Here is a 107,788-nt window from a genome sequence, read left to right on the forward strand (position 1 = left end):
ACCGCAACAACGGCGATGAGCAGCAGGCCGCTGGCTCGGAGCGGGTCAACGCCCGGTGCTGCGAATTGCTGCGCCAGCTGGATCCCCACCAAGTCAAAGAGCGTCTTGAGACCCTGCTGGAGGCGGCCCATCACAGCCGAGGTGACGACCTGGCCTTCCTTGAGCGCTGGGGCTACGACGACCGGCAGAAACAGGCGATCGGTGACTCCGTCGAAGCCGTGGCCGATCGCTAGCCAACAAAAAACCCCGACTGAGAAGCCGGGGTGAACGCACTGATCGAGGAGGTCACCGTGTTCAATCGCGGCGGCCGCCTCCTTGCAGGGCAATGATCAGACGGAGCACAAAGATGAACAGGTTGATGTAGGTGAGATACATCCCCAGCGCGCCGGCCAGGAACTGATCATCCCGGTAGGTGCGGGGCATCGTGTAGAAATCCACGAAGGCCATGCCCACGAAGAGCACGGTGCCGAAACCAGCAATCGCCAGGTTGGTGGCCGCAAAGATGCCGGGCACAAAGAAGCCGGCGATGAAGATGCCCACCATCGCGATCAGCAGACCGATCAGGCCGAGGCCAACCACAGCGCTGAGGGCTTGACCAACGCTGTCGCTCATGCGACGGCCCGCGATCGAGGCCACCACGAAGGTGAGGCCGGTCGCGAGGGCTGCAATGCCAATCGAGGCAGCACCAGCAACGGCGATGGCCTGCACCACCAGGCCGGTGAGCGTGAAGCCGGTGAGCAAACTGAAGGTGGCCATCAGCGGCAGGGCTGTGCCGTTGTTGGCCTTGTTCGCGGCGTTCTGGGCCACGAAGAAGAGGATGAACCAGGGGATGATCGCGATCAGCGACAGGGTGTTGAAGGCGCCGTAACCGATCGAAGCCATCGTGGCCATGCCGCCCAGTACGCCACCGGCGGTGAGCACCATGCCACCCCCCACGTAGGGGAGGGCTTTATTGACGACATTGGGCCCCACCAAAGCGCTGGACTGCGCCTGACGGATGGCTTCCTGGAAATTGCTGCTGGCAGGCATGGTGCCCCAGATCACTGGAAACACTCTGGCAGGGCTGATCAGGTTGTGGTCAGATCCCAGGTGCGGATCTCCCCATCAGCGCTCAGCGGGGTGACCCTGATCGCGTCGGCTTCCGTCGATCGTCACGCCGGGCATAGGCCTCCACCACACGTTGCACCAAGGGGTGGCGCACCACATCGGCTGCTGTGAGTTTGCACACCGCCACACCCTCCACACCCTCCAGCACCTGTGAGGCCTCCACCAGACCGCTCATCTGCCCGGGCGGCAGATCCACCTGGGTGATGTCACCCGTCACCACCATGCGGGAACGCTCCCCCAAACGGGTGAGCACCATGCGCATCTGGGCCGGTGTGGTGTTCTGCGCTTCATCGAGGATCACGAAGGATTCGGCCAGGGTGCGACCGCGCATGTAGGCCAGCGGAGCGACTTCAATCACCCCCTTCTCCAGGAGGGCCGTGGTTTTCTCAGGACCCATCAGGGTGTGGAGCGCGTCATAGAGGGGACGGAGATAAGGATCCACCTTCTGTTGCAGATCCCCTGGCAGAAAACCGAGACGCTCGCCTGCCTCAACGGCGGGCCGAGTGAGGATCAGACGCTCGACCTTGCGCTCCGTGAGCATGCGCACGGCCAGCACCGTGGCCAGGAAGGTCTTACCGGTCCCTGCCGGACCCAAGGCGAAGGTGAGGTCATGGCGTTCCATCGCCTCCACATAAGACTTCTGGCGCAGAGTGCGGGGCCGCAGCAACTGACCTCGCTGGGAGCGAGCCAGCACCTGCTGCCCCATGGCCTGATGGTCCTGATGGCGGCCGGTATCGAGGGCCTGCAGAGCGGTCTGGAGATCCACAGGAGAGACGCTCTGCCCCTCCTGCCAGAAGGCGCGCAGCAGCTCCACCACCGCCGCGGCCCGCTCCAACTGACTGGGTCGACCACTGATTTCAAGTTGAAGACCCCGCATCACCAGAGAGACCCCTGTGAGGGCCTCCAGCTGACGCAGGGTCTGTTCCGAGGGCCCTGCAAGAGCGAGGGCTGCTTCGGGATGGGGAAGATCAAAGACGAAGCGACCCGGCGCGGCAGCTTCGGTCATGGCGTGGATCAGGCCTCGGCGGTCTCGTCCGCAGCGGCTTCATCGCCGGCGGGAGCCTCGGCTTCAGCGGCAGCAGCTTCAGCGGCAGCCTTGGCCTCAGCCTCAGCAGCGGCCTTGGCTTCCGCCGCTTCCTTGGCAGCCTGCTGAGCAGCAGCTTCCCGAGCAGCAGCCTGCTTGGCCTTGCCCACGATTTCGGCAGGACGGACAGTCTTTTCGATCAGGCCACCCTTCTCGAGGAGGGATCGCACTGCATCGGTGGGCTGAGCTCCCTGGCTGAGACGGGCGCGCAAACCCTCTGTGTCCAGACGGGTTTCCTTGGTGCGGGGGTTGTAGAAGCCCAGCTCCTGGAGAGGGCGTCCGTCACGGCGTGACGTGCTGTTGCAGGCCACGAGGCGGAAGCTCGCTTCCCGCTTCTTACCGAACCGCTTCAGGCGGAGCTTGATCATCGTGGCGCTGCTTCTGAGGGTGGAACTCGGCGCTGACTCTGAGTCGCGCGCCAAACAGCCACCATACCCTGCGACGGGTCAGAGCTCCCCAAAACCCTTCTTCTTCTTGGCCGGGCGCTGCCGCTTCGGAGCACCACCACGACCACCGCGACCCGGACCGCCCATGCCGGGCATCCCGGGCATGCCACCCATACCCGGCATCCCGGGCATTCCAGGCATCCCACCACCCATACCCGGCATCCCGGGCATTCCAGGCATCCCACCACCACGGGTCATCTGCTGCATGAAGCCCCGCATCTTCTGGAAATCGGCCAGCACCTTGTCCACATCCGCCGGCTGATAGCCACAGCCGCCGGCAATGCGGCGACGACGGGAGGGCTGGGCGGCCAGGAGCTCAGGCTGCGTCCGTTCCGCAGGTGTCATCGAGCCGATCATCGCTTCGATCTTCTTGAGCTGCTGCTCGCCTTGTTTGAGCATGCCGTCGTCAAGCTTGTTCATGCCCGGGATCATCTTCATCAAGCCTCCGAGGGAGCCCATCCGCTTGATCAGGCGCATCTGCTGAAGGAAGTCGGAGAAGTCAAACGACGCCTCCTGCAACTTCTTCTGCATCTTCTCCACATCGGCGAGCTCCACCTCCTTCTGGGCTTTCTCCACCAGGGTCAGAACATCCCCCATGCCGAGGATGCGGCTCGCCATCCGCTCGGGATGGAAAGGCTGCAGGGCCTCGACCTTCTCGCCGGTGCCGATGAACTTGATCGGCTGACCGCTCACCTTGCGGATCGAGAGCGCTGCACCACCGCGGGAATCGCCATCGAGCTTGGTCAGCACCGCCCCGGTAATGCCCACCTGCTCATGGAATGCGCGGGTGAGCTCGGCCGCTTCCTGGCCGATCATCGAATCCACCACCAACAGCACCTCATCGGGCTGCACCGCAGAACGGATCCGCACCATCTCCTCCATCATCGAGGTGTCGATCTGGAGCCGGCCCGCCGTATCGACGAGCAGGGTGTCGTATCCCTCCTCCTTGGCCTTGGCCAAGCCAGCAGCGGCGATGGCCTCCGGCTTGGCTTCTGCTCCGAGGCTGAACACATCAACATCGATCTGAGCACCAAGGGTCTTGAGCTGCTCGATCGCCGCGGGGCGATACACGTCTGCCCCGACCATCAAGGCCCGCCGTCCCTGATCTTTGAGGTGCAGGGCGAGCTTTGCGGTCGCGGTGGTCTTACCGGCACCCTGCAGACCAGCCATCAGCACCACGGTGGGCGCCTGCTCAGCCTTGGCAAGGGGTGCATTGCCACCACCCATCACCTCCACCAGCTGATCGTGCACCACCTGAATGAACTTTTGATCGGGGCTGACCCCGCGCACCACCTCAGCCCCCACCGCCTTCTCACGGACTTCCGCGACGAAGTCCTTGACCACTGGGAGGCTGACGTCAGCCTCGAGCAAGGCCCGACGCACGTCTTTTAGAGCCCCATCAACGTTGGTCTCGGAAATCTTGTCCTGCCCCCTCAGCCCCTTGACCGCGTCTTCAAAGCGGGCTGACAGCTCGTCAAACATGGAGGGGCTTCCAACAGGGCTTAGTTCCTGATCGTAAAAAGCCGCCTCCTCAGCCCGGTCTTCAGCCGGGGATATAGGCGTGGAGACGCCAGGTGTCGCCGTCTCGGCCCAGGATGTAGGTAATCGGCAGGGTGGTCGCAGCCGTGCGTTCGATCACCTTGCCTGCAGCATCAACGCGCTGATCGGAATAAGCGACGCGGGCCCTGAGTTCGATCCGCTGCGGCGTGCGGCTGACCAGCTCGAGGGAGGTAATCGAAGCCTCCACCGTCTGCCTTTCGCCAGCGGCTGCATCGACACGGCGCTCCTGCTGCACCTGCGACACAAGCCCATCGCGGGCGACCGCATCGAGTTGAACATCCGCCACCGTCCCGCCGCCAAGAACAGTCGCCTTGCGATCGAGCCACGTCTGCAAAAGGGTCTGCAGCTGGGTTTCGCTAGGGGCATCGGCGTTCAGCGGCTGGAACGGTTGAGAGCCTTGGCTGCCCTGTTCAGGCCGCAGGGCCGCCTTCGGCTGCCCAGGGGCCTTGGGCGTTGCACGTTGCCCAGGGGTTGGCTCGGCTTTGTTCTGCTCTGTTGGCGACTGCCCTTCGGGCTTGAGACGGCTGGGCTCCGCCTCACGACGCAGGCCAATCAGGCTGAGCGCTGCCACGACGGCCACCACAACCGCGAATATCCCGGACGCGAGCAGCGCCGGACGGCTGGGACGGGGCAGTTGATCCAACCGCTCACGCCAGCTCAATCCAGCAGCAGACTCCTCAGACCCTGAATCCGCTCCTGAAGCCAGACCCATGGAGGCTGGCGAAGCTGGTTGTCCGGGCCAAGGGGCGGAATCGGCTAACGGGTCTCCAGCCGAAGGAATCTCCAGGGGCAGCGTGCCATCCGGATCGAGACCAAAGGCTGGGGTCGAGTCAAACCCAGCAGGGCGCTGCCTCCCCTCGATCCGCTCGAGACGCTCCACGAAGGCCTGCACATCCCGGTCGGCGAACCAGGCTTCGAGGTCAATGGCCTCGGCATCCACGTCCCGGTATCCCGGCAACACATCGCGCCCCAGCCAGGAGCGGCAGTAATCGCAGAGGGCCGCCAGATCGTCTCCGGGATGGCGCTGCAACCATTGCTGCAATTCAGCGTCGGTGCTGGCCTGGAAATGCCCCTGGGCATGCTCCACATCGCCGAGCAGCAGGTCAAGACAGCCCTGCAGCGGACGGGTGTCCAACCCTTCGAGGGCCAGGCCACGAAGCCGTTGGCGCGCCTGATCGAGTCGCTCGGGCTTGCGACGGGAGAACCCAGCAGCCGTCAGCGCCATGACCCCAAGGAATGCCGCATCAGCGGAGCCCTGGGCCTGCCAGCGCTCCAACAGATCCACCTGTTCCTGCACCGTCAGAAAGCGGCGGATTTGCTGGAAGAACAGCTCAAACTCCCCCTGGGGCATGCCCGACTCAGGGCTTGGTTCAGAACCTTGATCCAGAACGGCCTGAAGATCTCCTTCCAGTCCGCCACGCCTCTCCACAAAGCGCTCGAGCAGTTCAAGTCCTTCGCGCCTTGCCACCTGTTCAGCCAGGTCACGACTGAGCAAATCCAGGATCCGGTAAGGGGTGAGCTGATCTCGCTGCTGCTCAAGAATGCGACGCAGTTCAGGCAGCTTTCCAACACGCTGAAGAAGCTGAAGCCCCTCGCCCAGAAGCACGGCAGCCGACTCGTAGCGCCGCCGCTCCTGATCCTGCTCAGCAGCAGCGCGACAGGCCAGGCCGGCCAGCAGGGCCAGATCAGCCTCCCGGCCACTTCCCAAGGCCGGGGCCTGCGGCGGCTGCAGAGCCTGGCGGGCCAGCTGGAAGGTCTCGTGGGGAGCATTGGCCTCCAACAGCAGGATCAGACCTGCCACCTCACGGCTGGAGGGAAGGTCAAGACCAGCCGTATCTCCGGGATGATCACGACCCAGCTCCATCAGGGTCGCCTCATACTCCCGGCGACGGGAAGGATCGGTGAGCAAATCAGCCGAGAGCCGCAGGAGTTCCGCCCGCTGCTGCAGGGCCTCATGGGTGAACCCCTGATCAGGGGCGCGATCGATTCTTAGCTGCAGCGTGCGCAGGATGACATCAGCCTCGGCCGATGGGCTGACGCCTAGCAGGCGGAAATGATCGATCGGCAAGTCCAACTGCGATGCAGCCATTGGCAGCAGACTGTAGGCAGTGTCAGGGTTTTTGCCCATTCCCTGTGGGCTGACCCTTAAAGTTGACCATCACGAAAGGCCTGGGATGAGCCAAAACATCGCAATGGATAGCGCTCTCTCCGGCGCCAGCGCCTCCATGGCGGGCCCCCATGCCGAAAGGCTTTCATCGCTTGTGACGGCCCAGCGGGCCACGGTGGATCGGGAGACAGGACTTGCCCTTTACCGGGACATGACCCTGGGGCGACGGTTTGAGGACAAGTGCGCCGAGATGTACTACCGGGGCAAGATGTTTGGCTTCGTGCACCTCTACAACGGGCAGGAAGCGGTGAGCACCGGAGTCATCGGTGCCATGAAGCGCCAGCACGACTGGTTCTGCAGCACCTATCGCGATCACGTGCACGCCCTCAGCGCTGGAGTCCCGGCCAGGGAAGTCATGAGTGAGCTGTTCGGGAAAGAAACCGGCTGCAGCAAGGGCCGGGGGGGCTCCATGCACCTGTTTTCCAAGGAGCATCACCTGCTTGGTGGTTATGCCTTCATCGGTGAGGGGATTCCGGTTGCCCTGGGCTCCGCCTTCACGAGCCGCTACAAGCGCGACGCCCTTGGTGATGCCTCAAGCAATGCGGTGACAGCGGCCTTCTTCGGGGACGGCACCTGCAACAACGGCCAGTTCTTTGAATGCCTGAACATGGCCCAGCTTTGGAAGCTGCCCATCATCTTCGTGGTGGAAAACAACAAGTGGGCGATTGGCATGGCCCATGACCGCGCCACCAGTGACCCAGAGATCTGGCGCAAGGCCGGCGCTTTCGGCATGGCCGGTGAAGAGGTGGATGGCATGGATGTTCTGGCCGTGCGCGCTGCCACCCAAAGGGCTCTGGAGCGCGCCCGTGCTGGTGAAGGCCCCACCGTGCTCGAGTGCCTCACCTACCGCTTCCGTGGCCATTCCCTCGCCGACCCCGACGAGCTGAGGGCAGAGGAAGAGAAGCAATTCTGGGCCCAACGCGACCCGCTCAAGGCTCTGGAGCGAGATCTGGTGGGTGCAGGCTTAGCCAGCAGCGAGGATCTACGCGCGATCGAAAAAGAAATCGACGCTGAAGTGCAGGATTGCGTTGACTTCGCCCTCGCAGCTCCAGAACCCGATGGTTCGGAACTGACCCGTTACATCTGGGCCGAAGACTGATCAGAACGTGACCAGCAACTGATTCAGATGCTCGGCATCCTGCGGGTGAGATTGCGCAGCTTACGTAGGGCCTTGAGCTCCACCTGACGCACCCGCTCCCGAGACACCTCCATCAGACGGCCGATCTCGGCAAGGGTGTGGCGCTCATTGCCATTCAAGCCGAAACGCAAAGCGAGCACGTGCTGCTCCTGCTCACTGAGGTGGGTGAGCCAACGGCCGAGCTGTTCGTGATGAATCGATTGCTCCACCTTGTCGAGCGGCTCATCGGAATTGCTGTCAGCAATGAGATCGCCAAGAAAGCTGCGTCCCTCCTCCCCATTCACAGGAGCATCAAGACTGCTGGTGGTCAGGGCCTGACGCAGCAACGAGTCAAGCTCGTCCATCGGCATCTCCATCGCCTCGGCGATCTCCATGCGACTCGGCATCGCCCCAAGCTTGTGAGCAAGATCGAGGGTCACCTTGCGGATCGTGGTGAGCCGCTCACTCAGGTGAACGGGCAGGCGAATCGTGCGGGATTGGCAAGCAATCGCCCGGGTCATGCTCTGACGAATCCACCAAAAGGCATAGGTGGAGAATTTGTAACCACGGGTGGGGTCGAATTTTTCAACAGCTCGCTCTAAGCCAAGAGAACCCTCTTGAATCAGGTCAAGCAACTCCAAACCTTTTCCCTGATATTTCTTTGCAACACTGACAACCAAGCGAAGATTCGCTTTCATCATGCGCTCCTTGGCGCGCTTGCCGACACGAATCATCCGGCGATCCTGAGCACTGTGCGATTCCGAATCCGCCGGCACAGTTCCATCTTCGGTGAGACGCATCATTGCCTGCACCTGATTACCAAGCTCGATCTCCTCAGCAGGAGTCAGCAAAGGAATACGGCCAATTGTTGCGAGATACCAACTGATTGGATCACTGCTGCGTCGCTTTTGAGTCTCAGCAAGACCCACTGCGAGGGATGCCATTGCGTCTCCGCAAGAAGTGCGTGGAAAGACTTTCCTATGAAAACCAGAAGCAGTGATGTGTTTTCAGCAACCCTTCAGATTCATGAAAGGAAAACGACACAAATGCCTGCTCAAGGGAGCCAATCCAATGGCGCGATGAACGCGTATGCAGCTTTTGCATCAACCACTTACTGCGATTGCAGCTGACGAATCAGGCGCGCCAGGCTGGCCGCCACATCCCCGGCAGCACTCGAACCACGGCAGCGCGCTGCGGCCGTTGCATGCATCAATGCAGCAGCAGCCAACGGTTCCGCCTGCCACTCCATGACCGGTCCCTGAGCCGCCCAGCCAGCGGCGAGGCCGGCCAGCACATCACCCAGGCCGGTGCGGGCCACATGGGCATCCGTCTCAACAAGCTGGCGGACACTGCCATCGGGTGCAGCGATCACGCTGTGGGCACCCTTCAGCAGCACCACAGCACCGGAACACGCGGCTGCCTCCTTGGCAGCCAGCAGCGGGTTGGCCAGATCGATCTGAGGGAACAGTCGACGGAATTCCCCGGCATGGGGCGTAATCCAAGTCACTGCGCGACGCCGCTGCAGCCAGCGCCAGCCCTGATCCGAAAGGGCCAACTGATTGAGGGCATCGGCATCGAGAACCAGCACACCGGGGAACGCAAGCAAGGGAGCTGCCGCCCGATCCCAGGGGCTGCAGGCTGAGCCAAGACCAGGTCCGATCAGCAAGGCATCCAAACGTCCGATGTCCTGACGAGCGAGGGCATCAGCCCAGGCCATGCCAACATCCGCCGCGCTGCCACCATCCGCCTGGTCAGCAACAGCCGCTGTACTTAGAACAGCCGCTGTACTTGGAACAGCCGTGGCCAACACCACCTCCGGGACCTGCTGCCAAAGGAATGGCGCAATCGACTCCGGCACGATCGCCTGCACACTGCCAGCACCGCTGGCTAGTGCACCCCGCAAGGCGAGCAGAGCCGCCCCTCGGTATCGATCGCTGCCCACCACCAGCAACACTCGCCCCCGCTCGTATTTCATGGCCCTCCGTGATGGCTGAGGCCAGGAGAGAGCGTTCAAATCACTGGGCCTCAGTCCAAGGCATTCCGCCGAGGAGCCATCGGGCAGCAGACGGTTGGGAGTGCCGGCATCCAGCCGATGCAGTGTCCCCACATGGGCAAGGGCCGAGTCCTGCACCAGCCCCTTCTTGATCAGCGCGACCGTCAGGGTCGCCATCGCCACCGCCGCATCCCCCGAATGGGGGATGCCCGTGTCTCCATCCAGGCCAGCGGGCAGGTCCAGGCTCACCAGGCGTCCAGGTCGATGCTGCTCGCGCTCACGGAACAGAACCGCCAGGGGATCCGGCAACGGCCGATGCTGACCAAGCCCGAAGAGCGCCTCGATCCAAAGCATCGGGTCCGACGGGTCTGGATCCGCCTCAAGCACAGGCAGCCCAAGCCAGCGGGCATGGCTCCAGTGCTGTTCGGTGAGGGGCTGTCGAATCGGCAGGGGCGCCCAAAGGCGAACCGCTACGCCGGCCTGAGCCAACTCTCTGGCCAACACCAAACCATCACCGCCGTTATGGCCCGGCCCCACGAGCACGAGCACACCCTCACGCAGGAGTTCTGGGCGGGCAAGGAACCAGGCGGCCATCGCCAAGCCCACCTTCTCCATCAACGCCGCAACAGGGAGGCCGCTGGCGAGCCACTCCCGCTCGAGGGTGGTCATCCGCTCCGAACTCACCAACCAGTGATCAGCGTCGGGTGAGGGCCAGGACACGAACAGGCAGCCGGGACCTCACTATGGAGAGATCAGACACAACCGCCCATGGGTTCAGCTCCGGCCACCGATGCAGGGCAACAGGCCCTCGCACGCCTGCGCCTCTGGCCTGGTGAGCACCGCGTCGCGGTTGGTCTCTCGGGCGGGGTCGACAGCTCCCTGACTGCTGCACTCCTGGTGGAGGCCGGATGGCAGGTGGAGGGGCTCACCCTCTGGTTGATGAGCGGCAAGGGCGCCTGCTGCGCCGAGGGGCTGGTGGATGCGGCAGGCATCTGCGAGCAGCTCGAGATTCCGCATCATGTGGTCGATTTCCGAGAGCATTTCAAGGAGCAGATCGTGACCTTCCTGGTGGAGGGTTATGGCAACGGCGTCACACCACTCCCCTGTTCCCGCTGCAATCGTGAGGTGAAATTCGGCCCGATGCTCCGCTGGGCGCAGGACGAGCGCAGCATTTCCAGGATCGCCACAGGCCATTACGCCCGCATCCGCCATGGTGATCAGAGCGACAACGGCCGCCACCAGTTGCTGCGAGGCCTCGACAGCCAAAAAGATCAGAGTTATTTCCTCTACGACCTGCCGCAGGAGGCCCTGGGCCGCCTGGTGTTCCCCCTTGGAGAGCTGACCAAGGGCGACACGCGGGCCGAAGCGGAACGCCATGGTCTACGCACCGCCAAAAAAGCGGAAAGCCAGGACCTTTGCCTGGCGGATCACCACGGCTCCATGCGCGCGTTTCTCGATGCTTACCTGCCCCCCCGCCAGGGGGAGATCGTGCTGCGCGATGGCACCGTTGTGGGGCAGCACGACGGCATCGAGCATTTCACCATTGGCCAGCGCAAGGGTCTGGGGGTGGCCTGGAGCGAGCCACTGCACGTGGTGCGCCTTGATCCAGCCATGAACAGAGTGGTGGTCGCCCCCCGCGCAGACGCCGGGGAAACGGGCTGCAGCGTCGGCGCTGTGAACTGGGTCTCAATCCCAGCCCCTGCCATCGGCGAGGGCCTCACGGTGGAGGTGCAGGTGCGGTACCGCAGCCAGCCGGTGCCCGCCCAACTGGAGGTGATTGAACCGACCGCTGAGGATGCAGCCGCCGATCGCCCCCAACGGGTTCGCCTGCGCTTTGAGGAGCCGCAGTTCTCGATCACCCCCGGCCAGGCGGCGGTGTTCTACGCGGGGGAGCGGGTGCTGGGGGGCGGCCTGATCCAGCAAAACGCCGCCTGAGCACAGCGAGCGCCGCCAACAGGGTGATCAGCCCCAGGGGCCCCTCCCCCCAGCGCACATACCCCGTGCCTCCCTGCTGGGGATGCAGCTCAGCAAGGGCAAGCCCGGAGACACCCGGTCGAAGCAGCCACTGGGTTTGACCATTGGCCGAAACGGTGGCGGTTGGCCCGGTGTTCGCGGCACTGAGCAGAGGCCTGGCGGTCTCGAGACTGCGCAACTGCGCGAGTGCCAGGAATTGATGCTGCAGCAGCACGGGATAGGGGTCGAGGTTGGCGATGGTGAGCAGCCACTGGGCTCCCTCCGCCACCGCCCTGGCGATCGCCGCGCCGTTGCTGAGTTCGTAACAGATGGCCACAGCGGCCGGTGGCCCTGACCACCGCCAAAAGCGTGAGGGCGGGCCGGGCTCCACACCACCCACCGCAGACAGACCGGCTCCAAGCCCTGGCCAGTCGGGCAGCCATTCGCCGAGGGGCACCAACCTGTGCTTGTCGATGGCGGCACTGGGCTGCTCTGCACCCGTTGGAATCAGCAGCAACGCACTGCGTTGACGCCCCTGCCGCCAGCGGAAACCACCGCTGAGCAGGGGCAGGGGAGCTGGACTGCGCAGACGGGCATCGAGGGGCAGGGTTCCCTCAGGAGCGACGAACCAATCGGCCCCCTGCAGGCCAGCCTGCTCAAGAGCCGATTCCAGGCCGGCGGCCTGACGGGCCTGCTGCTCAGGCTGAAACTTCTCTCGGGTCGGAATCGCTGGCTGCCAGAGGGCCACTCGCCAGCCCAGAACAGGCTCAGGGCCAGAAGCAAGAAGACGCCCACCGAGGCCATGGGCCAGCAGCAACACCAGGAGCCCAGCCGCCAACCAGAGGCGCCAGCCCTGCATCCGCAACTGCACCAAGCGCACACCCTGCCAAAGCCACCAGCCCATCAGCAACAACAGGGCCGCCAGCCCTCCGGCCCCAATCCAGCGGGCCAAACCGGCGAACCAGGGATCCGCCGGCAACAGCGAGCCCCCCACGCCGATCCAAAACAGAGGGGTACGGGAGAGGGCGGTCTCCATCAGGCCCCACACCCCGGCCAGCAAGAGGGCGGAGCCGAAGCGGCTGCTGTCGATCCAGGTCGCCAGGGCCGCCCAGACCGCCAGCAACAGAGCGGCGACAGCAGCGCAAAAGCCCCAGATCAACAGGGCCAACGGCAGGCTCAAGGGAGCCGGGACCCCGATCCAGGTGAGCGGATGCAAAGCCAGCAGCCAGCGATGACTCACCAGCACAGCCACCGCTGCCCAAAGCGCTGCCGCTGCAGGACGACGCTGGGCCGACCAGAGCAGCGCCAGTGCTGGGATCATCCACAGCGGTCCCCCCAGCCACCAGCCCCCCGGCAGGCCAAGCGTCAAACCAGCCAGCAGGCCACCCAGCCCTCCCTGCACCAGGGCCAAGGATCGGTCATTGCCCATGGTCAGCGGCGACGCGCGAAGCCATCCTGATGGCAGGACCGGATCGGGATCAGCCATGGAGACCGCCAACCCCCTTCAGCAGCTGCTGCTGCGAGGCCTGGGCACCACCACGCTTGTGGCGGATCGACTTCGCTATGTGACCCAGGAGTGGGTGAGCAGCGGTCGGCTGGATCCCTCCCACGCCAGTGCACTGGTGGACGATGTGCTCAAGGCCCTCAGAGGGGAAACCCCTGAACTGGAGCAGCAGATGGGACGCAATCTCGAGCGCAATCGCGACAACCTGCTGCAGGACCTCGGCCTAGCCAGCCAGAGGGAACTTGATGAACTGCGCGGCCGGATTGACCGCCTTGAGCAACAGTTGCGTCAGCGTGAACGCCAGGAGTGAACCTGCAACAATCAGCTCCTCCCCGCCAATCCAGCATCCGTGCGCGACATTCTGATCAGCTCTGCCGTCTGCGTGGCCTGCCTGATGGTGGCGCTTGTCAGCCAGATCGTGGCCCCATCCACCATCGCCCCTGCCATGGCCGCCACTGCTCCTGCCCTGGAGAAGAGCGCGCCCTCAGCCGCGGCAACCGCACCCATGGAGCTGGATCCTGAGGATCCCAACCCCACACTTTTTGCCATGGCAGCCGACTCCAACCAGGCCGATGCCTCCGCCCTGGGCGGACCCATGAGCGTCGAAAAACCGCAAATCACCGCCAGCGGCCTTCGCATCACCGACCTCGTAGTCGGAACCGGTGCCGAAGCCAGCGCCGGACAAACCGTTGTTGTGAACTACCGCGGCACGCTTGAGAACGGCAAGGAATTCGACAGCAGCTACAACCGCGGACCGTTCAGCTTCCCCCTTGGCGCTGGTCGGGTGATCAAAGGCTGGGATGAAGGAGTGGCCGGCATGAAAGTCGGCGGCAAGCGCAAGCTCCTGATTCCCCCCGATCTCGGCTATGGCAGCCGTGGTGCAGGCGGCATCATTCCCCCCAATGCCACCCTCATCTTTGAAGTGGAACTGCTGGAGGTGAAGGGCTGAGGCTCCGGAGCACGTCTATGGCGGCAGGGCTGTCGTTAGGATCCCGCCGCCGAACGTCATCCCCATGGCCCATACCCTTCCCCAGCTGCCCTACGCCCTGGATGCCCTGGAGCCGCACATCTCCCGCTCCACCCTGGAATTCCACCACGGCAAGCACCACAACGCCTACGTCACCAACCTGAACAAGGCGATTGAGGGAACGGACCTCGACAACAAGAGCCTCGAGGAGGTCATCACCGCAGTGGCCGGTGATGCCAGCAAGGCGGGTGTGTTCAACAACGCTGCTCAGGTCTGGAACCACAGCTTTTACTGGCAGTGCATGAAGCCAGGTGGCGGCGGCCAACCCAGTGGTGCACTGCTCGACAAGATCAACGCTGACTTCGGCAGCTACGAGGCTTTCGTTGAACAGTTCAAGACTGCCGGCGCAACCCAATTCGGCAGCGGCTGGGCCTGGCTGGTGCTCGATAACGGCACCCTGAAGATCACCAAAACCGCTAACGCCGACCTGCCCCTGGCCCATGGCCAGAAGGCTCTGCTCACCATGGATGTCTGGGAGCACGCCTACTACCTCGACTACCAGAACCGTCGCCCTGACTACATCACCACCTACCTCGACAAGCTGGTGAACTGGGACTTCGTGGCTGCCAACCTGGCGGCAGCCTGATCGCTTAGCAGCCCGTTCGTTGCTCTTCAGCCAAGCCCCCGCAACGCGGGGGCTTTTTTTTGGTAGCTCAGCAGGATGGTTAGCCCGCGATCAAGGTGCGCAATCCGGCTTCCACATCCGGCTGGCGCATCAGCGCTTCGCCCACCAACACAGCCCCTGCACCAGCGGCCTGAACCCGATCCAGATCGGCGCGACTGAACAGACCCGATTCGCTCACGAGCAGAACCTGCTGCTCCTGAAGTCGCTCCCCGAACTGGGCCGTGAGCGTTTCTGTCGTGGCCAGGTCCGTCTCGAAGCTGGTGAGATCTCGATGATTGATGCCGATGAGAGGGAAGCCCCCCAGGCTGAGCACCCGCTCCAGCTCGTCAGCGTCGTGAACCTCCACGAGCACCGTGAGCCCAAGGCTAGAGGCCACCTTGCGCAAGTAAGTGAGATCCTGATCGCTCAGAATGGCCGCGATCAGCAAAGCGGCATCGGCACCTGCTGCCCTGGCCTGATACAGCTGGTATGGGCTGAGGATGAACTCCTTGCAGAGCAGGGGCAGATCCACAGCGTCGCGAACCTCCACCAGCACCTCAAAACCTCCCTGGAAGAAGGTTTTGTCCGTGAGTACCGATAGGCAGCTCGCGCCACCGGCTGCATAGGCACGGGCGATCGCCACAGGGTCAAAGTCCTCCCTGATCACTCCTTTGCTGGGGCTGGCCTTCTTGACTTCTGCAATCACGGCTGGAAGCACTGGCGCAGCGCGCAGGGCCGCAAGAAAGTCGCGGGGTGGCGGCAGCTTGGCCACCTTGCTCTTCAACTGATCCAAAGGCATCCGCTGGCGGGCTGCCTCAATCTCCCGGTCTTTCTCCCAAACAATCTTCTCGAGGATGTGGCGGGGTTCCTCCTCGGCGTGGGGGATGGCGTATTCCAGGTGAGCCACCTGGATCCGCGGATTCGGGGGACGGCGCCGGATTTCCATCGCTCAGGCCCCCAAAGCTGCAGCAGCCTGCTTGTAGGCCACTTCCACCACCTCGCTGAGGGTTGGGTGGGTGTGCACCTCGGTGACCAGTTGCCGCACGCTCTGACGACGGGCGACGGCATTGGCGACCTCCTGAATCAGATCAGCCGCATGCAATCCATAAATGTGAGCACCGAGCACCTCACCGCTGGCTTTGTTGAACAGCAGCTTCATCAGGCCGTCACTCTCGAGTTCAGCGAGAGCCTTGGAGTTGGCCTTGAAGTAACTGCGCACCACGCCAAGCTCAAACCCCTGGTCCGCGGCCAGCTGCTTGGCATCCACCTCACTCAGACCCACCGAACTGATCTCCGGATGGGTGAAGGTGGCGGCTGGGATGCTGCGGTAATCAATCTGTCGGGAATGGCCAAGGATGTTGTCCACGGCCACGGTGCCCTGGGCTGCGGCCGTGTGGGCCAGCATCAACTTGCCGGTCACATCGCCGACAGCCCAGAGATGGGGAACGGGCTGGCCATTCACCAGCACGCGCATGCTGTCGTCAATCGGAACGAAGCCTCGATGGGTCTCAACGCCAAGGGCCTCGAGGTTGAGCCCCTTGCTGCTTGGCACCCGGCCCGTGGCCACGAGGACTGCATCCACCTCCAGGGTCTCCACCGGCTCACGGGTCTGCATCTCCACCAACTCAATCTGCACCGGTGCACCAGGCTTGATGGATTGAGCCAACACGCCTGAGCGGGCATCGATGTCGCGACCATCGATCAGCTTGCGGGCAGCGAGCTTGGCGATATCGGGATCAAAGGTGGGCATCACCCGATCCAACGCTTCGATCATCGTGACCTCACAACCGAGGGCGGTGTAGACGTCGGCAAATTCGAGGCCGATGTAGCCGCTACCGATGATCGCGATCCAGCGGGGCAGCCATTCCAGATTCACCGCCTCGTCACTGGTAAACACGCTGCGGCCATCGGTTTCGATGCCTGGCGGCACAAATGGATCGGAGCCCGTGGCCAGAATCACATCGCGGGCCGTGAGCACCCGATCAACACCATTGATTTCACGCACGCCCACCCGCTGACTGCCCTCCAGGCGGCCCTTACCGCGGATGATCGTGACCCCAGAACGCTCGAGCGTCTTGGTGAGGTTGCTACGGATGGTCGCCACGAGCTGGTTGGCGTGATCCGCAATCTTCTGGCGCTCGAAACGCACCGGTGCCGCATGAATTCCGAAACCAGCGAGGTGCTCTGCATCCGCCAGTTCGCGTACGCGACCGCTGGCCGCAAGGAGCGCCTTCGACGGCACACAGCCACGGTTCACGCAGGTGCCGCCCATGTCGCGGGATTCGATGATCGCCGTGCGCAGCCCATGCTCGGCTGCATGCTTGGCGGCATCAAAGCCGCCGTAGCCGGCGCCGATCACGATGACATCAAAGTCGAAACTGGCGTCGCTCACCCGGTCAGCTGCGTTGGAGCGGTCATTGTCGCCCGTCGGCGTTCCAACAGGAGTGGAACGGCGGCCGACGCCACGTTCAACGACTCGACCTTTGCACTATGGGGAAGGGTGACGCCATGGCTGCAGCAGGCCAGCAGCTCGCCGTGAAGCCCGCCCCCCTCATTCCCCAGCACCAGCGCCGTGGGTCGTGTCCAGTCCAGCTCCCAGTAGGGAACCACGGAACACTCGACACGAGCGCCGGGCACGAGGGTGGCGACGACCTGAACGCCCCGGTCCCGCAAGCCCTGGAGTTTCTCAGCCAAGGTGCGCACCCCTGAGTTCTCCCCAGGCCCGAAGCGCTCCACTGGCAAGCGAAGAATGGAACCAGCGGAACTACGCACCACCTTGGTACCGAACGGATCCGCGCCCGAAGCCTGCCAAACCACCTCCACCTCCGCCGCCAGGGCTGTACGCAGCAGCGTTCCGAGGTTGCCTGGGTCCTGGAGGCGATCCAAAGCAAGCACAAACTCGGGCTTGGCCGGGGGTTGAGGCAACGCCGAGAGCGGAAGCAGACACGCCACCCCGTCGGGATGCACCGTGGATAAGGAGGCCTGCAACACCGTCTCACTCACCTGGTGCACACGCAGGGCTGATGACCACCCCTCCAGCAGCTGGGGATGACGGCTGATCCAGTCGGGAGTGGCCACCAGTTCGGTCACATGAACGGCCGCTTCAGCCCCCTGCAACTCCTGCACGCCATGGGTGCCCTCCAGCAAGAGCAATCCCTCGCGTTCCCGTCCTGCACGGGCTGCGAGCGCCCGAAGGCGCGCGACCAACGGATTACGCCGGCTGGTGATCAGCGGACTCTCCATCGCACGAGCGACCGGGTCGTGGGCGCTCAGAACGACTCGTGCTTGCGCACCTTCATGCCGTCATGAAGGCTGAGCTCCTGACCCTGTAGGTCAATGCCCTTCACAGCGGCGATTTCACCCTTGATGCCTTCGGCGGACAGATTTTCAACCAGCTTCTTGATCACCTGATCTTCAACAGCGTTTTGATCAATCGAATCAGGCGTCAAAAACTCCAAGAACTTGCCTACTTTGGCTGCCACCACCTCTGAGGAGTTGGAGATCTTCAGGACAATCATGTTTTGGGTTGGGCAACCCTTTCAAAATAGTGCGGATGGGGAGACTTGAACTCCCACGACATTGCTGCCACTAGTACCTGAAACTAGCGCGTCTACCAATTCCGCCACATCCGCGGGCGTGTGTCGCGCAGGCGACGTGTTCGAACATACGGCATCGACCTCCCTCTGATCAGAAGGCTCACACCGCATACGATCCAGTTTGCCGGCCGGCCGTCTAGACGGTCTCAAACACCCTTGCCAACATGGAGCGTCTCCTGAAGGTCTTCAAGCTATGCCGGCTGCGGCGCCCGTGTCTCAGGAGATTCTCAAGCCGCACCTGGAGATCCAAGGAGGACACCCCCTCAAGGGTGAGTTGCGCGTGAGTGGCGCCAAGAATTCAGCCCTTGTTTTGATGACTGCCGCCTTGCTTTGCCGCGAGCCTGTCGTCCTCAAAAACGTTCCACAACTGACCGACATCGATGGAATGTCGGAGATTCTTGAAGCCCTGGGTGTGCGTGTTCAGCGCGACGGCGAGACCGTGGAGATTCACGCCGAACAGCTTCTGCACGGCGAACCTCCCTATGAACTCGTGAATGGTCTTCGGGCCAGCTTCTTTGCGATCGGCCCCATCCTTGGCCGCCTTGGGAGTGCCCGGGTGCCCCTGCCCGGTGGTTGCCGCATCGGTGCCCGCCCTGTTGTGGAACATATCCGTGGCCTCAAGGCCCTCGGAGCCGTTGTGAATGTGGAGCATGGCGTGGTCTCCGCCGCCGTCCCCGGCCGCCGCCGTCGCCTCAAAGGGGACTCGATCGTTCTTGACTGCCCGAGCGTTGGAGCCACCGAGACAATCCTGATGGCCGCCGTTCTGGCCGAAGGCACCAGCGTGATTGAAAACGCGGCTCAAGAGCCGGAAGTGCAAGACCTGGCCAACATGCTCAATGCCATGGGTGCTCGGATCAGCGGTGCCGGCGGTCCCACCATCACCATTGAGGGCGTCACTGCGTTGCGCGGCTGCACCTATTCGGTGATCCCCGACCGGATTGAAGCCGGCACTTTCCTGCTCGCTGCAGCGATCACTCGCTCCACCCTCAGGGTTGCCCCCGTGGTCCCTGAGCACCTCAGCGCTGTGCTCCAAAAGCTTCGTGATTGTGGCTGCCAGCTCGACATTGACGACGAGGGCATCACCATCACCCCCGGCGAGATCCAGGGTGTCGATCTCACAACGCAACCTTTCCCTGGATTCCCAACCGACCTGCAGGCGCCGTTCATGGCCCTGCTGACCACTGCCCGCGGCACCAGTGTGATCACCGAAAAGATCTACGAAAACCGCATGCAACACGTGGCCGAACTGCAGCGCATGGGTGCCTCGATCCGCCTGCAAGGCAACACCGCCGTGGTGGAAGGGGTGCCTCAGCTCACCGCTGCACCGGTGACCGGCAGCGATCTCCGGGCCGCCGCTGCAATGGTGCTGGCTGGTCTGGCAGCCCGCGGCACCAGCCAGGTGTCAGGGCTCAACCATCTCGATCGTGGCTACGACACCATCGAGGCCAAGCTCTGCGCCACAGGCGCATATCTCCAACGCCGCGAAGACTGATCGGCACGGATCAGAGGGCGCTCGCATAACATCAGCGACAGGGGAGCGTGCCGGAATTGGTAGACGGACTCGACTCAAAATCGAGCGCCTTCGGGCATGTGGGTTCAAGTCCCACCGCTCCCACTGCTGTGATGGGGACCTACGGACGCTTCCCGATCACCCTTGTGCGTGGTCAGGGTTGCTGGGTGCGTGATCACCGCGGCCGGCGTTATCTCGATGCAGTGGCTGGCATCGCCACCTGCACCCTGGGCCACAGCGACCCGGCGATGCGCAGGGATCTGTCCCAGCAGCTAAGGCGGTTGCAGCATGTGTCGAATCTCTATCGGATTCAGGAGCAGGAAGATCTGGCCCGCTGGCTGGTCGATCACAGCTGTGCTGACAGCGTCTTCTTCTGCAATTCAGGCGCTGAAGCCAATGAAGCGGCCATCAAGCTGGCCCGCAAACACGGTCACACCGTCCGCGGTATCGATCGCCCCGTGATCCTCACAGCCCAATCGAGCTTTCACGGGCGCACCCTGGCAGCGGTCAGCGCCACGGGGCAGCCCCGGTATCACGCGGGCTTTGAACCCATGGTGGAAGGTTTCGAGACCTTCCCCTACAACGACCTCCACGGTTTCGAGGCTCTGCTCAACCGGATGGAGGCCAATGGTCCGCGTGTGGCTGCAGTTCTGCTCGAACCGCTCCAGGGCGAAGGCGGTGTCAATCCCGGCACAGTCGACTTCTTCCGTGCCGTGAGGGAGCACTGCAGCCAGCGCGAGATCCTGCTGATCCTCGATGAGGTGCAAACGGGCATGGGTCGAACCGGTTGTCTCTGGGGCTATGAGCAGCTGGGCATCGAACCGGATGCCTTCACGCTGGCCAAGGGCCTTGGCGGTGGACATGCGATCGGGGCCCTGCTGGTGCAGCAGCACGCCGACCATTTCCAGCCAGGTGACCACGCCAGCACATTCGGGGGCAATCCTTTTGCCTGTCGCGCCGGACTCACCGTGGCCAGGGAGCTCCAACGTCGTCACCTACTGGCCAATGTCGATGCCAGAGCCGAGCAGCTGCGAACGGGTCTGCAAACCTTGGTAGCGCGTCATCCCGACCAACTCAGCGGCGTACGTGGCTGGGGGCTCTTGCAGGGTCTTGTCCTGCGGGAGGAGGGATCGTTCCAAGCCGCCGACGTCGTGAAAGCAGCCCTTGATCAGGGGTTACTGCTGGTGGCGGCCGGTCCACAGGTGGTGCGGATGGTGCCACCGCTGGTGATCAATCGCCGCGAGGTGACGAGTCTGATTCGCCGCCTTGCTGCCGCTCTGGAGAGCCTGCAGGCGTGAATTTCAACGATCTGCTCCCGCCGTTTGATCAGCGGGGCATGGATCTCTCCCTGGCGCGGATGAACCGTGCGTTGAAACAGCTGGGATCCCCCACCGAAAGCATCCCCGCGGTGCAGGTGGTGGGCACCAACGGCAAAGGCTCCATTGCCACGCTGATTCACAGCGCCCTCACGGCGGCCGGAATCCACTCCGGTCTCACCACGTCTCCCCATCTGATCGACTGGTGCGAACGCATCCGCGTGGATGGGCAGACCATCCGGCCTGAAACCCTGCGCCAACGACTGATCGAGCTTCAGCCGCTGGCGCGCCAGGAAAACCTCACGCCTTTCGAGCTGCTCATCACCGCGGCCCTGATTCACTTCCAAGCCGAATCCGTTCAATGGCTCGTGCTGGAAGCCGGCCTGGGCGGACGCCTGGATGCGACCACGGCCCACCCGAATCGCCCCCTGGTGGCGGTGGCCTCGATCGGCCTCGATCACTGTGAGCATCTGGGGGGGACGCTGACGGCGGTGGCGGAAGAGAAAGCGGCCGTCATCCAAGCCGGTGCCACGGTGATCAGCGCCCCCCAGGCAGCCGAGGTGAACGCCGTGCTCGCCCGCCGCTGCGATCAGGTGGGAGCCCAACTGATTCAAGTCAGCCCCCTGGGTGCCGACTGGCAGCTGGGGCTGGGTGGCATCTGGCAACGGGACAACGGCGCTGTGGCGCTGGAGGTGCTGCAGCAGATCGCCACCCGAGGCTGGCCGGTGGATGCGGCCAGCATTCGCCACGGCTTCGCCGCGGCCCGATGGCCAGGACGTCTTCAACCACTGCTCTGGCGCCAGCGACAGGTTCTGGTGGATGGCGCCCATAATCCGCCAGCGGCCGAGCGACTCGCAGGGGAGCGCGCCCATTGGAGCGGTCAGAGTCTGGGTTTGAACTGGATTCTGGGCATTCAGAGCCACAAGGAGGCTCCAGCGATGCTTCGCAGCCTGCTGCAACCCCAGGACCGGGCTTGGATCGTGCCGCTGAACGGCCACCGCAGTTGGAGCGCAGAGGCCCTCAAGGCCTCCTGCCCAGAACTCGCAACCCAGCTGCGAGAGGCCGACGGCCGCGAGCCAGTGGAAACCGCCCTGGAGCAGCTGGAACAGGCGGGATGGCCGCAGGCGCGCCCGGTGATTGCCGGATCGCTCTATCTGCTGGGGGATCTGCTCGGGCGCGGCCTTCTCCGGGCAGAGTGAAGACCCTGCCGCCGCGCGCCCGTCATGCCAAACCTTTTGCTGTCGCTACGCCGCTGGCTGAACCACTTCCTGATCAGCGCACTCCTGATCGGCCTGGCCTTTGGCCCCATCGAAGCAGTGCAGGCGTTGGACACCAGTTCTGGAGTGGGCCTTCAGGACAAGGCACTGTTTCAGGAGCGGGTGGATTACACCCTCACCAATCAAAGCGGCCATGACTTCCATGGTCAGGACCTGAGGAACACATCGTTTGCCGGCGCCGTGGGCCGAGGCGCCGATTTCAGCGCTGCCGATCTGCACGGAGCCATCTTCACCCAGGGGGCCTTCGCTGATGCTGATTTCAGAGGCGCCGATCTGTCCGATGCCCTGATGGACCGGGCTGATTTCACGGGCACCGACCTGCGCGAGGCGCTGCTGAGCGGCGTGATTGCATCCGGGAGCAGCTTCGCCGGGGCCCGCATCGAAGGGGCAGATTTCAGCGATGCCCTGCTGGATCGTGATGATGTGCGCCGCTTATGCCAAGACGCAGAGGGCGTCCATCCCGGCACTGGCGTGGCCACCCGCGACAGTCTGGGCTGTTAATGCAAAGCAGCTGTTAAGGCAGACCAGCTGTTAAGGCCAATCAGCCCGTCCAGCCCCTCAGCTTTCCCGGGTTGAGCAACCCCTTGGGATCAAACCGAGCCTTGGCCGCCACCTGGTCACCATCAATGACCCCCAGCCCCCCGTCCTCCACCGTGAGCACATGGGGGTTAAACAAAACCGCGCCGAGGGAACGGCACTGCGCCATCAAACGGTCCAGAGCCTCAACGCCGCGCCAACGCACCAGTGGCAGAGCGGCCAGGCGGGCCCCACCCCAATGGCGCACCCCCTCGAGATGCCAAAGCAGATCATCCCCCCAGTCGACCCGCAAGGCCTCGATCAGAGCCTGTTCTGGCTGGGGAAGCAGCATCTGCAGGTAGGTCCAACCGGGCTCTGCGCTTCGGCAGTGCAGCGTGGTGTGGTTCCAGCTCAGCTCCCGCAGACCGTTGCCGCGGTGGGCGGCCTCCGCTCCGATTCGCACGATGATGGCGTTGGAGCGGGCGGCAAGACGCTCAAGCGTGGCAACACCATCAGGTGCCACCAGCAGCAGCAAACGATGACGGCCACCCGCAAGACCACTCCAAGGGGGCAGACGATCGACAATCGATCGATCGAGCAGGGTGCAGAGATGCAGCTCAAGGGCGGAGCGCTGACAGAGCGTGGCCAACTGCAGGGCATCTCCCCAGTCATCACAGTCGATGCTCACTTCCTGCCACGGCACCCTCGGCGCCGTGGCCAGCTGCAGAGCCGTGAGGATTCCGTTGGTTCCGTAGGCGTGATTAAGGGCTTCGGCATCGGCCCCGTCAAGCCGCAGCAACCGTGGGTCCGGCTCCAGGGTCACCAGCTCAAGGCCGAGCAGATGACCTGGATCCCTGAGGAATCCCCAGCGCACCGAACCGATACCGCCGGATCCCCCGGCGATGAAGCCACCCACGCTGGCGCTGCGCCAGGTGCTCGGCAGCAAGCGGAGCTGACGACCGCAGGCACCGAGAGACTGATCCAACTCCTTGAGCAGACAACCGCTCTCCACCTCCACCACGCCGCTGTCGGCCTCGATGGCGCGCACACGATTCAGGGCTGTCATCACCATCACCACCCCCCCCTCGAGAGGCACGCACTGGCCGTAATTCCCCGTCCCCGCTCCCCTAAGGGTGAGCGGCACCTGATGGCGTGCACAGGCAGCAGCCACCGCCATCACGGCAGCAACGCTCTCAGGGCGCACCACCAGATCGGCACGGCAGCTCCTCAGCCGCTCAAGCAGCACCGGTGAATAGTCGTAGGCATCACGGGAGAATCGCTCCAGATCAGCGGGATCACGCCAAACGCTCAGCTGCTCCAGCCCGGTGAGCTCCTCGAGCAATCCCTCCAGAACTCTCGGTTCCATGGCCTTGACCCGCGATCGCTGCGCTCAGTGTTGCAACTCTGCGTGGCCCGGGAACGCATCCAGCCATTCGCCGTTGATCAACACGCGCCGACGGGGCGGCTCCGACAGCGCCTCAGACCAACTCGACGCCTCGAGACGCATCAGATCCGCCGGCGCTCCAGGCCGCAAAACCCCATCCCAGATCAGGCCCATCAACCGGGCTGCTTCGCTGCTGAAGGGTTCCAGTCCAAGCCTTTCCCAAGGAGCCAGATGCGCCTTGAACAAGCTGGCAGCCATCAACGCCAGCGGATCGAGGTTGCCGCCAGGGAACCAGCAGTCCTGAATGTTGTCGCCTCCCACCGCGACACCCACGCCGGCCCTCTGGAGCTGACGAATCGGAGCCAGGGGCCGGCAATAGGGCGTGCGATCTCCCTGGCGACCCAGCAGCCAACCGTTGGTGAGGGGCAGGGCCACCACCTGAAGCTGATGCTCGGCAATCCGATCCGCGAGCCGTCGCAGCGGTTCAGCCCCAAGCAGGGCCAGGCTGCTGGCATGGCTACAGGTGACCGGCACAGACAGCGACAGCCCATCCATGCTTCGCAGCAGCTGTCCCACTCCGGCGGCAGGGTAAGCATCGGCCTCATCGATATGCAGATCCACCCCGCAGCCGAGCTGCTCGGCGAGCTCCAGCAAGCGACGCAAGGCAGCACGCATCTTCCGAACTGGGCACGGGGATGGAATCACCCCTCCGAGCAAGCCGCCCCGGGAGGCGATCCAGGCCGCCAGGCGCTGCCCATCGGAGCTTGACCAGTGCTCCACCGGCAACAGGGCAACCAGCTGCAGGTCGATGCGATCACGCCAGTGCTGGCGCAGATCCAGCAGGGCCTCCCAGCTGCAAACGGCACCGGGTCCGAGGCTGTCGACATGACTGCGGATCGCTCTGAGGCCATGGCGGCAGGCCAAACGCAGAGCCCGTTCACCGCGGGCATGCACCTGCTCGGCCGTGCGGGTCTGGTGCTCCCGCAGATTGGCCGCCATCGCCCCGTCGTAGGTGCCACTGAGATTGGGATGCTCCGACCAGCTGAAGGCCTTGTCGAGATGGGCATGGGGCTCCACCAGGCGCGGCAGCACCATGCCGTCCGGCGGCGGCTGATCGGCGCCAAGCGGCCGCAGTGCCGTGAGCACACCCCCCTGCCAATCCAGCTCAACGGCGACCAATCCTTCAGCGCTCGAGCGAGGCCTCGCCTGCTCCGGAAGCTGAAGCAGCAAATCGGGCACCCAGGCCCTGATGCTTCCACCTGCGCCACCCTGCTGAACTGTGGAGCTGAAGGAACGATTCACTCCAGCCGCCCCCCATCAGCACGGCTGCTGAGGGTGATGAAATGACCGGCCAGGCCGAGGGTGGTGATCGTGTACCCAGGCAATCGCAGCGACGGGAGAAGATCCTGACCGCCCACCCTGGTGGTGAACACGCTGGCCACACCAAGATTGAGACGCTGCGTGAAACGGCCAGCCAGGGTTTCCAGGCCGGCACGCTGATCAGCCACCAGACGGGGACAATCTCGGATCCAGAGGCGTAGCACCATGGGCAACCCCTGGCGGTCGCACAGCTCCTCGGTGGCGAGTCGCACCAGCTGAGCACCGGCGTGCTGCTTGTAATCGCCCATGGAGGGGTTGGTCACCACCAGGGCACTGCCGGCAGCAAGAACCATCACCCCGCAGGCCAGCTGTGCCTGACTAAACCCCCTTCTCTTGCTCGAGAGGGGCTGAGGGGAGTCGGGCGACAGAGTGCTGTGGGCAGGTTGGTAGATTCTTACCGACGCGGCGGGCGTCGCCAAGTGGTTAAGGCAGCGGCTTGTGGCGCCGCTATTCGGGGGTTCGAATCCCCTCGCTCGCCCTTTTCAACCAGACGAGAGCTTCAGCACTCCTCGTCCCCCTTGGCTCAGGGCGTCAATAAGGCATCGAGCAACAGGTCGGCGCCATGGCAGCCAGCAACGATGCGGAGGGGATCCGCACAGGGCAGATTCAGTTCAGCGGCGATCGCGTCCACGGCTTGTTGCGCCTCCGCCGGCTCCAGGCGCGCGGTGTTCAGCGCCAGCGCCCGCACCTTGGCAGGCGGCCCCGCCTGAACAGGACGAGCGATCGCAGCGAGACCTTCGCAGAGCTGCACCAGCTCCGCCAGCGGGGGCAAGGGCACCTCAGGAAGACGCTCGATCGTGCCCTGTCCGGCCCGATGCACCATCAGCAACGCCGTGGGCTGACTCCCCCGCAGCAGGGGCAGCGTGGCCGTGGATCCTGGATGGCAAAGGGAGCCCTGCCCCTCCACCAACACCATCCCTTCCACCGGCAGGGCTTCCGCCCCCTGCAGGACAGCGGCCTCCACCGCCCCAGCGGCGTAATCCACTCGCACGGCATCCAGCGGCACACCGGCCCCACTGATCAGGATCCCCGCCTGACCTGTCCCGATGAAGGCGCTCGGCAGGCCACGACGTTCGGCCGCGGCCTGCAGGGCCAGACAAGCGCTCATCTTGCCAACCGCCATGTCGGTGCCCACCGCCAGCACACGTTGCTGGGGAAGGGCTGCTGCCCTGGCCTGGGCCACCACAAGACCAGGGGGTTCGCAGCGCAGATCCCAGATCCAGCAATCGGGCCGGCAGGCCGCTTTGAGCTCGGGATCGTCTGCCAAGCGGGTATGCAGGCCACTGGCCAGGCTGAGGCCAGCCCGTAGGGCCGCCAGAGCATCGGCCCGCACCGGCTCCGGCAAGCGCCCCCCCGAGGGAGCCAGACCCACCACCGCCACCGCGGGACCCAAGGGGAGAGCCGACTGGAGATCTGCCACCACCGGTACGGCGCGCGGAATCCCTGTGACTGCCTCGAGGTCTGCCCCTGCATGAGCCGGGTCAATCACAGCCACGATCGGGCCGCGACGGTGCCGAAGCATCGCCAGGCCGGTCTTTCCGGTGAGTGAATCCAGCCCGCCATGCTGGAGAAGCACCACGGGATGGTCAGCGCGAAGCATCAGAGCCTCACCTCCTGCCAATCAATCCCGAGGCCGAGGGTCCTGGGCACTCCCAGGCGGTCCGCACTGATGGGTAAGCCCGTGAAGGGATCGTCGACAAGGTTGAGATGACTGTCTAAATCCGGCCAACGAATCAAGGGCAACAGCTGGGCGGCGGCTCCATTGAGCAAGGTGCTGTCGGAATAGCAACCCACCATCAGCGCCAGATTGAGGCGATGGGCGACCAGGGCCATGAGCAGAGCCTCACTCAAGCCTCCGGTTTTGAGCAACTTGAGGTTGACCCCATCGACATGGGGGGCAAGCCGAAGCAGATCGTTCAGATCCCAGCAACTTTCATCCGCCACGAGAGGAAGCGGACAATCGGGCTTCAACCTTGCAAAGGCAAGGCGGTCCGCCTCTGGATCGACCTGAGCCGGAAGGGGTTGCTCCAGCAGCACCACCCCATGGGCTTGAAGGTGGCTGAGCATCCGCCGGGCCTGGTCCAGCGTCCAGCCTCCATTGGCATCCACCTGCAGCTCCAAGGGCTCTTGCCGGCGTTGTCCCTCCCGCTCGATCGCCTCTGCCACGGCCTCCAGCAGGGCCCGATCATGGTCGAGACCATCCGGGCTGCCGAGCTTCAATTTGATCCGCGAAGCCGGCAGCAGCTGCCACCAACGCTGAAGTCGCTCAAGCACCCGGTCCACCGAGGCCAAGCCGAGGGTGACACTGGTGGCGACAGACCACGTCTCGACGGGCCTCTCGACCGGCAGGGCCAGCAGTCGCCAGAGGGGCTGGCCAAGTCGCTTGCCCCACCAGTCCCAAAGGGCGAGGTCGATGGCGCACCGAGCCGGGGGGGAAAGGGGAGCGATCCGATCCGCGATTGCCCCGCGATCGGCAGGATCCAGGGAGTCCAACAGAGGCAGCACCGACTCCAACTCGGCCTGAAGGGCATCGATGGCGTAGTGGCGATGGCCGGTGTCGAAACCACCGGTTTCCCCCAGACCGATGCAGCCCTCCGCCTCCAGCTGCAGCAACAGATGCTCCACTGACGCGGTCGTGCCCCGACTGATCGCCAGGGGCACAGCCTTGGAGAGGGGGAATCGCCGCAGGGCCCAGCCCATCCCATCAACGCACCGATCCTCAAACTGGCACAGCACCGTCGTATCCGACACTGATGAAGCCCACACCGGTTCACCGGAACGCCGTCCACCTTGACCGTCTCCGCCTCCCCCATCAGCAGCCCCACGCAACGGGGCAGCTACTGGATCACCACCTTCGGCTGCCAGATGAACAAGGCCGATTCCGAGCGGATGGCCGGCATCCTCGAGGCCATGGGCTACAGGGAGGCCAGCGCAGAGCTTGAAGCCGATCTGGTGCTCTACAACACCTGCACAATCCGAGACAACGCCGAGCAGAAGGTTTACAGCTATCTAGGCCGGCAGGCCCAACGCAAACGCAGCAATCCCAATCTCACCCTGGTCGTCGCTGGCTGCGTGGCCCAGCAGGAGGGTGAGTCGCTGCTCCGCCGTGTGCCCGAACTCGACCTGGTGATGGGCCCCCAACATGCCAACCGCCTGGAAACGCTCCTCCAACAGGTGGACAGCGGCCAGCAGGTGGTGGCCACCGAAGAGCACCACATCCTCGAAGACATCACCACCGCCCGCCGCGACAGCACGATCTGCGGTTGGGTGAACGTGATCTACGGCTGCAACGAACGCTGCACTTACTGCGTGGTGCCTTCGGTGCGCGGTAAGGAGCAATCACGGCTCCCGGAGGCGATCCGACTCGAGATGGAGGGACTGGCAGCCCAGGGCTTCAAGGAAATCACGCTGCTGGGGCAAAACATCGATGCCTACGGAAGGGATCTACCCGGGATCACCAGCGAGGGCCGTCGCCAACACACCCTCACGGACCTACTCCACCAGGTGCATGACGTGAAGGGCATCGAGCGTCTGCGCTTCGCCACCAGCCATCCCCGCTACTTCACCGAACGGCTGATCGATGCCTGTGCGGATCTGCCCAAGGTGTGCGAACACTTCCATATCCCATTCCAAAGCGGCGACAACGATGTCCTGCGTGCCATGGCGCGCGGCTACACGGTGGAGCGCTATCGCCGCATCATTGACCGGATCCGTGAGCGGATGCCGGATGCAGCGATCAGTGCCGATGTGATTGTCGCCTTCCCTGGAGAGACCGACGCCCAATACCGGCGCACTCTCGATCTTGTCGAAGCGATCGGCTTCGATCAGGTGAATACGGCGGCCTATTCGCCGAGGCCGAACACGCCGGCGGCCGACTGGGACAACCAACTGGCCGAAGACGTGAAGGTAGCTCGCCTGCAGGAACTGAACGCCCTCGTGGAGCGCACGGCCCGCGAGCGCAATGCCCGGTATGCAGGCCGGATCGAGGAGGTGCTCGCTGAGGGTATCAATCCCAAGGACACCAGCCAGCTGATGGGACGGACTCGGACCAACCGGCTCACCTTTTTCAGTGCACGGTCTGAGGATGGCCGCAGCTTCCAACCCGGAGACACCGTGAAGATCCGCATTGACGCGGTGCGTTCCTTCTCCCTCAGTGGCACCCCTGTCAGCGGCTGATACCTTTGGCGCTCCCGCCCGCCTAGGCACCTCTTCCATGCCCAGCTCTTCAGTTCGCGTCGGCGTGGTGTTCGGTGGTGCCTCAGGAGAGCACGCGGTCTCGATCCGGTCGGCCAGCACCGTGATCACCGCCCTGCGCAGCGCTGCAAACCGAGAGCGTTTCGAGGTCACGCCGTTTTATATCGATCCGGAGGGCCGCTGGTGGCCGGAAGCTGTCGCTGAGGCTGTGCTCACCAGCGGCCAAGCGGCTGAGAACAGTGATCTTCCCGATCCCTTACCCCCGCAAGGGTTTGGTGGCCTGCCATCCGGCGCTGAGTCCATCGACGTCTGGTACCCGGTGCTGCATGGTCCGAATGGTGAGGATGGAACCGTGCAGGGCCTCTTCACGCTGATGGGCAAGCCCTTCGTGGGGGCTGGCGTGCTCGGGTCTGCTGTGGGGATGGACAAGCTGGCCATGAAGGCGGCCTTCGCTGCCGCCGGACTCGCCCAGGTGCCCTATGTGGGTCTCAATGCTGAGCAACTCACCAAGCCCGAAGAGCGCTCCAAGCTCCTGGAGTGCATTGAGGCAGAGCTCGGCTATCCCTGTTTTGTGAAACCGGCCAACCTCGGCTCCTCGGTGGGCATCAGCAAAGCGCGCACACGTCAGGAGCTGAACGAAGGCCTCGATCTCGCCGCTGAACTCGACCAGCGCATCGTGGTGGAGAAGGGCGTCAAGGCTCGAGAGCTGGAATGTGCCGTGATCGGTGTCAAAACACTCGAGGCCTCAGTGGTGGGTGAAATCCGCTTTGACGCCGACTGGTACGACTACACGACCAAATACAGCGACGGCCTCAGCCACACCCTGATTCCCGCCCCGATTGCATCCCATCACTCCGATCAAGTGCGCCAGATGGCCCTTGCGGCCTGCCGCGCTCTCTGCGTGAGCGGGATGGCCCGCGTTGATTTTTTCTACGACGACCACCAAGACCGGCTCTGGATCAATGAAATCAACACACTTCCAGGTTTCACCTCCCTGAGCATGTACCCCATGCTCTGGAACGCCAGCGGGCTACCTCTGGAAACACTGGTGGCACGACTGGTGGAGAACGCGCGAGAATGAGCGCCTGGAGAAAGGCTGGGCTCTGAACTGGCGATGATTCACGGATTGCTCTGGTTTCCGCTTCTTCTCGTCTTTGTGCTGCTAGCAGCCCTGGGCTGGCTGGAGCGCCGTCGCCAATCGCTGTTCCGCAGCTGGGCTGAAGGCGCGGAACTAGCCAAACTCGATGGCTGCGGGGCAGCCCGCGTCAAGGATGGTGAACTGCACTGGAGCAGTTTTTCAGCCGGAAAGTTTGAAGAGCAAGGACGCTTTGCGATCAAAACCCTGGAAATGGTCGAACTGATGGCCCTTGCCTCAGGAGAAGCGCCGCTGGCCCATGAATCCCAGGGCCGTTGTCGCTTGCGCCTGATCGGTGGAGGGCAGCAGATGGATGTGCCCTTCTCGGATGCGGAGCGAGCCCGCAGCTGGATGGGTCAGTTGATGGCCACAGCTCGCTGCGACCTGTGAGCCGTCGCCGTCCAGCCTCAAAGTCAGCCTCGCGGACCACTGAAGCGCCGCTCCGCCCTGGCGTCGAACGCCGGCGTCGCCGGCGTCGCGAGCGCCGTCAAGATCGCTTGATCCAGCTCTGGCGACTGCTGTGGTTCAGTGGAGCCGCCGGTGGCCTTGGCTGGGTGCTCCTCTCCCAAGGATGGGTCCTGCGCAGCCCCCAACAGCTGCAGGTCAGCGGCAGCGAACGCCTGGGGGTGGAAGCCGTCAGCCAGGCGGCTGGCATGCGTTTCCCCCAGCCCCTCCTTGGCCTGGATCCCCATGCGATGGAGCAGACCCTGATGCGGGAGCTGCCTGTGCAATCAGCCGCCGTGCGGCGGCGCCTGCTGCCTCCAGGACTCGATGTGGAACTCGACGACCGTCGACCGATGGCAGCGGCCAGTCGCACCGGTCCCCGCGGAGTCGAGCGGGGAATGGTTGATCGGCGAGGCCAGTGGATGCCGGCGACGATGGCCGCCCGCGGCGACAAACCGGAAACAAGCATTGAAATCCAGGGCTGGATCCCTAGCCAGAGAGACGCCATCGCACTGCTGCTCGAGAACCGTGCGCAGCTGGGCGGGACACTCCAGCGGGTCCTGTTCAGTCCTGAGGGGGGAATCAGTCTTCAGGTGACCGGGCTTGGGCTGGTGCATCTCGGCTCCGATCCAGGCCTGATGCAGCAACAGATGGTCATGATGGCCCAGCTGAGCCGAAGTCTTCCCGCTCACCTGAGGCAACAGCAGGGCAGCAGCCTTGATCTGAGTGATCCAAGCCGTCCGGAGCTGCAGCTGAACAAGAAAGCACCCACAGACAGCAAACCCTGACGCTTTGTTGCTGAGCGAGGCAGGACGCCCCAGGCTGACCAAAATCTGCAGCGGACGCGAACCGCAGGGACATAATGCACCCACAGCTCAACGGTTCGGCCTTAACGATGGAGATGATGGGTACACATCAGTCCCCCAGCCCCGAGAGCACAGGGATTCTTCCGAGTCAGTCCGCCCGCATTGAAGTCATCGGAGTTGGCGGTGGTGGCAGCAATGCTGTGAATCGAATGATTCAGAGCGATCTCGAGGGGGTCTCCTACCGGGTTCTCAATACCGATGCCCAAGCCCTTCTGCAGTCGGCGGCAGACCACCGGGTTCAGCTTGGACAGACCCTGACCCGTGGCCTTGGTGCCGGTGGCAATCCCAGCATCGGCCAGAAGGCGGCCGAAGAATCCAGGGCTGACCTTCAGCAGGCTCTTCAGGGTGCTGATCTGGTGTTCATCGCCGCCGGGATGGGCGGTGGCACCGGTACCGGTGCTGCTCCCGTGGTCGCGGAGGTCGCGAAGGAGAGCGGTGCCCTCACCGTTGGAATCGTCACCAAACCCTTCGGTTTCGAAGGTCGTCGAAGGATGCGCCAGGCCGATGAAGGCATTGCCCGTCTGGCGGAGCACGTCGACACCCTGATCGTGATTCCCAACGACCGTCTCAGGGATGCCATCGCCGGTGCCCCTCTGCAGGAAGCATTCCGCAGTGCTGACGACGTGCTGCGGATGGGCGTGAAGGGCATTAGCGACATCATCACCTGCCCCGGCCTGGTCAATGTGGACTTCGCCGATGTGCGTTCCGTGATGACTGAAGCTGGCACCGCCCTGCTCGGAATCGGCGTGGGGTCCGGACGCTCCCGCGCCATCGAGGCTGCTCAGACCGCGATCAACAGCCCCCTCCTGGAAGCAGCTCGCATCGATGGCGCCAAGGGTTGTGTGATCAACATCAGCGGTGGTCGCGACATGACCCTCGAAGACATGACCACTGCCTCAGAGGTGATCTACGACGTGGTGGATCCCGAGGCCAACATCATTGTGGGTGCAGTCGTGGACGAGCGTCTCGAAGGAGAAATCCACGTCACCGTGATCGCCACGGGGTTTGAGAACGGTCAGCCTTACCGCAGTGAGCGACGCGCCAGCTCCAACGCATCTCCCTCCTTCAGCCCAGCCCCTGAGGCCGGCGCCAGCATCCCTGAATTTCTGCGCCAGCGTCAGCTCAAGCGCGATGGAGGGATCGGCTGAGGAGTTCCTCATCCAATCTCCCATTGGAAGGGGGTGACCCGGAGTCCACGCCTGCCCTGAGCATCCCGTGTGGCTGCTCCCTTCCGGTCCTGACCAGGTTTGGGCGTCCGAACCGCATGGGTCCGAGTCGTTGCGATGCTAGCAATGGACCTCCGCTGGCCTGGAGAGGCAGATGCGCCCATCTGACCTGATCCGTTACAAACAGACCGGTCAACCGATCACTGTGCTGACCGCCTGGGATGGGTTGTCAGCAACCCTGGTGCAGGCCGCTGGTGCCGACCTTGTGCTGGTCGGTGATTCCTTGGCCATGGTGGTACTCGGCCATGCCACCACCCTGCCGGTCAGCCTGGAGCAGATGCTGCATCACTGCCAGGCGGTCTGCAGAGGGCTGAGCGGCCCTCTGGAGCAACAGCCACTGGTGATCTGCGATCTGCCCTTTCTCAGCTACCAGTGCGGTGAGGATCAAGCCGTTGCGGCAGCCGGACTTTTACTCAAAGACTCCGGTGCCGCCGCCGTGAAGCTGGAGGGGGCTGAACCGGAGGTCGTGGCGGTGATCGATCGCCTCGTCCGCATGGGGATCCCTGTGATGGGGCATCTGGGACTGACCCCTCAGGCGGTGCATCGTCTGGGCTACCGCCAGCAGGCGCAGGATCCCCGTAGCCAGGAGAAGCTGCTGCGTCAGGCCCAGGCGCTTGAGAGTGCGGGCTGTTTCTCCCTGGTGTTGGAGCATGTGCCGACGGAGCTGGCCGCCAAGGTCCAGGCGATGCTGACGATTCCTGTGATCGGCATCGGAGCCGGCGCGTCCTGCGATGGACAGGTACGGGTGACCGCCGATCTGCTCGGCCTGACCCCTGTGCAGCCCCCCTTCAGCCCTGCCCTCATCCCTGGTCGTCAGCTCATGATTGAGGCCCTCAAGGGTTGGGTGGAACAGCAACGCCAGGGGGCAGCGCCTCCCACCAGCGCACCACTTCAAGAAGCACCTGATTGCTGAGGGCCATTCCCTCCGGATCGCTGAGGCGCCAGCGCTGACCGCAACGCTGAATCAGTCCAGACGCTTCCGCCTGCGTCCAGCGACGCTCCAGATCGGGAAGATGTCGGCGGCAAAGGGAAGGATCCCAGCCACTGGCGCAGGCGCTCGCCCAGAGATCCACACCTTCGCGGCGCCTCAGTCCCACGAGCAAACGGTCATCCAGCGGAAGCCGCTCCGCCAAGGCGGCTTGCAGGGAAGGGTCGAGGGTTTGCCGTTGCGTTGCGATCCAGAGCCCGTAGGCCTCGCGGGTGCGCGGCCTTGCCAGCCGCTGCCCCCAGGGGGCACTGGTGGCCCCGAGGCCAAACCCCCACCAACCGGCTCCGCTCCAATACACCCGGTTGTGCCTGGAGGCGTGACCGGGTCTGGCGTAGTTGGAAATCTCATACCGACAGAACCCCGCCTGCTGGAGGCGCTCAGTGGTGCGTTCCATCACAGCGACCGCTTCGTCCTCCTCGGGGAGGTCCAGCTCACCCCGTTGCTGCCGCCAGGCGAACACGGTGCCGGGCTCAACGGATAGGTCATAGATCGACAGATGGGGAGCCCCCACCTGAAGGGCTTCGTGCAACTGCTCCTCCCATCCGGAGCGCGTCTGAGCGGGCAGATTCCGAATCAGGTCAAGGCTCCAGCTCCAGAGACGACCATCGATCTCGGCCGCCCGCAACCAGTCGCAGGCCTGCAGCAGATCCAGCCGTCGGTGCCGTCGACCCAGCGCGGTCAGAACCCCATCGTCGAAGCTCTGGCCACCGAGGCTCACACGATTGACTCCGGCATCGAGCAATGCCCCCAGAGCGGCCTGATCAAAGCTGGCCGGATCCATCTCCAGGGTGATTTCCGCCCCCTGCTGCACCCCGAAGCGGTCCTCCAATCGATGGAGCAGGGTCTCGATCTGTGCTGGTGTCAGCAGGGATGGGGTCCCGCCCCCGATGTACACGGTGCTCAAGGGCGGGCCTGGGGGCGCCAGGGCGATCTCCTCATGGAGCAGCGCAAGATAAGCCTCGATCGAAGCCCGACCGGGCCCGCCGGCAGCATCCACGCGATCCCCCAGTGGAACCACCGCGAAATCGCAGTAGTAACAACGCCTGTGGCAGAAGGGAATATGGAGATAGGCGCTACGGGGTGCGGACATCTGCCCGGGCCAAGCGGCGGAAGATGGTGCATGCTGCCTGCAACTGGAGTGAGCAGCCACGACCTGAACCCATGGTGGAAGCGCTCATCCTGCTTGTGTTTCTGATCTCAGGTGCCTCAGCCGGCTGGATGGGCGTGCATCTGTTGCCTCAGGATCTGTTCAACGACACCACCAATGTCGAAGGAGTGCGCTGGGTGCTCACCGGCTTTGGCGCCTTCATTGGCCTGATTGCTGGCCTGGTCTTTCGCCGGCTGCGTCAGCAGCTGATGCGCCAAGTGCGCACCATGCCCACGGATCTGTTGGTCAGCCGAGCCGTGGGCCTGATTCTTGGGCTGCTGGTGGCCAACCTGCTCCTCGCCCCGATCCTGTTGCTGCCCCTCGCCGGTGCCGTGTCACTGGTGAAGCCGCTAGCGGCGGTGCTGAGCAATGTCTTCTTCGGAGTGCTGGGCTACAACCTCGCTGAAGTGCATGGCCGCACGCTCCTGCGCTTGTTCAACCCGTCGTCGACGGAGGCGCTGCTGGTGGCCGATGGGGTGCTGACTCCGGCCAGCGCCAAGATCCTCGACACCAGCGTGATCATTGATGGACGCATTCGCGGGCTCCTGGCCTGCGGATTGCTCGAGGGCCAGGTGATCGTGGCCCAGACGGTGATTGATGAGATGCAGCAGCTGGCCGACTCCGCCAATGCGGAGAAGCGGGCCCGTGGCCGGCGCGGGCTCAAGTTGCTGACAGATCTTCGCGAAACCTACGGTCGCCGACTGGTGATCAACACCACCCGCTACGACGGAGCTGGCACCGACGACCGCCTGCTGCAGCTGAGCGCCGATACCGGCGGCACCCTGGTGACGGCTGATTTCAACCTCGCCCAAGTGGCCCAGGTGCAGGAGCTGAAGGTGATGAACCTCAGTGAGCTGGTGATCGCCCTGCGTCCAGAGGTTCAGCCAGGCGATGAACTTCTGCTCAAGATCGTGCGCCAGGGCAAGGAAAACAACCAGGGCGTTGGCTACCTCGACGACGGCACCATGGTGGTCGTGGAAGGAGCCGGCACCGCGATCGGTGACCGCCTCCCCGTGGTCGTGACCGGTGCCCTGCAGAACCCAAGCGGACGGATGGTGTTTGCCCGCCTGGAGAAAGAATCCGCCGCCCCACGCTCAGCCAAGGCCAACCGCCCCCCACGAGGAAACAGTGGAAGCAAAGGAAATGAGCGGCCTCCGGCCAACCCCCGCTAGGCTCCCGAGACGCAAGGGGATGTGCAGAGGATGACCACGTCAGCGCCCTACTATGGGGATTCCACGGTGCTGCGGACTCCGCCACCGGATCTGCCCTCGCTGATGCTCAAGGAGAGGATCGTCTATCTCGGTCTTCCGCTGTTCTCCGACGATGACACCAAGCGTCAGCTCGGGCTTGATGTGACCGAACTGATCATTGCTCAGCTCCTTTACCTGGAGTTCGACAACCCTGACAAGCCGATTTACTTCTATATCAACTCCACCGGCACCAGTTGGTACACAGGGGATGCGATTGGCTTCGAGACCGAAGCCTTCGCGATCTGCGACACCCTTCGCTACGTCAAGCCCCCCGTGCACACGATCTGCATTGGCCAGGCCATGGGTACGGCGGCGGTGATCCTCTCCGCCGGCACTAAAGGGCAGCGTGCCGCCCTGCCCCATGCCTCGATCGTGCTGCACCAGCCGCGCAGCGGCGCCCGCGGCCAGGCCACGGACATTCAGATCCGTGCCAAGGAAGTGCTCCACAACAAGCGGGCGATGCTCGAAATCCTTTCGGAGAACACAGGACGCAGCGTGGAGCAGCTCTCCAAGGATTCCGACAGGATGAGTTATCTGACACCGGAACAGGCCGTGGAGTACGGCTTGATTGACCGGGTGCTCAGCAGTCGAAAGGACCTGCCCACCAGTCCTCCGGCCTCTCTCTGACCAGCTGACCCGGCCTGAAGCCGGATTCGCTTCAACATCACAGCTCACACCGCCCAGCCCCTCTCACTTCTGCTCGAGCCATGCCGATCGGTACCCCCAGCGTTCCCTACCGCCTCCCCGGCAGCCAGATGGAGCGCTGGGTCGACATCTACACCCGCCTTGGCGTGGAGCGGATTCTCTTCCTGGGCCAGGAAGTGAATGACGGCATCGCCAACAGCCTGGTGGCCCAGATGCTGTATCTGGATTCCGAAGACAGCAGCAAGCCCATCTACCTGTACATCAACTCCCCAGGTGGATCCGTGACCGCCGGTCTGGCGATCTACGACACCATGCAATACGTCAAGAGCGACGTGGTGACCATCTGTGTGGGCCTGGCCGCCTCGATGGGTGCCTTTTTGTTGACGGCAGGCACCAAAGGCAAGCGCCTGGCCTTGCCCCACAGCCGCATCATGATTCACCAGCCCCTTGGCGGCACCGCCCAGCGGCAGGCGAGCGACATCGAAATCGAAGCCAACGAGATCCTGCGCATCAAGGAGATGCTCAACCGTTCAATGGCCGACATGACCGGACAGAGCTTCGAGAAGATCGAGAAGGACACGGACCGCGACTACTTCCTGAGCGCTGAGGAAGCCAAGGATTACGGCCTCATCGATCGGGTGATCGCCCACCCCAACGACGCCTGAGCGTTCAGGCGTTTGCGTAAGCTCAGGCGTTATTCCGTTCAAGAATTCCGCCCGGATGGCCCAGCTCTTCTACGACTCCGATGCTGATCTCTCGCTGCTTAGCGGCAAGACGGTGGCCATCGTCGGCTATGGCTCCCAAGGCCATGCCCACGCCCTGAACCTCAAGGACAGCGGCGTCAACGTCGTGGTGGGCCTCTATGAGGGCAGCCGCTCCGCCGAGAAGGCGAAGGCGGATGGCCTGGAAGTGCTGAGCGTGGCCGATGCGGCCGCCAAGGCTGACTGGATCATGGTGCTGCTGCCCGATGAATTCCAGAAAGACGTCTATGACAAGGAGATCGCGCGACACCTGAGCGCCGGCAAGGTGCTGAGCTTCGCCCACGGATTCAACATCCGCTTCGGCCTGATCAAGCCCCCCGCCGATGTGGATGTGGTGATGATCGCCCCGAAAGGCCCTGGTCACACCGTGCGCTGGGAATACCAGAACGGTCAGGGCGTTCCCGCCCTGTTCGCGATCGAGCAAGACGCCTCCGGCAACGCCCGTGGGCTGGCGATGGCCTACGCGAAAGGCATCGGTGGCACCCGCGCCGGCATCCTCGAAACCAACTTCAAGGAGGAGACCGAAACCGATCTCTTCGGTGAGCAGGCCGTGCTTTGCGGTGGCCTCTCTGAGCTAGTGAAGGCCGGCTTTGAAACCCTGGTGGAAGCTGGTTATCAGCCCGAGCTCGCCTATTTCGAGTGCCTCCACGAAGTGAAGCTGATCGTGGACCTGATGGTGAAGGGTGGCCTGACCGCCATGCGCGACTCCATCTCCAACACTGCGGAATACGGCGACTACGTGAGTGGCCCGCGCCTGATCACCGCCGATACCAAGGCAGAGATGAAGCGGATCCTCTCCGACATTCAAGACGGCACCTTTGCCCGCAACTTTGTGGCCGAGTGCGAAGCCGGCAAGCCTGAAATGAAGAAGATCCGCGACCGCGATGCCGAGCATCCGATCGAAAAGGTGGGCAAGGGCCTGCGCTCGATGTTCAGCTGGCTGAAAGCCGCCTGATCAGGGGCCATTCACCCTTTTCTCCTGGTGATTGCCGCCGCAGGTCTCGACCTGCTGGTTGGCGATCCCCGCTGGTCTCCCCATCCGGTGATCTGGATGGGGCGCTGGATCACAATCCTTCGAGCAGGGGTCGAACGCCTGGCTGGCGATCGACCCTGGGCCCTGAGGGCCGGCGGCACACTGATCACCGTGCTTCTGGTGGGCGCCAGTGCCGGATGCGGCTGGTGCATCGAAAGAGCGGCCCAACCAACGCTGTCCCCGCTGTTCTCAGCTTCGGGAACGGTCCTTCTGGTGATCGGTTTGGCCAGTGCCTTGGCCGCGCGCAGCCTGCGGTCCAGCGTGTTGGCAGTCCTCAAGGCGCTTCCCAGTTCAGATGGCGGTGACCTGTCATCGGCACGCCAACGACTGAGCTGGATCGTTGGACGCCAGACGGATGGCCTGCAAGAACCGGAGATCCTGCGAGCCGCGGCGGAAACCGCCAGTGAAAACGCAGTGGACGGACTCTTCGCACCCCTGTTTTGGATGTTGGTCGGTGCAGGCCTCTGGCAAATCGGCTGGCAAGAAGGTCCCGGTCCGCTCTGCCTGGCCTGGGCCTTCAAGGCCAGCAGCACCCTTGATTCGATGCTGGGTTATCGAACCGGAAGGCTTCGCTGGCTAGGGACCGCTGGAGCGAGGCTCGACGATTGGCTCACCTGGCTGCCCTGCCGCCTGGTGATGGTGAGCCTGCCCCTGATCTGTCGCCCTTGGAGCGCTTGGCTACGGCTGGTGCGTGCCGCTGAACGGGATGGCCGCCCTGATCCATCACCGAATGCAGGACGCTCACAGGCGATCTATGCCCACTGCGCTGGTGTTCGCCTCGGCGGCAGAAATCGCTATGGCGACCGCTGGGTGAACAAACCAGTCCTCGCAGGTGGCATGCCCGATGTCAATCAGAGCGCCGTGGACAGAATCCTGAACCTCAGTCTTGCCCTTGAAGTGGCATGGCTTCTGGTCGCTCTCATGATCAGCCGTCTGGCCGTCGCTCAGTAAGCGCCCCGATCCATCGGGAGCAGGAGCACGCCGAAGGTGCGCAGGATGATCGCCAAGTCAAGAAGGAACGAGCGACCACGGGCATAGGCCAGATCCAGCCGCACCCGCTTGGCGTAGCTGAGGTTGTTGCGTCCACTCACCTGCCAGAGCCCAGTGAGGCCAGGGCGCACAGCGAGCACCTCATCCATGTAGGGCCCGTAACGCTCAATCTCCTTATCAACGATCGGCCGAGGGCCGACCACACTCATCTCCCCCCTCAACACGTTGAGGAACTGAGGAAGCTCATCCAGACTCGAGCGACGCAGGAAACGACCGATCGGGGTGATGCGGGGGTCCTGACGCAGCTTGAAGTCCCGCTCGAATTCAGCGCGCATCGTTGCTGATTCAGCCAGCACCCTGGCGAGCACCTGATCGGCATCGGCACGCATGGTGCGGAATTTGATGCAACCGAAATGCCGATAACCGCGCCCAACACGCCGCTGCACATAGAACACCGGACCGGGAGAACTCAGCTTCACCAGCACGGCCAAAACAACAAGCACCGGAGCACCGAGACTGAGCACAGTCAGGGCAAACACCACATCGCCGCTGCGCTTGAGTGTGCGACCGAAGCCACTCTGCTGACGCACGAGCAGGCCGGCCGGCAGGGTGGAAGGTGGAGCGGCAAGCAATCGCAGATGGCGACGGCTGGCCTGACGACGCAGGGTGCTAACCATTTCGTTTCCCACGCGTCTCATTCCACTCAATCGCAACGCCCGAGCTCCGGCAGCCCACCAGGGTCACTCGCCGCAACGGCACAGGCCTTCCGATGGGCCAGCCAGAGGCGGTCGACAAGCGTCTCAAAGCGGGACGCAAACGCCTCCGGACGGAAACGCTCAGCCCACAGGCGAAGGGACTCAGGGGCAAGCTCCTGCCAGAGGCGCCGCTCTTCAAACCAGCGCACGGCCTCAGCCACAGCGGCCGGAGTTTGCTCAGAAAACAGCACACCAGTCGGGGCGGACACCCCGGCTGCCGCACAGCGGACACTGTCAAGCAAGCCGCCCCGTCCAAGGGCGATCACGGGGGCGCCGGCCGCCATCGCCTCCACTGGGGCAATGCCGAAATCTTCGAGGCCGGCATACACAAAAGCCCGGCAGGTTCCCATCAGCCTCTCGACCTGATCCTGGGGACATCGCCCAAGGATCTGAACCGATGGTCCCGCCAGTCGCTCCAGAGCAGGGCGCTCTGGCCCGTCTCCAACCACGAGGAGTGGCAACCCAAGGCGATTAAAGGCCTCCACCACCACATCCACCCGCTTGTAGGGCACAAGACGACAGACGCAGAGATAGACATCAGAGCGTGGGAGGTCCCAGCGGAAGCGCTCCACCTGCACGGGCGGATGCAGAACCTGAGCCTCGCGCCCCCAGAACTGTTGAATCCTCCGGGCCGTGAACCTGGAGTTGGCCAGAAGATGATCCACCCGCTGAGCACTGAGCTGATCCCACTGGCGCAGTGCATGCAGCTGCCAGCGGATGAGTGGTCCGAAGCCACGACGCACCAGGGCAGAGCGACGCAGATAGGCGTGCATCTGATCCCAGGCGTAACGCACGGGAGTGTGCACGTAGCTGATGTGAAGCTGATCGGGGGCCGTAAGAACTCCCTTGGCCACCAGATGGCTACTGCTGATCACGAGGGGGTAATCGGAGAGGTCGATCTGCTCGATCGCCAGAGGCAGGAGGGGCAGATACTGCTGCACATGGGAGGTGCCCCAGGGCAGCGCCTGAATCGGGCTGGTCAGAATGCAACGCCCCTGCCAGCGGCTCCCAGGGCGACCGCTTTCTGCATCCACAAGGGCCGCAAGATCAGGCCTGATGCCCCGGGTAGCGAGATGGTCATCGATGGCCGCCACCACCTGCTCAGCACCACCCACCGAGCGAGGGGTAAACCACTCGTGCACCAGAGCAATGCGACCGGGCAGATGTGGCAATGCCTCGCCTGGCATCCAAAGGAGGGCTCAGATTCATCACGAAGTCTCTCAGCAGGTTGCGCCTGTCGAGCGCCCTCTCGAAGCTGGATCCATGTCCACGACGAACATGGCGATCCATGCCCTGCTGGAGGAGTCGCTGAGCGAACCATCGATTGGAGAGACCAGCTGCTTCCGATGGCATGCCACCCCTGTTGGCATTGCCGCCCTCTGGAACAAAAGTCAGTCACCGCTCACGCCTCCCTTTGAGGATGCGATGAAAGAAGGCTTGCAGGTGGGTCTGGATCTCAGCCGTGAGGAACGGGAATTTCACCAGGTGAGCCAGGGCTTGGTGCTGTTATTTCACTCCTGATCCATCGACCAAGCCGGATGAAAACGGAGAGGGTGGGATTCGAACCCACGAGGGTGTGACCCCTACACGATTTCGAGTCGTGCGCATTCAACCGGACTCTGCCACCTCTCCAAACGCCGATTAGGCGCACCTCACTTTAGGGGGCGACCCGTTGCCTGCCTCAGGTTCACACGGCGGCGACCGGCCTGAAGCAACAGCAGCCCCTGTCCCGCCATCTGTTTTGGAGCCTGCAGTTCCAGCCCCGCACTCGCCAGTCGCTGGCCTGGGGCTAAAGGCGGCTGCCCCTGGTGTTCCGCCAGCACCGTGCGCGCGAGAGCACGCCAGCAATGCAAAGCATCGCTGGCCACAGGATCGAGCAACGCAACCCAATCAAGGCGACGATGGCCATGGGCCTCAACGAGACGGCGGGCCAGGGCACAGCTCCGCCGATCCCCATGACTGCTCACCAGAGCGGCCCGCCCCTGATGACGCGCCAGCAGCCAATGGCGCCCCCACTGCTCCACCACCACCAGCCCATCGGCAAGCTGCACCATCGCCTGGATCAGCACCGCCAGCAGCAACAACGGCAGGGTTCGCAAGCGAAGACCACACCAGTGTTGAAGCAACCAAGGCAGCAGGCCCAGCACCAACAGCAGCACCACCCAGGGCTGAGGACGACCGGTCAGCAGCTGAGCAAAAGGCCACTGGCTGATCCAAGTCACCATGGCGATCAGCAGCGCCGCCAGATGCTTCACGGGCCAGATCAACCAGGGCAGAAGCAGCAGGGTGACCCCCTCAGGGAGCACGAGCACCACGAGGGCCAGGGCCATGGACGCCAGGGTGAGGGGAGCCAGGAGAGGCGCAGCCAGCAGATTCGCCACCAACGCATACAAGGGCGTCGAACCGAAGTGCAGCAGTTGAAGCGGCAGGGTCCAGAGCAAGGCCGCCAACGGCACCGAGAGAGCGGTGGAGAGCCATGGGCCGAAGCGATGCGGCCATCGGGCCGCCAACCAGAGCTCCAGTGGCCGGGCGGTGATCACCAGACCGGCCGTGGCAGCAGCACTCAACTGAAACCCGATCGAGTGCAACCAGGCCGGGTGGATCAACACCATCAGCACAAGACTGAACACCAGCACCCCCAACGGTCGACTGCGCTGCCCGCCCTCGCGAATCAACAGCGCCACCGAACCCATCAACACCGCTCGCACCACGGAGGGCTGGGCACCAGCCAGGGCCAGAAACAGCCCCATCGCTCCGGCACCGCTGCTCAGTCGCCATGCCGCCGGCCAGGATCGGGCCAGAGCAAGGGTGGTTCCAAGCAGGACCGACAGATGAAAGCCTGAAGCCGCCAGGGCGTGGGAGAGGCCAGCAACCCGAAAGCCATCGCGCAGCTCGGCGGAGAGTTGCACCTGGGCACTGCCCAGCACCAACGCCGCCAGCAGACCGCCTCGATCCGGCCCGGCCGCATCCTGAAATTGAGTGGCAATCCGTCGCCGGGCATCGGCCAGGGGGGTCCAGTCCTGCCCGGTGACCTCCAGCGCCTTGGTGCGGAACTGACTCCAGGCCCCATGGGCCGCCAGTCGTTGGGCCGGTGCACTCAGCAGGGGATGGGCCGCAGGTGCCGGTGCTCGCAAACGCCCCCTGGCACGGATCCAGGCACCCGCTCGCAATCCCTCGCGGCAGGGGCGCCACTGCAGTTCGGTGCGCCCCGATCGGCGCTGGCCATTGATCCGATGCACCTGCACAAGGGCCCGACAGGCCCCATCACGCAGGGGACCATCAACCAGCACGCGACCCTCAAGCCAAAGCATCGCGGCCTGAGACTTGGTGCTGATCAACGCCGCTGGATCCTGGGGCCCCGGGTTGGGTGCGGAGGCCCACAACAAGCGCAACGACAGCAGAGCCATCAGCACAAACAGCAGCAGGATCCGCGCTTTCGGCAGACGGGCGGGCATCGCTCAGGGACAAGGCTTCCCTGAGCATTCCCCCGGCTAAGGCTGCTTCAGGAGAGGGAAACCAAGCGCCTCACGCTCCGCCAGCCAGGACTCCGCAACTTTGCGGGCCAGATTGCGGATGCGGGCGATGGTGGCGGTGCGCTCGGTCACGGAGATCACTCCCCGGGCCTCAAGCAAGTTGAAGGTGTGGCTGCACTTCAGAACGAAGTCAAGAGCCGGTGCAGGCAGAGCCTTCTCGATCAGTGCCGCGGCCTCAGCTTCATAGATCGCGAACAACTGCTTGAGTCGCTCAGGATCGGAAGCTTCGAAATTGAAGTGGCAGTGTCCCTTTTCGAAGGGAAGCCAGAGATCGCCATAGCTGCGCTCTGCGTTCCAACTCAGATCCCAGATGCTCTCGACATCCTGGAGATACATGGCCAGGCGCTCCAGGCCGTAGGTGATTTCAATCGACACCGGACGACAGTCGATGCCTCCGCACTGCTGGAAATAGGTGAACTGCGTCACCTCCATGCCATCCAGCCAAACTTCCCAGCCCACGCCCCAGGCCCCAAGAGTGGGCGACTCCCAGTTGTCTTCCACGAAACGAATGTCGTGCTCGGCCGCCTTGATCCCCAAGGCCTCAAGGGAGGCCAGGTAGGTCTCCTGAATGCCATCGGGTGATGGCTTGATCAGCACTTGGTATTGGAAATAGTGCTGTGCCCGGTTGGGATTGTCTCCGTAGCGCCCATCGGTGGGTCTGCGGCAGGGTTCGGGATACGCCACCGCCCAGGGTTCCGGCCCGATCGCTCGCAACACCGTGTGCGGACTCATGGTGCCGGCGCCTTTTTCGGTGTCGTAGGGCTGCAGCAGCAGACACCCCTGGTCGGCCCAGAAACGATTGAGGGTGCTGATGATGTCCTGGAAGTGCATCCGCTGGCGGCCGATCGCACGCCATTCTCCAGCCGAAGGGTCCCCCTACCGGCTCAGGGAGAAGCAGCGATGCAAGTGGGCGATGGCGTGATGCCGATGGGGATTGCTGCGACTCGGACTCATCATTCCCAACCAGAAGCTGCCATCCCCCTGGAAGACGAGCACAGGCTTGGCGGATGCTTTGCCGTGGGAATCCAGCAGCGACATGCAGAGCTTTTCTGCCACTTCCATGCCCTTCGGCCGAGCGCGCAGGCGACGCAGCACCGGATCCACCTGGGAGAACGAGACGAAGGTGGCGCGCTGGGAGTCGGTCACCAGGATCATCCCGTCAAGCCACTGCACCTCAAGGAGCAGGTCCTCGATCGAGGAGAGCAGAGAGGGGAGAGGGAACGCCACGGCCAAGCACCGTTTTCTTAATCATTTCTTTCTAAACCCACCACCGCCCTGGTCGCAAGCGACACAGCATGAGACGAAATGGATGGTCAGGTTTTCAGCAGCAGCAGACCCATCTGCCCCCCGGCGAGGGGGCGATGGTGGGCTTCAAGAAAGCCTGCAGCCAAGGCCATCTGCTCCTGAGCCGGGCCAGTGGCAAAACGTTCGAGACTGGCCTCTAAATAGGCGTATTGATCACGCAAGCCCGCCATCGCAGCGGCTGGCACCACCAGCCTGCGCAAGTAAGCCCGCCGAAAAGCTTCTGCAGCACTGCCGGGCGGTTGCCGGTTGAAATCCAGCACGGCAGCCCGCGCCCCGGGCTTCAGCACCCGTTGCAACTCTCGCAACCCCGCGGCGGGATCTTCCAAATTGCGTAACCCGTAAGCCATCACCGCTCCATCCAGAGCCGCGGGGGGAAGGCCTGTCGCGAGGGCATCTCCCTGGTGCCATCGGACAGGCAACCAGGGCTCTCGGGATGCCCGCTCCTGGGCCCGCCGCAAGGGGGCGGCCGCCGCATCGAGGCCCAGAACCTCACCCCCCGGACGTAGACGGCGGGCTAGCGCCAGGGCCAGATCCCCTGTGCCGCAGCAAAGATCAAGCCAGCGCTCGCCCGGACGGGGCTGCAACCAGACCAGCATCTGCCGCTTCCAATGGCGATGCAGGCCAAGACTGAGCAGGTCGTTCAGGCGGTCGTAACGGGGGGCAACAGCGTTGAAGAGCTGCTCAACGGCTGCGGGATCTCCGGGTTTCAAAGGGACCGTTCTCAGAGCGGCAGGCCGTTCAATGTCATCACCATGACCGTCGCGAGGCCCACGGCGGCAGAACAGACCATGCAGCCCGCCAGCATGAGCGAAAACTCCTGCTGATCAACAGCCGCCTGCATCAATTGCAAGGCCCAGGCCACCAAAGCGATGACTGCGAGCACTGCAGCCAAGCCGAGCGGCAGAGCCCAGGCGCGTTCGACCAGGGGCAGACCAGCCACCGCAGCTTTTACATACCGTCATCGATCTTAAGAAGCTGATCAGGCCTGCGCGGGCCGGATCGGCAGACCCCGACGCAACAGATCCGCCTTGATGGCCTCCACGGTCAGAACCCCGTCATGGAGCAGCGAAGCCAGCAGGGCGGCCGAGGCCTGCCCCCCCGCTGGCCCCTGATCGAGCGCGGCTGCGATGTGATCCAGGCATCCCGCCCCTCCTGAGGCGATCACAGGCACGGGCACCGCCTGGGCAACGGCCCGCGTGAGCGCAAGGTCGTAGCCCGCCTGGGTGCCATCGCCATCCATGGAGGTGAGCAGGATTTCCCCCGCACCAAGCTCCGCCACCCGACGCGCCCACTCCACGGCATCCAGACCGGTGTTCTCACGTCCCCCCTTGACGTACACATCCCAGCCGCCGCCATCCCTGGCCCGGGCATCGATCGCCACCACGATGCATTGACAGCCGAACCGTTCGGCGCCCCTGGCCACCAGCTCAGGCTCACGCACGGCTGAGGAATTGAGGCTCACCTTGTCGGCCCCCGCCCGCAGAAGCTCGGTGATCCCCTCCACGGAACGAATCCCACCTCCAACGGTGAAGGGAATCGTGACCGCTTCAGCGGTGCGACGCACCAGATCCACCAGGGTGCCGCGCCCTTGATGACTGGCGGCGATGTCGAGAAACACCAGTTCATCAGCCCCGGCCTGGCTGTAGCGGCAAGCCAGCTCCACCGGATCACCGGCATCGCGCAGCCCCACAAAATTCACGCCCTTGACGACACGACCGTCAGCGACATCCAGGCAGGGAATCAGGCGAAGGGCAACCATCAAGCCTTTGGCAAAGATCGGGGGCGCAGCTGTTAGGGTGACGCCCACTTTCCAAGCCTTGCAGGCCATGTCACAGCAGGCGGCAGTCACCATCGACATCGGCTCCAAGGTGCGGGTCACGCGAGTGCGTGATCGCATTCCGGCAAGCCTCGTGGAGCTTCTGAAGAAGGACGCCACCGGCACCGTGACCGATTTCCGGACCACCGATGGCAAAGGGATCGGTGTTGTAGTTGAGCTCAGCAATGGCGCCACCTGCTGGTTCTTCGATGACGAAATCGCCCCCGCCTGAGGCTCAGGCCCATGAGTGACGCCCGTCAACTGCTTGGCATGAAAGGTGCCAGCGGCACTACCAATCTTTGGAAGCTGCGCCTGCAGCTGATGAAGCCGGTCACCTGGATCCCCCTGATTTGGGGTGTGGTCTGCGGTGCCGCTGCCAGCGGCAATTACCAATGGCGTTGGGATCACTTTCTGGCGGCCTTGGCCTGCATGGTGATGAGCGGTCCGCTCCTGGCGGGCTTCACCCAGACGATCAACGACTACTACGACCGGGAGATCGACGCGATCAACGAGCCCTACCGGCCGATCCCCTCCGGCGCGATTCCGCTCGGTCAGGTCAAGCTTCAGATCTGGGTGCTGCTGCTGGCAGGACTGGCTGTGGCCTGGGGCCTGGACCTCTGGGCAGGACATCAGACCCCCGTGGTGCTGCTGCTGGCACTCGGCGGCTCTTTCGTGAGTTACATCTATTCCGCCCCACCCCTCAAGCTGAAGCAGAACGGCTGGCTCGGGAACTATGCCCTTGGCGCCAGTTACATCGCCCTCCCCTGGTGGGCTGGCCAAGCCCTGTTCGGACAGCTCACCTGGGCAACGGCGATCCTCACGCTTGCTTACAGCCTCGCCGGTCTTGGCATCGCCGTTGTGAACGACTTCAAAAGCGTCGAAGGCGATAAGGCCCTTGGCCTTCAATCGCTACCGGTGGTGTTTGGTCTTGAGAAAGCCAGCTGGATCAGCGCAGGAATGATCGATGTGTTCCAGCTGCTGATGGTTGCCGTTCTGATCGCCATCGGACAGCATTTCGCTGCTGTGTTGCTCGTGCTCTTGATCGTGCCCCAGATCACTTTCCAGGACATCTGGCTGCTGCGAGACCCCGTCGCCTTTGATGTGAAATATCAGGCCAGTGCCCAGCCGTTTCTGGTGCTCGGCATGCTTGTGACAGCTCTCGCTGTCGGTCACAGCTCCTTGACCCAGGTGATGTGAAGCGCACCCGCCGTCACTGGCTCATCCTGGCTGCCACAGCTGGAGGTGTGGGGATTGGCGTGGCCATGGGCCAGGCCGCGATCACTCAGGCCCTGGATGCCACCCTCCCCGACGCCAGGGGCATCGCTCGCTTCAACCGCCCCGGCACCATCACCCTGCTCTCCAGCGATGGGCAGGTGATTCAAAAGCTGGGCCCGGCAACGCGAGAGAAGATCGAGCCGGGGCAGATGCCTGAACTGGTGAAGCAGGCGTTCGTGGCCGCGGAGGATCGCCGTTTCTTTGAGCATGACGGCGTTGACCTCTGGGGCATCAGCCGCGCCGTGGTCACCAACCTCCGCCAAAGAGCGGTGCGTGAAGGTGCCAGCACGATCACTCAACAGCTGGCCCGCACCGTTTTCCTCAGCCAAGACCGCACCATCACCCGCAAGCTGAAGGAGGCAGCCCTCGCTTACAAGCTTGAGCGCCAGCTCAGCAAAGAGCAGATCCTTGAGCAATACCTCAATTACGTCTATCTCGGCTCCAGTGCCTACGGCGTCTCTGATGCCGCCTGGGTGTACTTCTCCAAGACGCCTGATCAGCTCACCCTGTCGGAAGCGGCCCTGATCGCCGGCCTGCCACCGGCCCCCTCGATCTACTCCCCCCTGGTGAATCCAGAGCTGGCCCTGGAAAGGCGCTCCATCGTGCTGGAGAGGATGCAACAAGCGGGCTTCATCAATGCAGCGCAGGCCGAGGAAGCGCGTCGCAGTCCCCTGAACCTCAAACCAGCGACACCCAAATACTTCAACAGTGCCGCCCCTTACTTCACCAGCTGGGTGGCGCAGCAGCTGCCGCAAATCCTCAGCCCCGAGCAGCTCGAGGTGGGCGGCCTGAAGATCCGCACCAGCCTCAACCTCAACTGGCAGAGGGATGCCCAAAAGGTGGTACGTGAATTCGCCCCCAACGGCACCGAGGGATCGATCGTGTCGATCGAACCGGGCACTGGCCTGGTGAGGGTGATGGTGGGCGGAAAAGACTTCAACACGAGTCAGTTCAACCGGGCGACCCAGGCCCTGCGCTCTCCTGGATCCACCTTCAAGCTGTTCCCGTATGCAGCGGCGATCAACGCGGGTGTCAAGCCAGAAGACATCTTCAACGACGCCCCCCGCTGCTGGAGGGGCTATTGCCCCAAGAACTTCGGCAATAAATATTTCGGACCGATCTCCCTGGCCGATGCCCTCAAGAATTCGCTGAACACCGTGGCCGTGCAGTTGCAGGACAAGGTGGGCTTCGATCCGATCATCGCCATGGCCAACAACCTGGGGATCGGCACCACGCGCCCCTTGGGCAAGTACTACCCCATGGCAATCGGTGCCTATGAGCAAACGATCCTCGACATGACCGCCGCCTATGCGGCAGTGGCCAATCGCGGGGTCTATGTGAAACCGAGTGCGTTTGAAGAGATCCGCGGACCCGGCGGGGAGGTGCTCTGGAGTCGTCGGGTGGATGGCGATCGGGGCCGACGCGCCGTCGACAGCGACGTGGCCGACGCCATGAACTGGATGCTGCAGCGGGTGGTGGAGGGGGGCACCGGGGTTGCCGCCAAACTCAACGACCGTCCGGTGGCCGGCAAGACCGGCACCTCAGAGGGGGCCCGGGACCTGTGGTTCATTGGCTCCATTCCACAACTCACCACCGCCGTCTGGTTCGGCTTCGATAACAACGCCGACACCAACAGCAACAGCGGCGAAGCGGCCTGGGCCTGGAACCAGCTCATGACCAAGATCAAAGAGCAGTTCCCGGTGCAGAACTTCCCCCCTAAGCCTGAGCTGAAGCGCACCTTCAGGAAACCCGGCAGTGAAGCGAAAAAACCTGGCCAGAACCAGGAGGCTCCCTTCCGGGGCTATGAATACAACCCCGATCCAACGCTCTGGGCACCCGAGTCCACAGACCCCAACCAACCCGCTGCCCCTCAGGCCCCACCACCGCGCTACATCGCCCCGCCCGGCGGCCCACCGGTGGATGAGAACTTCAGGCCTCTGCCGGTGCAGTGATGGTCTCGTTGGGGAGACCCGACGTGGTGATCACAGCGGCATAGAACCCGTCTCCCCCGGTTGGATCAGGCCAGCGCTGCTCCTCGGAGATCAGACGTAGAGACGGTTGGGCCTTGAGAAGGGTCGCAATCTGCCGATGGTTTTCCGCCGGATGGATCGTGCAGGTGGCGTAGACCAGGCGACCAGCCGGAGCGAGCAGGGGCACCATGGCCTCCAAGAGACGGGCCTGAAGAGGGAGCAACCCAGCCACGCTCTCAGGCGTCACCCGCCAACGGGCATCGGCATGGCGAGCAAGGGTGCCCAGGCCAGAGCAAGGGGCATCGAGCAGGATTCGCTGAAACGCTCCTCGCCATTGGGGGCGATCCTGCAGCAAGTCGCCAGCATCAGCCGCCAGGGCATTCACGCAGCCCAGCCCCAAGCGACCGGCATTGGCTGCGACCCGCTGCAGGCGACCAGCGGAGCGATCCACGGCCCACACCTCACCGCAATCGCCCATCAGCTCCGCCAGATGGGTGGCCTTTCCACCGGGGGCGGCGCAGGCATCCAGCACCCGATCGCCAGGCTGGGGCTCCAGCAGGGGCGCCACCCACTGGGCAGCCCGGTCCTGCACACACCACTGCCCCTCCTCAAACCCCGGCCACTGGCGCAGATCACCACCGGATCCGAGCACCTGCAATCCATCGGGGCAACCCTCGATCGAGCGGGTCTCGAGGCCGGCAGCGCTCAGGGCTGCCGAGACAGCCTCTGGGGTGCTGCGCAGCCGATTGATGCGCAGGTCAAGGGGCGGCACCTGATTGCAGGCGCGGGCCACCAGCTCCGCCTGCTCGGCCCCGCACCAACGCAGCAATTCCGCTGCAAACCAGTCCGGCAGGGAGTGCAGCAGAGCAAGCTGGCCAGGTGGATCCGAGGGCAGCGGCAATGACTCCCCCGCCTCATGGGCTCGCAAGGCGGAACGGAGCAGGCCATTCACCACCGGCGCCAGTCGCCCCAGCCCATGGCGTTTCGCCAGCTCCACCGTGGTGTTCACCGCCGCCGCCGCCGGGATCCGCTCCATCTGCAGCAATTGATAGAGACCCAGATGCAACAGCCAGCGCAGACGGGGCGGCTGCTTGAGGGCCGGCACCTTGCCAAGCCGATCAAGCCAGGCATCCAGCCAGCGTCGCCGCCGGATCGCGCCATAGGCCAATTCCGTGGCCAGGCCGCGGTCAGCAGCGGAGACCGTCTGTCCGCGTAGGACCCGCTCGAGGGCGACGTCGGCATAGGCCCCAGCCGCCACGGCCTCCAGCACCTCCCAAGCCAAACGGCGCGGGGCAAGGCCCACCGCAGGGGTGCTGATGACGGACTCAGGCACGGGCATCGGCAGCTCAAACCTCACGTGTCGCGAAACACTCCAGAGCTAGCGCCCCGGTGAAACAGGCAGGATCGGGTGTCCAGAGGAAGCGCCGCAGGGGCAGACGCCCCTCCCCATCCACAGGAATGCCCTCAGCGATCAACAGCTCCCGCTGCATCCAGTCGGATCCCTCACGGCTCGGGCTCATCGCAATGCGCCCCTGGGCATTCACGACCCGATGCCAGGGGATCTGGGAGGGCAGAGGCAGGCGCCGCAAGGCCCAGCCCACCTGTCGAGCACAGCCATAGGCGCCGATCCAATCGGCCACCTGGCCATAGGTGACCAAGCGGCCCCGGGGGATCTGGGACACGGCATCCCATACCCTCGAATCAAAGGACGTGCTCGCTGTCATGCCCCTTCTCCCCCGCCGGTTCGAGAGGCTCCGCTCCGTGCTCAACCAGCGGATGGCCGATCTGACCGTGCTGGTGGAGCATGTGGAGAAGCCCCACAATCTCTCAGCCATTCTGCGCAGCTGTGATGCCGTCGGTGTGCTCGAGGCCCATGCCGTGAGCCTCAGCGGCAGACCGCGCACGTTCAACAGCACCGCCCAGGGCAGCCAGCGCTGGGTACCCCTCTGCGATCACCCCGACGTGACAACGGCCGTGCAGCACCTGAAGGCGCAGGGTTTCAAGTTGTATGGCACCAACCTGGGCGTGGATGCCCGCGATTACCGCGCCTGCGATTTCACGGGCCCCTGTGCCTTCGTGCTGGGCGCCGAGAAATGGGGACTCAGTGAAACCGCAACCGCCCTGATGGACCAGGCGGTGTTCATCCCGATGCGAGGGATGGTGCAGTCGCTGAATGTGTCAGTGGCCACGGCCACGCTGCTGTTTGAAGCGCTGCGTCAACGGCAGACAGCGGGGCTAGCGCCGAGTCACGGGGAGGGGATCCCTGAAGACCGATACGACGACCTGCTCTTTGAATGGGCCTATCCCCAGGTGGCCCGGTGGTGCCGCGAGCAGGGGCGGGCCTACCCGGCGTTGAGCGAAGACGGAGAGATTATCGAGGACCTCCCTCGCACCGCACGATTGCGCTGTTGAAACAAGAGCAGCCAATCAGAACGGAATCAGGACATCCTTACCGGCCTTTGGGCGCTCGATCACCGGGGTTCCGCGTCGCGCCGCCGGAAGCCGAAGCGCAAACACGAGCACCAGGGTCTCCAGGAGCAGGTTGCGACCAATGAACAACACCACCAGGGCCAGGGCGATCGCCAGCATCTGCTCGAGCAGACCGATCACATCATCCGGATTTGACCGACCTGAAAACCACAGGTAGGTCATCAGCGAGAGGAAGATCAGCGTGGCCCACCAGGGCATGGCAGCAACTGCGGATTTCTTCAGTCTGACGCGTCTCGTCCGCTGCTGCTCACCCAAGCCTCAAGCCCCTCCCCGAGGAAGGAGAGCCCGAGCACCAGCACAAACATCGCCAGGCCGGGGTAGAGGGCCGTCCACCAGATCCCGGTGGGCACTGCCGCCAGGGCCAGATTCAGATCACTGCCCCACTCCGGCACCGTTTCCGGCAATCCGAGGCCGAGAAATCCCAGCCCCCCCAACACCAGCACCGCATCGGCGGCATTGAGGGTGAGCAGCACCGGCACGGAGGTGATCACATTGCGGAGCAGGTAACGGCGCAGAATCCACACCGGTCCGGCCCCGAGGGATTTGGCCGCCTCCACGAACAGCTCGGCCTTCACCTGAGCGGTCTGATTGCGCACCACGCGGAAATACTGAGGCACATACACAACGCAGAGGGCAGCAGCGGCATTGGGAATCCCGCGGCCGAGCAGAAAGGCCAGCACCACAGACAGCAGCAGCACCGGCAGGGTGTACAGGGTGTCCATCAGCAGCACCAGCAAGCGATCGACACCACCGCCGAGGTATCCGCTCACCATGCCCAGGGGCACGCCGATCACGAGGGCCAGAGCCACGGCCAGCAACACCACCTGCAAGGCAACACCGCTGCCCTGAAGCGTGCGCACGCACACGTCGCGGCCTAGACGATCGGTCCCGCACCAGTGCTGCAAGGAGGGGGCGGAATAGATGGGATTGTCGAGGCCGGCATTCGGATCAGGCAACACCCCGGCCGCCAGCAGCAATGGGGTGAAAAGGGCCACAGCGACGTAAACCGCCACGATCACCAATCCCCAGCGGGCCATCCGGGCCGAGAGACTGGGGCGGGAAAGGCCCAGGGGGGAGAAACCGAAGCTCAAGGGCCGCCGGGGGGGTCGTGCTGGGGAGATTCTCGCTGCAGAGGACAGCTCGAGCGATGAAGATGAAGCCATGAGCACCCACACCCCCAGGCGCGTACGCCTGCTCGGCAGCCTGATGGGCCAGCTGCAGGTGAGCTGCCAACCGGTGTCGATGACCGACACGCTGCAGCAAGCCATCAACCTGGCGCGCACCACCACCGAACGGGAACTTCAACTGGAACTGCCGGATGGCAGCGAAGGGGCTTCCCTGGTGGCCCTGGCCGATGGCGACCGACTGCGACAGGTGCTGCTCGATCTGATCGAAAACGCCGACAAATACTCACCAGAGCACGCCGAGATTCGCGTGCGCCTGCGCCGCGCTGGCACCAAGGTCTGCGTCGAAGTGGAAGAGAACGGCATCGGCATTCCCGCCGATGATCTTGAGCATGTCTTCGAGCGCTTCCGGCGGGCCAGTAATTCCTCCCAAGGCAGTGGCACTGGCCTGGGGCTCTCCATCGTCAAACTGCTGGTGGAAGCGATGGAAGGTGAGGTAAGCGTTCGCAGCGAGCTTGGCCGTGGCAGTTGCTTTGTGGTGCAGTTGCCGCTCGCGGACCCAGCCCAACCCATCGACGCAGAGACATCCAAGCCATGATCAGCTACTTATTCGTGGCCTCCCTGCTGATTCCGGTCATTCTCTGGGCCGCAATCACGCCCCATTTGCACAGCGACCTGTCGATGCGCATCCTGCACGCCGTTTCGGTGCTGGTGCTGGTGCTGCTGCCACTGCTGCGATCCCTGTGGCTCGATCGCCGTCAGACGCTGCCCGCGCTGTCGGTTGTACTCGCTGTCTTCCTGCTGGTGATGGCAACGGTGAACAGCTGGATCGCATTCATCGGAATGGGCGTGGACTTCGGATGGATCGACCATCTGTTCCTGGCGCTAGGTGCCCTCAGTGTGGAGGCCTACTACTTTCTGGAGCCCAAGGCCTCCAATCCGCTACAGCGCCGCCGTAGTCCGCACGCGGCCTGATGGAGAGAGGGCTTGCTCCAACGCCAGATGCAGCACCGGCAGCACTGGATCACGGCGAGCAATCAGCCCCGTCTCTGCCCCTTCAGGCAAGCTGTCGAGCAGAACCCGATTCTGAAAACGGCTCTCCAGGCTGGGCAGACCATCGAGGCTGTAAGCAGGGCCGCAGCGCATCAGCACCTGGCCACGCCAGATCGAGGAGGGAGCTGAGCCAACGCTGTAGACGATGGCGCGACCTCGGGCGTCAGGGTCAGCGGGATCCGTGGCGATCGCCAGCACCGGGCGGCGCCCCGCCAAGCCACAGGGCCACTGCGCTGATGGGTAGGGATCCAGATCCACCCCATGGGCCATGGCGAGTTCGGCACGGAGCAGCGCCAGGGTGCGCTCCTGCTGGGAACGGGCCTGGAGGCGTGCCGCCATCGCGGCACCGAGCCTGAGGTCACCAAGCAGCAACTGCAGCAGCACGCCAAAGAGCAAGCTGCCCAGGCTGGCGGCCAGTAGCAGCTCCACCAGGGTGAAGCCATCACAGCGATCAGGGCGAGACATCAACCGGTCCTCCCCGTCGGCAGACAGTGGCTGCTGCTCAGGCCAGCGGCTGGATCCTGCTGGTAGCGGCCCTGCCGCATCACGCCCAGGGGGAGACTCACCACCAGGCAAGGGCGAACGGTGCTGCCTGGGGCGGACAGCACCGCCAGCCCCCCGTCCAGCACCAGACCGTTGACACTGAAACGCAGGGGGTCGGGAAGGTTGGTGTCGAGACGGACCACCCCGCGGGAGAGGGGTTCCTCGAGGGCGAGGCCAGCCCCACGACAAGGCGACAGATCAGCGGAGACCGGCGGTTCCCAGCCCGCCTCGGTGAGGGAGAGGGCACAGGCCTTCCCGTCGCGCTCCGCCGATCGCCGGGCTTGCTCCAGGCCCACGGCCAAGCGACGCATGGCCCCATCCAATTCGACGCGAGCGCGATCCTGGCCGGCATGCACCAAACCGATCGAGGCGAGGATCCCCAACACGGCAATCGCCACCAGCAGGTCCACCAGGCTGAAGCCGCCATCACGCTGGCTCATGGCTCCAACTCCTGGGCCTGGAGCGCACAGGTGCCGCTCCCGGCGGGCGTGAGCAACTGGCGACGACTGAGATCGCTGGGGAGATGCCGCAGGCTGAGCCAGACACCACCGGTGGGAAGGTCTGGCTCCAGGCTGCGCTTGAACGGCTCCGGCAGGGGCTGCGCCAACGCCAGCTGATCCGCCATGGTGGCGGCGTCAAAGCGACAGGCCCCCGCATACTCCTGGACCAACCAACGGCGACCAGCCAGCAGGTGGGTGTTGAGCAACTCCAGCTCGCCCTGCTGCTGTTGCCCCTCCAGGGCGGAACGGGCGGCCAGGCTCCAGGTCTGTAGAGCAGCTCCGCTGCTGCCCGTGAGGATCACCGCCGCCACCAGCACTTCCGGCAGGGTCATGACGCCCGCTCCGACACGGGCAGGCGCTGCAAACCGTCCTGCAAACGCCACTGTCCCTGGGCACGATCCAATCGGAAACGCGCAGCAGCCGGTTCAGCCTCCAGGGCCAGGCTGAGGGTCGCACCATTCCCGGCAGGCTCCCAGGCGATCAGACGCCAGGTAGGCGTTTCAGTGTGAACGGTTCCACTGCGGAGCCGTTCGAGTGAAGCCTCTGCGCAGAAAGACGTCAGTCCCTCCCAGTGGGACGAGGGCCAGGCGAGCAGGCAAGCGTCGCCAGGCTCCGATGCCCGTTGCAGAAAGGTCATGGCAGCAGCCCGCAACTGGTCCTCGCGCTGGTGGAGTTGCAGCTGCAAGCGCCCACGGCTGCGGGCCTGAAGCGCGAGGGTGTGCAGAGAGGCGCTGCCGATCAGCAACACAATTGAGGTGCTGATCGCCAGGGGCAACACGAAGCCATTGGCCGGCGGTCGAACGCGAAGACGCATGGATGAACAAGCAACTCCCTAACCATTCCCCCCCCAGGGCCGATACGCTGCCGCCAGAGCACGAAAGGCCTTGAGCGATCAGGAATCAGCGCCGTTGCTGCTGGTGGATGACGACCCCGAACTGCTGCAGTTGCTCTTCGATGAGCTGCAGGGCGCCGGCCATCGGTGTGTGGGGGTGAACAACGGTCAGGACGCACTCATGCACTTGCGCCGTGGCCATTTCGCGCTGGTGGTGCTGGATTGGACACTGCCGGACTTCAGTGGCGTGGAGATCTGCCGCCGGCTGCGCAGCAGCGGCAACACCACGCCGGTGCTGATGGTGACGGCACGGGATGCCCTCGAAGAGCGGGTGGCAGCACTGGATGCCGGTGCCGATGACTACCTCACGAAACCCTTTGAACTGGACGAACTCCAGGCCCGCGTGCGCGCCCAGCTGCGGCGGCGGGACTACGCCAGCGGCCAGGAGGCTACGGCACGGCTGGAGCTGGGCGACCTCAGCATTGATCTGATCCTGCGGCGGGTGCTGCGGGCGGAGCGGGAGATCAACCTCTCGCAGCGGGAATTCGATCTGCTGGTCTGCCTCGTGAAGCACCCCGAACAGGTGCTGGAACGCGAGCAGATTCTCGAGTTGGTGTGGGGCAAGCCCTTCGTGGGTGATCCCAACACCTTGGATGTGTATATGGGCTATCTGCGCCGCAAGCTCGAGAAACCCGGCCTCGCGCAGCTGCTGCACACCGTGCGCGGAGTGGGCTTCATGGCCCGACTGGGGGAGGTGAAGGCCTGAGGGTCAAACCGGAAAGCACAGCTGCAGATCGGCACCCCCTCCGCCCTGATCAGCGATGCGCAACTCCGCCCCCATCGCCTGACTGAGCTCCTGCACCATCGCCAGACCGATGCCGCTCCCGCGGGTGCCGGCGGAACTGCTGCCGCGGGCAAACCGCTCCAGCACGTGGGCCCGCTCGGCGACGGGAATCCCGGGACCGCTGTCGCTGACATGCAGCACCACAGCATGGTGATGGTCCGTTGGCGAACGACGCTCGGAACAACGAAGCAGCACGGGGCCCTGGCTGTAACGGAGGGCGTTATCAATCAGGGCCGCCAGACACTGCTGGAGGCGTTCCCGGTCGGCATGAATCGCAGGAAGCGAGGGCTCAGGGGGAGGTCCGAGCCGGAGCCGTTCAGGAGCCGTTGGTCGCAAGCGCTCAAAGGCCTCAAGCAACTGTTGCTCGCCATCAAGAGCCTCGATCGACAGCTGAAGACGGCCGGAATCCGAGCGGGCCAACTCGAGCAGAACACTGATCAGCTCGGCCATGCGACAGGCTTCCGAATGGATCTGCTGCAGCGACTGATGCAAGACATCGGAATGCGCCTGCCGCAACAGGCGCTGGCTGCGGCCTGAGATCAGCGTGATCGGCGTGCGTAGTTCATGGGCAACGCCATCCACAAACCGGCGCTCCCGTTGCCAAGCCGCCGCCAGGCGTTGCTGGAGATTGTTGAAGGCCTCGGCAATCGGCTGGAGCTCAATGGCTAGCTGTTCCACAGCCAGCGGGTGATCGCCGAGTGAGTCGGCGCTAAGAGCATCCAGTTCGGCACTGAGATCCTTGAGTGGCCGCACAAGTCCGCGCCACAGAACCAGGCGGAGCAAGACGGCGGTGAGCAGAGTGGAGAGGCCAGCAGCGGCAATCAACAACATCTGACTCAGACGCTCCTGGGCAAAGGAGTCGCTGACGTCTTGGCGCACCTCCAACAGCTGAGACCCACCGGCCGCTTCTGACAGACGCACGCGGCTGACCAACCAGGCGGTGCCATCGTTGAGCAGATCAAGCACGGGCTTCTGCTCATCACCCTCCGGCAACAGGGACGACTCCAAACCGACCAGAGGCAGTGCATCGGGACCCAAGGAACCCTCAGAACGCCGGAAAACCAGGGCCTGCACCAAGCGTTGATGCTGCCGCTGCCGCTGCTGGGCGTTGATGCTGCCGTTCAGCACCAAGAGCAGTGTGTAGCCGGCAATCACCGTGAGCACGCTGGTGGACAGCAACCAGAGGCGCAGGGAGGGAAGTGGGCGCATGGAGCCAGACCGGTGGAGAAGCTAAGAGCGTTCTTAGGAAGTGTTTAGCGGCTCCTCCGCCGCAGGGAGCGGAGCAAGGAAATGATGAAAGAGTCCGCACCGAAGGTGCATTCCTCAAGACTCCACCATGACCTCCCTGAATTCGCGCCTTCAACTGGCGCTGCTGAACCGCAAAAAAGGCCGTAACGCCCTCGAGAAAGGCTTCACCCTGGTGGAGCTGATGATCGTGATCGTGATTGTGGGAATTCTTAGTGCTGTTGCGCTTCCTCAATTTCTGGGACTTAGCAATAAGGCCAGAATTGGCAGCCAAATAGGAGAAGGAACTGGTCTCGCAAAAGAATGCTCTACAGCGATTATAGCAGGTGGCCCCTATCCGGCCAACTACGGCACTTTCAATTCAGGACTAACAGTAGCCCAAAACTGCAATGGAGGCGACACAGCTACCGCTCCAGCAGCAAACGTCACCTATGTCTCGACAGCAGCAACAGCTGAAACTGCTGGCGTTACCTGTGGTAGCGCTTCACTAACAAACGGCCAAACATGCACAATTACAGTGAACAATGCAACCGGCGCAGTTTCGTATACAGCAGGATAATTTTTTTACATACAGTTTCTAAATACAGGATAAACAACTCTGGCTTCATCCTCCCCCTCGTTCTGATCATCACGATGATCGTAGGTGCGGGGTTGATGGCCACCACAACCCGGGCCTGGCTCGGGTTGACCGGTGCCGTTCGTCAGAGTCAGGCCCGCTCCGCCCGGCAGGTGGCGGAAGCGGGCCTCGCCCAGTTGATCGAAGCGATGAATCGCGATTACGCCCATCTGCTCGTGGTTGACAACGACAACTGGGCTGACCCGCCCCTGTTTTCCTCGATCTGCGCCAATGCCGTCGCTGGCACTCCCGCCAGCACCGGCAACATCGGCAGCCGCGGCCGCTATGTGCTCGAGTCGTACAACTTCAACGGCAGCCCCTTCTATGGCGGCAGAGCCGATCTGCGGATGCGCGGCGAGATCCTCAAAGCCGATAACTCAATCGCAGCGGCGGCGGTGGTACTGCAGACCGTTGAAATCAAGCCGAAAAGCTGCAGCACCTCCTTCGATCAGCCCACCCAGAGCAGTGGCTTCCCCGGCCTGCTGGCAGCCATGGTCGACATGGGCGGCAATGATGTGCGCGGCCGCCTCAGTGGCAACATTCTCTGCCTTCAATGCGTAGACAATATCCCTAGTGAATGCAACATCTCCAGCGCAAAAGCCCTGGAGGACTACACCATTAACGACAAAATCTGCGTGATTGGTGGCAATCCCAATCAGACCCAGATCGATGGCCAGATCTTCCTCGGCCCGATCGATCTGCCGCCCGTTCCCAAGCCGCCGGCGTCGATGCAGGATCTTTACACCAATCCTCCTGATATCACCACCAGCACCACCATCACCGCAGCGAGCGGGGATGCTGCTCAGATGCTCAACGGCGCCTGCCGCACCGACGCTGATGGCATCACCCACTGCGTCGTCGGCTCGATTGACCTGAGCGATAACGAAACCTTCAGCATCGATTCCAGCGCCGGCCCGGTGCGCCTCTATGTGACCGGAAACACGGTGGATTTCAAAGGCAGCAGTGGCCTGGTGCACACACCCGTGTCAGCGCCCTCCACAAACCTCGGCCTCTTTGGCAGGGAAATCGACCCGACCGATCAATTCACCGACCAGACCGTGATCCTGCGCGGCGGTGCCAGCACCAACAACCTCTGGGTCTATTTCCCCGATGGTCGCCTCGGCATCAAGGGCGGCGCTGGCAATGACGTGAACTGCGACAGCAACGGTGAATGCACAGGCGGCGACATCTATGGCGCGGTGTGGGGAAAATTTTGGGGGGAATCCAATGGCACCGGTGCGCAGATCACCGTGCCAGCCAACATGGGCCAGCAGATCTTCAACAACTATGGGGCCGATTACGCCATCGGCATGCGCGACTACGTCGCCATCGGTGTGTCTAAATGGAGCAGCTTTGTGCTCAACAATGGTGGCTGATTCACTACTTCAATACCAGTGCCAATCACGCCACAGAGTGTTCATGAGAGTCAGATGATAATCAGATGAGAAGCGCCCAAGAATCCGCCTTCTCTCCCGTTCAAAGTCACCACAGCAACCTAAAATAAAAACAGGAAAGAAAGCAGGGCTGCATGACGCTGAAGCCCTTCAACACCAAGAGACGTGTTCCTCAATTGAGGCGACGGAAAGGGAATGATGCCTTGGGTTATTCACTGCCCATGGTCGCCTCGGCATCAAGGGCGGCGCTGGTGATGATGTGAACTGCGACAGCAGCGGCGAATGTACAGGCGGCGACATCTATGGAGCTGCTTACGCCATCGGCATGCGCGACTACACCGCCATCGGCGTGTCTAAACGGAGCAGCTTTGTGCTCAACAATGGCGGCTGATTCACTACTTCAAAATCAGTGCCATTCACGCCACGCAGTGTTCATGAGAGTCAGATGATAATCAGATGAAAAGCGCCCAAGAATCCGCCTTCTCTCCCGTTCAAAGTCACCACAGCAACCTAAAATAAAAACAGGAAAGAAAGCAGGGCTGAATGATGCTGAAGCCCTTCAACACCAAGAGACATGTTCCTCAATTGAGGCGACGGAAAGGGAATGATGCCTTGGGTTATTCACTGCCCGAAGTTATGGTGGCTTCGGTGGTGTTGGCGGCATCTGTGGCCATGACAGCCAACCTCTCCAACTCGACCATGGACGGGATGCAGAGCATGAACCTGCGCTCCAAACTCGACAGTGCCCTGGCCGCACGCATGGAACTAATCCGTGATGCCGGTTTCCGCTATCTCTGCACCCAGGGTTGCGACAACGACCAACTCAGCCTCCAGCTGAAATATGACCTCGACACACTCACACCCCTATGCAAGACCGACAGCCTGGGCTCCTCTCTTGCCACCCATCTCGCAACCGAGCATCCCGAGCTGACAGAGACTTTCAATCTCAACAGCTTCGATGCCAAGGCGCCATCGATCCCGATCATCACCACGATCACCCCGTCAGGCAATCGCCTCAGTGTCTCCCTCACGGCGAAGGATTCCTCAGACCATGCGATCCAATCAATCAGCTCCACGATCGTTCCCCATGCCCAGGGCTGGTGTCCATGAAACGAGCGATCCCACCTCAGGCCGGCTTCTCACTCATGGAGATGCTCGTGGTGGTCGCCTTGATCGGCATGCTCAGCGGCATCGCCCTCCCCAGCTTCCTGGCCAACTGGGAAGACGAGCGCCTCAATGCCGCCAGCAAAACAACGGTGGCCTGGCTGGACGACCTGAGACGCCAGGCGATTCAACACAGCAGCCCCTGCCGCGCCACCTGGGATCTGGAGGCGGTGAGCCTCAGCGCAAGCTGCGATCACGACCCCGACACGATCCGCCGGCTCAACCTCAGGGCCGAAATCCGGCACAGCGAGGCGCTGACGGTGGCCCTGGTCAACGACGACGCTCCCACCACTTGGGTGTTCACACCGCGCGGCACCTCCAACACCTCGGCTCAGGCCCTCTTCACCCTCGCAGACAGCAACCGTGACCCCGGGCGCTGCCTGCGACTGATCGCTCCTCTGGGCCTGCTCAAAACAGCACGACGCAATGCAGCAGGACAATGCGACTACACCACCGCCTACTGACAGCCGCAGGCTTCACCCTCGTTGAGCTGCTGGTCGCCGCCTCGGTGGGTGTGCTGCTCAGCCTCACGGCTTCGCAACTGATGTTCAGCCACATGCGCTCCAGTTCCGCCCTGGAAGCGACGCAACGGCTGCGGGACGACTGGAATCGCACCACCCATTTCATCGAATCGGAAGTGGCCCTGAGCGAACGAGTGCTCACCAACGCCGCCCTGATCAACCTCGCCCAATGCAACCCGGCGATCAGCTCAGCTGAATTCCGCTTCGCGCTGGAAATCCGCCGTGATCTCCCCCCCGCGCTCTACTTCGTTCGCGACAATGCTGAAAACAGCCTCGACTGGATCGGCACCAGCAGCCTCTGGCGCTGCGGCCCAGGCATTGCCGACAATGGCGACTACGCCAACATCATCGACACCTCCACCTCCTCCCTGCTCACGGCGCAACGGCTCGTGGATGGTATGAATGCGAACTGCCATCTCACGGTCAGCTCAACACCAACGGGCGTGAGCAAGTCGCTGCGCTATGAGCTCTGCATCCAGGGGCTGACCAGCTATTCCTACAGCCAAGCGGTCGACACGTATTCAAGAATCAGCCCCGTTTTCTCCTACCCCAACACCAACACGCTGTGCAGTGATGAATATCTCACGATTGAAGGGTTCTACAAACTCAGCGGTGGCACCGCCGGCGCCGACACCCTGCAGGTACCCACCATTGCCCTCAACGAGTACAACGACATCCTGATTTGTGGCTATGGCGGCGGAGACACGATCAACGGATCCAGAGCCAATGATGTCCTGGAGGCAGGTGATAGTGGACGCAATCCTGAGCCAGGAGCAACGATCAATGGGAACGATGGTAGCGATCGTTTGCGTGGAGGACCAGGGAATGACATCCTCAGTGGAGGAAGTGGAGACGATGTTCTGATCGGTGGTGCTGGCAACGATATGCTGGATGGAGGTCTAGGAGAAAATCAATATCTTCCTGGATCCGGGACGAATGTCATCACGGGAGGAGCAAGTCTTGACATTGTGTTCATCGACAGTAACAAAGCCGATGTCGATGGGCTTGGCAACTGCACAAAAACAAGCTGCGCACTAACCTATGTCGCCAACGGAACAAACTCCTCTGCAACTGCAAGCGGGGTTGAGGTACTAATTTTTAGAGACGGTCGTTATGACATCACAAACTGACCTTTATTCGTGATCAAGGTGTCTGATTCAGCCTTAGGACCGCTATGAAGGCCTCCTGGGGCACATCCACCTTGCCCATGGCTTTCATCCGCTTCTTGCCATTGGCCGGTGACTGCCAGGAAAGATGATGCTCCTACCGCTGTTCAAGCAGCCATCGTCAACGTAGCTGGACTGGAGTCAAGTTCGGTTGGTGGTGGGTTGATCCAGACGACCTCCGGTTGACGCCAGCACCTGGTTGACCTTGTCCATCACATTGGATGGCGCTGGCGGGCTCGTTCGTAGACGACATCGCGGTGACGGCTGATCTCCACGGCCTGGCCATCGTGACCGTTGCTGGGGTGTCACGAATTTGATGCCGCTGTGGCGGTGTTGGTGGTTGTACCAGACGACGAATTCGGCGACCCACTGACAGGCCTGGTATTTGGAGGCAAATGCCGTGTCGGGTAGTCAGGCCTATATTTCGTCGTACTGAACAGCGATTCCGAGTACGGGTTGTCGTTTGAGACCCGTGACCTCGAGAAGGATCAGGATCTGAGCACGCCCAGTTCCTCCAGCCGGCTTTCCAGCGTGGGTGCCCGCATGGTGTTGCCGTTGTCAGCGTGGAGGATCAGAGGTTGGCGGCGCCTCTTGCTGATCCGCTCTCTCAGGCAAGCCCGGCTTACCAGATCCGTTGCAATGGCTGGATCTTCTCGCTCAGCAACATCCCAGACCACGACCTTGCGACTCCAGACGTCGATCACCAGGTAGAGGTACAGCCAGATCCCGCGCACGGTGGTGGGCAAATAGGTGATGTCCCAACTCCACACCTGGTTTGCTCCTGAGGCCCGCAAGCGTGGAACTGCTCTGGGCTCCTGTGGCGGCCTTGCACGACCGCGACGGTGCACCTGGTCATGCTCATGGAGCACCCGGTAGAAGCTGCTCTCTGATCCGATAAAAATCCCCTGGTCAGCCAGATCAGGCACGATCTGTCCAGGCGGCAGTGCGGCGAATTCCGGCTCGTTGCAGGTGAGCAAGATGCGCTGGCGCTCGTCGGCCGTGAGGCGATGGGGAATATGGCGGGGGCTGCCTTGCCGGCGATCCTCACCGTCCCCATCAACAAAAAGGCGTTGGCGCCATCGCTTGAGCGTGCGCAGGCAGATGCCGATCTCGCTGCAGGCGCTGACCAGGCCTGCACCAGCGGTAAGGGCCTCGCTGATCAGCTCGATCGCCTTGCGCCCGTGGGCGGCGCTGGTCAGCCTTCCGCGTCCTCCGAGCAGAAGGCTTCCCACTTTTTTCGCAGCACCAGCAAGGTCGCCATCTCAGCCATGGCTTTATCCTTGCGCTGCAGGTCCTTCTACTCCTTCGGAGAAGCCTTCGGCTAGAGGGCCTTGATCTCCTTCTGGTCCTAGGCACGGAGCGTCTCCAGCTCCTTCTGCTCTTTGAAGGTGAGCACTGGCTTGGCGTTGGCATCCTGGGCTGCCTGCCGCCGAAGGTCGACCTGCTCCGGGTACAGCCCCTGCTCACGGCAGTAGGCACTGAGTTCAGTGGCATTCAGGCCCGCGGTCTCCAGCACCACCGTGAATTTGTCGGCAGCGCTCCAGCCGTCTGGGTCTTTCTCGGATGCCGGCACCACCTCTCCCTGCAACCGCCAGGCCTACCACAGTTGTAGAGGGTGATGATGTGAATGCCCAGCTCTGCTGAGATCTGGGCCACACTCTGCCGCTGTGGCGGACTCATCCGCCGTCTGACATCAGCCTTGACGGCCTCGCTGTAACGACACATAGCTCTGCTCCATCAAGCAAACTAGGTGATCAAAATGAAGAGGCGTCAACTTTCCAGGCAGAGGGGGAGGGGGAGAGAGCGTAGAGCTGGTGTCCATAAGTCATATCACGCTCCAGGCACGCCTCGAAATTGACAAATAGGCTACAAAGTATCAACTTTAGTAACGCTACAAAAGATCAGCAGAACCAATTCTGGGTGAATTAATTGTGAATGCAGCACACAGCTCAAGCATAGCCAGTGCTTGAGAGTCAAAGCGCCTATTGAATTTCCGCGAAAAATACTGAGCTCGATTGCGAAGAGGAACCACCAGGGGATGGCCGGAAAGGATACAATCTTGAGGAGAAGAACACCAAAGCAATAGCTTATCACGATCAGGAGATGATAATCGCGTCAATACTTTTGCGTACTTAGGTGTAGAGAGCGTAACCAGATGAAAGAGCTCCACAGAAAATCGGTGCTGCCGAGCAAGAAGCTCCGTTGGAACAAAGACAGAGACAGGAGGAACAAGGCAATCGAGGCTACGAAGAAGAGCGCATTCCAAATCCTTTACTAGCGATATATATGTAAATTCAGAGAGTGAAGGGACAAGAATACGTGTGATTTCACTTATAACACCCTCCGAGCAACACATGACAGCGATGTATGAAGAGACGGGCAACAGCTGTCGGTCACTAGAAACTGGAAGAGGCAAAAGAAAAAGGAATTGATTCGACTGCAGTTCAGATCTAAGATGGGAAAAATCAAAAAGTAAACGAGCAGAAAGGCTGGAATGTAGTCGTTCTCCAATACGACGCAAGAGTCCAGGCTCAGGAAACTGAAGACTAAAAGCGTGACTCCCATATTTGGTGAGTGAGTCAATCAGTATCTGGGCTAGATGTTTAGATTGCGAAAGAACAAGATTGCGACTTAACGGAGATGCGTGGACACCAACTAGGGGAGACGCCTCCAAGGAAGATGTTCCACGACCAGACAAGGAAGGATCATACTCTGGCTCTACAAGGGTGGCATCACAGAACTCTTGGTCTTCAGTTAAAACAGTAGTGACCAAGGTAAGATCTTCATAATATTGATCAGGCTTATGATTACCTACGACCAAGATGAGATCGTCATCAGTTAGAGAAGAAGAATAAGAAATAGGTTCTAGTTCTAAATCATCTTGATTATAAGAGTGGTGAACGTGATCAGCTGGATCGAAAGCATAAACTGGATTCGGCCATTCTGAAGGATCACTCGGATCAAAAATCCCTGGAGAATCGATTGCGGCAACAGCACATGTAACGATCTGAGTCTCAATAGTAGGATTTGAGAAATCGTGGTCTAGGTTTTTTTTTTGAATACTGAATGTTCGTCTTCTGGACTATTGACAAATTGAGATGGTTCAAAAGACAGCGTAGGATCTAAGGAAAAGGAAGCGTCAGATGGTGAGCAATTAGCATCGGTATCAGGAGCTTCATCCGGCGGCTGATGGAAGGCTTCTTCTGATGGATCATCATTAGATTGATCTAATTCAGGAGAAGAAGTCGTAGGTACAGCGTCAATGACAAGACTAACAGGTTGATGCTCATCCTCGCATTGCTGTGAGAGGGGATGAGGAGACGACTGATTTTCGATGCCAGGTAGTTCAGGGGGATCAGGAGGGGGATTAAGAGATTCAACCGTGGATATATGTAAGTCAGCCGGGAAGATATCAGTAAAATCAGAGGAACCTTCCTGCGGATGAGAAGTAGTCAAGTGTTGAGAAGGCGATTCAAGAAGATTCTCGGAATCAACCGATGAAAGATATGTATCACTATTACCAATGACCTGGCTGATAGGATTTTGAGCAAAAGGGGCCAAAAAGTCAATTGCTAAAGACAAGAAGTCATTGACTGAAGATAGGGGCACTTGTCTTAGCTTTGCATTTAAGGCAGAGATCAACGCTAAGAAGACATCACCAGGCATTGCTATCTTGAGAGGCATCACTATATCGTCATAAAAAGAACCCACAGATTCAGGTCCTTCGGCTACGAGGCCATTAATAAGTACACCACCACAACGAGTTATGGATTGACGAAGTTCTTGAAGGATATCAAGGGAAAAAAGACCATTTGTGCACGATTCAAGAAAGTTTCTTTCAAGGAAAAATGCAGATACAACCGAACCAAAAGCGTCCTCAGTTGTGTCAGGGCGATTTGAGATCCAAAGATCAAGTGTGCCAAACACCGCAACCTGTCGATTTGCGTCAAGTGATCGGAAAAGCTTGGATGAGTCAGAATCTTGATGAAGAGATAGCAGAGGAGCAAGTAGAGTTTGAACTGACACAATAAAAGTGTCCAGCGATGGGAATATGGTGCCCTTCAGGCGTAAATTGAGAGAGGACAGAATAGCATCACATACAATCTGATCATAAGTTTCGGACAGATAATCAAAAGTGTGCCGCTTAAAAGCGGCAACCGAGACATCTCCACTCGCATAAATAGATGGAAGTATTTTCCCTCCAGCGCTAGATATAGCAGCAACGAGCTCATCAATAAGGGTGGGAGAAATACTCCCATGCTTTGCATTAATTAAAAGGCAGTTAAGGGAATGATAGGCAGAAACTACGGCCTCAAATACAGCTCCCTCTGGGCGTGTCGGACAAGACTCGATTGAGTCTTGGATTGTTGCTAAGACATGGACCTTCTGATTATCGGAAAAGGATATGAAACGATCATAGGTGCTTGACTGACCAGGCTCGAGCAATAGTGGACCAAGAAAAGTTCCAATAAAACGAAAGACATCGCCAATATCTGAAGGCTTAAGCGAGCATAGATAGGCGTTTAATGCTGAAAAGATACTCTTTGCCACATCAGTCGAGTATCTTGATGAAATAGAATCGAAGGTTGATTCTCGAAAACTTGAGAGTGATTTAGATCCATCGGAATGAAGGCCAGGCGCAATAACGCCACCTGCATTACGAACATCGGCTTCAAGGTCCAACAGATGTTGGAGAGACAATGTACCTGCAGCCGACGAATCTACGGCTCTAGTAAGTGAAATGTAGGCTGTAAGTACATTATCAAATGTTGCCTGGGTGCGAGGTGGGCTAGACGATAAGCCGGATTCAATGGTCTTAAGCAATAATATCTGACGATTCTTAGTTAGGAGATTGAACGCTCCTGTCAGATTATTCCCTGTTGAGTCAGCGCCAGAATGAACTGGAAATCCTGACATTGGTGATATGCTTAGTATTAGTTTATTATCTTAGCGTATTTCGGCTTCCGGGTCAATGCCAGCCGATGCGCTGAATCGAGAATTGACATGAACAGCGCTCTTCTCGGAGGAGGGGATAGCACAATAAGCCGAAAAGCACTGTATGTAGCTTAGCAAGAAGTAGAATAAACAGAAGACATCTCGAATTTAATCCTAATGGCTCGGAACAAAATAGATAATCTAGCTTGATGCATAGAGGGAGGCTTGATTTGCTCAACTTCAAAGCCCGATACAATAAAAACCAGGTGAGAGCAACTTTAGTCCCTTAAAAAATATCTGAACTACATAAAGAAGGGGAAAGGCACGCAAGAAAGCAGTAAAGTATGCAAAAAAAAATAATTTATGGGGAGCTAAGAATTCTCGTTGATTTGGGTGGAAGGATCAATGGAAATGTTCATATAGAGCAATTCGGAACCTCGAAGTTGACGAACATGCAAACCTGCATTGGTCAATTCTTTTAATCGAGCATTGAGAAGCTGGCGCCCAATCCGTGAATCATTAAACACGCCCGCCTGTAAAATCGTCTTGCGTAACCCAAGAGAAGAATGGCGACTTAAAGGAAAAGAGTTAGTGGCGGTATCAAGATTCTGGACGATTTGAAGATCAGCAGAATCATGAATATCCACGATCACATAGATAAGATCTTTAATATGGTCAAACCCAGGCGATTTAAAGGCTGCAGATGCTGAAGCACTCACCTTCTCAGATCCAGGAGAAATAGAAGATGTGGAATCTATTGAAACTGATTCACTTGAAATCGGCAAGGACTGAGACGAATTAAAAGAAGTGAGATCAGCGATATTATTGTGACTTATAGATGCTTCCAGTTCCCGGCTGTCATGTCCCATAGCAATTGCATTGACAGACTGCTGGCCAGCACCCTTACCTGAGTAAGTGATGGATGCGGGTAGTATTTGCTCGCTAACAAGTGGAAGGCCAATTGTGTTAGCAATTTGCTCTTCGACATTGAGAATCACTGAGTTCTGATCCTTTATTACTCTGTTGACGGCATCTTCTGATCTAGCAACGAGCTCTTGTTCAACTGTTACTTGTTGCTGTACCGCTACGACTGGTTCAACCTCTGCTGACTTCTGCTCTGTTGCGATCACGGCAGCCTGTCCTGATCCTGTAGAAGGTGATGCACCAACTTCAACTGCAACCTGCGCTAAAGCAACTTCGGATGCAACCGGTTCCGGGCTCTGTTCAAGAGAGGTCGTCGCTGATTCAGATCGTGATTCAACATCGTCCTGACCAGCTACCACAACAACACCGTCACTTTCTGAGCTTGCAACGAGCTCTTGTTCAACTGTTACTTGTTGCTGTACCGCTACGACTGGTTCAACCTCTGCTGACTTCTGCTCTGTTGCGATCACGGCAGCCTGTCCTGATCCTGTAGAAGGTGATGCACCAACTTCAACTGCAACCTGCGCTAAAGCAACTTCGGATGCAACCGGTTCCGGGCTCTGTTCAAGAGAGGTCGTCGCTGATTCAGATCGTGATTCAACATCGTCCTGACCAGCTACCACAACAACACCGTCACTTTCTGAGCTTGCAACGAGCTCTTGTTCAACTGTTACTTGTTGCTGTACCGCTACGACTGGTTCAACCTCTGCTGACTTCTGCTCTGTTGCGATCACGGCAGCCTGTCCTGATCCTGTAGAAGGTGATGCACCAACTTCAACTGCAACCTGCGCTAAAGCAACTTCGGATGCAACCGGTTCCGGGCTCTGTTCAAGAGAGGTCGTCGCTGATTCAGATCGTGATTCAACATCGTCCTGACCAGCTACCACAACAACACCGTCACTTTCTGAGCTTGCAACGAGCTCTTGTTCAACTGTTACTTGTTGCTGTACCGCTACGACTGGTTCAACCTCTGCTGACTTCTGCTCTGTTGCGATCACGGCAGCCTGTCCTGATCCTGTAGAAGGTGATGCACCAACTTCAACTGCAACCTGCGCTAAAGCAACTTCGGATGCAACCGGTTCCGGGCTCTGTTCAAGAGAGGTCGTCGCTGGCGTTTCAACTGCATACGAAGACGGTTCAGCAGTATCGACAGGCCTAGAGAGTTTAGGAGATGGCGTATGAATTGAGGCAGGCAAAAGATTTGGAATTTGTCCCGGACCTTGGTTAACATATTTGTTACTCTCGGGACTAATCTTCTTCTGCGCTTGTTTAGCACCATGGCTGAGATAAGTAGAGCTTGATTGTGCCTGATATGGAGTGACGTATCTTGCAGGATTGGGGGATAGTTTAACAGGAGCAGAATGGATCAAGAGATCTAGAGGCCAAGGAACCTTGTAAGCAAGCGAAAGACCGTAAGTACGGGCACTAAGTGAATTGCCGAAACTCCGAAGGAGCGCATATTTGCGAGAACCGTATGATATCAACCTTGCGGAAGGCATTATCAGCTTGACTTCACTGAACGATAAGCCATTTTCAAGTGCAATAACAACATCATAACTTGAAGGATTAAAGCTGAGGATTATATTGTGATCATCAGATTCAAGCTTTGAGTGGCTGGGCGCACTACGTGCTGGAGGAGAATTTACCGCAATAGCAAAAAGAGATGCCCCAATAATCGTATGGCAAGCACAACGTAGAGCCGGGGTGAAGAGAGAGAAGTAGCGGGGTAACCCTTCACGACAAGGAATCCTTTGATCTAGTGGTAGCGACCGACCAAGAAAGACAGTAACCTTCCGCGAACTTTCTTGACAGTAGCCCATGGCAAAAAATTTTTCGATGATTATAGCAGAACCAGCAATCTACAGCAGCGATCCCGCAACCACTTTGTAACCATTTACACACTTCAAGGCAAGCAAACATTTTAATACAGATAATGGCGTCAATACTGCAGGTACACAGCTCAACCATGAAACACGAAAAATGAATACAAACAGTGCCTGTTCATGTATGACTTCTAATTATATGTGACCAGCAATAGTGTGATCAATTAGGGACTCATGAAAACAATATGTGAGCTCGCTAAAGCGCCGCGGTGAAACTGAGGTTGACAGACAGCAGCTGGAAATCGCAATCACACAGCAACCAGCGATTCGCTTGCCTCAAGCGGGGAAATTTTTCTGGAGGGAGCTAGAGCTATCCACGCGCTACCAGGTGAAAACCAGTCATAAGTCGCGACAAAAAGAGGCAGAGCAGCCTCAGCATCTTCTCGGCACACATCATCAAAAATGCCGTAGAGATAGTGGTTTCTGCACCTTTGAGCAGACAAGCTGACGTGACCCCCTTCATTGGTCCAAGCGCAATGAGAGTGGGTGGTTATGCAGCAGCTGCTTGTGCTGCCTCCAGGGTTCGACGCCCCTGAAGGACCGAATTCGGCCCGCGTGTGTTGTACTCCCAGCGCCAACGATCAGCCAAGCCCTGGGCTTCCGCCACCGTGGCAGACAGCTCGGTGTTGAGGAATTCATCCCTGAAACGGCTGTTGTAGACGAAGTCGAGCGGAGCTCATACGACTCGGCAAAGCCGTTCTGAAACGGTTCTCCTGGTTCGATGAGGCGGTGGCCCTACCGCTCCTCTTGCATCAGAGCCGTAGGGCGTGGGCAATGAATTCGGGGCCGTTGTCGTTCCGGATGAATGCCGGAGCTGGATAGAGGCTGGTGAGTTCCTCCAGCACTGCCACCACGTCGTTGGCCTTGCAACGCCGTCCGACGCGGATCGGCGCCGGCGTCGAACTGGATGTCCATCGGCGCGCCTGGCTCGCTTCTGCTTTCTCGCTGTAGGGCGCTGGAGCCCCTCCTCGCTCCAGAGGCGGTGCACCCGCTTGTGATTCTCCAGCCAGCCCTCTCGCCTGAGCAGGCGATACGCCATCCGCCGGCCCCAGCGAATGTGCTCAGCTGCGATCTCCCGGAGACCTCGCCGCAGCTTGGCTTCCTCGATGTCGACAACCTTGATGGCATGTCGTTGAGTGCTGCAGTGTTGGCCCACCACCCTGCAGGCGAGCCGCTCCGAAACCCGGAACATGGCGCGCAGGGCCTCAACAGACCTGCGGCGGCGTTCTGGGCTCAGAAGGTTCCCTCGGCTTACTCCTACGGCTTCGCCGGGCCTGCGTCTAGAGCATCGTCTTCTCCAGTTCAGCCTCGGCCAGATGCTTGTTGAGGCGGGGGGTTCTCTTTCTCCAGTTGGGTGATCGCTTGGCCTCCTCGGCCTACATCCCTCCGTACTGCTGCTTCCAGCGGTGATAGGTCGGCTGGGTGACCTCGATGAAGCGGCAAACATCAGCAACGGTTGTGCACTGGGCGATCAGCTGCTCAGCGGTCTTGAGCTTGCGGATGATCTGCTCGGCTGTGTGGCGGATACATTTCACGGTGAAGTCCCCAGCACAGTCTGGCCGGATGAGGACTCTCATTCACCCTGGAGCAACTGCCGAGGGGCACGTCAGTCTCTTCATCGATCAGGCCAAGCCGCAGTTTGATGAAGAGCGCGCCAAACGCCTATCTGTCAGACTTCGCAGGGGCACCAGTCATGGAACTGAAATGAATGGCATATGTTTCCTCCAGCTCATGCCATGGCATCAGAGAGGAGAAGACAATCAAGCGGTTATTCGGGTCCAACGTCCCACCAAGTGGCACATAGAACTCTTCGATAGACAGCAATCCGTTATGCCACTTCCGGTACAACGGAAGCGTTCAACAGTAGCAGCGATCGTTAATTGCTCGTTACGGACCCAGTTTATCTGATCCCGATCGCTCAAACTAGTTGCACTGCAGTCGATCTGACTTTTCAGGAGTGCCTAATGAGCCCTGGCAGAGATTCAGGCGTAGCCAACAACCAAGCAGGAGTCGAGACGAGTGTCTTGACAAGTCATCGCCTGGAATTATCGAGAATGAGCGAGGCACACATAGCCTCGCGAATGAGAGCCCGTCATTCACCCCTGCTGACTCTCGAATCAGGGCAATTTGACCTCAGGATTTACACTTCGCAAAGGGGGGCGGCCAAATCGTTGCACTGTGAATTGACATCAAGAAGGAATACTAGTAGTCGTGGCACTCCAAATGATCATTGATTTAATGGCACAAACTGGCGAGGTTAGTTGTCGCTATTAGTCTCTGGAAATTTCAATTGCATCGTCGTTCCAGGAGACTCCTGGTCAACGACGCTAATCTCACCACCCATCATCTTGACGATCTTCGCAACCAATGCCAAACCAACACCCGAACCAGCCTTAATAGCATTGGTCTGAGCCGTACGATAAAAAGGCTTAAAAATTGCCTCCCGCTCTGATGGGGGGATACCGGGACCGTGATCTGAGACATTGATCAAGACAAACCCAGAATCACGTAAAAGCGAAAGAGTTATAGGCTGGTCTTCAGGAGAATATTTTGCAGCATTTTCAATTAGATTATGCAGGCATTGACGGAGACGGTCCTCATCAACGCGAACTTGACAGTTCTCAATTTGTCCACTTTGGGCAACGTTTTCATAGCGCAGACGATCACCCCATGGTAGAGCCTTAGATTCAACAATGAGCCCCTGAACCAATCGATATGGATGTACTAGTGAAAAGGATAGCAACAAATTTCCAGTTTCACTACGAGCAAGGTCAGTTAGCATCCGCACCAGACGTTCTGAACTGAGTGCCTCCTTTTCAGTTGAAGTTATGAGCTCACGATCCTGTTCAGATAAGCCATGTAAACGACGATTAAGAAGCCTTGCGGAAGAGCGAATCAAAGCGAGAGGAGTTGATAGCTCATGGCTAATTGAACGCACAAACAACTGCTGCTGCATCCAGGCCTCTTGTAAGCGTATTGACAAATCATTGTAGGAGTGAATAATTGGCTGCAATTCAGATGGCTGGCCGACAGTGTCTATTTGGTGATCTGCCACTTTTCCTGAAGGACGTAGTGCAATCTCATCCATGGCTTCCTCCAGACGAGAAAGAGGTTTGAGTGAGTACGTCATGATCCACTGGATAAGAGCAAAAACAGAAAGGACGAGCAACAACCAAGCTGCCAAAAGCAAAAGGATATTTTCTCGACGTTTCGCAGGGTTCACACCTACATCTTCAAGGAATCGCAAAACCCCTTGATTATTAGGTAAAGGCATAGAGCAGGTATAGAACACATCAGAGCCATATGAAAATGCCCGAGGTTTCTGCATGCCAAATGCATCAACGCCGGCAGCAGTAAGTAAACCTTTCTGATCGAAGAAGTTTTTAGCAGAATCTGCAGTAGGAAAAAGAGGCGCTTGATCCGGACGGCTTAGCCACACGAGAACTCGCTTAGCAGTAAAGTCGTTGAGAACTCTTAGAAAAACTTGGTCGTCTATAGGACCCTCACTTTCCTCGTGTGCAATAGTCATCGCTATGGAGTCCGCAGTTGCCATCACCAATCGTTCGTGGCGCTGAAGGCGATCCCGACGAACAATCAACTCAGCACCAGCCAAAAGGAGTGCATAACTCAGAGTGATCAGCCCAAGCAGAGAAAAACCCATGCGACGGCGAATCGAGTATGAGGACGTAGACAAAGATTTAAAGCAATTAGTTAATTTATAGCTAATTGCGAGCCGTAAAGCAAGCAATGGAGGGGGCAGCTCCGCAAGAAGGCGATCAGAATTAGTTATACAGGAAACTCTAGATGCACAATATCACAAAATAGCCTTTATATTTTATTAGACATTGAAGAACTCATAAACCATACCAGCTGCGTTCGGGCCTATCTCGTCAAGACCGGAAGCGGTTATGTCGTCGACCGTCGAATCAATAATGGAGATACTTGTGCTGTTGTCGAGGGGACTAGCGAAACCAAAGGATTCGCCATACTCCGAATGAATATACTCCACTTGTGAATCTTCAACTGTAACGTCGGAGGAACCTGAGAAGGTGAAGCCGTATGCGTCAGCCCCATTGTAGCCGGTCAAAGTGTCCTTAACAAAACCCTTGGTGTAAGTCCCATTAAAACCAAGTCCTCCAAGAGCAGTGAGATTTTCTACAGAAACATCGTCCATTACTAGACCAGTAACTCCGTCCATTTTAAAACCTATAGTACCCTTCTGGACGTGCACCATGTTATCCACATTATAAATCCAACCATCTTGAAGATCAAGTGAAGACCGCAGGTCAGAGAGAGGAGCATCAGATTCTGCCCAAGTTACAATGTCGCTGCCAATCGAAATCCTGCTGACATCAAGAGAACTACCCGCAAAGATATCCTTATTTTTTGCAACTAGTAACTGAGCATTAGCAAGCACATTTGGTTTGTAGTTTGCCTCAAGAACATCTTGATTATCGGCATCCGAACTCAGGAATCCTTGGGTCGGAGATTCGAGCGTATTATAAACGCCATTAGTGTTATTTCGAAGCATAAATGCAGCACCGATGGGGTCAATGACGGGCTCAGTCATGCCTCCGTTGACATTATTAGAAAGAACAGGAACTTCAGTGACAAAGGAGTTTTGCCCTTGAATCTTGACATCTTCAAAAATCACGTTCGAGGAAGGTGATTCAAATCCACCTTCGGGAGGATCGGGAAAGCCATTAACCTGAACTCCCACAGGACCGGTTAAAAACCCATAGGAATTACCATCCACAAAGCCAGATGGATTACTATATAAATAGTAATTGGAATCTATGGTATCAATTCTGCCGTCGCCAGACGTTATGATGTCATCGAATACTGCATTAAGGCTCTGCTGTAGAGCCAATTGAATGTCATTAGCTGATAGTGACTCACCGTTTACGTTGAGAGTGCTGACTCCAGATCCAAGAGGGTTTGTGCGCTCAAGTTGTGCTAAATAATCAACGTAGGGGCGGATAAAACGTGCGTTGCTATAAGAACCTAGGATAGGAACATCGGTCCTATTTGATGCTTCTACATCCATAACAGTGAGTCCATTAACACCGTTGAGAGCAACAGCAGCAACTTCATAATCAATGAAATCAATATCTTCTATGAGTATATTCTGATTGCCATTACCGTGGATTCCGTGATGTGCGCTCCGACCAATGGTTCCATTCTTAATAACAAGGTTGCTGACGGCATCGTTGCCATTTGGACCAAAATCATGAGGTCCCTGGCCAGTAATGAAGGGAGCGCCTGCTAGTTCAATAACAGAAAAAAAACGCTGCTGCAGTGCATGCTCTTCACTCTGTTCGATTTGAAATCCATTTAGATCGATAATGCTTCCACTTGCGCCACCTGTGATAGCCAACATTGCAAAGAAGCCTATACCGTATGACTTGGGATCATAAAGACCACCAGCCATTTTGAATTGACTTGGAAGTGGTCCGCCAGATCGATAGGAGTCAAGCAGATCACCATCCTGTAGACCAAGTCTCTGAGCATCTACTCCAAACACCTGAGTGCCAACAGCATTGGGATTAAAACTTAAGTCTTCCATTACAATGTAATGGCCAGGCTTGTCAATAATTAAAGTCCCATTTGCAATATCGGATTGATAAATAAAGAATTTACTTAACCCTGGATCGGTATGATCACTGTTTAAATAATGATGATTAAACGGGAGCTCCTCGGAATGATATTCATCGACTTCAGATGTAGAATGCAGGATTTGTTGGCTTGGCTGGTCTTGCCACTTATATTGCTCATTGTCAGTTGGATTTAGCTCTTCTTGGTATGGCTCTGAAGAATAAGTGTTAGAATCAGTTTCAATTTTAACCAATTGCGTGTTTGCTCCTACAGAAGACGGAGTAGTGTAATCGCGCGGAGACTCTTGGTCGTCAAACGAAGAGGCGAACCAATCTGAAGGCTCTAAATGATATTGTGAAGCTGTAAAGAAAGGGGATGCAAGCTGGTGCGATTGAAAGTCATTTGGTAGATCTCGATCGTGCCGGCGCCATGTGTCGAAGCGTGTATCCAGAGTCGAAGATGATATATCATTTAAATGTGAAGATCCCGAGATGAATTTTTCAGAAGAGAGAGAGTGGGATTCGATCCCATATTCGTTCATCAATTCAGAAATATCGTAATGTCGTCTCCAACGTTGCCAATCGTTTTTAATATTACCAAGATATTGATACGTCATTTTGGATAATTTCGGAGTAGTGTCCAATATTTGTATCTTAGATTGACCAAGTGCGGTTAACGATGCCTGATGCGCCAAGCGCACAATGACATGCCAGATCTGCGTAGTTCGCACAAATGACTGGCCTGGCGGTTGCTGAATCAGCGTCAGTGCGCCTAGAAGTCATTCCAGATACCCCCCTTGTGGCGCTGTCAGCATTGGGTTCGCACGGCGGGTCATCGTGCCCCCCAATGCCCGAAACCCGTTGTGCACAAATGGATCAGCCTGCATCGGATGACCAGATCAGCTTTCTCAAGGCCTTACGGCAACTGCTGGAGGCAGTCGACCTTGGGGGTGTGTTGGTGCAGGCCGACGCGCTGCACGCGAACCGCCCTATTTCCTCTACCTCGCCCAGCGCGGCGCCGACTTCCTGATCGCCGTCAAGCAAGGGCGCCGCAAAGGGTTCCACTTGATCCACGATCGGCTCACCAACGGACGCCGGATCCCCTGGCGAACCAGCAACCGGGAAATCGAGTGCGGTCGATACATCACTTGGGAGTTGCGGGCAATGCCGGCAGCGGACTGGGTGATGGAGCAGTGGCCGAGCAGTGCGACAGCAAATACCCGTTACAAAAGAAGGCGCGCCAAACTGAACTGCAGCAGTCAGAAAAAGGTTACAACGTAAATTAGAAATCGATAAGACGATCAGACCGATCCTGACCTATTGACGTTGCGCAATCTAATGCTATATTAAGAAAAAATGCAAGGTAACTTGGTCGAAACAATCACCTTTGACCCACTGCTTGAGTCTTTCCTTGGCTCGGCAGAGCGACATGTAGATACCTCTATAGCTGCCAACGCAAAGACTCCATTTACTGAGTCTGCTGCTTATTTTGGCAGTAAGGTGTCGCTTCTTCAGGTGCGTTTGTGTTCTATTTCGCGACTGCTCGTCCGAAATCCGCCTGATTCACTTGTGATAGCCATACCAGACATCGGCCAGTGCAGTGGGTCTGCAGCCAAACGAGATCTCCGGTTTATCCCAGGTCGGCTATCTTTCGTTCTTCTGCCTGGAGAAGTTCTCAAGTTAACCCCAAAATCGGATTCTGTCTCCGGGTTCTTATTTAAGTTATCGGCTGAGGATATTGTTTCTGAATCTATTACTCACGGGGTTAGCGAGCCATCGCTGCTTTCACTCGCAGAGACACTGCCTGGACATGAATCGTTGTTGCTCGCATGTGCTAAGCAGATGATTATCCCAGAGGCATCTGCATTAGTTATTGAACCACTTGAGGCATCTGTATTTTCTCTTTTAGCGAGTCTGGTGGCAGCTGAGCAAAAGTCAGTACCATCGAGCCTGATCAACGCTTCAACCCATTCTCGCTATGTACAAATCGCTCTTACATATATGGAGGACCACATTTCCGATACTGTTACTCTCAGTGACCTTTGCAAAGCCTGCTGCGTATCAGCTCGTACATTGCAGATTTCATTTCAAACCGTCATGAATCGTCCACCTTTGCAGGTACTTAACGAGCTTCGCCTTACTCGCTTGCGCGAATTGCTGCTTTGTGGCGCAAAGGTTGCAGCGGCGTGCGAGAGTGTCGGCCTCACACCTTCGGGTCGCTTGTCTGCAAGCTATAAAAGCATGTTTGGTGAATTACCCAGGCAGACAAAGTCTAGCAACTAATTATTTACATTCGAACACACCTGAATCTCTGCCATTCATTGATTAACATGAGTCTTCAAACAGTTGCCATAGTTGACGACGACCTACGCGTACTCCAGGTTGCCATGTTAGAAATTGAGTATTGTGGCTACATGGTCAATACATTTTCCTCGCCGCAGAAATTTCTTAATTGCTATAATGAGTTAAAGCCATCACTAGTTCTGCTCGACATCCAGATGCCTAAAATGAATGGCCTTGAGTGCCTGCATCTGCTTAGCACCGGCGTTCATAAATCTCCAATTTTAATGTTTACCTCTATAAATGATGACCAATTTCGGAAGAAAGCTCTGGAGCTGGGCGCTACGGCTTACCTTCTGAAGTCAGAATTCCTGAGCAACCCTTGCGAAATAATCAAACACCACATAAAATGATAAAGCAGTCACCAGTTTCAAGCTGCAGACTGTACTAGATGCGCAGCATTTTGCTTTGGCGACTTGCCGAGCCCATGCATGCAGATCAAAATAGTAATAGCCATTACACACTGGTCCACATGACTGCCAAGTTTCAGAATGTTGCAGTCGTTGACGACGATCCGCGCGTACGTAAGTTGATTGGCCTCACGCTTAATGAACTAGGAGTTGGTGCGGACTTTTACAGTGAGCCTTTTGAGCTTTTGCGTATTGTTAACGAATCAAAGCCTAAACTGATTTTACTTGATTTAATGATGCCCCAAATGGACGGGGTAGAATGCTGCCGCCAACTTAGACAATTAGGCAGCGATGCTTACCTCTGCATAGTGACAGCTCTATATGATAATCAGATGGTGCACGACGCCATAAGCGCTGGAGCCAATCGCTATATTGCCAAATCAGATGTATTTGAAGTCCTGGAAGACCTCATAAAAGAATCAAAATCTTTGCAGTAATGCATTTGTCACCAACAGACACGAGACGAAGACATTTTTTATCTGGTCTTATCTCCTCATGGCGTCAAAAGAAATATGCATAAACTATAATTTTTTAGGAGACATTAAGGAATGCTTTTGCTGTTGTGGTGCACTGGTATTGCATTGGATCCGTGCGTACGCGTTCTTGTCGAAGGGGACTAGTATCACATACCATGAAAGTACTTGTAGACAGTCAGCAAGAAAAGTATTCGGATTACAAGCTGAAAGGGTTATGCCTACAGTCAAACAACTGCGGTACTGAGCCCGAAGATGGGGTTATTGGCATTACTTAAGATTAAATCTCACACATGCCATACCAGACCAGATAAAGCATCTCATTGATTCAAAGCTATCCTGCAGACAATCTAGGAGCATGCTTGAAATTGTCGGAGAAAGTCCAGAAATAGCAATTGAAAGATGATATTAAATATGGCCGGCTTCTAACGATAGTAAGTTATACTAAAGAGAATCCTTGATATCAACCACAGTGACTGGCAGCAAAGATGACGTCCCTGCTGCTGTTCAAGCAGCCATTGCAAACGTAGCTGTACTGGGTTCAAGTTCTGTGGAGGTGGATTGATCCAGACCACTTCTGGCTGATGCCAGCAGCGTGTTGATCGTACCAGCGGCATGGTTTCTGCTTGCGCGCCTTCTCGTAGACGACAGCTCGGTGATGGCAGATATCGACGGCCTCACCGCTGTAGCGACGCATCGATCATCACCTCAAGCCCTCGGGTGTACAGACGAGAGGGGTGACATCTTTCCTGAAACCGGGGGTCGTGGCCATGCTGGCTGTCAAATTCTCATATATCATGTGTTTGGCTAAATTTATCCTGACTTGGGGAGAGGTGGAAGGGTTAAATTCATTGCATAAGATCGCTATTGACTATGGCAAAGAAATGCCAATTAAGGCAATCGTAGAAACTGGCTTTCATGTGACACTAAGTCATTCTGCGTATTGAGCAATCTATTACTGCAGAATTCTCGGAACCCGAATTGATGCTATTTCACATGTTTGATCTGTAAGTCTTGTTGTTTACCAAATGGAAGCCAAGGCCGTGTTGATCAGTCCGAGCAGGCCAACCGCTGTAAAAAGTTTCGGCATTGGCTGCTTGTTCAGGGCGAGTCTAGCTAAAATTAGAATGCATACTGCGATAACGAACTTTACTGCAATTTTCAAGTGGTTCAAATCTGTATGAGCTTGGCCGAGGGAGTGACTAATTACAAGCAATATGCCTGTAGAGACTGTAAGCATGCTTCCATGCCACTGACTTCTTTGGATGCGTTGATAAACCTCTCCCTTGAATCCGTAAATAAAAGGGGAAATAATGAAAGCCATGCCAATGAGATGGCCAAAAAGAAGTGTCGACCGAAGAAGATCCACGTGATTTAGCTTAACTTCCTGTATAGCATAGGACGAACCAGGAGAAGAATAGCCACTGTAAGGGTCATTAAAATCCAGAGGCATCCAGCAATGCTTACGGCGCCGTATGGTGCCTGCATCACGATTGTGCCTAGAGAGAATTCACCTCGATAAGAGAACCGAATTGGTTCGATCGCGTAGGTGAGTGGATTTAAGATTGCAAGCCATTGCAGCGGTACTGGCATAAATGAAAGCGGGGCAAGGGCTGTGCTCGCAAAAAGTAGAGGCAAATTGATTAAAAATGTGATTGCCAGAAGTTCAATGTGGCCAGGAAGAGCAAATGCCAGGCCCATGCTCAATGCTGTTACTCCTAACGTCAAAATCGAAAGCGTTAGTAAGACGACGATTATTCCTGGGCCTACAGGCCATCCATAACCAAGCAGAAAAGCCGCAGTCATGATCACTAAGCTTTGAACCAGACTAATTGCTCCAATGTGAATGACAGAGGCCAGAACAACTGAGCTTCTGGAGCGCAACGGGGCAACTAATATTCTATTAAGAAAACCAAACTCTCTGTCGAACATGACCGGAAGTCCTGCATTAAGTGCACCGCTAAATGCTGTAAAGACAATTAGACCTGCCGCTATGAAGTTTCCATAGCTAGAATGTTGTGGAAGGAATCCAGCTGGTGCCTTGCTGAACAACGCGCTAAACAGGATGAGCCAGATTAGAGGCTGAATAATTCCAACCACTATGGACGATGGACGTCGTTTCATCTGAAGGAACTGTCGTCTCGACAGGGCCATTATTTCCTGGATGCGACCACTGTTGATTTTCATGACTTCATGTGAGTTTGAGTTGGATTAATGTGTTGACCAAGTGTTTTCGGCCTAGGCGATATTGATGAAAATATGGTTCAGCGCATTGCTTGTTTGCGTTCGCGCTTCAGGTCGCGCAGGCCAACGGCTGACAATTCCGCATCCACAATTGTCCTGCCTGTTTCTCTCAAGTAAACGTCATCAAGGCTAATTTTGCTAAGATTGTATGCAAATAAAGGTAAGCCTGCATCGGCCAGTCGGTCAAGAGCATGCTCGCTTATGCCCTTGTCTTCGATAATTAGTGTTAGAGCATAGCCCTGGCATGGGTTGACTATAATTTCCTTTATTCCAGATATTTCACTTAAGGCTTTGCAGGCTAGTTGTGCTTCTTCTGGTGTAGTGAACTCTCGGAGCTTGATTGTGAGCTTGTCTGATCCGATCTTTTCTTTAAGGCTTGTGGGTGTTCCCGCTGCAATCACATGGCCTTGGTCGATGATTGCAAGGTGGTCGGCGAGTAACTCAACCTCTTCAAGTTGATGCGTACTCATTATTACTGTTCTCCCTGCATTGACGCATCCTCTTAATACATTCAAGATTAGATGTCGACTTTCCGGATCAAGCCCTACACTGGGTTCGTCTAGAATGAAAATTCTTGGCTCGTGTAGTAGGGCGCATGCGAGTTCGAGTCGACGACGCATTCCTCCAGAGTACGTGCCAGTGCGACGATGCAGCCACTCACCCATTGCAAGCTGTTCTGTGACAGCTGCAATGCGTTGCTGACGCAGAGACCGTGGCAAATGGTGAAGGTCGGCGCTGAATGTCAGGTGCTCATAGCCTGTCAAAACCTTGTCGACGCTTGTGTCTTGAGCTACGTATCCAATGAGCTGTCTAACCTCACGCGGACTCGTGTTGACATCGATCCCATTGATCAAGACGTCTCCACTGTCTGAGCTTGTTAGGGTTGATAAAATCTTTAGTGTTGTACTCTTGCCAGCCCCATTGGGTCCAAGCAGAGCAAAGAAGCATCCTGCTGGCACACTCAGTGTCAGATCATTCAGGGCGCCAAGGCCCTTGTAGGTCTTGCTTACACGCTTCAATGCAACTGCCAGGTGAGATGCATTGGCTTTGTTTTGGAGGGTGCTCATGATGTTGTGGTCAGAGAGTTTCGCTTCCCTGGATGCCTTTGGCTCTGTTGTTCGGACTGAGAGGCTGATCGTCCTATTTAGTCTAGGTTGAGATAGTCGCCTTTGAAGAAGGCAATCATTTGTCGGAGAGTTTGCTGCTGCTGCTGTAGTGCTGATCTGTAATTTCCCTGTATGTCTCGTAAGGTGAGGGCCTTGACGTTGCGTTGCTTTGTGGCGCCTTGGAAGAAGACTTGTGTCATGATCTTTGAGCGAAAAAATCAGCCAAACTCGTTTCGAATCTGGTACTACGACATTATCTCAACTATTTTGAGGGGGGAACCCTCCGAGCCTTGTTTTGCTCTTAGAAGATAACTTCTGCTTTTTCTGCACATCCTTTTTGCCCTATGGCGATTCCACGGCGAAGCATCTCTCGGCCCACTATGGTCCTGATCCCTTTCGTGAACTTGATTTTCTTGAGTCTGTCTCGCTCTAACCCTTGTCTGCGCGGCCGCCTCGGGAGGCTGCTGGAAAAGCCCGCCGCCTGCGGGAACAAGAACCAACGGCTCTGAGAGGGTGCACGGCTGACGTGGACCGTGGCCGGCCAGACCTCAGCTCGTCATGCAGGCCTTGCAGACCCTGCTCCAGATAGCGCTTACGCCACTGGCCAACGGTCATCCCCGTCAAGCCCATCCGCTTGGGAATCGCTGGATTGGTCTCTCCAGTGCCGCAGGCCAGAACGATCTGAGCACGCTGCACGATCGAATGCGGCAGTGATCATGAATGGGCGAGGGCCTGTACCTGCTGGGCCTCGACCTCGTCGAGAACCAGCGGAGACATCGGACGACCAACCACGAGAAGGCGCCTCGAACGACACCTTTTTTTAGTTGCTATTTCTGGGACGTGACCGTAGATGACGGCTGCGGACAGCGATGATCGGGCTGTGATCGCTTGTGCTGGCGGATGAGCGCCGTGGCACCTTTCAGGCTGATGTCCCCAAACCAGGCTGGCCGGATGCGGGCTGCGATCCCCCCTGGAGCGATTGTTGGTGCGCCGGTCAGTGATCACGAGAAGAGAAAGACATGATGCTGATGTGGGTCAAGATGAGGTTAGAGAGTGTGTTTTGGAGAGCGAGTATGAGGCGTTTGCGTGATCTGAATAGGGATCTGCGCGATGTGCACGAAACCAGCAAAAAAACAGCTACTGGAAAGGTTCTGGGGTGATTGAGTGAAGACGAGCGGCTGATTTTTTGTGATAAATGCGCCGAAGGCTGTGCGTGGGGGGCAGGTTTGGAGTGGATGGTGAGTGTGGCGGTTCTACTCGGCATAGCTTGTTTGGTGTAGACCCTTCCCAGGTCTCATGTTTGTGTTTTGTAAACCCTATTGAGCCCTAAATCAATGGACAACATCAACAACAACACCAATCTCGACGGTGAAACCACCGACGGTTTATCGGATGTGTTTGCCAATGAGCAAGATTTTCTCGATCAATTTGGCACCCAGGCAGAAGGCCTGAGCTTCTCTGAGAGCGCTGTGCTCAAGCAGTCGTTCAGTTTCAGCCTGGCTGACCTGTCGATGCTGGCGAACAAGGCTCTCAATGGCGACACCCGTTCGCTGAGCAGCCTTGCGAACAATGAGATCACCCCGTCGTCTGAGCGGAGCCGTGAGGCACTGGGCCTGCCCCTGAGTGATCTGGACGTGGCCCTGGCCGAGGAAGGAAGCGGTCAAGACAAGTTTGTCCGGATCACTGAGGTGAACAACTATCCCGGACCTGGCGATATTTCGCAGGGCGTGGATGGTGAGCCCGTTGCGGGTCGCATGCAGCTGGAGGGCCCTGATGGTCGGGTGCTTCCGAACGAGCGTGTGGTGTCCAACACGCTGATGGATCAAGGCACCGCCTTTATGCCAGAGCAGGACGGTTGGAACAATATGTTCATGGGCGTGGGTCAATACATTGACCACGGCCTGGATCTGCTGAACAAGGGAGGTCAGGGAACATTCAAGATTCCGCTGCCTCAGGATGATCCTCTCTACGGTCTGCTGCCTGGTCCCCAGGAGCTGAGTCTGCTGCCGCGTGGTACGTCCATCAACACCAACCCTGGTGAAGGTGAGTACATGAACACGGTGACGGGTTGGGTGGACCAGAACCAGCTGTATGGATCCGATGAAGTGATCCACGGCTACCTGCGTGAGAAGGACGCCAACGGCAACATGACAGCGAAGATGCTGTCGAACAAGGTGTCGTTAGAGCGCGGCTACGCCAGTGGCCGGGACGGCGATCTGCCGACGTTTTACGACATTTTGGTGAACAACGGCGCCGATCCTGATGCGCTGGACGCTGTTCTCAAGAACCCGGCCTATGTGGCGGCTCATCGGGCTCTGAGCGAGTGGGACGAGAAGGTGCGTGCGGGTGATCCAAGCGTGAGCGGCAGCCCGAGCCGTGACGGGATGATGGGTCACATTCAGATCCTGACGGGTTCGAATGCCGAGCTGCAAGCGGCTGCGGGTGAAGCCTGGGTGAATCCCGGTGCTGCGCTGCCGGATTCGAACCAACAGTTATTGGGTGATGCCAGCCACCTCTCTGGCTATAGCGCCCTGTCGCTGGCTGAGCACAAGATCTCCGGTGACCTGCGCGCCAATGAGAATGCGCAGCTGACAGCGTTCCACACCGTATTCAGTCGGTTCCACAACGACACCGTGGTCGCGATCCACGAGGCGCTCGATCAGCTGCCTGGCGATGCAGCGAGCACCCCAGGCCTGCAGGAACTGGCTGCGCTGAAGGCTTCCCTGAACACAGTGGAAGGCCAGGCCGCCGTGTTCGACATGGCGCGGACGGTGATGAACGCTGGTTACCAGCGGATGGTGTACGACCAGTACGTGGTGGGTCTGGCCGGCGGTATTCCGTTTGGGATCACAGAAGCACGAGCCGACGCGCTGACCCCCGATCCCGCGAAGCTGACACCGCAGCCGCTCAATGTGAATGAGCACGGCTACAACGGCTATCAGCCTGAAGTGCGTCCATCGATTGGATTGGAGTTCAGCACAGCCGGTTTCCGTGTGGGTCACTCGCAGATCTACCAGGAGCTCAATGGCATCACGGTTGAGAAGGTCGAGCAAACGATCAAGATCAACGATGTGATCACCAACTCGTTGGTGCAGGCGTTCATTCAGCCCAGCTCTGTGGAAGCGCTGGGAGGACCGGCCGGGATTTTGGCCCAGAACGCGATGGATCGTGCCCAGGCCGTCGACACCTTGATGGTGGATGCGGTGCGGGACATGCTGGTGGGCCGGATCAATGACCTGGGTGCCTACAACCAGGCGCGTGGCAACGAGCTCGGCATCCCGACGCTGAATGAGTTCCGCCAGAATATTTCCAATCTCTACGCAGCAACTGGCGTGGGCAATGCCCTTGGCGCCAGAGCCTCAGATGTGTCGAGTGGCCTGTATGAGGCCGGTGAGACCGAGGATCTGTTTGCCGAGCGCCTGGCGCCATACCAGAGCTGGGCTGAGTTTGGGGAGAACCTGCGCGATCCATCCCAGCTGCCGCTGTTCATGGAGCTGTACGGAGGTGAGAACGCGTCAGAAGAGAACAATCTTGGTCTGATCAATGTGCCCCTGTGGCTGGGTGGTCTGGCTGAGAAAGAGGTGGTTACACCAACGGGTGAGGGGAACATCCCCAGCCTGATGGGCTCCACCTTTACGTTCATCGTTCAGGAGACATTCGATCGTGTGCAGGATCCTGACCTGCACTACTACAAGATTGATATTCCTGGCACTGACATTCTCAAGCAGCTTGGTTTCCAAACATTCACGCCGATGATCCAGACGGCGATGGAACATGAGGCGCAGCTGATTCACCAGGACACGTTCCGCACGTATCAGCTGGATGTGCTGAGTGAGGGTGAGAGCAACTTCACGGCACCCGAGCAGGAGGACTTCGATGGTCGTGGTTTTAACCGTCTGATCATCGGTAATGCGCAGGCCAACACGATTGTTGGCAGTGACGCAGATGAATCCTCCGATGACATCCGTGCCGGCGGCGGTAATGACATCGTGGATGGCGGCAAGGGAGAAGACTGGATTTACGGCCAGGGTGGCAATGACAAGCTCTCTGGTGGTAATGACAACGAGCTGGACCACCTGTTCGGTGGCGATGGCAATGACCTGTTGCTGGCCGATAACGGATCCGAGGATGCGCTGTTCGCTGAAAAGGGCGATGACGTTCTGATTCGCGGTAACACCGGTGGCATGACCGATGGCGGCCTTGGCGACGACGTGTTGCTGGGTGGATCGGGTGATGACCAGCTGCACGGCGACTCTGGCGCCGAGGATGCTGAGAACAAAGAAGGTGTCGACATCATCTTTGGTGACAAAGGTGATGATGAGATCAAAGGCGGCGGCGGCGGCGACCTGCTGGTTGGCGGCGAGAGCGGAGCCCTTGGCGACACGATCTACGGCGACTCGATTGCCGCGCGCAATGCTGAGCTTCTGGCCCGTGCAGTGCGTGATGAGCAAGGGGCGATTGTTAGCACGATTGCACCGCTCAAGAGCGACCTTGGCTATGGCGTGGTCGTTGGTGGGGTGAACCCGCTGACCAACGAGCTGTTCAGCGCCGAGGAGCTGAGTGAGTTCAAGCAGTACATCGCGAACCTGCGCGTGGCGCCGGACGTGAATGATCCGGGTAACCGCGGCCCAGTGCCGATCATGGTGACGATGCCATACACCGGTCCGACCGGTGATGACACGATCTACACCGGTGAACTGGCAGAAGCGCTGTCTGAGCTAGGCGGCTCCGCGAGCATCGATGAGGTGATCGCGCTGCGTCTGGAGAATGCGCAGCAGCTGAAATGGCTGTCTGACCAAAACGATGCTGAGGAAGCCGATGCAGAAGCCGATGCAGAAGCCGATGCAGAAGCCGATGCCGATGCGGCAGCTGATGCGGCAGCAGAAGCCGATGCCGATGCGGCAGCTGATGCGGCAGCAGAAGCTGGAGCAGAAGCTGATGCTCATGCCGGAGAAGCCGCTCCGTTGGATCTGGTCTTTGCTGACGGTGGTGATGACACCATCTACACCGATGGTGAAGTGTCCACGATGGTGTTTGGCGGTGCAGGCACCGACACCTTGAACAGCAGCCTGCGCGATGCGGCCCAGCATCTCGACGTTGACTCGTTGAACAGCTGGGGTGCCGACGGTGTTGTGACCGATGATTCGGGCATTACCGATCGCTTCTACTCGATGGAGCGAATGGTTCTGAGTGAATCTGGAGAGAACAGTGTTTCTGTGAATGAAGCAGAAGCACCGGTGGTCGTTGATTTCAACGGTGCCTATGGCGGTAAAGACGTCAAGATCACTGGTGTGAATGGAGGCGACAAGGCGCTGGTTGTCTCGAATGCCAATGTCTTTGATCTGACGGGCTCCAGTGATGACCGGATTCGCCTGGGCGGCAAGCTTGACTACGACGGAAAGTTGGATTCCAATAAATCGGATGACAACTACCAGATCAGCTTCTCCGGCGAGAGCCTGACGATCTCTGGCCTGCAGACCGGCAATGCCAGCTTTAAGGATGCTGAGTGGGTTGAGTTTGACTACCAGGACACCCAGAATCCCTCTGGCGGTATTGTCTCTGAGTTCTATTACAAGGAGTTTGCCCAGAAGGCGCTGGATCTGGGCCTGAGTGTGGTGAAGGATCCCGTCTTTGACGGTGATGACAACAGCGAGCTCGTAATCCGTGCATTCGGCAATGAGGCCGAGCGTGGCAGCAAGTTCTTCCTCGCTGTGACGGCTGAATCGCTGCGGGATGCAAGCATCAGCACGCTTGATTTCACCGTTGACCTTGGTGAGACCTTTGGCAATGTGTTTGAACTGCAGGATAAAAACATCCACTTCACGGATGATCTTGCCGTTCAGCGCCGCGTCGAGGTGATCGAAGCGGAAAATGGCAGCAAGTCGATCCGCTTTGCTGGAGCTGGCCTGGAAGCTCTGGGTGCCGGTGAAGGGGTGTCAGCACAGAAGGTTCTGGCCTACGTGGGTCTGGAGCTGCGTGGTGACATCGAAGAGCTGATCAAGGCAGAGCGTAGTGCCGATGCCTATGGCTTCCAGAACAAGGAGAACTTCAGTGTTCCTCTCAACTTCTCTGTGGATGCCAATGTTGACAGCGTGGTCTGGGATGACCAGTACTCGCTGCGCGATCTTGGCGGCCAGTACGCCATGCTCAACCCCGACCTCGAGGTGGTGGCGCGTTCTGCCGAAGCCGTGCTGACCGCCGCAGGCAGCTTTGATCTCGGCACCAAGCGTGAAATCACCAAATCGGGTGAGGTTGAAATCAGCAACCTAGTGCGTCGTGGCGACACGATCATGCAGTCAAACACCTGGCAAAACGACGGCGAATTCACCTTTGTCGACCTTGAAATCGATTCCATCAGCAGTGATGTGGTGGATGTGATGGCTCGATTCAGCTATGGCAGTGAGTCACTGGCAGAGCTGGGTTGGAGCGCCAAGGACGGAGAAGGATCAATCGCCCAGGTGACCACCACATTCAAGGTGACCGGTGAAGCTGGTGACGTGATCGACACCAGCGAGGCTGGCTACAAGCTGTCTGCCGATGGCGACTACCTGTGGGATACCACCCAGATGGAGGCGTTCCAAGTGAAGCACCTGGTCACGTATCAGGGTGACCTGAACTACGACGGTCGGGTTGGCATGAAGGATCTGGCAGCACTGGAGGCTGGTGCGCGTAGCGCTGGTAGCAGTGTGGCCCATGATGTGGATGCCAACTTTGATGGAGCGCTTGATATCAATGATCTGGCGATCATTGATATGGACTGGAACCAGTCTCTGCATCAAGGTGACCAGCTCTTTACTGGATCCACCAAGATCAGCATGGCTGAACTGTTCGAGCAGAACGGTCGCAGCTGGGATAGCAGCAACTTTGCGAACCAGAATGCGATTGAATCTGGAGCGCTGCAGCAGGCATCAGCCGGTCACGAGCGTGCCTTCCTTGATGAGATGGAGGGAGACAGCGGCGTGATGGCCGCTGGCTTGGACCAGACGGTGGTGTCGCTGTTCGAGGAGCAGACCCAGCAGTACGCGGAAACCACTGTCTGATGGCAGTGGGGCGGCCATGGCGGAGGGTTCCCGCTGCCATGGCCGTTTGCCTAGGCCAAGGGACCATTTGACAAACACAAACGTGAGACACACCGGGCACTCGCCCGGTTTTTTTTTGATACCGAAAACCAGTGGACTGTGCGAAATACGCGGAAAGGCCAGTGTTTTGAGGCACTGTGGCGTTCTCGTTAAGATGATGGGTGGACAGTCATGGGGCCGCGTCAGGCGGAAAAGATGCACCTATGGGTTTGGCCGCCACCCTAAATGAACAGTCAGGCGGTCAGATCATCGACCTGATTGAAGACAACATTCTGTCAGCGCCTGAACTGAGCGAGCCCTTGCTTGCGGTGCTCGACCAAGACTTTGGAGCCTCATCCCTCCAGGCTCTGTCCAAGCCGCTAGAACTACCAGATATCGAAGTCGCGAGTACAAATTTCGACTGGTCACTCATGGATGGTGCCGTCGATCTTCTTAACAGCAATCCCGGCATTACCGCAATCGAGCCTGCAGCCTCGAAAAACCTAATTAATTATGAGAGCCTTGAGTTGGGTGATCAGCTAACTGGCTTAGCGATAAGCGACAATCCCGCCGAAGTTCTCCCTAACCTGGTTAACGCAAATCTGCCACCACTACTCGAAGAGGCGTTCAGGTCGGATCAGCTTCTTACCCAGTCAGGAAGCAGGGATGGAGATCTATCGAGAGATACACAGCTTCCGAATCCCAAGGTCGATGAGGTCACGATTACTGACTCCCTTGAACTCCAGTCGCCAGTCATTAAAGTTGAAGAGCAGAGCTTCACACTACTCGAGGATCAAGCTTTTAGCATTGCCCTCGACGATCTATTCCCACTGGCTGAAGAGTTGGTTTCTGTTGAACTTCTGCCAATTGGAGATTCAGACAATGACTGGTTGAATGTTGAGAAGCGACGGCCCGACTCGACATTAGTTGAGCGCGTTGTGATCGAAACCTTGTTTCGCACTGAGAGTGGACAACTTCTTAAAGCCGGGGAGATTAGAGAATTGCAACCTGGAACAAATATTCATGCAGACCTAGTAGTTACCGACACACGCAATTCTGGGCTAGGACTGATTGGTCTAGAAGTTGATTTGGACTGGTCATCGCAGGCTGCACAATTAAAGGACGTCATGATTTCTCCAAGCTTGCCGCTGTTCAAGCATGGTGGTGTTGTGGATGCGTCTGCTGGGCGATTGTCCGGTCTCGTTGCAGCTTCGCTTCCCAGCTCAGGAACTGGATCGGTGTTAGGGGATGAGTGGCAAGATCTGTTCGCCAGTCTAAGTTTTGAAATTGGAGACAATATTGCTGAAGGCCTAAATATGGAGATAACGCCCATCAAGATGCCCACAAGCAAAAATCAGCCTCTTAGTCAACAACAGGTGCTGACAATTGGCAGCAGAGATGATGCCATCCTCGTGGTCCATGGATTGGCTGATCAAGGATTAGTGGGTGTGCAGCAAACCCTCATCGATGCTTTAGATGCTTCAGGAGCCCGTTGGCAAAAAGAAGTGTCTCTGTTGATCGAGAATGTTAATGACGCACCAGAGGCCATCACGCTCCCACCACTACTGGCTTTGGAGGACGAACCCTTTAGCCTAGACCTCACAACAGCCTTTTCCGATTCAGATCTTGAATATGGCGATAAGCTGAGTTTTCATTTGGTTGATGTTACAGCCGACTGGTTACAGATTGATCAAACATCAGGGGTTCTAAGTGGACAGCCAGATCAAACTGAGGTTGGAACCTGGAAGTTGCAGATCGAGGCAAGAGACCTTAGTGGCGCCTCTGCAAGACAATGGATAGACCTTACAGTTCAGAATGTCAATGACGCCCCTCAGTGGAATGGCAACGATCTTCCTCTGATGTTACTAAGGGAAAATCAGTCATTTTCGATTCGTCTACCAGAAAATCTATTTACCGATGAAGATGAGGGAGATCAACTTCAATATACCCTAAGCATAGAGGGAGAGAATACCGATTTAGATTGGATTCAACTTAATCCTATTGAGGCTATTCTGAACGGAACAGCCCCACTAGCAAATGGAGAAATACTAACTCTGACCATAAGCGCAACAGATCTCCAGGGAGAGTCAGCAGCTATTCCGCTACAAATTCAGGTTGTTGATAAGATGTTCAATCGACCACCATATCTAATGGGTGAACCCCCCATTGATTTACGCATCCAAGAAGGTGAGAGTGTAACCTTTGACCTTTTGTCATACTTTGGTGATGACGATATCTTACTCGGTGATACCCTAAACTTTGAAATTGAAGCACCAGATTGGATGGAGTTTGATCCTGCCAAATCTGTGGTGTCAGGTGTACCTCAGAACGAAAGTGTTGGAAAACACACCGTTAGTTTTCGGGCTTTTGATGACCATGGGGCTTTTGCAGTTGCATCGTTCGAGCTAACTGTAGACAATGTCAATCAAGCCCCTGTCCGTCTTGGACCATCCCAGGATGCGCAACTAATCAACACAGGTGATGTATTCAGATTAGATCTGAATGAAATCTTCAGCGATGCTGACAGTTTACACGGTGATTCACTCTCATACAGTCTACGCGTAAGAAGTACCTCGAGCGTTGGCTTGCCCAATTGGCTGACCTGGAACTCGGGCACTGGTAAACTTGAACTATCTCCGGGGTCAGATGACAGAGGATTGTTAACACTAGACTTTAATGCGACAGATCAAAGTGGTGAGACTATCGGCTATCAACTTAATCTTGGCATCATCTCTGACTCAGGAATCACAGAAGTAAATCAGGCTATTGAGCAACTAAGGATTAAGCAAGGGCAAACAGGCATACTGAGTCTTCAAGATGCATTTATACGCGTCCGGGAAACCGAGCAGATTGATTATAGCTTTGAGCTTCTTCGACGAGACAACAACGGTGAGTACCTTTCCGTTGACGAGTCGGATACTGATTGGATCACAATCGTTGATCGTGCATCCCTACCAGTTGAAAGGGAAGACAGACTGATTATTGAGCCGGTTTTGAGATTATTGGAGACCGGAGAACAGCTAGACATCGAAGAACTGGCCAATCTTCAGGCAGGTGATGAAGTTGAGCTTTCAATTAATGTCTCCGATCTTCGTTCTTTGACTGACATTGTAGGTCTTGTTGGTCTCGACATTGATCTCTCTTGGAAAGGCCTAACTCTTTCAACGGATAACCCAACAGATCTGAAGCAAGCTATTAATGAGGCTCTCCCTTTATTCCGTTCAGTTGAGCAGTCATCAACTCGTGATCAATCTCTTCGTATCAGTGCCGCAAGTCTCCCGTCATTCGGTCTCGGAGAAATGCTGGGTGATGAACCCGGAGAATCATTTTTAAAAATCAACCTTACTTTAGACGATCCGTTAGAACCAATCGAGATTATGCTTAAACTGAACGATGAGGATAGTGGTGGTCTAGGGTACGGCCTAGCAGACGGGACCAGTGCCGATGACCTTCTCAGCATAATCAACTTGAGTAATACACCTATTTATGAACTACACGTAAATACTTCGGAACAAGTAGATGGCCTGTATGCACTTAAGATTAAAGCCAGTTCGTCCAATGATTCAGTCAGTCAAGTGGTTCCATTTACTATTGGACCCGGCGTCAATCTACCGCCTTTGATCAAAGCAAGACCTACCAGTCTAAAACCTGATGATAATAGAATTCATCGACTTGACCTGGGTTCACTATTCCAAGATTTGGATGGCGACAGCCTGAGTTACAGCCTGTCGCTTACAAGCGAGAATTCGCAACACAAACAAATTCTTCGTGATAGCGTTCAGGTTATATATAGCAATGGACATGCTGATCTTGAGTTTAATGTGCCTGGGTTAGAGGAGCCGGTGACCGGTTCCGTGACAATCATGGCTAGTGATGGGGTTCGATCGGTCAACCAGACCATAGAAATAGTTCTGATTCCTAGAAGCCAGTACGTGCCCTTATTTGCAGACCCGTCCCATCCTGCTGTTTCAACGAATCAGCTTGTTGGTCTTGGCGATCTATTTTCTGCCAGGAAAATAGAGTTCCAGGATACAGCTGATGAGGTGTCTCTCGTCCTTCGCTCAGAGGATACTATAGACCTTAAGTTTTCGAATAACTTTATTACCCTTACCGGCCTATCAACACCGCAAGTCAGATTTCTAGAAGCAAACATTCTCTCCAGGCCGGAGGGAGATATTCAAGGATATCCTCTGATAATTCCAATCTCTAAGCTATCTAGTTTACTACAGGATCCTTCCGATGGATTTAACCTCAACTGGCTAGAGCTCGTCGCACCAAGTCAGGCAGGCCAGTCACTTAATATCCAGATATCAACACTAAGTCATGTAATTGGAGACAATAATGGCGCGCTATATGGAATCAGTCAAGGGAACAGTGAAGAAGCTGTTCTGATGACAACTTCTACAAATACTCCAAGATTCCTTACGCAAACAACGCAGCGTTATCTTTCGGGTATAGTGGATCAGGGGGTGGGTAGTGCTGCTACTAAACCTAATGAATTAACCACCTTGGTTGCATGGAAGAACAAGGAGAATTTTGATTCATCCTTGGAAGGAAACCTTCGTGATTTGTCGTCTGTTGTTAGCATAGGCATCTCATCCAACAATGCCAACTTGATTGACAATAGTCTTGAGAAGACTCAATCAAGTGATTACATAATTACGAACCTGACTGTGATATCTGCCGATGATGCTATCTTTGGAGATTCCGATGTTCTCGAAGGAGTTAATAGTGACGTTGAATTGGCTGAGTCATGGGATCCGATCAGTTTTACTATTTCCAAGGCGCCTGGTGCTGATAACCTCGTCGATATTGACACGGTGCGTGAAGGTGTGCAGGTGCAATTAGAAATCGATTTGTCGAGATCTGGTGTACGAGAAGAAGATCTAAACGCCTACCGGAAGTTTGTAGCACCCGAAACGATCGTAGCGGCAAATGGGCTGGGCTTAGTTTTACGAGATCTCGACGGCCAACCAATTACATCCTCTGGTTGGTATGATTTCACTCAACGCCTTGATGGTGACGGCAATCCAGTTGGCGACGGGGCTCAGTTTGTAGTTGAGACAATTGATGGTCAGCGTATGATTAGCAAGATTGTCTTAACCCTTACGGATAATAGTTTTGGGGATAATAATCTGAATTTTGGAGTTATTGATGATCCTGGAATGCCAGTGAAGCTTACACGTAAACCAACGCCAGTTACGTACGCCAATACTGACAGCCGCGGATTAGTTCCATTAACTTCGAATATCCCTAATACGCAAAACATTGACTCGGATCAACTACCCGAGTTCGTAAATGACTATGAAAGTTATGGAGAAGTAGCGGAGCCTGATACTCAGAATCTAGACCCAAGTTCGCCAAACACTTCGATTAACAGTGATGACACAACTATTGAACGTACGCTTGATTCAAATGACTCTCGACCATTAACTCCATCTGGCAAAGGTCGTGGATCGAATAATGTGTCTCAAGGGAACCGACCATCGCTGACTGGTTTGAGCGTTAATTCTCAGCAAAACAGTGAGAGTCTTGGTGCCGCAGGTTCACGCTTTTCTGTAGATACTGTCAACGGATCTAGTTCTTCAACTAGTGATGGCTCACTAAAGAATACAAACGCAAAACCCAATGGATCTGGTTCTCCGCCTAGCGATGACTCACTGGAGAATATAAACCCAAAATCCAACGACTCTCCAATTCGGCGAAGTGACCAAAGATCATCATTGAAGCCGCTTACGGCAGGCACACGTTCAACTCCATCTCAGGCTCCCATGAGTTCGCGTACTACTGCACTCGATGAAGCATCAAGTGCAATCCAAGCCTTATTTAACCGTCTGATCAGTGAAGTTGATAGCCCGACGGCACTCGGAGGAATCATGTTAGGAATGATCCTAACTCCAAATGGTGCCGAAAGGGGTCTACGCTCACTCTTGGATTCAGGTATTGGTAAACCTGTTTCCATTCAACATCGTAATGCCGAACTTCAAGCTGATTGGGCATTTCGGTTCGAAGGAATAGGTGGTGATCAAACCTACTTGTCAATCCGACTTACGGGTGGACGACTGGTCGTTTCTCGACTCAATACTGAATCTGAAGAATTCCAAGCACAAAATGGAACGACATTGATCAATACGGCGAGCATGCCACAAGCAGCCCTTTGGAAACTGCTAAGTCATGTCACAAATCCTGGAGATTTTGTTTCCCAAGTCCATTCTTGGATAGAGCAGTTGTTGCTCCAACCTCTCGACGAAATAGAGCACTCATGGATTGTTTGGTATGATAAGATATTTAATGATTGCAAAGAGTCGCCTGATCCTAAAATAAGGTCATTGTTTTCGCATTTTCGACAGGATTTGTCGGTTGCCAATGGAGTTGATCCTAGTTATGCTGATGCTCTGATGCTTGTTCAACTTCTTGACTGCCATATTAAACTGGGGTTCTCGGTAGTGGAATTCTTATGATCGCTAATTTAGTTGTTCGCTTTAAGCAAATCTAACACCTAAATTGCGTTAGATATCTCATCATGAATTCCCCAACTCAAAACCATTCGCAGGCCTCTGAAGCCAAGAACAATCCGGAGACTCTTCAGATCCTACAGGCTCTAAAAACAGCATCGGGAAGGGACATCATCGCCCTTTTGCTTCGCTTCGGAATGGCGGAGATGTTTTTGCGCCAACTGAGGGAGCGCCAAGTTGTCTTTAACGACCAAGAGCTGTCCGATCCAGACACAATCCACGACAAAGCACTCATTGCGTATTGCAAAGAACATAAGCTGGAGTCCGACGAAGATCGTCAGAAGTGGAGCATGAGCCTAGGAATTGATTCCGAAGAGATGATGTCAGAAGCCATTCATGAGTGGCGACGCAAGGAGTTACGAGAACGGCTTGTAACTGCCTCTGGGGAAACACTCTACTTACGCTACAAAGACAAACTAGATCGCGTGCTATATAGTCTTTTGCGTGTCGAAGATCCATTTCTGTGTCAAGAGATCTATTACTCAATTGAGGCTAGTGAAATCACTTTTGCAGAAGCTTCCACACGATATTCTTGTGGGCCAGAATCTAAGACTCAAGGTATTGTAGGTCCCGTCGATCTCACAACACCTCACCCTGAAATTGCTGCACGACTTCGTACAGCGCAAACAGGTCATTTAATTGGCCCTTTTCAAGCTGACGACTGGCATACACTGATCAGAATGGAATACCGTTTTGATAGTGAGTATGATGAAAACACTAAGAGTTTTCTAGAAGATGTTTGTTTTAAATCTCAGATTGGTCAGGGATTAGATTCATTAAAAGATTCGATAATGGAATGGATTAACTCGAGGTCCTGAACGATGCTCTTAAATGAATCCCAGTTTACCCAGCTGCTTGCTTTCGCAGAACAGTTTAGCTGTAAGACGATTAAAGTAGAGCCGGGCACAGTACTACAAACATCGAAGTCAAGTCGTGAGCTGACCCTTGTTAAAACGGGATGGTGTCGTGTACTGGATCCTACGAGGCAGTTTGGGTCTTACACAATAACTCGCATAGAAGCTCCTTACTTGTGTGGGGCCTTCTCTGGCTTCGATTCAAATCTGCAGGAGGAAGTAGTTGCATCAAGCGATTGCGAGGTTGTTTTAATAAGCGCAATTGCACATAGACCTGAGTGCAGTAACCTGATTCGTGATATCCTTTCATCTAAAGTATCTCCAAGTGAGTTTCCTCTTCTCCAGAAAACAATAGTTGAAGGATTACTTACTGTTCCAGCAGACCAGCAGTTAGTAAGCGTCTTCGAGCGCCGATGGCGCACTCTCGTACCATCTGACATAACGAATCAATCATCAGCTCAGCTTGTCTATGCCGACAGGCCAGCTCAGGGTTATCGATACGGTCAGGTGATCACTGCTGTCACATTGGCCGAGCTTTGGACAGGTCCATTACCTCGTGTCCTCACTTGGCAAGATGAACCAGTTGGTCTAAATAGCCGACAGAAGATAATTCCATCGCGCAAAACTATCGATGATTCAGTTTCTTCAGATGGTGCTATCGAGTCTGAGTCTACTAGTTCTCCTACACCACTTTTGAGGCCTGACGATGGAGGGTCTGCGATAGAGCTCGTAGCTTCAGATTTCATTGCCTCTGATAGGGAGCTGGCTCGCAAAGTCCGCCAACTTGGCTACGCACCTGTAACCGGTCGATCTCAAGAAAAGGCTTTTCAGGCTGTTTTCTTGATGATTATTAAATACTTTTCCCTACCTACTCGTCGAGATACCGTAAAGAAAGCAGCTGATTATCTCACTGAAAGCAGGGGTGGACCCACACTTGACAAGTTAATTACAGTCTTTGATCGTTTTGGCTTATTGGGAAGAGTTGTGAGTTGTCGCTGCAATGAATTCGGCCGTCTTCCAACTCCCTCCATTGCTTTAACTAGTACAGACAGCCGTCCAGTCTTGATTGTAGATTCAATCAATGAGAATCTACTCTGCATTGATCCAACGCAAGGAATTAAGTTATGCAGTTTAGCAGATATCACCGCGCCAGATTCGTCCTCAGTAAGTGTAGTTTCAATTGTACGCGGATCAAGCACCCCAACCTCCAGGTTTGGACTTGGGTGGATGCTGCCGTACATGAGTTTCTACAAATATGGTCTCCTCGAAGTCTTTATAGCAAGCTTTATTACTCAGCTATTTGCCTTGGCAACACCACTGCTATTCCAGCAGATCATTGATCGCGTAATTGGACAGGGTTCTTCTGGTGCCCTGGGGGGCTTTGCTGTTCTAATGGGATTATTTATGATCCTTGAGTTAATATTTAGCAGTTTACGAACCTTTCAGTTCATGGAGATATCGAATCGTATTGATATTAATATAGGAAGCTCAATTATTTCACGTTTACTGAGGCTTAATGCGCGATATTTTGAGAAGCGTCCAGTCGGTGAACTGGCAAGTCGCCTCAATGAATTAGATAAAATAAGGAGCTTTCTAACTGGAACAGCACTTACGGTCGTCTTAGATGCCCTCTTTGCACTCCTTTATTTTGGTGTTATGTTCTTCTACTCACCGTTGTTGTCCGGAATTATTCTCGGTAGTATACCCCTTCTGCTTATAGTAATTTTAGGTTTAACACCTATCACTCAGAAGCTTATTCGACAGCGCGCCGAGGCACATTCTAGAACTCACTCTTACATGGTAGAAGTTCTCAACGGAATCCAAACAGTTAAATTACAGAACAGTGAGCTAACAGCCAGACGGAACTGGGAGAATCGTCACCTTGATGATATCAATAAAGGGTTTAGAACCGTTGTCGCCAATACTGCAAGTTCAAACGCTCTTCAGCTAATAAACAAGACTACCAATATACTCGTAATCTGCGTTGGCGCGTCATTAGTCCTTTCGAACGAGTTAACACTTGGTCAGCTCATTGCATTCCGGATTATTAGTGGATATGTAACTCAGCCAATACTTAGATTAGCAAGTACTTGGAATAACTTCCAGGAAGTTTCTATGTCTGTAGAAAGGTTGGGCGATGTTGTTAATCAACCGCTCGAGACTAGTGAAATTGAATCTACCAATATTGCAATGCCCCCGATCAAAGGTGAAATCTCCTTTCAAGAAGTCAGTTTTGGATATTCAGTCAATAGTAAGCCTCAGCTCGCAGGTGTGAGTCTTACTATTCCTGCCGGTAATTTTACTGGTCTTGTTGGACAGAGTGGATGTGGCAAGAGTACGTTGCTTAAACTTGTTCCTCGTCTTTACGAGCCCACAAAAGGCAAGGTGCTTATCGACGGTTATGACGTTTCGAAAATTGAACTCTACTCTTTGAGGAGGCAGTTGGGCTTTGTACCCCAAGATTGTCTTTTGTTCGAAGGTTCAATCTACGATAATATAGCCGTAGCTGATGCAGAAGCTGAATCAGATGAGGTTATTGAAGCCGCAAAAATGGCTTGTGCCCATGAGTTTATAATGTCTCTGCCCTATGGTTACAATACTCCTCTAGGTGAAAAGGGTTCAGGTTTATCTGGCGGACAACGTCAACGTGTTGCATTAGCCAGAATGTTGCTGCAGAAACCTGGTCTTGTCATCCTCGATGAGGCCACAAGCGCTTTGGATGTTGACACTGAGCAACAAGTTGTAAATAATCTCAGACGCAAGCTCAAAGGTACAACTGTTCTTATGATTACCCATCGCCTCTCAACATTAATCCATGCTGATCAAATCGTGATGATGCATGACGGTCGCTTGGATTCTGTGGGAACCCACGAACAGCTAATGTCGAAAGCGGGACGGTATTATGCTCTTTATCAACAGCAGCTTGTTGGCTAATGAAACGAAATCTCTTTCGGTTGATGGGTTTTAGGATTAAGCCGCATGCCTTGCCTAACGAAGATATTGATCAGAGTTCTGACAACGGTGCACAGCAATTGTTGCTCGAGCCGCCGCCTGTGTGGAGTCGTATCCTCATTTGGACACTGGGCTTAGGTTCAATCAGTTTGGTTATTTGGGCATCTTTGAATACTGTCGAAGAAACAGCTCAACTGCCTGGCCAGCTTGAAACGATTCGGTCACAGGTGACCATTAAGAGTCCTGAATCAGCATTGATTGATCAGGTCAATGTCCGACAGCATCAATATGTTAATACTGGGCAGTTACTTTTTATTCTAGACAGAGCTGATATCACCCCTTTGATTCGCACGCTTGAAAATAAGCTCAGCATGATAGATGACAAGAATAAGTATGAAGATCGCTCCTTCTTGAGCAGACAAAAGCAACTCCAAGCGCAGGTTTTTCTCAACCAAGAAGTATTTTCCCGTTTAAAATCTCTGGTTGACCAGGGCTCCGCAAGCGAAGTTCAGCTGCTTGAGAAACAAAATCAGGTGTTTCAGAACCGCCAAGACCTACAAAACCTGTTAGATGAACGTCTGAAGGCAAAAAGCATCCAGAGCATTGAGAAGAATGACATTGCAAATCAGATAAGGGAATTGAAGCAGCGGTCTCGAAAGTTTGACATATTGTCTCCTATCAGTGGAACTCTTCAGTCACTTAATATTCAAGCTAAGGGAGAACGCGTGCAGAGTGGTGATCTACTTGCAACAATCGTGCCTGAGGAGGGCCTGATCGCGAGCGTTCAGGTATCTTCCCGTCTCTCAGCTCCAATAAAACCTGGAACGTCTGCAGAAATCACAGTTGACGCCTTCCCTTCCAGTGACTATGGTACTATTAAAGGTGTGGTTACAACTATCTCACCAACAACATCCTCACCGGATAGGCAAGCAACTACTCCGGCTTACGTCGCTCGTATCGCTTTAAGTCCTGATTCAGTTCCGCAAAATCTTCCGCCAAATGCTCTACGCTCGGGGATGGGAATCACTGCTAGCATTGTTCTGGAGAAGAAGCGTACAATAAGCATTGTTTTCAATATAATACAGGATTTGTTTGCGCCACTCACTGAGCGTAAATGAACGAGTGGGGCCCAAATGCTGAGCCCGATTGGATCACTCGGCTTGATTTCCAAGCCTGTCTCACTTAGCATTTTTCTGTAATCGAATTGATGCCATGGACAACTCCACTGAGGCTTTGCAAACTGAATCTGCAAGCAAAGAAGCCTTACTGACAATAGGTGATAAATCCTACCAAATCGCTAGTTTACCGGAGGACGCGCAAAAACTAGTATTAGCTATTCGAGACTGTGAAGAGCAAATTACATCTTCAAAGCGGCGAGTCAATTATCTTGAAATTGCGCGACGTTCACTCATTCAAGAGCTTACGTCGCGCCTGCCAGAGGATAGATGAGAACTTAAACGAACAAGCGGTGTTTGCGCATCAAAATGCAGTCAGTAGTTGAAGGCAGGACCCTGGCTGCCGATAGGTTTCTGATTTTGCCTTTGGTCTTCTGGTATTTCTGACCAACTGCTCAACCTCCCTCGAATGCGAGCGTGTGGTATCGAGCGATTGGTGAGCTGAAACTTTCTCTAGATTGGCCGTTGGTTTGGCGCTATTTGGACGATAGGTGAAACAAAGGGCCATTGTTCTTCCCTCTATGCGCTTGTTGGACACTCTCACCATAAATTGTGGGATATGTTCTGACTCGTATCCATGGATCTCGTACTCTTTTCGCACCCTCGGTCTCGCTTCTCGAACAAATTGCGCTTACGCCATAGCGATTGTCGCGATTGACTCAGAGCAAGAACAGTCACTCCAGCCCAAAAAGGCTGGTTCAACGTGCGTCGCAGATCCTGCCTCCGGGGCAGTGAACATCAGGGGTGATTCAGAGTCAGCAAAGCTGAGTGTCTGAGTTTGTTCTTGCCATCCCAGCGGTGCAGGGGGTCCCTGGCGTCATGGGCCGAGGCGGTGACTGCCAGCAAAGATGACGCCCGTGCTGATCCGCTCTCTCAGGCAAGCCCGGCTTACCAGATCCGCTGCAATGGCGGGATCTTCTCTCTCGGCGACATCCCAGACCACCACCTTGCGGCTCCAGACATCGATCACCAGATAGAGGTACAGCCAGATCCCGCGCACCGTGGTAGGCAACTAGGTGATGTTCCAGCTCCAGAGCTGATTCGGACCTGAGGCCCGCAAGCGTGGAACTGGTCTGCGCTCCTGTGGCGGCCGCGCCAGGCCACGGCGATGGGCCTGGCCATGCGGGTGGAGTACGCCGTAGAAGCTGCGCTCTGAGCCGATATACAAGCCCCGGTCCGCGAACACCGGCACGATCTGTCCCGGCAGCAGTGCTGCGAATTCCGGCTCGTTGCAGGTGAGCAAGATGCGCTGGCGTTCCTCCTCGCTAAGGCGATGAGCCACGTGGAGGCGGCTGCCCTTGCGACGGTCGACGCCATCACCGTCAACAACAAACTGCCGGCGCCAACGCTGCAGCGTGGTGAGCACCACGCCGAGCAGCAGGGCCAGTTCACGCGCTCGGGCACCATGGGCCATGCCCTAATCAAGGATGTCCAGGGCCTTCCGGCGATCCTCAGGCGAGTTCAATCGTCCCCGTCCTCTCCCCAGAAGGCCTGAATCTTTTTTGAGGCGATCAGCAGTGCTGCCGCCTCGGCAAGGGCCTTGTCCTTTCGGCGCAACTGCCGCTTGAGCCTCTTGATCTCCCGCTGGTCCTCCTGGTGCCGCTTTTGGAGATCCTTCTGATCGGCCATCGTCAGCAGCGGCTGGGCATTGGCATCCTGGGCTGCTTGGCACCAACGGTCGACCTGAACCGGGTACAGCCCCCGCTCACGGCAATAGCCACCCAGTTCTGTCGCGTTCAGACCGGCGGTCTCCAGCACCACCGTGAACTTGTCGGCTGGCGCCAAACCCTCTGGATCCTTCTGAGACGCAGGAACAACCTGCCCCTCCAATCGCCAGGCCTTCCTCCAGCTGTAGAGGGTGACCACGTGAATGCCCAGCTCTGCTGAGATCTTGGCCACGCTCTGTCTGTGAGGCGGACTCATCCGCCTTCTCACATCAGCTTTAACAGCCTCGCTGTAGCGACGCATTGCTCTGCTCCATCAAGCCCCCTGGTGAAAAGTGGTGGGGTGGAGAGGCGTCAACTTTCCTGGCAGAGGGGGGGGGCACTGGCGCACCACCCTGAAGGACTGCTTTGGTTGAGGAAGGGGCTTCAGTATCATGAGCTGGATCTGGACTAGAGACACCCAGGTCCATGCGGACAACACCCCTACAGCAACAACAATGCCGGCGTCATAGCCAAGTTGCGCCCAGGGATTGAATTAGCTACTATTGTACGGCTTTCGTCTCGATCGGCTATCGCTAGCGGTAGCCCCAGCCATAGTCCGATTTTTAGTCAGACTATGGCTGGGGCGCCCAAATCGAATGTAACAAGGACCTAAACCCAGGCGATCCGACAGAGAATTGGGAAAATGTGGACACAATCAAGCCACACTACCGGATCGCTAGGTTAAGATAAATTTTGCATAAAGCAATGCAAAAGGACGAAAAGCGAAGGGGACTGTAACGAGAACGCACGCCTAGCCTGAGAAGAACCAACTTGCCAACTCAACGTTAATGATGGATCTGGAGGGACAGCAGCATGACCGAAGAAAAACTGTTTTCCTCCACCGGCGCTCAGTTGGGCCTCTTTGATGTCGGCAACATTACCGATTCAACCGATCGGAACGACATCGGCGAATGGAGCAAAAATTCCGTCAGCGGATCCGACCAAGACCTGCACCGTAGCCAACAATTCGTAACACTAAACGAGCTAACCCTTGAAGACACGCTGCTTGAGGTTGGAACTGACGCCCTCGTAGAGACGAACAGCTTCTTCAATTCGCTGCAGCCAGATTTATCAACAATTAGTTTGAAACGCAGCTTGGTGATCATCGATCAGTCGGTAAAGAACTGGCGAGAACTGGTCACGGGCGCACCTGTAGAAGCTGAAGTACTGGTATTAGATCGCAATCAGGATGGGGTGAGTCAGATAACGAATTACCTGGCGCATCGACGTCTGCAACCTCTCCCTCCGCTTCACAGCGCAGCAATCGTTAGCGAGGGGGCTGATGGAAAAATCCTGATAGGGAACGGCACGCTTGAAAATAGCAATATCGAGCGGTACCGTGAAGAAATCGCTGGATGGCGTGACCATCTTTTAAGTGGAGCTGATCTACTTCTATTTGGCTGCAATGTGGCCGCGAGCAAAAATGGCATAGCATTTATTCAGAAACTGTCTGAATTTACAAACGCCGATGTGGCTGCCAGCAACGACCTAACAGGAACAAAAAAACTGGGCGGTGACACAATACTGGAAATCAAAACGGGCACTATTGAAACAGAAATAGAATGGCTCAATCGTGGCATCAACTCACTAGGTCAAGTACTTGATGCGGAAGCCTTAGGCGAGAACAGTGAAACCGATGGAAATCTTAACGAAGAGGACGAAAGTACAATTCAGCATAAAGGTAGCCACAATAATCAAATACCACCAACCGATCCAATAGAACTCACGATTGACGAGACGGAAGGAACCCAAGCGAATGCAGATTCTGAAATACCAGGTCAAACGTCAGCCGATTTTAGCAGCCTATTTAGCAATTACGATTCCGAGTCTGAATCAGATTCAGATTCAGATTCAGATTCGAGCTCAGATTCAAGCTCAGGTGACGAAAACGATTCATCAGAAAATAACGATGAAAGCGAGGATACCTACAACTACAGCATCTCGATTGGAACAATTAATGCTAACGATAGGACACTAATCGCCCATGACGGGGTAGGAGCGGGAGTATACGCAATTGACAATGCCGATACACAAACATCCGACGAAGACCAGGATGGGTATGGACAAGGTCAGCAAATCCTTCTCAAAAACGGGACAGGTACGGATCTTGGAGAGGTCATTGGCTACGCAACTATCAATGGGCAAGAAATCGAACACTTTCGCATAAGCACCGATAACACTGGCTTGGTCACATTCAGCCAGACAAGATCAATATGGCACAGCAATAGGGAGGACCACAATGAGCTTGAATCGCTAAACCTAGCCGCACTTGAAAACGGCAACAATGTCGCACTAAGACTCTCAAGGGTCAAGGTGAGTTCGTCAACTGCATATTCAACAGCAAAGAGTCACGAACAAGGAAGTTCAGAGGCATACGAAGAAGGTGAAAAAGATAGTTACTACAATCAGTCAGAATCTGATGAATCTACTGAATACCACCGAGACAACGAAGAGCAGACAGAGGTTAACCACAGCGATTCCAGTGACGAGGGAATAGATTCTGCTAGTTCGTCAGAAAAATCGTCAGAAGAGGACATAGAATATGACGATGACGATGACGATGACGATGACGATGACGATGACGATGACGATGACGATGACGATGACGATGAAAATGATAGATACAATAAGACTTCCTATGTGGATCTACTGACATCAAACAAGGATGAAGTCGGATTTGCAAAGTTTCAGATCAGGGACGACGGCCCCATCCTCAGCGATCATGAGGGAACAGCAGATATTTCCCTTCTTCTTGATGATTCAAAACTCCCTCCTAGTGGGAATGGTGTCTATGCTGCTTCAGTTCAGTCTACAAATCTCTTTGGATACGAAAGCTATGGGGTGGATGGTGAAGGGGTCTCGTCATTTAGCGTAAACCTCTTGCAGGAGAATATTGCTTCAGGTCTATATCTGAGTAAAGGTAATTCACCAACGGAGAAAGGTGCAAGCATTACCTTGATTACCGCCGCCAACGGCGAGATTTCTGGAATTGCCACCGAAAATACAGCAGTAGTAGAAGTTTTTAGAATTGGAATCAATGCTGGTGGCGCTCTCGAGTTTGCATTTAGCGACCCAAGTAATCTACCCACACTGTGGCGGCAATATTCAACGGCAAAAGAAGAAACTCTAAGCATTATAACACCACTCGGCTATCTGCTAGCAACAAAAGCAGTCAGAGACGCTGATGGCGACGAAATAACCCAATCAATAGACCTCGGGAATAATATCTTTAAGATTAGGGTGGACAACCAGA

93 protein-coding genes, 4 tRNA genes, 1 other RNA gene and 3 pseudogenes (1 of these 101 only partly in view) are annotated in these 107,788 nt (G+C 57.7%); 48 read left to right on the plus strand and 53 right to left on the minus strand.

Features of this window, described 5'->3' with window-relative positions:
* A protein-coding gene (locus tag H0O21_RS12770; protein ID WP_131595521.1) for a hypothetical protein crosses the window boundary here: on the plus strand, positions 1-233 show its end. Its footprint begins 289 nt before the window's first position; 233 of the gene's 522 nt are visible here — the last part of the coding sequence; its start codon lies off the left edge, out of view; it ends in the stop codon at positions 231-233.
* A 61-nt stretch (positions 234-294) separates the two neighbouring features.
* Here the strand turns inward: H0O21_RS12770 and H0O21_RS12775 are convergent, their stop codons facing one another.
* The 5 genes from H0O21_RS12775 to H0O21_RS12795 all read right to left on the minus strand — a co-directional run bounded on the left by H0O21_RS12775 (position 295) and on the right by H0O21_RS12795 (position 6,286).
* On the minus strand, positions 295-1,029 hold the full coding sequence (locus H0O21_RS12775; protein ID WP_131595519.1) for a Bax inhibitor-1 family protein: 735 nt from the start codon (positions 1,027-1,029) through the stop codon (positions 295-297).
* An 82-nt stretch (positions 1,030-1,111) separates the two neighbouring features.
* The gene (locus H0O21_RS12780) at positions 1,112-2,113 is read right to left on the minus strand and encodes a PhoH family protein (protein ID WP_185189904.1); all 1,002 of its coding nucleotides are present in this window, start codon (positions 2,111-2,113) and stop codon (positions 1,112-1,114) included.
* Between the two features lie 8 nt (positions 2,114-2,121).
* A complete protein-coding gene (gene rpsP / locus H0O21_RS12785; RefSeq protein ID WP_185189905.1) occupies positions 2,122-2,559 on the minus strand; it encodes a 30S ribosomal protein S16 in 438 nt (145 codons plus the stop codon).
* Positions 2,560-2,637: 78 nt separating this feature from the next.
* Entirely contained in the window at positions 2,638-4,119 is a 1,482-nt protein-coding gene (gene ffh, locus H0O21_RS12790; RefSeq protein WP_185189906.1) for a signal recognition particle protein, read from the minus strand.
* Positions 4,120-4,180: 61 nt separating this feature from the next.
* Positions 4,181-6,286 carry an ARC6/PARC6 family protein gene (locus tag H0O21_RS12795; RefSeq protein WP_255441034.1) on the minus strand — a complete coding sequence of 702 codons (2,106 nt, stop codon included), beginning with the start codon at positions 6,284-6,286 and terminating at the stop codon, positions 4,181-4,183.
* 85 nt (positions 6,287-6,371) lie between these two features.
* Between H0O21_RS12795 and pdhA the strand changes: the two genes are divergently transcribed.
* A complete protein-coding gene (pdhA, locus tag H0O21_RS12800) occupies positions 6,372-7,463 on the plus strand; it encodes a pyruvate dehydrogenase (acetyl-transferring) E1 component subunit alpha (protein ID WP_131456226.1) in 1,092 nt (363 codons plus the stop codon).
* 23 nt (positions 7,464-7,486) lie between these two features.
* On the opposite strand, the gene H0O21_RS12805 is transcribed toward pdhA, so the two are convergent.
* Both H0O21_RS12805 and H0O21_RS12810 read right to left on the minus strand, forming a co-directional pair.
* Positions 7,487-8,425, minus strand: a complete 939-nt coding sequence (locus H0O21_RS12805) for an RpoD/SigA family RNA polymerase sigma factor (protein WP_185189908.1) — start codon at positions 8,423-8,425, stop codon at positions 7,487-7,489.
* Positions 8,426-8,592: 167 nt separating this feature from the next.
* A complete protein-coding gene (locus H0O21_RS12810; protein WP_185189909.1) occupies positions 8,593-10,194 on the minus strand; it encodes an NAD(P)H-hydrate dehydratase in 1,602 nt (533 codons plus the stop codon).
* A 48-nt stretch (positions 10,195-10,242) separates the two neighbouring features.
* Here H0O21_RS12810 and mnmA point away from each other — a divergent pair, with 48 nt between their 5' ends.
* A complete protein-coding gene (gene mnmA / locus H0O21_RS12815; protein ID WP_131456220.1) occupies positions 10,243-11,409 on the plus strand; it encodes a tRNA 2-thiouridine(34) synthase MnmA in 1,167 nt (388 codons plus the stop codon).
* Here the strand turns inward: mnmA and H0O21_RS12820 are convergent.
* Complete coding sequence (locus H0O21_RS12820) at positions 11,330-12,856, minus strand: apolipoprotein N-acyltransferase (protein WP_185191041.1); 1,527 nt, start codon at positions 12,854-12,856, stop codon at positions 11,330-11,332. The two genes, mnmA and H0O21_RS12820, sit on opposite strands and share 80 nt — an antisense overlap.
* Positions 12,857-12,911: 55 nt before the next feature.
* Between H0O21_RS12820 and H0O21_RS12825 the strand changes: the two genes are divergently transcribed.
* From H0O21_RS12825 to H0O21_RS12835, 3 genes are all read left to right on the plus strand, one after another.
* Entirely contained in the window at positions 12,912-13,241 is a 330-nt protein-coding gene (locus H0O21_RS12825; RefSeq protein ID WP_131456218.1) for a phasin family protein, read from the plus strand.
* A 39-nt stretch (positions 13,242-13,280) separates the two neighbouring features.
* Positions 13,281-13,880 (plus strand): FKBP-type peptidyl-prolyl cis-trans isomerase, encoded by a 600-nt coding sequence (locus H0O21_RS12830; protein ID WP_185189910.1) that lies wholly within the window; start codon positions 13,281-13,283, stop codon positions 13,878-13,880.
* A gap of 64 nt (positions 13,881-13,944) precedes the next feature.
* Positions 13,945-14,544 carry a superoxide dismutase gene (locus H0O21_RS12835; protein WP_131595502.1) on the plus strand — a complete coding sequence of 200 codons (600 nt, stop codon included), beginning with the start codon at positions 13,945-13,947 and terminating at the stop codon, positions 14,542-14,544.
* A gap of 79 nt (positions 14,545-14,623) precedes the next feature.
* Here the strand turns inward: H0O21_RS12835 and trpC are convergent, their stop codons facing one another.
* From trpC to H0O21_RS12860, 5 genes are all read right to left on the minus strand, one after another.
* On the minus strand, positions 14,624-15,508 hold the full coding sequence (trpC, locus tag H0O21_RS12840) for an indole-3-glycerol phosphate synthase TrpC (protein WP_185189911.1): 885 nt from the start codon (positions 15,506-15,508) through the stop codon (positions 14,624-14,626).
* Between the two features lie 3 nt (positions 15,509-15,511).
* Positions 15,512-16,954 carry a dihydrolipoyl dehydrogenase gene (lpdA, locus tag H0O21_RS12845; protein ID WP_185189912.1) on the minus strand — a complete coding sequence of 481 codons (1,443 nt, stop codon included), beginning with the start codon at positions 16,952-16,954 and terminating at the stop codon, positions 15,512-15,514.
* Complete coding sequence (locus H0O21_RS12850; RefSeq protein ID WP_185189913.1) at positions 16,951-17,805, minus strand: RNA methyltransferase; 855 nt, start codon at positions 17,803-17,805, stop codon at positions 16,951-16,953. Before H0O21_RS12850 ends, lpdA begins: the two co-directional genes overlap by 4 nt.
* A gap of 26 nt (positions 17,806-17,831) precedes the next feature.
* Positions 17,832-18,080, minus strand: a complete 249-nt coding sequence (locus H0O21_RS12855) for a hypothetical protein (RefSeq protein ID WP_131456205.1) — start codon at positions 18,078-18,080, stop codon at positions 17,832-17,834.
* A 30-nt stretch (positions 18,081-18,110) separates the two neighbouring features.
* Positions 18,111-18,194: transfer RNA gene (locus tag H0O21_RS12860), tRNA-Leu, on the minus strand.
* A 157-nt stretch (positions 18,195-18,351) separates the two neighbouring features.
* On the opposite strand from H0O21_RS12860, the gene murA reads away from it, so the two are divergent.
* The 5 genes from murA (at position 18,352) to H0O21_RS12885 (ending at position 22,762) form a co-directional block, all read left to right on the plus strand.
* Complete coding sequence (gene murA / locus H0O21_RS12865; RefSeq protein WP_185189914.1) at positions 18,352-19,650, plus strand: UDP-N-acetylglucosamine 1-carboxyvinyltransferase; 1,299 nt, start codon at positions 18,352-18,354, stop codon at positions 19,648-19,650.
* Between the two features lie 41 nt (positions 19,651-19,691).
* Positions 19,692-19,773: transfer RNA gene (locus tag H0O21_RS12870), tRNA-Leu, on the plus strand.
* 8 nt (positions 19,774-19,781) lie between these two features.
* The gene (locus H0O21_RS12875) at positions 19,782-20,966 is read left to right on the plus strand and encodes an aspartate aminotransferase family protein (protein ID WP_185189915.1); all 1,185 of its coding nucleotides are present in this window, start codon (positions 19,782-19,784) and stop codon (positions 20,964-20,966) included.
* A complete protein-coding gene (locus tag H0O21_RS12880) occupies positions 20,963-22,183 on the plus strand; it encodes a folylpolyglutamate synthase/dihydrofolate synthase family protein (RefSeq protein WP_255441035.1) in 1,221 nt (406 codons plus the stop codon). Before H0O21_RS12875 ends, H0O21_RS12880 begins: the two co-directional genes overlap by 4 nt.
* Positions 22,184-22,207: 24 nt before the next feature.
* Positions 22,208-22,762, plus strand: coding sequence for a pentapeptide repeat-containing protein (locus tag H0O21_RS12885; protein WP_185189916.1), 555 nt, complete (start codon positions 22,208-22,210; stop codon positions 22,760-22,762).
* Positions 22,763-22,802: 40 nt separating this feature from the next.
* Here the strand turns inward: H0O21_RS12885 and H0O21_RS12890 are convergent, their stop codons facing one another.
* From H0O21_RS12890 to H0O21_RS12900, 3 genes are read right to left on the minus strand one after another with little or no spacing between them, the layout of a single operon-like run.
* Positions 22,803-24,143, minus strand: a complete 1,341-nt coding sequence (locus H0O21_RS12890; protein ID WP_185189917.1) for an FAD-binding oxidoreductase — start codon at positions 24,141-24,143, stop codon at positions 22,803-22,805.
* Between the two features lie 24 nt (positions 24,144-24,167).
* Positions 24,168-25,463: an amidohydrolase family protein gene (locus H0O21_RS12895; protein ID WP_185189918.1), complete on the minus strand. Its 1,296-nt coding sequence runs from the start codon at positions 25,461-25,463 to the stop codon at positions 24,168-24,170.
* Positions 25,460-25,834 carry a DUF4359 domain-containing protein gene (locus H0O21_RS12900; RefSeq protein ID WP_131456196.1) on the minus strand — a complete coding sequence of 125 codons (375 nt, stop codon included), beginning with the start codon at positions 25,832-25,834 and terminating at the stop codon, positions 25,460-25,462. Before H0O21_RS12900 ends, H0O21_RS12895 begins: the two co-directional genes overlap by 4 nt.
* 112 nt (positions 25,835-25,946) lie before the next feature.
* Between H0O21_RS12900 and H0O21_RS12905 the strand changes: the two genes are divergently transcribed.
* Positions 25,947-26,019 (plus strand) — tRNA-His (locus H0O21_RS12905).
* A 45-nt stretch (positions 26,020-26,064) separates the two neighbouring features.
* On the opposite strand, the gene H0O21_RS12910 is transcribed toward H0O21_RS12905, so the two are convergent.
* Positions 26,065-27,141 (minus strand): DUF1611 domain-containing protein, encoded by a 1,077-nt coding sequence (locus H0O21_RS12910; RefSeq protein ID WP_185189919.1) that lies wholly within the window; start codon positions 27,139-27,141, stop codon positions 26,065-26,067.
* Entirely contained in the window at positions 27,141-28,241 is a 1,101-nt protein-coding gene (locus tag H0O21_RS12915) for a dipeptide epimerase (RefSeq protein WP_185189920.1), read from the minus strand. Before H0O21_RS12915 ends, H0O21_RS12910 begins: the two co-directional genes overlap by 1 nt.
* A gap of 165 nt (positions 28,242-28,406) precedes the next feature.
* Between H0O21_RS12915 and miaB the strand changes: the two genes are divergently transcribed.
* The 5 genes from miaB to ftsZ all read left to right on the plus strand — a co-directional run bounded on the left by miaB (position 28,407) and on the right by ftsZ (position 33,328).
* Positions 28,407-29,717: a tRNA (N6-isopentenyl adenosine(37)-C2)-methylthiotransferase MiaB gene (gene miaB, locus H0O21_RS12920; protein ID WP_255441207.1), complete on the plus strand. Its 1,311-nt coding sequence runs from the start codon at positions 28,407-28,409 to the stop codon at positions 29,715-29,717.
* Between the two features lie 37 nt (positions 29,718-29,754).
* Positions 29,755-30,816 (plus strand): D-alanine--D-alanine ligase family protein, encoded by a 1,062-nt coding sequence (locus tag H0O21_RS12925; protein WP_185189922.1) that lies wholly within the window; start codon positions 29,755-29,757, stop codon positions 30,814-30,816.
* A 33-nt stretch (positions 30,817-30,849) separates the two neighbouring features.
* A complete protein-coding gene (locus H0O21_RS12930; protein ID WP_131595474.1) occupies positions 30,850-31,260 on the plus strand; it encodes a hypothetical protein in 411 nt (136 codons plus the stop codon).
* Positions 31,257-32,102 carry a cell division protein FtsQ/DivIB gene (locus H0O21_RS12935; RefSeq protein ID WP_185189923.1) on the plus strand — a complete coding sequence of 282 codons (846 nt, stop codon included), beginning with the start codon at positions 31,257-31,259 and terminating at the stop codon, positions 32,100-32,102. Before H0O21_RS12930 ends, H0O21_RS12935 begins: the two co-directional genes overlap by 4 nt.
* Before the next feature lie 74 nt (positions 32,103-32,176).
* Positions 32,177-33,328, plus strand: coding sequence for a cell division protein FtsZ (gene ftsZ / locus H0O21_RS12940; RefSeq protein WP_185189924.1), 1,152 nt, complete (start codon positions 32,177-32,179; stop codon positions 33,326-33,328).
* Between the two features lie 32 nt (positions 33,329-33,360).
* Here the strand turns inward: ftsZ and ffs are convergent.
* Positions 33,361-33,457: signal recognition particle sRNA small type (gene ffs, locus H0O21_RS12945), an RNA gene on the minus strand.
* 43 nt (positions 33,458-33,500) lie between these two features.
* Here ffs and panB point away from each other — a divergent pair.
* Positions 33,501-34,319, plus strand: coding sequence for a 3-methyl-2-oxobutanoate hydroxymethyltransferase (gene panB / locus H0O21_RS12950; RefSeq protein ID WP_185189925.1), 819 nt, complete (start codon positions 33,501-33,503; stop codon positions 34,317-34,319).
* Here the strand turns inward: panB and hemW are convergent.
* Complete coding sequence (hemW, locus tag H0O21_RS12955; RefSeq protein WP_185189926.1) at positions 34,240-35,484, minus strand: radical SAM family heme chaperone HemW; 1,245 nt, start codon at positions 35,482-35,484, stop codon at positions 34,240-34,242. The two genes, panB and hemW, sit on opposite strands and share 80 nt — an antisense overlap.
* Positions 35,485-35,555: 71 nt before the next feature.
* Here hemW and H0O21_RS12960 point away from each other — a divergent pair, with 71 nt between their 5' ends.
* From H0O21_RS12960 to cbiB, 5 genes are all read left to right on the plus strand, one after another.
* Positions 35,556-36,713, plus strand: coding sequence for a PIN/TRAM domain-containing protein (locus tag H0O21_RS12960; protein ID WP_185189927.1), 1,158 nt, complete (start codon positions 35,556-35,558; stop codon positions 36,711-36,713).
* A 30-nt stretch (positions 36,714-36,743) separates the two neighbouring features.
* On the plus strand, positions 36,744-37,418 hold the full coding sequence (locus H0O21_RS12965; protein WP_131595462.1) for an ATP-dependent Clp protease proteolytic subunit: 675 nt from the start codon (positions 36,744-36,746) through the stop codon (positions 37,416-37,418).
* A gap of 80 nt (positions 37,419-37,498) precedes the next feature.
* Entirely contained in the window at positions 37,499-38,101 is a 603-nt protein-coding gene (locus H0O21_RS12970; RefSeq protein WP_131456173.1) for an ATP-dependent Clp protease proteolytic subunit, read from the plus strand.
* Positions 38,102-38,156: 55 nt separating this feature from the next.
* Complete coding sequence (gene ilvC / locus H0O21_RS12975; protein ID WP_185189928.1) at positions 38,157-39,152, plus strand: ketol-acid reductoisomerase; 996 nt, start codon at positions 38,157-38,159, stop codon at positions 39,150-39,152.
* A 27-nt stretch (positions 39,153-39,179) separates the two neighbouring features.
* Positions 39,180-40,181, plus strand: a complete 1,002-nt coding sequence (gene cbiB, locus H0O21_RS12980) for an adenosylcobinamide-phosphate synthase CbiB (protein ID WP_185189929.1) — start codon at positions 39,180-39,182, stop codon at positions 40,179-40,181.
* Here cbiB and H0O21_RS12985 read toward each other — a convergent pair.
* On the minus strand, positions 40,175-40,897 hold the full coding sequence (locus H0O21_RS12985; RefSeq protein ID WP_255441036.1) for a sugar transferase: 723 nt from the start codon (positions 40,895-40,897) through the stop codon (positions 40,175-40,177). The genes cbiB and H0O21_RS12985 overlap by 7 nt on opposite strands.
* A 26-nt stretch (positions 40,898-40,923) precedes the next feature.
* On the minus strand, positions 40,924-42,162 hold the full coding sequence (locus H0O21_RS12990; RefSeq protein ID WP_185189931.1) for a glycosyltransferase: 1,239 nt from the start codon (positions 42,160-42,162) through the stop codon (positions 40,924-40,926).
* 76 nt (positions 42,163-42,238) lie between these two features.
* Between H0O21_RS12990 and H0O21_RS12995 the strand changes: the two genes are divergently transcribed.
* A complete protein-coding gene (locus H0O21_RS12995) occupies positions 42,239-42,496 on the plus strand; it encodes a hypothetical protein (RefSeq protein WP_185189932.1) in 258 nt (85 codons plus the stop codon).
* Between the two features lie 24 nt (positions 42,497-42,520).
* Here the strand turns inward: H0O21_RS12995 and H0O21_RS13000 are convergent.
* The 7 genes from H0O21_RS13000 to hisF form a co-directional block, all read right to left on the minus strand.
* Positions 42,521-42,607 (minus strand) — tRNA-Ser (locus H0O21_RS13000).
* A 20-nt stretch (positions 42,608-42,627) separates the two neighbouring features.
* Positions 42,628-44,430, minus strand: a complete 1,803-nt coding sequence (locus tag H0O21_RS13005; protein ID WP_185189933.1) for a ComEC/Rec2 family competence protein — start codon at positions 44,428-44,430, stop codon at positions 42,628-42,630.
* 36 nt (positions 44,431-44,466) lie between these two features.
* Positions 44,467-45,339: a glycine--tRNA ligase subunit alpha gene (gene glyQ / locus H0O21_RS13010; protein WP_185189934.1), complete on the minus strand. Its 873-nt coding sequence runs from the start codon at positions 45,337-45,339 to the stop codon at positions 44,467-44,469.
* A 45-nt stretch (positions 45,340-45,384) separates the two neighbouring features.
* Entirely contained in the window at positions 45,385-45,735 is a 351-nt protein-coding gene (locus tag H0O21_RS13015) for a hypothetical protein (RefSeq protein WP_131456159.1), read from the minus strand.
* An 86-nt stretch (positions 45,736-45,821) separates the two neighbouring features.
* A complete protein-coding gene (gene ubiE, locus H0O21_RS13020; RefSeq protein ID WP_185189935.1) occupies positions 45,822-46,523 on the minus strand; it encodes a bifunctional demethylmenaquinone methyltransferase/2-methoxy-6-polyprenyl-1,4-benzoquinol methylase UbiE in 702 nt (233 codons plus the stop codon).
* Between the two features lie 11 nt (positions 46,524-46,534).
* On the minus strand, positions 46,535-46,753 hold the full coding sequence (locus H0O21_RS13025) for a hypothetical protein (protein ID WP_185189936.1): 219 nt from the start codon (positions 46,751-46,753) through the stop codon (positions 46,535-46,537).
* A 39-nt stretch (positions 46,754-46,792) separates the two neighbouring features.
* Positions 46,793-47,572: an imidazole glycerol phosphate synthase subunit HisF gene (gene hisF / locus H0O21_RS13030; protein WP_131456155.1), complete on the minus strand. Its 780-nt coding sequence runs from the start codon at positions 47,570-47,572 to the stop codon at positions 46,793-46,795.
* 67 nt (positions 47,573-47,639) lie between these two features.
* Here hisF and H0O21_RS13035 point away from each other — a divergent pair, with 67 nt between their 5' ends.
* The 3 genes from H0O21_RS13035 to H0O21_RS13045 are packed head-to-tail and all read left to right on the plus strand — an operon-like array spanning position 47,640 to position 50,856.
* Positions 47,640-47,861 (plus strand): DUF2862 domain-containing protein, encoded by a 222-nt coding sequence (locus H0O21_RS13035; protein WP_131456153.1) that lies wholly within the window; start codon positions 47,640-47,642, stop codon positions 47,859-47,861.
* 11 nt (positions 47,862-47,872) lie between these two features.
* Positions 47,873-48,826, plus strand: a complete 954-nt coding sequence (gene chlG / locus H0O21_RS13040) for a chlorophyll synthase ChlG (RefSeq protein WP_185189937.1) — start codon at positions 47,873-47,875, stop codon at positions 48,824-48,826.
* Positions 48,823-50,856, plus strand: a complete 2,034-nt coding sequence (locus tag H0O21_RS13045; RefSeq protein WP_185189938.1) for a transglycosylase domain-containing protein — start codon at positions 48,823-48,825, stop codon at positions 50,854-50,856. Before chlG ends, H0O21_RS13045 begins: the two co-directional genes overlap by 4 nt.
* Here the strand turns inward: H0O21_RS13045 and H0O21_RS13050 are convergent.
* The gene (locus H0O21_RS13050) at positions 50,834-52,213 is read right to left on the minus strand and encodes a 16S rRNA (cytosine(967)-C(5))-methyltransferase (RefSeq protein WP_185189939.1); all 1,380 of its coding nucleotides are present in this window, start codon (positions 52,211-52,213) and stop codon (positions 50,834-50,836) included. The two genes, H0O21_RS13045 and H0O21_RS13050, sit on opposite strands and share 23 nt — an antisense overlap.
* A gap of 7 nt (positions 52,214-52,220) precedes the next feature.
* Entirely contained in the window at positions 52,221-52,598 is a 378-nt protein-coding gene (locus tag H0O21_RS13055; RefSeq protein ID WP_185189940.1) for an MGMT family protein, read from the minus strand.
* On the opposite strand from H0O21_RS13055, the gene trmH reads away from it, so the two are divergent.
* Positions 52,597-53,286 carry a tRNA (guanosine(18)-2'-O)-methyltransferase TrmH gene (trmH, locus tag H0O21_RS13060; RefSeq protein WP_185189941.1) on the plus strand — a complete coding sequence of 230 codons (690 nt, stop codon included), beginning with the start codon at positions 52,597-52,599 and terminating at the stop codon, positions 53,284-53,286. The two genes, H0O21_RS13055 and trmH, sit on opposite strands and share 2 nt — an antisense overlap.
* Positions 53,287-53,301: 15 nt before the next feature.
* On the opposite strand, the gene H0O21_RS13065 is transcribed toward trmH, so the two are convergent.
* Positions 53,302-53,562, minus strand: coding sequence for a hypothetical protein (locus H0O21_RS13065; protein ID WP_131456141.1), 261 nt, complete (start codon positions 53,560-53,562; stop codon positions 53,302-53,304).
* Positions 53,563-53,582: 20 nt separating this feature from the next.
* Entirely contained in the window at positions 53,583-54,401 is an 819-nt protein-coding gene (locus H0O21_RS13070; RefSeq protein WP_185191043.1) for an ABC transporter permease, read from the minus strand.
* A 124-nt stretch (positions 54,402-54,525) separates the two neighbouring features.
* On the opposite strand from H0O21_RS13070, the gene H0O21_RS13075 reads away from it, so the two are divergent.
* Together H0O21_RS13075 and H0O21_RS13080 are read left to right on the plus strand one after the other, a co-directional pair.
* A complete protein-coding gene (locus H0O21_RS13075; protein ID WP_185189942.1) occupies positions 54,526-55,086 on the plus strand; it encodes a sensor histidine kinase KdpD in 561 nt (186 codons plus the stop codon).
* A gap of 14 nt (positions 55,087-55,100) precedes the next feature.
* On the plus strand, positions 55,101-55,463 hold the full coding sequence (locus H0O21_RS13080; RefSeq protein ID WP_370523056.1) for a hypothetical protein: 363 nt from the start codon (positions 55,101-55,103) through the stop codon (positions 55,461-55,463).
* Here H0O21_RS13080 and H0O21_RS13085 read toward each other — a convergent pair.
* Genes H0O21_RS13085 through H0O21_RS13100 form a run of 4 tightly spaced genes read right to left on the minus strand, consistent with a single transcriptional unit; the run spans position 55,431 to position 57,398 of the window.
* Complete coding sequence (locus H0O21_RS13085; protein ID WP_185189944.1) at positions 55,431-56,006, minus strand: prepilin-type N-terminal cleavage/methylation domain-containing protein; 576 nt, start codon at positions 56,004-56,006, stop codon at positions 55,431-55,433. The genes H0O21_RS13080 and H0O21_RS13085 overlap by 33 nt on opposite strands.
* A complete protein-coding gene (locus H0O21_RS13090) occupies positions 56,006-56,524 on the minus strand; it encodes a GspH/FimT family pseudopilin (RefSeq protein WP_185189945.1) in 519 nt (172 codons plus the stop codon). The genes H0O21_RS13085 and H0O21_RS13090 overlap by 1 nt, the downstream gene beginning before the upstream one ends.
* Positions 56,521-56,916, minus strand: a complete 396-nt coding sequence (locus tag H0O21_RS13095) for a type II secretion system protein (protein WP_185189946.1) — start codon at positions 56,914-56,916, stop codon at positions 56,521-56,523. Before H0O21_RS13095 ends, H0O21_RS13090 begins: the two co-directional genes overlap by 4 nt.
* Positions 56,913-57,398, minus strand: coding sequence for a hypothetical protein (locus H0O21_RS13100; protein ID WP_185189947.1), 486 nt, complete (start codon positions 57,396-57,398; stop codon positions 56,913-56,915). The genes H0O21_RS13095 and H0O21_RS13100 overlap by 4 nt, the downstream gene beginning before the upstream one ends.
* Positions 57,399-57,468: 70 nt before the next feature.
* Between H0O21_RS13100 and H0O21_RS13105 the strand changes: the two genes are divergently transcribed.
* A complete protein-coding gene (locus tag H0O21_RS13105) occupies positions 57,469-58,182 on the plus strand; it encodes a response regulator transcription factor (RefSeq protein ID WP_185189948.1) in 714 nt (237 codons plus the stop codon).
* A 3-nt stretch (positions 58,183-58,185) separates the two neighbouring features.
* On the opposite strand, the gene H0O21_RS13110 is transcribed toward H0O21_RS13105, so the two are convergent.
* Positions 58,186-59,469: a HAMP domain-containing sensor histidine kinase gene (locus H0O21_RS13110; protein WP_185189949.1), complete on the minus strand. Its 1,284-nt coding sequence runs from the start codon at positions 59,467-59,469 to the stop codon at positions 58,186-58,188.
* A gap of 127 nt (positions 59,470-59,596) precedes the next feature.
* On the opposite strand from H0O21_RS13110, the gene H0O21_RS13570 reads away from it, so the two are divergent.
* The 6 genes from H0O21_RS13570 (at position 59,597) to H0O21_RS13575 (ending at position 64,330) form a co-directional block, all read left to right on the plus strand.
* The gene (locus H0O21_RS13570) at positions 59,597-60,064 is read left to right on the plus strand and encodes a prepilin-type N-terminal cleavage/methylation domain-containing protein (protein ID WP_185189950.1); all 468 of its coding nucleotides are present in this window, start codon (positions 59,597-59,599) and stop codon (positions 60,062-60,064) included.
* 95 nt (positions 60,065-60,159) lie between these two features.
* Positions 60,160-61,497, plus strand: coding sequence for a hypothetical protein (locus H0O21_RS13120; RefSeq protein WP_185189951.1), 1,338 nt, complete (start codon positions 60,160-60,162; stop codon positions 61,495-61,497).
* Positions 61,498-61,774: 277 nt separating this feature from the next.
* Positions 61,775-61,906 carry a hypothetical protein gene (locus H0O21_RS13520; protein WP_255441038.1) on the plus strand — a complete coding sequence of 44 codons (132 nt, stop codon included), beginning with the start codon at positions 61,775-61,777 and terminating at the stop codon, positions 61,904-61,906.
* A 245-nt stretch (positions 61,907-62,151) separates the two neighbouring features.
* Positions 62,152-62,625, plus strand: coding sequence for a hypothetical protein (locus H0O21_RS13125; RefSeq protein WP_185189952.1), 474 nt, complete (start codon positions 62,152-62,154; stop codon positions 62,623-62,625).
* The gene (locus H0O21_RS13130; RefSeq protein WP_185189953.1) at positions 62,622-63,143 is read left to right on the plus strand and encodes a Tfp pilus assembly protein FimT/FimU; all 522 of its coding nucleotides are present in this window, start codon (positions 62,622-62,624) and stop codon (positions 63,141-63,143) included. The genes H0O21_RS13125 and H0O21_RS13130 overlap by 4 nt, the downstream gene beginning before the upstream one ends.
* Complete coding sequence (locus H0O21_RS13575) at positions 63,119-64,330, plus strand: hypothetical protein (RefSeq protein ID WP_185189954.1); 1,212 nt, start codon at positions 63,119-63,121, stop codon at positions 64,328-64,330. Before H0O21_RS13130 ends, H0O21_RS13575 begins: the two co-directional genes overlap by 25 nt.
* Before the next feature lie 524 nt (positions 64,331-64,854).
* On the opposite strand, the gene H0O21_RS13530 is transcribed toward H0O21_RS13575, so the two are convergent.
* From H0O21_RS13530 to H0O21_RS13175, 9 genes and pseudogenes are all read right to left on the minus strand, one after another.
* A complete protein-coding gene (locus tag H0O21_RS13530) occupies positions 64,855-65,598 on the minus strand; it encodes a DDE-type integrase/transposase/recombinase (protein WP_255441039.1) in 744 nt (247 codons plus the stop codon).
* A 116-nt stretch (positions 65,599-65,714) separates the two neighbouring features.
* Positions 65,715-65,942 carry a hypothetical protein gene (locus H0O21_RS13535; protein WP_255441040.1) on the minus strand — a complete coding sequence of 76 codons (228 nt, stop codon included), beginning with the start codon at positions 65,940-65,942 and terminating at the stop codon, positions 65,715-65,717.
* A gap of 1,466 nt (positions 65,943-67,408) precedes the next feature.
* Positions 67,409-69,049, minus strand: coding sequence for a hypothetical protein (locus H0O21_RS13145; protein WP_185189955.1), 1,641 nt, complete (start codon positions 69,047-69,049; stop codon positions 67,409-67,411).
* Positions 69,050-69,672: 623 nt separating this feature from the next.
* Entirely contained in the window at positions 69,673-72,045 is a 2,373-nt protein-coding gene (locus H0O21_RS13150; protein ID WP_185189956.1) for a hypothetical protein, read from the minus strand.
* 553 nt (positions 72,046-72,598) lie between these two features.
* Positions 72,599-72,751, minus strand: a pseudogene (locus tag H0O21_RS13715) (integrase core domain-containing protein); the annotation flags it as partial.
* Between the two features lie 303 nt (positions 72,752-73,054).
* A pseudogene (locus H0O21_RS13720) lies at positions 73,055-73,555 on the minus strand (IS3 family transposase); the annotation flags it as partial.
* Entirely contained in the window at positions 73,485-73,643 is a 159-nt protein-coding gene (locus H0O21_RS13165) for a transposase (RefSeq protein WP_185189958.1), read from the minus strand. The pseudogene H0O21_RS13720 and the gene H0O21_RS13165, both read right to left, overlap by 71 nt.
* Positions 73,644-74,365: 722 nt before the next feature.
* Positions 74,366-75,769 carry a sensor histidine kinase KdpD gene (locus H0O21_RS13170; RefSeq protein ID WP_185189959.1) on the minus strand — a complete coding sequence of 468 codons (1,404 nt, stop codon included), beginning with the start codon at positions 75,767-75,769 and terminating at the stop codon, positions 74,366-74,368.
* 177 nt (positions 75,770-75,946) lie between these two features.
* Positions 75,947-78,397 carry a hypothetical protein gene (locus H0O21_RS13175; RefSeq protein ID WP_185189960.1) on the minus strand — a complete coding sequence of 817 codons (2,451 nt, stop codon included), beginning with the start codon at positions 78,395-78,397 and terminating at the stop codon, positions 75,947-75,949.
* A 152-nt stretch (positions 78,398-78,549) separates the two neighbouring features.
* On the opposite strand from H0O21_RS13175, the gene H0O21_RS13180 reads away from it, so the two are divergent.
* From H0O21_RS13180 to H0O21_RS13195, 4 genes are all read left to right on the plus strand, one after another.
* Positions 78,550-78,732 (plus strand): hypothetical protein, encoded by a 183-nt coding sequence (locus H0O21_RS13180; protein ID WP_185189961.1) that lies wholly within the window; start codon positions 78,550-78,552, stop codon positions 78,730-78,732.
* A 326-nt stretch (positions 78,733-79,058) separates the two neighbouring features.
* Complete coding sequence (locus H0O21_RS13185; protein WP_185189962.1) at positions 79,059-79,985, plus strand: helix-turn-helix domain-containing protein; 927 nt, start codon at positions 79,059-79,061, stop codon at positions 79,983-79,985.
* 47 nt (positions 79,986-80,032) lie between these two features.
* Complete coding sequence (locus tag H0O21_RS13725) at positions 80,033-80,395, plus strand: response regulator (RefSeq protein ID WP_185189963.1); 363 nt, start codon at positions 80,033-80,035, stop codon at positions 80,393-80,395.
* Positions 80,396-80,433: 38 nt separating this feature from the next.
* Positions 80,434-80,889: a PleD family two-component system response regulator gene (locus H0O21_RS13195; RefSeq protein ID WP_185189964.1), complete on the plus strand. Its 456-nt coding sequence runs from the start codon at positions 80,434-80,436 to the stop codon at positions 80,887-80,889.
* Between the two features lie 1,410 nt (positions 80,890-82,299).
* On the opposite strand, the pseudogene H0O21_RS13200 reads toward H0O21_RS13195, so the two are convergent.
* From H0O21_RS13200 to H0O21_RS13730, 3 genes and pseudogenes are all read right to left on the minus strand, one after another.
* A pseudogene (locus H0O21_RS13200) lies at positions 82,300-83,118 on the minus strand (ABC transporter permease); the annotation flags it as partial.
* A gap of 71 nt (positions 83,119-83,189) precedes the next feature.
* A complete protein-coding gene (locus H0O21_RS13205; protein ID WP_185189966.1) occupies positions 83,190-84,236 on the minus strand; it encodes an ABC transporter ATP-binding protein in 1,047 nt (348 codons plus the stop codon).
* Positions 84,237-84,704: 468 nt separating this feature from the next.
* Positions 84,705-84,971: a helix-turn-helix domain-containing protein gene (locus H0O21_RS13730; protein WP_185189967.1), complete on the minus strand. Its 267-nt coding sequence runs from the start codon at positions 84,969-84,971 to the stop codon at positions 84,705-84,707.
* 638 nt (positions 84,972-85,609) lie between these two features.
* Here H0O21_RS13730 and H0O21_RS13215 point away from each other — a divergent pair.
* The 6 genes from H0O21_RS13215 (at position 85,610) to H0O21_RS13240 (ending at position 103,103) form a co-directional block, all read left to right on the plus strand.
* Complete coding sequence (locus H0O21_RS13215; protein WP_185189968.1) at positions 85,610-91,315, plus strand: peroxidase family protein; 5,706 nt, start codon at positions 85,610-85,612, stop codon at positions 91,313-91,315.
* A 248-nt stretch (positions 91,316-91,563) separates the two neighbouring features.
* Positions 91,564-97,794, plus strand: coding sequence for a putative Ig domain-containing protein (locus H0O21_RS13220; RefSeq protein WP_185189969.1), 6,231 nt, complete (start codon positions 91,564-91,566; stop codon positions 97,792-97,794).
* A 62-nt stretch (positions 97,795-97,856) separates the two neighbouring features.
* The gene (locus H0O21_RS13225; RefSeq protein WP_185189970.1) at positions 97,857-98,666 is read left to right on the plus strand and encodes a peptidylprolyl isomerase; all 810 of its coding nucleotides are present in this window, start codon (positions 97,857-97,859) and stop codon (positions 98,664-98,666) included.
* 3 nt (positions 98,667-98,669) lie between these two features.
* Complete coding sequence (locus tag H0O21_RS13230; RefSeq protein WP_185189971.1) at positions 98,670-101,636, plus strand: peptidase domain-containing ABC transporter; 2,967 nt, start codon at positions 98,670-98,672, stop codon at positions 101,634-101,636.
* Positions 101,636-102,772 (plus strand): HlyD family secretion protein, encoded by a 1,137-nt coding sequence (locus H0O21_RS13235; RefSeq protein WP_185189972.1) that lies wholly within the window; start codon positions 101,636-101,638, stop codon positions 102,770-102,772. The genes H0O21_RS13230 and H0O21_RS13235 overlap by 1 nt, the downstream gene beginning before the upstream one ends.
* Before the next feature lie 94 nt (positions 102,773-102,866).
* The gene (locus H0O21_RS13240; protein ID WP_185189973.1) at positions 102,867-103,103 is read left to right on the plus strand and encodes a DUF6447 family protein; all 237 of its coding nucleotides are present in this window, start codon (positions 102,867-102,869) and stop codon (positions 103,101-103,103) included.
* Positions 103,104-103,646: 543 nt separating this feature from the next.
* Here H0O21_RS13240 and H0O21_RS13545 read toward each other — a convergent pair.
* From H0O21_RS13545 to H0O21_RS13555, 3 genes are read right to left on the minus strand one after another with little or no spacing between them, the layout of a single operon-like run.
* Positions 103,647-103,841: a hypothetical protein gene (locus H0O21_RS13545; RefSeq protein ID WP_255441042.1), complete on the minus strand. Its 195-nt coding sequence runs from the start codon at positions 103,839-103,841 to the stop codon at positions 103,647-103,649.
* Positions 103,842-104,243, minus strand: a complete 402-nt coding sequence (locus H0O21_RS13550; protein ID WP_255441043.1) for a helix-turn-helix domain-containing protein — start codon at positions 104,241-104,243, stop codon at positions 103,842-103,844.
* Positions 104,244-104,290: 47 nt separating this feature from the next.
* Positions 104,291-104,797 (minus strand): hypothetical protein, encoded by a 507-nt coding sequence (locus H0O21_RS13555; RefSeq protein ID WP_370523057.1) that lies wholly within the window; start codon positions 104,795-104,797, stop codon positions 104,291-104,293.
* A 551-nt stretch (positions 104,798-105,348) separates the two neighbouring features.
* Here H0O21_RS13555 and H0O21_RS13250 point away from each other — a divergent pair.
* A partial coding sequence (locus tag H0O21_RS13250; RefSeq protein WP_185189974.1) for a DUF4347 domain-containing protein occupies positions 105,349-107,788 on the plus strand: 2,440 nt, incomplete at its 3' end.

The sequence above is a fragment of the Synechococcus sp. HK01-R genome (assembly GCF_014217855.1).
Classification (GTDB): domain Bacteria; phylum Cyanobacteriota; class Cyanobacteriia; order PCC-6307; family Cyanobiaceae; genus Synechococcus_C.

Coding starts and splice junctions, on each gene's coding strand:
- H0O21_RS12775 (WP_131595519.1), bottom strand. CDS start 1,029: ATGCCTGCCAGCAGCAATTTCCAGGAAGCCATCCGTCAGGCGCAGTCC.
- H0O21_RS12780 (WP_185189904.1), bottom strand. CDS start 2,113: ATGACCGAAGCTGCCGCGCCGGGTCGCTTCGTCTTTGATCTTCCCCAT.
- rpsP (WP_185189905.1), bottom strand. CDS start 2,559: ATGATCAAGCTCCGCCTGAAGCGGTTCGGTAAGAAGCGGGAAGCGAGC.
- ffh (WP_185189906.1), bottom strand. CDS start 4,119: ATGTTTGACGAGCTGTCAGCCCGCTTTGAAGACGCGGTCAAGGGGCTG.
- H0O21_RS12795 (WP_255441034.1), bottom strand. CDS start 6,286: ATGGCTGCATCGCAGTTGGACTTGCCGATCGATCATTTCCGCCTGCTA.
- pdhA (WP_131456226.1), top strand. CDS start 6,372: ATGAGCCAAAACATCGCAATGGATAGCGCTCTCTCCGGCGCCAGCGCC.
- H0O21_RS12805 (WP_185189908.1), bottom strand. CDS start 8,425: ATGGCATCCCTCGCAGTGGGTCTTGCTGAGACTCAAAAGCGACGCAGC.
- mnmA (WP_131456220.1), top strand. CDS start 10,243: ATGGGTTCAGCTCCGGCCACCGATGCAGGGCAACAGGCCCTCGCACGC.
- H0O21_RS12820 (WP_185191041.1), bottom strand. CDS start 12,856: ATGGGCAATGACCGATCCTTGGCCCTGGTGCAGGGAGGGCTGGGTGGC.
- H0O21_RS12825 (WP_131456218.1), top strand. CDS start 12,912: ATGGAGACCGCCAACCCCCTTCAGCAGCTGCTGCTGCGAGGCCTGGGC.
- H0O21_RS12835 (WP_131595502.1), top strand. CDS start 13,945: ATGGCCCATACCCTTCCCCAGCTGCCCTACGCCCTGGATGCCCTGGAG.
- trpC (WP_185189911.1), bottom strand. CDS start 15,508: ATGGAAATCCGGCGCCGTCCCCCGAATCCGCGGATCCAGGTGGCTCAC.
- H0O21_RS12850 (WP_185189913.1), bottom strand. CDS start 17,805: ATGGAGAGTCCGCTGATCACCAGCCGGCGTAATCCGTTGGTCGCGCGC.
- H0O21_RS12855 (WP_131456205.1), bottom strand. CDS start 18,080: ATGATTGTCCTGAAGATCTCCAACTCCTCAGAGGTGGTGGCAGCCAAA.
- murA (WP_185189914.1), top strand. CDS start 18,352: ATGCCGGCTGCGGCGCCCGTGTCTCAGGAGATTCTCAAGCCGCACCTG.
- H0O21_RS12875 (WP_185189915.1), top strand. CDS start 19,782: ATGGGGACCTACGGACGCTTCCCGATCACCCTTGTGCGTGGTCAGGGT.
- H0O21_RS12885 (WP_185189916.1), top strand. CDS start 22,208: ATGCCAAACCTTTTGCTGTCGCTACGCCGCTGGCTGAACCACTTCCTG.
- H0O21_RS12890 (WP_185189917.1), bottom strand. CDS start 24,143: ATGGAACCGAGAGTTCTGGAGGGATTGCTCGAGGAGCTCACCGGGCTG.
- H0O21_RS12900 (WP_131456196.1), bottom strand. CDS start 25,834: ATGGTTCTTGCTGCCGGCAGTGCCCTGGTGGTGACCAACCCCTCCATG.
- H0O21_RS12910 (WP_185189919.1), bottom strand. CDS start 27,141: ATGCTTCGCGCTGACCATCCCGTGGTGCTTCTCCAGCATGGCGGGCTG.
- H0O21_RS12915 (WP_185189920.1), bottom strand. CDS start 28,241: ATGGGCTGGGCCCTGCGGCGATTCCCCCTCTCCAAGGCTGTGCCCCTG.
- miaB (WP_255441207.1), top strand. CDS start 28,407: ATGAACAAGGCCGATTCCGAGCGGATGGCCGGCATCCTCGAGGCCATG.
- H0O21_RS12925 (WP_185189922.1), top strand. CDS start 29,755: ATGCCCAGCTCTTCAGTTCGCGTCGGCGTGGTGTTCGGTGGTGCCTCA.
- H0O21_RS12930 (WP_131595474.1), top strand. CDS start 30,850: ATGATTCACGGATTGCTCTGGTTTCCGCTTCTTCTCGTCTTTGTGCTG.
- ftsZ (WP_185189924.1), top strand. CDS start 32,177: ATGCACCCACAGCTCAACGGTTCGGCCTTAACGATGGAGATGATGGGT.
- panB (WP_185189925.1), top strand. CDS start 33,501: ATGCGCCCATCTGACCTGATCCGTTACAAACAGACCGGTCAACCGATC.
- hemW (WP_185189926.1), bottom strand. CDS start 35,484: ATGTCCGCACCCCGTAGCGCCTATCTCCATATTCCCTTCTGCCACAGG.
- H0O21_RS12960 (WP_185189927.1), top strand. CDS start 35,556: ATGGTGGAAGCGCTCATCCTGCTTGTGTTTCTGATCTCAGGTGCCTCA.
- H0O21_RS12965 (WP_131595462.1), top strand. CDS start 36,744: ATGACCACGTCAGCGCCCTACTATGGGGATTCCACGGTGCTGCGGACT.
- H0O21_RS12970 (WP_131456173.1), top strand. CDS start 37,499: ATGCCGATCGGTACCCCCAGCGTTCCCTACCGCCTCCCCGGCAGCCAG.
- ilvC (WP_185189928.1), top strand. CDS start 38,157: ATGGCCCAGCTCTTCTACGACTCCGATGCTGATCTCTCGCTGCTTAGC.
- H0O21_RS12985 (WP_255441036.1), bottom strand. CDS start 40,897: ATGGTTAGCACCCTGCGTCGTCAGGCCAGCCGTCGCCATCTGCGATTG.
- H0O21_RS12990 (WP_185189931.1), bottom strand. CDS start 42,162: ATGCCAGGCGAGGCATTGCCACATCTGCCCGGTCGCATTGCTCTGGTG.
- H0O21_RS12995 (WP_185189932.1), top strand. CDS start 42,239: ATGTCCACGACGAACATGGCGATCCATGCCCTGCTGGAGGAGTCGCTG.
- H0O21_RS13005 (WP_185189933.1), bottom strand. CDS start 44,430: ATGCCCGCCCGTCTGCCGAAAGCGCGGATCCTGCTGCTGTTTGTGCTG.
- glyQ (WP_185189934.1), bottom strand. CDS start 45,339: ATGCACTTCCAGGACATCATCAGCACCCTCAATCGTTTCTGGGCCGAC.
- hisF (WP_131456155.1), bottom strand. CDS start 47,572: ATGGTTGCCCTTCGCCTGATTCCCTGCCTGGATGTCGCTGACGGTCGT.
- H0O21_RS13035 (WP_131456153.1), top strand. CDS start 47,640: ATGTCACAGCAGGCGGCAGTCACCATCGACATCGGCTCCAAGGTGCGG.
- chlG (WP_185189937.1), top strand. CDS start 47,873: ATGAGTGACGCCCGTCAACTGCTTGGCATGAAAGGTGCCAGCGGCACT.
- H0O21_RS13050 (WP_185189939.1), bottom strand. CDS start 52,213: ATGCCCGTGCCTGAGTCCGTCATCAGCACCCCTGCGGTGGGCCTTGCC.
- trmH (WP_185189941.1), top strand. CDS start 52,597: ATGCCCCTTCTCCCCCGCCGGTTCGAGAGGCTCCGCTCCGTGCTCAAC.
- H0O21_RS13055 (WP_185189940.1), bottom strand. CDS start 52,598: ATGACAGCGAGCACGTCCTTTGATTCGAGGGTATGGGATGCCGTGTCC.
- H0O21_RS13065 (WP_131456141.1), bottom strand. CDS start 53,562: ATGCCCTGGTGGGCCACGCTGATCTTCCTCTCGCTGATGACCTACCTG.
- H0O21_RS13070 (WP_185191043.1), bottom strand. CDS start 54,401: ATGGCCCGCTGGGGATTGGTGATCGTGGCGGTTTACGTCGCTGTGGCC.
- H0O21_RS13075 (WP_185189942.1), top strand. CDS start 54,526: ATGAGCACCCACACCCCCAGGCGCGTACGCCTGCTCGGCAGCCTGATG.
- H0O21_RS13085 (WP_185189944.1), bottom strand. CDS start 56,006: ATGTCTCGCCCTGATCGCTGTGATGGCTTCACCCTGGTGGAGCTGCTA.
- H0O21_RS13090 (WP_185189945.1), bottom strand. CDS start 56,524: ATGAGCCAGCGTGATGGCGGCTTCAGCCTGGTGGACCTGCTGGTGGCG.
- H0O21_RS13095 (WP_185189946.1), bottom strand. CDS start 56,916: ATGACCCTGCCGGAAGTGCTGGTGGCGGCGGTGATCCTCACGGGCAGC.
- H0O21_RS13100 (WP_185189947.1), bottom strand. CDS start 57,398: ATGCGTCTTCGCGTTCGACCGCCGGCCAATGGCTTCGTGTTGCCCCTG.
- H0O21_RS13110 (WP_185189949.1), bottom strand. CDS start 59,469: ATGCGCCCACTTCCCTCCCTGCGCCTCTGGTTGCTGTCCACCAGCGTG.
- H0O21_RS13570 (WP_185189950.1), top strand. CDS start 59,597: ATGACCTCCCTGAATTCGCGCCTTCAACTGGCGCTGCTGAACCGCAAA.
- H0O21_RS13120 (WP_185189951.1), top strand. CDS start 60,160: ATGGCCACCACAACCCGGGCCTGGCTCGGGTTGACCGGTGCCGTTCGT.
- H0O21_RS13125 (WP_185189952.1), top strand. CDS start 62,152: ATGGTGGCTTCGGTGGTGTTGGCGGCATCTGTGGCCATGACAGCCAAC.
- H0O21_RS13130 (WP_185189953.1), top strand. CDS start 62,622: ATGAAACGAGCGATCCCACCTCAGGCCGGCTTCTCACTCATGGAGATG.
- H0O21_RS13575 (WP_185189954.1), top strand. CDS start 63,119: ATGCGACTACACCACCGCCTACTGACAGCCGCAGGCTTCACCCTCGTT.
- H0O21_RS13150 (WP_185189956.1), bottom strand. CDS start 72,045: ATGGGCTACTGTCAAGAAAGTTCGCGGAAGGTTACTGTCTTTCTTGGT.
- H0O21_RS13170 (WP_185189959.1), bottom strand. CDS start 75,769: ATGGGTTTTTCTCTGCTTGGGCTGATCACTCTGAGTTATGCACTCCTT.
- H0O21_RS13180 (WP_185189961.1), top strand. CDS start 78,550: ATGCCCGAAACCCGTTGTGCACAAATGGATCAGCCTGCATCGGATGAC.
- H0O21_RS13185 (WP_185189962.1), top strand. CDS start 79,059: ATGCAAGGTAACTTGGTCGAAACAATCACCTTTGACCCACTGCTTGAG.
- H0O21_RS13725 (WP_185189963.1), top strand. CDS start 80,033: ATGAGTCTTCAAACAGTTGCCATAGTTGACGACGACCTACGCGTACTC.
- H0O21_RS13195 (WP_185189964.1), top strand. CDS start 80,434: ATGCGCAGCATTTTGCTTTGGCGACTTGCCGAGCCCATGCATGCAGAT.
- H0O21_RS13205 (WP_185189966.1), bottom strand. CDS start 84,236: ATGAGCACCCTCCAAAACAAAGCCAATGCATCTCACCTGGCAGTTGCA.
- H0O21_RS13215 (WP_185189968.1), top strand. CDS start 85,610: ATGGACAACATCAACAACAACACCAATCTCGACGGTGAAACCACCGAC.
- H0O21_RS13225 (WP_185189970.1), top strand. CDS start 97,857: ATGAATTCCCCAACTCAAAACCATTCGCAGGCCTCTGAAGCCAAGAAC.
- H0O21_RS13230 (WP_185189971.1), top strand. CDS start 98,670: ATGCTCTTAAATGAATCCCAGTTTACCCAGCTGCTTGCTTTCGCAGAA.
- H0O21_RS13235 (WP_185189972.1), top strand. CDS start 101,636: ATGAAACGAAATCTCTTTCGGTTGATGGGTTTTAGGATTAAGCCGCAT.
- H0O21_RS13240 (WP_185189973.1), top strand. CDS start 102,867: ATGGACAACTCCACTGAGGCTTTGCAAACTGAATCTGCAAGCAAAGAA.
- H0O21_RS13550 (WP_255441043.1), bottom strand. CDS start 104,243: ATGGCCCATGGTGCCCGAGCGCGTGAACTGGCCCTGCTGCTCGGCGTG.
- H0O21_RS13555 (WP_370523057.1), bottom strand. CDS start 104,797: ATGCGTCGCTACAGCGAGGCTGTTAAAGCTGATGTGAGAAGGCGGATG.